General features: G+C 41.9%; 90 protein-coding genes and 3 pseudogenes (2 of these 93 running past the window's edge). 31 read left to right on the top strand and 62 right to left on the bottom strand.

Annotated features, from left to right (window positions below; genetic code table 11):
* On the bottom strand, positions 1–1168 hold the 5' portion of the coding sequence (locus IGJ25_RS07320; RefSeq protein WP_015509472.1) for a glycoside hydrolase family 1 protein. It extends 296 nt beyond the left edge of the window; the window shows 1168 of its 1464 coding nt (coding positions 1–1168); its start codon is at positions 1166–1168; its stop codon lies beyond the left edge, outside the window.
* A 47-nt stretch (positions 1169–1215) separates the two neighbouring features.
* A complete protein-coding gene (locus IGJ25_RS07315; protein ID WP_225000738.1) occupies positions 1216–3048 on the bottom strand; it encodes a beta-glucoside-specific PTS transporter subunit IIABC in 1833 nt (610 codons plus the stop codon).
* A gap of 336 nt (positions 3049–3384) precedes the next feature.
* Between IGJ25_RS07315 and IGJ25_RS07310 the strand changes: the two genes are divergently transcribed.
* The 8 genes from IGJ25_RS07310 (at position 3385) to IGJ25_RS07275 (ending at position 10702) form a co-directional block, all read left to right on the top strand.
* Positions 3385–4308 carry a dihydrodipicolinate synthase family protein gene (locus IGJ25_RS07310; RefSeq protein WP_225000737.1) on the top strand — a complete coding sequence of 308 codons (924 nt, stop codon included), beginning with the start codon at positions 3385–3387 and terminating at the stop codon, positions 4306–4308.
* A complete protein-coding gene (locus tag IGJ25_RS07305; RefSeq protein ID WP_005225715.1) occupies positions 4298–4957 on the top strand; it encodes an HD domain-containing protein in 660 nt (219 codons plus the stop codon). Before IGJ25_RS07310 ends, IGJ25_RS07305 begins: the two co-directional genes overlap by 11 nt.
* Positions 4958–5271: 314 nt before the next feature.
* Positions 5272–6336, top strand: a complete 1065-nt coding sequence (locus IGJ25_RS07300) for an ABC transporter permease (RefSeq protein ID WP_086338379.1) — start codon at positions 5272–5274, stop codon at positions 6334–6336.
* Between the two features lie 11 nt (positions 6337–6347).
* Entirely contained in the window at positions 6348–7064 is a 717-nt protein-coding gene (locus tag IGJ25_RS07295) for an ABC transporter ATP-binding protein (RefSeq protein ID WP_005225713.1), read from the top strand.
* Positions 7061–8548, top strand: a complete 1488-nt coding sequence (locus tag IGJ25_RS07290) for a phytoene desaturase family protein (protein WP_225000736.1) — start codon at positions 7061–7063, stop codon at positions 8546–8548. The genes IGJ25_RS07295 and IGJ25_RS07290 overlap by 4 nt, the downstream gene beginning before the upstream one ends.
* Complete coding sequence (locus tag IGJ25_RS07285) at positions 8538–9461, top strand: phytoene/squalene synthase family protein (protein WP_010747951.1); 924 nt, start codon at positions 8538–8540, stop codon at positions 9459–9461. The genes IGJ25_RS07290 and IGJ25_RS07285 overlap by 11 nt, the downstream gene beginning before the upstream one ends.
* Before the next feature lie 2 nt (positions 9462–9463).
* Positions 9464–10024, top strand: coding sequence for a TetR/AcrR family transcriptional regulator (locus tag IGJ25_RS07280; RefSeq protein ID WP_010747950.1), 561 nt, complete (start codon positions 9464–9466; stop codon positions 10022–10024).
* A gap of 99 nt (positions 10025–10123) precedes the next feature.
* Complete coding sequence (locus IGJ25_RS07275; protein WP_438779224.1) at positions 10124–10702, top strand: TMEM175 family protein; 579 nt, start codon at positions 10124–10126, stop codon at positions 10700–10702.
* A 106-nt stretch (positions 10703–10808) separates the two neighbouring features.
* Here the strand turns inward: IGJ25_RS07275 and IGJ25_RS07270 are convergent, their stop codons facing one another.
* From IGJ25_RS07270 to IGJ25_RS07235, 8 genes are all read right to left on the bottom strand, one after another.
* Positions 10809–11813 (bottom strand): sugar kinase, encoded by a 1005-nt coding sequence (locus IGJ25_RS07270; RefSeq protein WP_086295013.1) that lies wholly within the window; start codon positions 11811–11813, stop codon positions 10809–10811.
* 9 nt (positions 11814–11822) lie between these two features.
* Positions 11823–12572 carry a 2-dehydro-3-deoxy-phosphogluconate aldolase gene (gene dagF, locus IGJ25_RS07265; RefSeq protein WP_142437071.1) on the bottom strand — a complete coding sequence of 250 codons (750 nt, stop codon included), beginning with the start codon at positions 12570–12572 and terminating at the stop codon, positions 11823–11825.
* Positions 12569–13675 carry a DgaE family pyridoxal phosphate-dependent ammonia lyase gene (locus IGJ25_RS07260; protein ID WP_142962710.1) on the bottom strand — a complete coding sequence of 369 codons (1107 nt, stop codon included), beginning with the start codon at positions 13673–13675 and terminating at the stop codon, positions 12569–12571. The genes dagF and IGJ25_RS07260 overlap by 4 nt, the downstream gene beginning before the upstream one ends.
* Positions 13659–14771, bottom strand: coding sequence for an amidohydrolase/deacetylase family metallohydrolase (locus tag IGJ25_RS07255; protein ID WP_142437069.1), 1113 nt, complete (start codon positions 14769–14771; stop codon positions 13659–13661). The genes IGJ25_RS07260 and IGJ25_RS07255 overlap by 17 nt, the downstream gene beginning before the upstream one ends.
* Before the next feature lie 4 nt (positions 14772–14775).
* Positions 14776–15870 carry a DUF871 domain-containing protein gene (locus tag IGJ25_RS07250; RefSeq protein ID WP_142437068.1) on the bottom strand — a complete coding sequence of 365 codons (1095 nt, stop codon included), beginning with the start codon at positions 15868–15870 and terminating at the stop codon, positions 14776–14778.
* A gap of 1 nt (position 15871) precedes the next feature.
* Positions 15872–16123, bottom strand: a complete 252-nt coding sequence (locus IGJ25_RS07245) for a hypothetical protein (RefSeq protein WP_005235223.1) — start codon at positions 16121–16123, stop codon at positions 15872–15874.
* Between the two features lie 28 nt (positions 16124–16151).
* On the bottom strand, positions 16152–17450 hold the full coding sequence (locus IGJ25_RS07240) for a PTS sugar transporter subunit IIC (RefSeq protein ID WP_005225702.1): 1299 nt from the start codon (positions 17448–17450) through the stop codon (positions 16152–16154).
* Between the two features lie 307 nt (positions 17451–17757).
* Positions 17758–18243 (bottom strand): GNAT family N-acetyltransferase, encoded by a 486-nt coding sequence (locus tag IGJ25_RS07235; RefSeq protein ID WP_438779223.1) that lies wholly within the window; start codon positions 18241–18243, stop codon positions 17758–17760.
* Positions 18244–18411: 168 nt separating this feature from the next.
* On the opposite strand from IGJ25_RS07235, the gene IGJ25_RS07230 reads away from it, so the two are divergent.
* Positions 18412–18675, top strand: coding sequence for a hypothetical protein (locus IGJ25_RS07230; protein ID WP_123833853.1), 264 nt, complete (start codon positions 18412–18414; stop codon positions 18673–18675).
* Between the two features lie 116 nt (positions 18676–18791).
* Here IGJ25_RS07230 and IGJ25_RS07225 read toward each other — a convergent pair whose 3' ends face one another.
* From IGJ25_RS07225 to IGJ25_RS07215, 3 genes are all read right to left on the bottom strand, one after another.
* Positions 18792–18962, bottom strand: a complete 171-nt coding sequence (locus IGJ25_RS07225) for a hypothetical protein (protein ID WP_005225698.1) — start codon at positions 18960–18962, stop codon at positions 18792–18794.
* Between the two features lie 131 nt (positions 18963–19093).
* Positions 19094–19969, bottom strand: coding sequence for a cation diffusion facilitator family transporter (locus IGJ25_RS07220; protein ID WP_005225697.1), 876 nt, complete (start codon positions 19967–19969; stop codon positions 19094–19096).
* Between the two features lie 200 nt (positions 19970–20169).
* Positions 20170–21195 (bottom strand): NAD(P)/FAD-dependent oxidoreductase, encoded by a 1026-nt coding sequence (locus IGJ25_RS07215; RefSeq protein WP_081116741.1) that lies wholly within the window; start codon positions 21193–21195, stop codon positions 20170–20172.
* Between the two features lie 266 nt (positions 21196–21461).
* On the opposite strand from IGJ25_RS07215, the gene IGJ25_RS07210 reads away from it, so the two are divergent.
* Entirely contained in the window at positions 21462–22187 is a 726-nt protein-coding gene (locus tag IGJ25_RS07210) for an alpha/beta fold hydrolase (protein ID WP_005225694.1), read from the top strand.
* A 2-nt stretch (positions 22188–22189) separates the two neighbouring features.
* A complete protein-coding gene (gene mprF / locus IGJ25_RS07205; RefSeq protein WP_081116742.1) occupies positions 22190–24736 on the top strand; it encodes a bifunctional lysylphosphatidylglycerol flippase/synthetase MprF in 2547 nt (848 codons plus the stop codon).
* Positions 24737–24802: 66 nt separating this feature from the next.
* Here the strand turns inward: mprF and IGJ25_RS07200 are convergent, their stop codons facing one another.
* Complete coding sequence (locus tag IGJ25_RS07200; protein ID WP_081116743.1) at positions 24803–25762, bottom strand: SPFH domain-containing protein; 960 nt, start codon at positions 25760–25762, stop codon at positions 24803–24805.
* The gene (locus tag IGJ25_RS07195) at positions 25759–25971 is read right to left on the bottom strand and encodes a hypothetical protein (RefSeq protein ID WP_005225691.1); all 213 of its coding nucleotides are present in this window, start codon (positions 25969–25971) and stop codon (positions 25759–25761) included. Before IGJ25_RS07195 ends, IGJ25_RS07200 begins: the two co-directional genes overlap by 4 nt.
* A 248-nt stretch (positions 25972–26219) precedes the next feature.
* Between IGJ25_RS07195 and IGJ25_RS07190 the strand changes: the two genes are divergently transcribed.
* Positions 26220–26630, top strand: coding sequence for an organic hydroperoxide resistance protein (locus IGJ25_RS07190; protein WP_026008061.1), 411 nt, complete (start codon positions 26220–26222; stop codon positions 26628–26630).
* 58 nt (positions 26631–26688) lie between these two features.
* Complete coding sequence (locus IGJ25_RS07185; RefSeq protein WP_081116744.1) at positions 26689–27123, top strand: MarR family winged helix-turn-helix transcriptional regulator; 435 nt, start codon at positions 26689–26691, stop codon at positions 27121–27123.
* Positions 27124–27198: 75 nt separating this feature from the next.
* On the opposite strand, the gene IGJ25_RS07180 is transcribed toward IGJ25_RS07185, so the two are convergent.
* The 5 genes from IGJ25_RS07180 to IGJ25_RS07160 form a co-directional block, all read right to left on the bottom strand.
* Complete coding sequence (locus IGJ25_RS07180; RefSeq protein ID WP_225000735.1) at positions 27199–27561, bottom strand: hypothetical protein; 363 nt, start codon at positions 27559–27561, stop codon at positions 27199–27201.
* 277 nt (positions 27562–27838) lie between these two features.
* Positions 27839–28207: a DUF7006 family protein gene (locus tag IGJ25_RS07175; protein WP_015509452.1), complete on the bottom strand. Its 369-nt coding sequence runs from the start codon at positions 28205–28207 to the stop codon at positions 27839–27841.
* A 685-nt stretch (positions 28208–28892) separates the two neighbouring features.
* Positions 28893–31052 carry an L-type lectin-domain containing protein gene (locus tag IGJ25_RS07170; RefSeq protein WP_225000734.1) on the bottom strand — a complete coding sequence of 720 codons (2160 nt, stop codon included), beginning with the start codon at positions 31050–31052 and terminating at the stop codon, positions 28893–28895.
* Between the two features lie 45 nt (positions 31053–31097).
* Entirely contained in the window at positions 31098–32129 is a 1032-nt protein-coding gene (locus IGJ25_RS07165; RefSeq protein WP_081116749.1) for a DUF916 and DUF3324 domain-containing protein, read from the bottom strand.
* A gap of 16 nt (positions 32130–32145) precedes the next feature.
* Positions 32146–32814: a WxL domain-containing protein gene (locus IGJ25_RS07160; protein WP_118214972.1), complete on the bottom strand. Its 669-nt coding sequence runs from the start codon at positions 32812–32814 to the stop codon at positions 32146–32148.
* 92 nt (positions 32815–32906) lie between these two features.
* Between IGJ25_RS07160 and IGJ25_RS07155 the strand changes: the two genes are divergently transcribed.
* The gene (locus tag IGJ25_RS07155) at positions 32907–34412 is read left to right on the top strand and encodes a helix-turn-helix domain-containing protein (protein ID WP_225000733.1); all 1506 of its coding nucleotides are present in this window, start codon (positions 32907–32909) and stop codon (positions 34410–34412) included.
* Positions 34413–34493: 81 nt separating this feature from the next.
* On the opposite strand, the gene IGJ25_RS07150 is transcribed toward IGJ25_RS07155, so the two are convergent.
* A complete protein-coding gene (locus tag IGJ25_RS07150; RefSeq protein ID WP_005225682.1) occupies positions 34494–35381 on the bottom strand; it encodes an SDR family oxidoreductase in 888 nt (295 codons plus the stop codon).
* 572 nt (positions 35382–35953) lie between these two features.
* Between IGJ25_RS07150 and IGJ25_RS07145 the strand changes: the two genes are divergently transcribed.
* The gene (locus IGJ25_RS07145; protein ID WP_010747924.1) at positions 35954–36211 is read left to right on the top strand and encodes a hypothetical protein; all 258 of its coding nucleotides are present in this window, start codon (positions 35954–35956) and stop codon (positions 36209–36211) included.
* Positions 36212–36576: 365 nt separating this feature from the next.
* Positions 36577–36762: a hypothetical protein gene (locus IGJ25_RS07140; RefSeq protein ID WP_010747923.1), complete on the top strand. Its 186-nt coding sequence runs from the start codon at positions 36577–36579 to the stop codon at positions 36760–36762.
* 51 nt (positions 36763–36813) lie between these two features.
* On the opposite strand, the gene IGJ25_RS07135 is transcribed toward IGJ25_RS07140, so the two are convergent.
* The 3 genes from IGJ25_RS07135 to IGJ25_RS07125 form a co-directional block, all read right to left on the bottom strand.
* Complete coding sequence (locus IGJ25_RS07135) at positions 36814–38283, bottom strand: glycoside hydrolase family 1 protein (RefSeq protein WP_010747922.1); 1470 nt, start codon at positions 38281–38283, stop codon at positions 36814–36816.
* 91 nt (positions 38284–38374) lie between these two features.
* Positions 38375–40276: a beta-glucoside-specific PTS transporter subunit IIABC gene (locus IGJ25_RS07130; protein WP_010747921.1), complete on the bottom strand. Its 1902-nt coding sequence runs from the start codon at positions 40274–40276 to the stop codon at positions 38375–38377.
* Between the two features lie 170 nt (positions 40277–40446).
* Entirely contained in the window at positions 40447–41289 is an 843-nt protein-coding gene (locus IGJ25_RS07125; RefSeq protein ID WP_005225677.1) for a PRD domain-containing protein, read from the bottom strand.
* 1056 nt (positions 41290–42345) lie between these two features.
* On the opposite strand from IGJ25_RS07125, the gene IGJ25_RS07120 reads away from it, so the two are divergent.
* Positions 42346–43209, top strand: a complete 864-nt coding sequence (locus IGJ25_RS07120; RefSeq protein WP_010747920.1) for a helix-turn-helix domain-containing protein — start codon at positions 42346–42348, stop codon at positions 43207–43209.
* Between the two features lie 257 nt (positions 43210–43466).
* On the opposite strand, the gene IGJ25_RS07115 is transcribed toward IGJ25_RS07120, so the two are convergent.
* Entirely contained in the window at positions 43467–45260 is a 1794-nt protein-coding gene (locus IGJ25_RS07115) for an oligopeptide ABC transporter substrate-binding protein (RefSeq protein WP_438779222.1), read from the bottom strand.
* A gap of 377 nt (positions 45261–45637) precedes the next feature.
* On the opposite strand from IGJ25_RS07115, the gene IGJ25_RS07110 reads away from it, so the two are divergent.
* The 5 genes from IGJ25_RS07110 to IGJ25_RS07090 all read left to right on the top strand — a co-directional run bounded on the left by IGJ25_RS07110 (position 45638) and on the right by IGJ25_RS07090 (position 50395).
* On the top strand, positions 45638–46939 hold the full coding sequence (locus tag IGJ25_RS07110) for a DUF1576 domain-containing protein (protein ID WP_081116754.1): 1302 nt from the start codon (positions 45638–45640) through the stop codon (positions 46937–46939).
* Positions 46936–47286, top strand: a complete 351-nt coding sequence (locus IGJ25_RS07105; protein ID WP_081116755.1) for a hypothetical protein — start codon at positions 46936–46938, stop codon at positions 47284–47286. The genes IGJ25_RS07110 and IGJ25_RS07105 overlap by 4 nt, the downstream gene beginning before the upstream one ends.
* A gap of 167 nt (positions 47287–47453) precedes the next feature.
* The gene (locus tag IGJ25_RS07100; protein WP_081116756.1) at positions 47454–47816 is read left to right on the top strand and encodes a YxeA family protein; all 363 of its coding nucleotides are present in this window, start codon (positions 47454–47456) and stop codon (positions 47814–47816) included.
* Between the two features lie 7 nt (positions 47817–47823).
* The gene (locus tag IGJ25_RS07095; RefSeq protein ID WP_016610385.1) at positions 47824–48576 is read left to right on the top strand and encodes an ABC transporter ATP-binding protein; all 753 of its coding nucleotides are present in this window, start codon (positions 47824–47826) and stop codon (positions 48574–48576) included.
* Positions 48577–48589: 13 nt separating this feature from the next.
* Positions 48590–50395: an ABC transporter permease gene (locus IGJ25_RS07090; protein WP_438779221.1), complete on the top strand. Its 1806-nt coding sequence runs from the start codon at positions 48590–48592 to the stop codon at positions 50393–50395.
* Positions 50396–50499: 104 nt separating this feature from the next.
* Here the strand turns inward: IGJ25_RS07090 and IGJ25_RS07085 are convergent, their stop codons facing one another.
* The 4 genes from IGJ25_RS07085 to IGJ25_RS07070 all read right to left on the bottom strand — a co-directional run bounded on the left by IGJ25_RS07085 (position 50500) and on the right by IGJ25_RS07070 (position 54048).
* The gene (locus IGJ25_RS07085) at positions 50500–51207 is read right to left on the bottom strand and encodes a demethylmenaquinone methyltransferase (RefSeq protein ID WP_438779220.1); all 708 of its coding nucleotides are present in this window, start codon (positions 51205–51207) and stop codon (positions 50500–50502) included.
* Positions 51208–51366: 159 nt separating this feature from the next.
* Complete coding sequence (locus tag IGJ25_RS07080) at positions 51367–52095, bottom strand: GntR family transcriptional regulator (protein WP_081116759.1); 729 nt, start codon at positions 52093–52095, stop codon at positions 51367–51369.
* Positions 52096–52196: 101 nt separating this feature from the next.
* Positions 52197–53552, bottom strand: a complete 1356-nt coding sequence (gene celB, locus IGJ25_RS07075) for a PTS cellobiose transporter subunit IIC (protein WP_081116760.1) — start codon at positions 53550–53552, stop codon at positions 52197–52199.
* Positions 53536–54048 carry a hypothetical protein gene (locus IGJ25_RS07070; RefSeq protein ID WP_015509419.1) on the bottom strand — a complete coding sequence of 171 codons (513 nt, stop codon included), beginning with the start codon at positions 54046–54048 and terminating at the stop codon, positions 53536–53538. Before IGJ25_RS07070 ends, celB begins: the two co-directional genes overlap by 17 nt.
* A gap of 418 nt (positions 54049–54466) precedes the next feature.
* On the opposite strand from IGJ25_RS07070, the gene IGJ25_RS07065 reads away from it, so the two are divergent.
* Both IGJ25_RS07065 and IGJ25_RS07060 read left to right on the top strand, forming a co-directional pair.
* Complete coding sequence (locus tag IGJ25_RS07065) at positions 54467–54835, top strand: iron chaperone (RefSeq protein WP_081116761.1); 369 nt, start codon at positions 54467–54469, stop codon at positions 54833–54835.
* Positions 54836–55042: 207 nt separating this feature from the next.
* A complete protein-coding gene (locus tag IGJ25_RS07060) occupies positions 55043–56338 on the top strand; it encodes an ISL3-like element ISEfa11 family transposase (RefSeq protein ID WP_016249833.1) in 1296 nt (431 codons plus the stop codon).
* A 95-nt stretch (positions 56339–56433) separates the two neighbouring features.
* Here the strand turns inward: IGJ25_RS07060 and IGJ25_RS07055 are convergent, their stop codons facing one another.
* Complete coding sequence (locus IGJ25_RS07055) at positions 56434–57774, bottom strand: peptidoglycan DD-metalloendopeptidase family protein (RefSeq protein WP_438779219.1); 1341 nt, start codon at positions 57772–57774, stop codon at positions 56434–56436.
* Positions 57775–58056: 282 nt separating this feature from the next.
* Between IGJ25_RS07055 and IGJ25_RS07050 the strand changes: the two genes are divergently transcribed.
* On the top strand, positions 58057–58488 hold the full coding sequence (locus IGJ25_RS07050; RefSeq protein WP_010747908.1) for a GNAT family N-acetyltransferase: 432 nt from the start codon (positions 58057–58059) through the stop codon (positions 58486–58488).
* A gap of 253 nt (positions 58489–58741) precedes the next feature.
* On the opposite strand, the gene IGJ25_RS07045 is transcribed toward IGJ25_RS07050, so the two are convergent.
* From IGJ25_RS07045 to IGJ25_RS06975, 15 genes and pseudogenes are all read right to left on the bottom strand, one after another.
* Positions 58742–60052, bottom strand: a complete 1311-nt coding sequence (locus IGJ25_RS07045) for an alpha-glucosidase/alpha-galactosidase (protein WP_438779218.1) — start codon at positions 60050–60052, stop codon at positions 58742–58744.
* Between the two features lie 19 nt (positions 60053–60071).
* Positions 60072–60173, bottom strand: a pseudogene (locus tag IGJ25_RS07040) (carbohydrate ABC transporter permease); the annotation flags it as partial.
* 147 nt (positions 60174–60320) lie between these two features.
* Complete coding sequence (locus tag IGJ25_RS07035; protein ID WP_010747906.1) at positions 60321–61343, bottom strand: LacI family DNA-binding transcriptional regulator; 1023 nt, start codon at positions 61341–61343, stop codon at positions 60321–60323.
* A gap of 219 nt (positions 61344–61562) precedes the next feature.
* A complete protein-coding gene (locus IGJ25_RS07030; protein WP_438779217.1) occupies positions 61563–62255 on the bottom strand; it encodes a response regulator transcription factor in 693 nt (230 codons plus the stop codon).
* An 11-nt stretch (positions 62256–62266) separates the two neighbouring features.
* The gene (locus IGJ25_RS07025; protein ID WP_438779216.1) at positions 62267–64867 is read right to left on the bottom strand and encodes a DUF4118 domain-containing protein; all 2601 of its coding nucleotides are present in this window, start codon (positions 64865–64867) and stop codon (positions 62267–62269) included.
* Positions 64868–64879: 12 nt separating this feature from the next.
* Positions 64880–65416: a potassium-transporting ATPase subunit C gene (locus IGJ25_RS07020; protein WP_015509414.1), complete on the bottom strand. Its 537-nt coding sequence runs from the start codon at positions 65414–65416 to the stop codon at positions 64880–64882.
* Positions 65417–65457: 41 nt separating this feature from the next.
* Positions 65458–67488, bottom strand: a complete 2031-nt coding sequence (kdpB, locus tag IGJ25_RS07015; protein ID WP_074931905.1) for a potassium-transporting ATPase subunit KdpB — start codon at positions 67486–67488, stop codon at positions 65458–65460.
* Between the two features lie 12 nt (positions 67489–67500).
* Positions 67501–69177, bottom strand: a complete 1677-nt coding sequence (kdpA, locus tag IGJ25_RS07010) for a potassium-transporting ATPase subunit KdpA (RefSeq protein ID WP_438779215.1) — start codon at positions 69175–69177, stop codon at positions 67501–67503.
* Positions 69178–69442: 265 nt separating this feature from the next.
* On the bottom strand, positions 69443–75370 hold the full coding sequence (locus IGJ25_RS07005) for a bacterial Ig-like domain-containing protein (RefSeq protein WP_438779214.1): 5928 nt from the start codon (positions 75368–75370) through the stop codon (positions 69443–69445).
* A gap of 27 nt (positions 75371–75397) precedes the next feature.
* Positions 75398–76126, bottom strand: coding sequence for a LytTR family transcriptional regulator DNA-binding domain-containing protein (locus IGJ25_RS07000; protein WP_311952170.1), 729 nt, complete (start codon positions 76124–76126; stop codon positions 75398–75400).
* 614 nt (positions 76127–76740) lie between these two features.
* Positions 76741–77775, bottom strand: a complete 1035-nt coding sequence (locus IGJ25_RS06995; protein ID WP_438779213.1) for a DUF916 and DUF3324 domain-containing protein — start codon at positions 77773–77775, stop codon at positions 76741–76743.
* 111 nt (positions 77776–77886) lie between these two features.
* A complete protein-coding gene (locus IGJ25_RS06990) occupies positions 77887–78534 on the bottom strand; it encodes a WxL domain-containing protein (RefSeq protein WP_005225652.1) in 648 nt (215 codons plus the stop codon).
* Entirely contained in the window at positions 78531–78839 is a 309-nt protein-coding gene (locus tag IGJ25_RS06985) for a hypothetical protein (RefSeq protein WP_074931920.1), read from the bottom strand. The genes IGJ25_RS06990 and IGJ25_RS06985 overlap by 4 nt, the downstream gene beginning before the upstream one ends.
* A 14-nt stretch (positions 78840–78853) precedes the next feature.
* Positions 78854–80323 (bottom strand): adhesive domain-containing protein, encoded by a 1470-nt coding sequence (locus IGJ25_RS06980; RefSeq protein ID WP_438779212.1) that lies wholly within the window; start codon positions 80321–80323, stop codon positions 78854–78856.
* A 102-nt stretch (positions 80324–80425) separates the two neighbouring features.
* Positions 80426–88672: an Ig-like domain-containing protein gene (locus tag IGJ25_RS06975; protein ID WP_438779211.1), complete on the bottom strand. Its 8247-nt coding sequence runs from the start codon at positions 88670–88672 to the stop codon at positions 80426–80428.
* 1082 nt (positions 88673–89754) lie between these two features.
* Here IGJ25_RS06975 and IGJ25_RS06970 point away from each other — a divergent pair.
* Together IGJ25_RS06970 and IGJ25_RS06965 are read left to right on the top strand one after the other, a co-directional pair.
* Positions 89755–91350, top strand: coding sequence for a hypothetical protein (locus IGJ25_RS06970; RefSeq protein WP_438779210.1), 1596 nt, complete (start codon positions 89755–89757; stop codon positions 91348–91350).
* A gap of 216 nt (positions 91351–91566) precedes the next feature.
* Entirely contained in the window at positions 91567–92451 is an 885-nt protein-coding gene (locus IGJ25_RS06965) for a helix-turn-helix domain-containing protein (RefSeq protein ID WP_438779209.1), read from the top strand.
* Between the two features lie 72 nt (positions 92452–92523).
* Here the strand turns inward: IGJ25_RS06965 and IGJ25_RS06960 are convergent, their stop codons facing one another.
* A complete protein-coding gene (locus IGJ25_RS06960; RefSeq protein ID WP_375847836.1) occupies positions 92524–94086 on the bottom strand; it encodes a polysaccharide deacetylase family protein in 1563 nt (520 codons plus the stop codon).
* 233 nt (positions 94087–94319) lie between these two features.
* Here IGJ25_RS06960 and IGJ25_RS06955 point away from each other — a divergent pair, with 233 nt between their 5' ends.
* A complete protein-coding gene (locus IGJ25_RS06955; RefSeq protein WP_438779208.1) occupies positions 94320–94994 on the top strand; it encodes a CPBP family intramembrane glutamic endopeptidase in 675 nt (224 codons plus the stop codon).
* A 78-nt stretch (positions 94995–95072) separates the two neighbouring features.
* Here IGJ25_RS06955 and IGJ25_RS06950 read toward each other — a convergent pair whose 3' ends face one another.
* Complete coding sequence (locus IGJ25_RS06950) at positions 95073–98675, bottom strand: MucBP domain-containing protein (RefSeq protein ID WP_438779207.1); 3603 nt, start codon at positions 98673–98675, stop codon at positions 95073–95075.
* Positions 98676–99311: 636 nt separating this feature from the next.
* Between IGJ25_RS06950 and IGJ25_RS06945 the strand changes: the two genes are divergently transcribed.
* On the top strand, positions 99312–99668 hold the full coding sequence (locus IGJ25_RS06945) for a helix-turn-helix transcriptional regulator (RefSeq protein WP_438779206.1): 357 nt from the start codon (positions 99312–99314) through the stop codon (positions 99666–99668).
* 67 nt (positions 99669–99735) lie between these two features.
* Here the strand turns inward: IGJ25_RS06945 and istB are convergent, their stop codons facing one another.
* The gene (gene istB, locus IGJ25_RS06940) at positions 99736–100476 is read right to left on the bottom strand and encodes an IS21-like element helper ATPase IstB (RefSeq protein ID WP_311904618.1); all 741 of its coding nucleotides are present in this window, start codon (positions 100474–100476) and stop codon (positions 99736–99738) included.
* A complete protein-coding gene (gene istA, locus IGJ25_RS06935) occupies positions 100466–101704 on the bottom strand; it encodes an IS21 family transposase (RefSeq protein WP_438779205.1) in 1239 nt (412 codons plus the stop codon). Before istA ends, istB begins: the two co-directional genes overlap by 11 nt.
* A gap of 106 nt (positions 101705–101810) precedes the next feature.
* Between istA and IGJ25_RS06930 the strand changes: the two are divergent.
* Together IGJ25_RS06930 and IGJ25_RS06925 are read left to right on the top strand one after the other, a co-directional pair.
* Positions 101811–102362 (top strand): annotated as a pseudogene (locus tag IGJ25_RS06930) (transposase); the annotation flags it as partial.
* Positions 102363–102481: 119 nt separating this feature from the next.
* Positions 102482–103231 carry a MurR/RpiR family transcriptional regulator gene (locus IGJ25_RS06925; protein WP_375847838.1) on the top strand — a complete coding sequence of 250 codons (750 nt, stop codon included), beginning with the start codon at positions 102482–102484 and terminating at the stop codon, positions 103229–103231.
* Positions 103232–103733: 502 nt separating this feature from the next.
* Here IGJ25_RS06925 and tnpC read toward each other — a convergent pair.
* The 13 genes and pseudogenes from tnpC to IGJ25_RS06860 all read right to left on the bottom strand — a co-directional run.
* Positions 103734–105254 (bottom strand): IS66 family transposase, encoded by a 1521-nt coding sequence (gene tnpC / locus IGJ25_RS06920; protein ID WP_438779204.1) that lies wholly within the window; start codon positions 105252–105254, stop codon positions 103734–103736.
* 95 nt (positions 105255–105349) lie between these two features.
* Positions 105350–105589: pseudogene (gene tnpB / locus IGJ25_RS06915) on the bottom strand (IS66 family insertion sequence element accessory protein TnpB); the annotation flags it as partial.
* A 106-nt stretch (positions 105590–105695) separates the two neighbouring features.
* Complete coding sequence (locus tag IGJ25_RS06910) at positions 105696–105878, bottom strand: hypothetical protein (protein WP_002300846.1); 183 nt, start codon at positions 105876–105878, stop codon at positions 105696–105698.
* 95 nt (positions 105879–105973) lie between these two features.
* Positions 105974–106105 carry a hypothetical protein gene (locus IGJ25_RS06905; protein WP_237558188.1) on the bottom strand — a complete coding sequence of 44 codons (132 nt, stop codon included), beginning with the start codon at positions 106103–106105 and terminating at the stop codon, positions 105974–105976.
* Positions 106102–106722: a stealth conserved region 3 domain-containing protein gene (locus IGJ25_RS06900; RefSeq protein ID WP_438779444.1), complete on the bottom strand. Its 621-nt coding sequence runs from the start codon at positions 106720–106722 to the stop codon at positions 106102–106104. Before IGJ25_RS06900 ends, IGJ25_RS06905 begins: the two co-directional genes overlap by 4 nt.
* Before the next feature lie 637 nt (positions 106723–107359).
* Positions 107360–107872 (bottom strand): acyltransferase, encoded by a 513-nt coding sequence (locus IGJ25_RS06895; protein WP_375847842.1) that lies wholly within the window; start codon positions 107870–107872, stop codon positions 107360–107362.
* 72 nt (positions 107873–107944) lie between these two features.
* Positions 107945–109363, bottom strand: coding sequence for an oligosaccharide flippase family protein (locus IGJ25_RS06890; protein WP_047929513.1), 1419 nt, complete (start codon positions 109361–109363; stop codon positions 107945–107947).
* A 577-nt stretch (positions 109364–109940) separates the two neighbouring features.
* Complete coding sequence (locus IGJ25_RS06885) at positions 109941–110513, bottom strand: EpsG family protein (protein WP_438779203.1); 573 nt, start codon at positions 110511–110513, stop codon at positions 109941–109943.
* 8 nt (positions 110514–110521) lie between these two features.
* Entirely contained in the window at positions 110522–111391 is an 870-nt protein-coding gene (locus IGJ25_RS06880; RefSeq protein ID WP_047929514.1) for a glycosyltransferase family A protein, read from the bottom strand.
* Positions 111388–112527: a glycosyltransferase gene (locus IGJ25_RS06875; RefSeq protein WP_087064001.1), complete on the bottom strand. Its 1140-nt coding sequence runs from the start codon at positions 112525–112527 to the stop codon at positions 111388–111390. Before IGJ25_RS06875 ends, IGJ25_RS06880 begins: the two co-directional genes overlap by 4 nt.
* 134 nt (positions 112528–112661) lie before the next feature.
* Complete coding sequence (locus IGJ25_RS06870) at positions 112662–113843, bottom strand: CDP-glycerol glycerophosphotransferase family protein (protein ID WP_047929515.1); 1182 nt, start codon at positions 113841–113843, stop codon at positions 112662–112664.
* Positions 113844–113887: 44 nt separating this feature from the next.
* Complete coding sequence (locus IGJ25_RS06865) at positions 113888–115048, bottom strand: glycosyltransferase family 4 protein (protein ID WP_047929516.1); 1161 nt, start codon at positions 115046–115048, stop codon at positions 113888–113890.
* On the bottom strand, positions 115045–115343 hold the 3' portion of the coding sequence (locus IGJ25_RS06860) for an NAD-dependent epimerase/dehydratase family protein (protein ID WP_375847844.1). It continues 550 nt past the right edge of the window; the window shows 299 of its 849 coding nt (coding positions 551–849); its start codon lies beyond the right edge, outside the window — the gene reads right to left on this strand; the stop codon is at positions 115045–115047. The genes IGJ25_RS06865 and IGJ25_RS06860 overlap by 4 nt, the downstream gene beginning before the upstream one ends.

Below are 115343 nucleotides of genomic sequence, written 5' to 3'. Positions count from 1 at the left end.
CGCCCATACCATTTTCAACGATCATTAATGGCACTTGATACCGATCATACAATGAAAGCAAGGAGATTTTCAAGCCTTTAGGATCGATCTGCCAGCCCCATTCAGTTGATGGCAGCTTGGGATTTTTTACCCCTAAAACCGTATTGCCCGGTGTCCGTTCGGCATTTGGATCACCTGATTCGGCCATAGACATATAATAACTAAAGGAAAGAAAATCAACGGTGTGATCTTTCAAGATTTGGCGGTCTTCTGGTGCCATTTCAATCTTGATCCCGCGTTTTTCCAGATCTTTTTCAATCATTCGCGGATAAGCCCCTTTGACTTGAACGTCCGCATAAAAATCATTTTCCAAGTTTTTCTTTAAGGTCAATTCAACATCCAATGGGTCACAAGTCAATGGATACGTCATTAGTTTCGTTAACATACAGCCAACTTTATTGTTTGGGTTTTTCTCATGAGCGATTTTGGTCACTAATGAGCTGGCAACAAATTGGTGATGGAGCGCTTGATACACCTCTTGCTCTTCTTTGCCTGCTTCTGATTGTTCTGGAATGATGCCTGCTGTTGTAAAGGGATGACGATGGATACTGTCGATTTCGTTAAAGGTCAGCCAATATTCCACATACTCCCCAAATTCTTCGAAACAGACGGTTGCAAAGCGGACAAAGTCATCGATTACTTTACGTTCCACCCAGCCATTGTACTTCAAGCTAAGGGCTAGCGGCATTTCATAGTGAGACAACGTTACGATCGGTTTGATCCCCAAGCGCTGCATTTCTTGAAAGACATTGCGGTAAAAAGCGATCCCTTCTTGATTGGGTGTCGTTTCTTCTCCGGTTGGGAACAAACGGGTCCACGCAATCGACAATCGCAACACTTTAAAGCCCATCTCCGCAAACAAAGCCAAATCTTCTGGATAGCGGTGATAGAAATCGATTCCTCGCCGTTTTGGATAGATGGTATCTGTTGGATCTGCCATCGCTTCTTTGACGGCTTCTACGGTCACGCTCATGTGCGCCGCATAATCTTTGTTATCGACATGAGGTTTGTAGGTCGCCACATCCGCCACCGACAAGCCTTTGCCGCCAAGATTCCAACCTCCTTCTACTTGATTTGCGGCGATAGCGCCACCCCATAAGAAGTCCTTTGGAAAAGTTGTTTCAGTCATTTTTTCAATCCCCTTTTTACATTGTTTTTATTGCATTGCTCATTTGTTTAGACGAGTGGTGCGATCGATAGGACACCTTGGTCGCTTTGCTCATCGGTTGATTCGATCGTTTTGACTGTAAAGTTTTCTTGATTGGTGACCACACAGATCACGATTGGATCAAAACCAGCTGCTTTGATGGCATCTAGATCAAATTGGATCAGCGGTTGCCCTTGTTTCACTCGATCCCCCGCTTTTACGTAAGGGGTAAAGTGTTTGCTTTCTAGTTGAACGGTATCCAAGCCGATATGAAAGAGCAATTCTGCGCCATTGCGGGTTTTTAACCCGATCGCATGGTTGGTTTCAAACAACATCGTGATCTCGCCATCTTCAGGTGCGATCAATTCGCCAGACGTCGGGATGATGCCGAACCCTTCTCCGATCATACCGCTTGAAAAGACTTCATCGTTGACTTCAGATAAAGCTACCACTTGCCCATCTACTGGTTTGCTCAATACTTCGGCTTTGGGATCGGCAACCGTCGTCTTATTTTCTACCACTTTGTCTTTGAATAAGAAAAGGACAAGGACAAAGGAAACAGCAAAGGATACCCCTAACGTGACCAATGCCCACACAAGATTCATCGGGTTGGCTTCATCCACGAACATAGTGATACTTGCTAGACCAGGGCCAACTAATGCGAATGCCTTGATGGCAAACAAACCAGCCACCGCTCCACCAACTAGGCTGGAAGCCATCACGCCGTAAAGCACTCGTTTATGCAGGATCGTCACCCCATACAAAGCAGGCTCGGTGATGCCAAAAAGGGCGGAGATGCCTGCAGAAACAGCGGTTGAACGAAGTTTTTGGTCTTTGGTCCGAACACTCACCGCAAAACAAGCACCAGCTTCTGCAATGTTATGTGCCAATGAGGCAGGCAAGTATAACAGCTCTGCCCCCATCTCACTCATAGACGAAACAGCATAGGGAATCATGGCTTTGTGCATGCCTGTAACCACCATCAATGGTAAAACAGCGGCTAAGATCCCTGTTGCCACCCAACCTAAATGGGCATACAGCCAAATGATCGCTGCTGAAAAAATCGTTCCGACTTCAAAGCCTAATGGGCCTAAAATCAATAAAGCAACTGGAACCGTAATAACTAAGCTCATCATTGGAACAAAGAAGATACGGATCGGTTTTGGTGAGATTCGGGTAAACAGCTTTTCAATTTGAGCGTAAAATAAAACCGTTAAAATGGCTGGAAATACTTGTGACGCATAGGCGATATTTTGTAAACCGAAGCCCATGAAGGCTGCGCCATCTGTCAATAGTGTCGTTAGTTCAGGCAAAATCAAGGCACCGACAGCGGAAACCGCCACCAATTGGTTGACCTTTAATTTATTTGCCGTGGTGATCGCCACTAAAATCGGTAAGAAATACAATGGTGCGCCACCGATCAGATTCAAAATTTGATACGTCTGGCTCGTATTGTCCATCAATCCAGTGACAGAAGCAAGTAACAGTAAGGATTTCAAGACGCCCCCTCCAGCGACTGCTGGAATCAACGGTTGAAAAATCGAGATAATAAAATCAAGCAGGACCGCACCCCACGATTGTTTTTGTTTGCCTTCACTTCCTCCATCCGCTGTTAGCTCATGACCTAACACGTTCATAACCTCATCATACACTTCGACGACATCATTGCCGATGATGACTTGGCATTGGACATTTTGTCGCACCCCAATCACGCCATCGACTTTTTCCAAGGCATCTTTTTGTACGAGGCTATTGTCTTTTAAGGTAAAGCGCAAGCGTGTGGAGCAATGTTCCAAATGTGCGATATTTTCTTTTCCGCCAATCAACTCAACGATGGCAGTTGCCGTTTCTTTTACATTCATAATTTTCTTCTCCTTTAATTAGTTTTCCTTTGTTGGCCAAACAAAGAAAAAAGCAGGCAGCACCTACAAAAACATTGAACGGAATCCAACGATCCCTTCCATGTTTTTTATAGGTCCTGCCTGCATTACCAGTCACATGCCTGTTTTATTACTTGCATAATACCATGCTTTATTTGAAAACGCAACCACCGTTTTAAAAATATTTTGCTAAGCCTTTTGCTGAAACGAGAAGTTTGCTACACTTAGTGGATAATCAGTTGTTTCGTCTTCCTTGGCTTGCACCAGAAGCAAGAAGAACATCGCTGGCTAAACGTATCACAAGAAAGGATGAATCGGATGACTTCATTGAATCACTCATTGCATATTGCCGTCCCAACAGCATTTGATCATGCAGAAAGACTTGACACAAAAAAGACGATCGCCCATATCTTGCAACTGCAAAAACAAGGGATCAAATCGGTTTTGGTGTGCGGCTCCACCGGTGAACAGCACTCATTGACCTTAACAGAAAAAAAACAGCTTCTACATGCCTTAGCGCAAGAAACCAGCTGGGCAGCCGATTTCGAAGTCCTCTTCGGTTTAGCTGGCATCGTATTTCATGAAACGCTCGCGTTGGCAGAAACAATCAGCAAAAATCCCCGAATCGATGGTGTGGTTTTAGGCTTTCCCCCTTATCTTTGCCTGACCCAAAAGGAAGCCGTGCTCTATGCTCAAGGATTGATCCATACTTGCGAAAAACCAGTTATTTTATACAACAATCCCCGCCGCACGGGCTTTGATTTATCTGCAGAAAGTCTCTTGACCTTGATCGCTGACCCTCGGGTGATCAGCTTAAAAGAAGCTGGCAGGAAGGAGCGAGTGCCTCAACTAAAAACAAAGACGGCTGCCGATTTTCGCTTTTATGCTGGTGGTGAAGCGGACTTGGCGGAAAAGGTCGTACTAGGGTTTAACGGGCTGTCATCAATGGCAGGAAACCTTTGTCCCAAGGAGATCCAGGTGATTTGGCAAAGGTTACTCCAAGGTAATGCAACGATTTCGAAGTCGAATGAATGGCAGAATATGGAACAAGCAGCTGCTGGCGATCCAACCAATACCATCAGTTACCTTCCGTGGCTCAAGCAGCAAATCACCATTGATGGACAGCCCTTTGGCTTTTGTCGTCAGCCGCTAGGTCTAGAAACAATTGATCGGTTTGGCACTGGCTCAATTCCCCCTCATTTAGCACATGAAAGGCAGGAGAACCAGACAAATGAAGATTGATGCACCGATTGATCCACAGCTAAAGCACTATATTGAAAGCTCCATCATCCCGCAATACAACCAATTGGATAGCAGTCACTCCCCAGCGCACGTCCACCAAGTGATCCAAAATAGTTTTGAAATTGCTGAAACATTGCCCGTTGACCTGAATATCGTCTATACGGTAGCTGCCTACCATGATATCGGCTTGCTCTATGGCCGCAAAAACCACGAAAGCAATTCCCGCAAGATCGTTGAACAAGATGCTGTGTTGCCACGCTTTTTCTCTCCTCCAGTCATTTCAATGATCGGCGAAGCTGTAGAAGATCATCGCGCCTCGCTGCCCTATGAGCCTCGCTCGCTTTATGGCAAAATTATTTCCGAAGCCGATCGCGACTTAGATTTTGAGCGAATCCTCAAGCGAACCTTGCTTTTTGCTTATGAGAAAAAGCAGCTGACAGATTTAGAACAATTGCATCATGAAGCGTATCAGTACATTTCAAAGAAATACGGTCCTCAAAGTGAGCTGAAGGTTTGGTTGGATTATCGCAAAAACCAAGACGGTTTGGCGATCATCTATCAAAAATTAGCACAACCTGAAAGCTTCCGTCACTCCTTTGAAAAAATCGTGCCGTTAGTTATCGCTACAAGCAAAGAAACTGACGATTGACACTTTGATCCAGCACCAGACTTCAAATAGGAACCCTCTGATTCAGCGCCGCAGTTGTGTCTGCACTGAATCAGAGGGCTTTTACTGTTATTCTAAACGTTCTTTCTCCACTAAAATCCCCCGCCCCTTCGCTGCTCCTACGCGTCTATTCAAATCAAAGGGCAGCAAGTGGTTTTCTTCAATCAACAGACGCCCCTTCTAAATAACCTTCCTTTTTTCACCGAATTTACTCTTTGTAAGCAAGATAGTTTGCTGAAAATAAAAAAAATGGTATTTTTATTTTATCAAGTGATAAAATATTAGGAGGAATCGTTATGTTTTTGGCAATCAATGAAATACGCCATTCCAAATTGCGTTACGCCCTAGTCACAGGGGTCATGTTTTTAATCGCCTATTTGGTCTTTTTTTTAACTGGGTTAGCTTATGGGTTGGCTCAAGATAATCGGATGGCGGTCGACAAATGGGAGGCAGATCAAATTTTGTTGACCGAAGAAGCAAATGATAATTTAAACATGTCGATGCTTCCTCGCAGTCTTTATGATGAAGTCGATGCACCAGAAAAAGCAGTTTTGGCGCAAACCGCTGGAGTTGTGACCAAAGAAGGCAACGGTGAAAAAGTCGATGTCACCTTTTTCGGCATTGATCCAGATCAATTTTTAGCACCCAATATTACCGATGGCGAGATGTTTGCTTCAGATGATGAAGCGGTCGCCGACAGCAGTATTGAGGAAGAATACGGGATTTCCATTGGTGACACCATCAAATTAGCAGGCAGTGACAAAAAATTAAAAATCGTCGGTTTTACAGATAACGCCCGCTTCAGTGTCGCTCCGGTCCTCTACACCTCGATCGGTGCCTATCAAGAAATTCGTTTTGAAAAAGAAGATGATTCTGAAAATGCCCGTATCAACGCGATCGTGACTCGTGGCAAAATCAAAGAAGTGCCAGATGATCTGGTCGCCACGGATATCAGCAAATTTATTAATGAATTGCCTGGTTACAACGCACAAGTGCTGACCTTTGGCTTTATGATCGGGTTCTTGATCGTGATCGCTGCCATCGTTATCGGTATTTTTATCTATGTGTTAACGATGCAAAAATCAGAAATTTTTGGTGTCATGAAAGCTCAAGGGATCTCTAGCCGCTACATTGCTTTTTCGGTGATCGCCCAAACGTTCTTATTGGCAACCTCGGGTGTTTTGATCGGTGGTTTGGCAACGATCGGTACCGCCCTCGTGTTACCTGCGGCAGTGCCATTCCAAATCAATCTATTATTCTTTGCTAGTATCAGTGTCATGATGATTCTGATCGCGATGCTAGGTGCTTTCTTCTCGGTGCGAACGATTGTAAAAATCGACCCATTGAAAGCAATCGGATAGGAGGAAAAAACATGAGTGCCATTGAATTCAAACAAGTCAAAAAATCATTTAAAGATGGGGATGCGACAATTGAAGCCTTGAAAGAAACCAACTTTTCGGTAGAAAAAGGCGAATTTGTCGCCATCATCGGTCCTTCTGGCTCTGGGAAAAGTACCTTTCTAACGATCGCCGGTGGTCTGCAAGCCCCCTCTGAAGGCGAAGTGTTTATCAATGACGAACCCTTCAGTAAACAAAAAGAAAAGCAACGGGCAAAAACTCGTTTCAAAAAGATCGGCTTTATTTTACAAGCTTCCAACCTTGTCCCTTTTTTGACGGTCAAAAAGCAACTCCAATTAGTGGATAAGGTCAGCAAAGAAACCCAAGAGCAATCAGCAACTGAATTGTTTGAACAACTTGGGATCGAAAAGCTGCAGAACAAATACCCCGATGAACTTTCTGGTGGTGAAAGACAGCGTGTGGCTATTGCCCGAGCGCTCTATCATGATCCCACCATCATATTGGCAGATGAACCAACGGCGAGTCTTGATTCAAAAAAAGCCGTCGAAGTCGTCAAAATCTTAGCAAAAGAAACCAAAGAAAAACAAAAAGCCACCATTATGGTGACCCATGATACCCGTTTAACAGATTATTGTGATCGGGTTCTCGTCATGAAAGATGGCGTTTTAGAAGAAAAAGAACACACGAAAAAAGAAGCCGAATCAGATGATTCGCAGAAGGAGCAAGCATGAAAAAAATTATTGTTGTCGGTGCGGGCGTGTCAGGATTAGCTGCTGCTGTCCGTTTGCAAAAACTTGGCTATGACGTCACCCTCTACGAAAAAGAAGGTCAACCTGGGGGCAAAATGAATCAGATCAAGGAAAACGGCTTTACCTTTGATGTGGGCCCCACCATCGTGATGATGCCTGAAATTTATCGTGAAGTGTTTGAATTTGCTGGCGTTGATCCGAATGACTATATTCCTATGGAGAAAGTCGATCCGATGCTGCAGCTGTATTTTGCCCAAGACGAACCGCTGACCTTCTCAAATGACTTAGTAGAATTGACCAAAACGCTAGAAGCGATCTCAGAAGAAGATGCTCAAGGCTATTTTGCCTTTTTAGCAGATATTTACAAACGCTATGTGATCGCCAAAGAGTCCTTCATCACCAAGTCGTTTCGGACATGGCGAGATTTTTACAATCCCAAATCATTATGGGCAGGGTTAAAGCTGCGAACGTTTAGTGACGCCTACTCTTCCATTTCTAAATTTGTCAAAGATGATCGCCTGCGTAAATCATTGGCGTTTCAAACCTTGTATATCGGTGTCTCCCCTTACCAAGGGCCGTCCCTTTATACGATCATCCCTATGATCGAGTTGATGTATGGGGTCTATTTCATCAAAGGCGGCATGTATACGTTAGCCACTGGTATGGCACGTTTGTTCCAAGAATTAGGCGGTACGATCCATTACAATACGCCGATCGATGAATTATTGATCGAAAACAAGCAAACCAAAGGCGTTCGTGTCAATGGAGAAACGATCACCGCAGATGCCGTGATTTGTGCGGCTGATTTTCCTTATGCTATGGAAAGATTGATTCCTGATGAATCAAAACGCGGCAAATACACCAATCAAAAAATCGCTTCGATGGATTATTCTTGTTCTTGTTTCTTGCTTTATTTAGGTCTGGACAAAAAATATGAAGATAGCGCACTCCACAGCATTTATTTTGCCAATGATTTCAAACGCAATGTAGATGATCTTTTCGAGGCTGGTAAGCTGCCAGAAGATCCTTCCTTCTACTTGTATCGCCCAACCCTGAAAGATGCTTCCTTAGCACCTGATGGTCAAGAAGGTCTTTATGTTTTAGTCCCAGTACCTGAATTATCTAAATTTGATCAATGGACGGATGAAACGATCCAAAGCTACCGCCAGCAGATCATTGGATTATTAAAAGAAAAAACGATCTTTACGGATATCGATGAACACATCGTGTATGAAAAAATGTATACGCCAGATACGTTCAATGATCGGTTCAATGCCTACAACGGTGCGACATTTGGCTTGAAACCGACCTTAGCCCAAAGCAATTACTATCGTCCCCATAATAAATTTGATTATGCAGAAGGCCTATACTTCTGCGGCAGCAGTACGCATCCAGGAGCGGGTGTGCCAATCGTGATGCAAAGTGCCAAGTTAGCTGTGGAGGAGTTGTTAAAAGATGACCGTTAAATCATTAAGCGTCTTTGATGAATACGACAACGATTTTTTATACTGTGAGGCCATCATAAAAAAGCATTCGAAAAATTTTCATACCGCCTTTTCTCAATTGCCAAAAGACAAAGCCCGCGCCGTCTATGCCGTCTACGCCTTTTGCCGACGTGCCGATGATGCCGTCGATGAAAAGCAAGACCCCTTGTTGATCGAAGCCATGAAAAAACGCTTGGAAGAAATGCAAAAACAAGTATCAGACGATACGATCGACTTGCCGCAAGCCGTCAAGGAAGAAGATCCTGATGAAGCCATTTGGCGGGCATTGACCCTTTCTTTCCAACAGTTTGATCTGCAATTCCAACCCTTTTTCGACCTATTGGTGGGGCAAAAACAAGACCTTGACTTCCAGCAACCCACCTCTGAAAAAGAGCTTTCTGACTATAGTTACTACGTAGCTGGCAGTGTAGGTCTGATGCTCTTGCCGATTCTCTCGCAAGCAGCCGCTGCGATTCAAGAGCCTGCCATCAAATTGGGTGAAGCGATGCAGCGCACCAATATTTTACGTGATATTGGCGAGGATCTGCGGATGGGCCGCATCTATTTGCCGCAAACGGTCTTGGCGCAATACAACCTTTCGCGAGAGGCTTTAGCAGCTGGCAATCAAAACCCGCAGTTTATCGAGATGTGGGAACACGAGGCGCAACTGGCAGAGACGCTTTATCAAGAATCTTTTGTCATGATGCCGCAAATCGATGAAGATTGCCGTGAAGCTCTATTAGCAGCTGCTTTGATCTATCGGGAAATCTTGACTGTGATTCGCAAAAACAACTATCAAGTATTTGCTGAAAAAACAGCGGTACCGAAACAACGGAAAATCCAACTTTTGTTTACCGCGAAAAAAATGCTTCGTCAGGAACGTTGGGAGGGCTGACTTTGAACTTGCGAGAAAAAATTTTACGAGTCGCAGAGAACCTGTTTATGCAGCAGGGGTATCAAGCAACTTCTACTAGACAGATCGCAGAAGCCGTCGGCATCACCCAACCCAATCTTTATTATCACTTCAAAGGCAAAGAAGCCATCTATTATGAAGTGATGGTTTCTTTGGCACAAGAGGTTTCTGGAAAGCTAAATCAGACCGTTGAAGATACTTCCTTGACGATCTCTGAAAAAATCTTGAACATGTTTCTTTTTTTAAGAAGTCGGCATCGGATCAATTTTTATATGATGATGCACGACATTCAGCATACCGTTTCTGAGGACACTTCTAAAAAACTGTACTTGCTTTGGCGGAAAAATTATAAAGAACCGTTTCTTGACTTGTTTCGTCGCAGTGATTCCAATCTCCGTTCGGATGTCGACCCAGAATTTGTCACCAGTCAATTGTTAGTACTGATGGCGGCTCATTTGGACTCACCAGAAAAAGAAGACAAGATGCCAGAAGCGATCGATTTGTTTTTATTCGGTGCACTAGGCAATGGGCCAATTGCGAAATAGCTGGAACGTTGGCTTTTGTCCCGAGAATAATCATTCGACGAATTTCTGACAATCGCGTACACTGATCCAGTAAACAGAAACTTAAAAGGATGGATGTACATGTCAAAAAATCGAATCGAAGCCTTTACCGATGCGGTCATTGCGATCGTAATGACCTTATTAGTATTGGAATTGCACCAGCCCGAAGGCGATACCTTTGCTTCTTTTTTAGGAGTGGAACAGCAATTTATTATTTATTTGATCAGCTTTGTGATGTTAGCGATCTACTGGAACAATCACCATCATCTATTTCAAGTAGTGTCTAAAATCGACGGTTGGACCTTGTGGGCGAATCATTTGTTGATTCTGGCACTGACCCTCTTTCCTTTTGTAACGTCATGGGTCAGTCGTTATCCAGTCGCTCTTGCCCCACAGCTACTATACGGGGCTGTCATTTTATTGACGGATTTCAGCTATTTCCTAGTTGGAAAATCCTTGGTTCGTGCCAATCCTGACAATCAAGCCATCGTGGAACTGTTTCGCGGATACAAGAAACTCTACTTTACGTTGTTTATCAACATGCTGGCATTGCTCCTCGGCTGGGTGATCCACCCCCTATTTATCATCACACTGGATAGTCTCGTGCTATTGTTGTGGGTGATCCCTGAGAAAAAAGTAGAAACCTTTTTAAAACAATAAAAACATTTGCGTCCTTCTCCTAAAAGCGGTGAATGATTGCGCACAAGCAGCCGATTGGTCTACTTTTGCACAGTCATCCATCAAGAGAAGGACGCAAGTGTTTTTTCTAGCGAATCAAGTCTTTCCCAGGTGCCCGTAAGACTTGTTCAACTTGTTCTTTGGTGGTTAAGGGGACATCTCCCAGCATCGTATGAGCCAAAACTGCATTGGTGATAGCAAAATCAGCGGTGCGTTGGAGCGACCATTTTTCGGCATAGCCTAATAATACGCCAGCAGCATAGGCATCCCCTGCCCCGATCCGATCCAACACTTGCAGCAGCTGCGGTGCCGTTTCATAGGTATCTTGTGCCGTAATGATCCTTCCGCTGATAAACTGCTTGTCTTCCACGGCTAGACGCCGTGTCCCGCAGAACCATTCTAATTGATACTGGTCAATAAAGGATTGGATCAATGCAAGCTCGGCGCCTTCTGTTTCCTCTAAGGGATAAGCCAATAGCTCCTCCAAGTCACGGACAGACCCGAAAACTAGGTCACAATAGGGTAGGATCGTTTCATACCGTTGTTTCAGTACCTCCCGATTTAATTCTTCATTCAAGCTTGGACGGAAGTTGAAATCAAAGCAGACGCGAATCTGCTTGGCATGGGCCTGTTTCGCCAAAGCCAAAGCTGTTTGCCAGGTTTTCTCAGTCAAACTAAGAGAGATCCCGCAAATATGAATGAGATCGATCGTTTCTAAAAATCCATCGATAGCATATTCTTCTGGACCTGAAACGCCAAAGGAACTATGATGGCGATTTTGATACGTCACATAGGTTGGACGAGCGCCGTAGCCGATCTCGGCGAAATAACTGCCGATATGACTATATTTTTTGCCAACAAATGCCGTTTGAATCCCATAGGAACGCAAGCTGGCTTTTGCCGTATCTCCTAATCGGTTGGCTGGCACCTGCGTCAGCATCGACGTCGTCAAGCCGAAATGCGCCAAATTGCCTAACAGATTGACCCCTGTTCCCGTAAAATCCATTCGCAAAGAGTGGGTCTGTTCCAACGTTCGATATTCTGGTGGCGTCAACCGCATCATTACCTCACCGTAAGCACCGATCCGCATCATTGATCCCCCCTATTTGGCTGCTGCCAACACCTTTTTCGTCATTTCTGCTAATGTCTGTACATCTCCAGGGCGTGTGTCCCCTGTTTCTCCATCGATGATCGAGCTGTAAATATGTGGAATGATTTTTTTCACGCTTGCATCAACAGCGATCTGCAAGATTTCTTCAAAGTTTTCTAAATCGATACCGCCGGTCGGTTCCAAATAAAAATCATTCGCGGCACAAGCCTCGGCTACCGCTTGATATTCTGCTTTATGAGCCAACCCTTTCATTGGAAAATACTTGATAGAACTAGCGCCCATGTCTTTTAATAAAGCGATCGCTGTTTCAACTGGGACTTCTGCAGCTGGAGTTTGTGAACTCAATGGACCAGTCGCAATATTGACATAGCCGACTTTTCCCGTTGGTGAAACAAGGGCATTGACGATCGTTTCAGATTGTCCTAGCAAAGCTCGTGAGGTCCCCGCTCCCGTGAACACTTGGTTAACATGCTGTGGTTGAAGAACAGCGGAAATTCGGGAGACCATTTCACTTTGATTGGGGTCGCCAGCACCAAGCCCTACAGAAAGGGCATTATTTGTTGCCACTTGATAGTTCTTCATGTCAGCGATAGCCGCCTCGTCACTATCATAGTTTTTTGATAAAACACCTAGGACGATGTTGCCCTCTGCTGCTTCGTAACAAGCTTTCGCATTGTCGATGGAGTTTGCTAACACATTTAGACAGACACGGTCAGCGAAATAATTGGGTGAAGTTTTCATTTTTGGGTTGCTCCTAACATAATTTCTTGTAAGCGATCGGTGATCACTGCCATTTCTTGTTCATTGACTGCTCGGATATCAAATTCAATGATGCCGTTATTGGCTTGGTACTCACGGGTATAAATCGCTGGTTCTCCTGCTTTTAGTGCGTCGATCACTGCTTTGGCACTTGGTTCTTTCACTTTGACACTCGCCCGATAAATGTCTCTGCCAGCGCTGTCTTGAACGATTTTTGCTTCGAAACCAGTGATTTCATTGATTGCCGCAATAAATGGTTGCAGACGCTCTTGCATCGAAGCCCCAGATTCTGTTCCCTCCGCTAGATAATCCGTCATGGCTTGGGTAAATCCGAGAATATTGTCTTTACCGATTTTCATTGCTCGACCTATCCCTTTGGATTGCAGGCGTACCCAAGAGACATAGGGCTGCTTGCCGATCACTAAGCCAGCACTCGGTCCTGACAGTGCTTTCGCACCTGAATAGATCACTAAATCAGCACCGGCTTGGGTATAGGCAAACAAATCTTCCTCAGCAGCCGCATCAACGATCAATGGAAGATCGTGTGCCTTGGCAACTTGGGCCGTTTCTGCTACTGTCAACATACTTTTTTGAACGGTGTGATGACTCTTTATGTAGAGGATCGCCGCCGTTTCGGGCGTGATCATCTGTTCAATGTGCTCGGGAGTACACATATTGGCATAACCTGCTTCCACGACCTTCCCACCACCTTGTGTCACCATCACTTCCACTGGTGTGCCATAATCTACGTTGTGGCCTTTGGGCAAAATGATCTCCCGTTTACTGATTTTCTCACTGTAAGGGTGGTACAAATGATAGCTGTCGCCTTGACCGATGAGCGCCGCCACTGATTGGGCGATCCCCGCTGAAGCAGAAGAAACAATCTGTGCATCTTCCGTTTTCAACAATTTTGCCAAATAGGCACCGGTTTTTTCTGCTAGATCTGCCATTTCAAAGAAATGTTCCCCGCCATAGCGCTGGGCTGCAAGTACGCTTTCGCTGACTTTCGAGACACCTAGAATCGTCATTTTGCCAGAAGCATTGATGACTTCTTTCAAGTCTAATTCTTCAATATTCAGTGTCAAAAAGTTCCCCTCCTATCACCGCTTTTTGCGGCACGATCTGTTGTGTCGTGATTCGGCGATTGCCGTTAGAATCCGTCAATTCCTTTTCGCCCGCTTCAAAGCGGAAAATCGTAAAATCAGCATCATATCCCAATGCGATCTCGCCTTTGTTTTGTAAATGAAATTGCTTCGCAGGGGCACTGGTCACCTTCTCGATGATCTCACGCCAATCATACCCTACGACCGCTAATTTTTCCATAGTCGTCGCTAAATCAAAGACTGGTCCATTGGTACGATTGCGAATGTAGATATCTGTACTAATGGAAGAAGCCTTCAGCTGATTGGCAAAGGCTGTCTCCGCCACGTCAAAATTGAAACTGTCTGTCCCATGACCAATATCGAAGACCAAGCCTTTTTCATAGGCGTCAAAGACGAAAGGCTTGATGGTTTGGTTCGTCTGATCCAAAAATCCATTGGCTTTGCCGTTAAAGCAATGGGTCACCACATCGCCTGTTTCCAATTCAGCGAGAATCTCTGCTAAATTCGGTGGTGCTGAACCAATATGGACCATCAAAGGCAGCGGTTGATTTTCAGCTTGGATCGTTTTCGCTAATTTCAACGGCGTGATGCCATTTTCGCCGATCACCGTTTTGCTCATTCGGGCTTTGATCCCGACGATAAAGTCAGGAAACTTCTGCAGTGCTTCTTTGACCAATTCTTTTTTGACTTTTGACAGATCCGCAAGTTCATCCTGCTCTACGATCCCCCATTTGGAAATGTTGACTAAAGCAAAGACATTGGTTTTGGCTTCTTTGGCTAAATCATAAAACCGATGGATATTTTCAGCGCCCGTCGTCCCCGCATCGATAACGGTCGTGACGCCTTGTTTGACACCGATCTCGTCTGGATAATCATAATAGAGCGTCATTTCCTCGAAACAATGGACATGGTCATCGATCCAACCAGCTGACAAGAACTCCCCTTCTGCTAAGGTCAGCTCTTGTTTCGCCTGCTCCTGCAATGTGGGTGCCAGAGCAGTGATTTTGCCGTCTTGAATCCCAATATCAAATACTTCTTCATCGATCGTGCGGGCTTGACGAATAATCAAATCAAACATTTCGTTACACCTTCCTCTCTGTGAAAGTGAATTTCGACCAAGGATGGATAAAGGGCAGCAGAACTAACTCTTGTTCGACGATCGAACCGATTTTATTTTTTCGTGGATCTGAGTGAGGCTCTAGCACGACTTGCAGCTCGTTTTTGTACTTGCCAAAACGATCGTTGCCGATCACAACGTCCCCTCGTTGAAAGACGCCTTCGTGGTCATGGACAGGATTGTCATGGTTCTTATACTTTTTACGAACTTCTGTGGAACGGATCATCCGATCGGTGATGTCGCCTCGACGGTAATGCTGCTCGTTCAGGGCGATTTGGCGTTCAACTTCATTGATTTCAGGCACAAATTCAATAGCAAATGCGGTCTGATAGCGATCAATCGCTCCTAGCGCTGCCAATTCTGCTTCAGAAGCATAAGCATTTCCGATAATGACATCGTCGATCAAGCCTGTGGCAAACAAATGTTTTGCGGCAGTTTCTACAGGCATTTTCCGGTGCATTTCTAAGGTCGGTAAGCCATCATTGATATCCCAAGGTCCGATCGTTCCCGTTTGAGAAGAGATAAATGCGGCAGTTCGAATGCCTTTTTCCTTGAAACGACGACTGCATTTTTCAAAGAAATCATAGGGCAAGGCAGTCCCTTCTTGCGGATAGAAATTGTGGCAGCCATATAAGTAAGGAATGTTGGCTTGATAGGTCAAAATATTGTCTAAATACGCCACATCATTGCTCATATTCAATTCAACAGCTAAGCCAAAGGGATTGTAGGTCAACATCGCTTCTTTATTGCCGTCAAAGCCTAAATCTAAACGAATCCCATCGGCACCTAGTTCATGGAAAAAGGTCAAGTCATCATAGGAGATGCCTAGTTCCGAAAAGATGGCTGGTGCCACGTCTAAAATCGTTTCATAGCCTAATCCTTTGGCAAAATCAATCAACGCTTTAAACTTTTTCTGCACGTTTTCTTTGCCGTCACTCACTTCCAGCATACTCATAAAAATGCGGCTAAAGCCATAATCATGGGCTAATTGCAGATAGGCTTTGTCTGTTTCAAAATCACTGTGATCGGGATACACCGATACTCCTAGTTGTCTTTTCAACTTATCTCATCCTCATTTCTTCATAAAAAGCAGTAAAACGTGTCAGTAAAAGCGAACTGCAAACAATCGTCGCCGTCATCGTCAAAAATGGTCCCCACGGAAACTGACGGCTCAGTAGGATCGCTGCAGCAACGCCAAGAATCCCGAACAAAAGCATCCGCCAAAACGGCACTTCTTGAATTTTTTTCCCTTGTGCTGATTTTGTTAACCAAATTTGACAACCAAAAAATAAACAAATGGCATAAATCCCCATGTATGCACCTCACTCTTTTTTGTCTTGCTTAAGCGGCTGTTTCTTCTTCTTGTTCGCGGGCAATCTGCTGTTTCTCAAAGACTTTAAAGAATGGGTAGTAGATTGCGAGTGTGATAAAGAAGTTGACGATCACTAAAATCGCTGCTGCGATACTCCAGTCCGTACTCATCCAGGCGGCGATTGGTGCTGGAATGGCAAACCCAAGTCTGGCAGCCATCATCGGTACGACACCCGTAATGGTCGCGAAGTAAGAAATCGTTGTCGTAATCAACGGTGCCACCAAGAACGGAATGCCTAAGATTGGGTTCATTACGATCGGTGCACCGAAAATCACTGGTTCATTGATATTGAATAAGCCTGGCAAGATGGACAAACGGCCCAATTGTTTCAAGTATTTTGATTTGGAGAAGAAGAACAAAACGACCAACGCTAAGGTCGTACCGGCTCCACCGATCCAGACGAACCATTGTAAAAATTGTTCCGTAAAAATATTAGGCAATTCATGCGCATTGCCAGATGCTTGGAACGCTTCCATATTTTCAGCAATGGAAATATCCCAGAATGGACGAATGACAGGACCCATGATGGCTGGTCCATGAATCCCCAGTACCCAGAAGAAACAGATCAAGAAGACAGTCAATAAACCACCAAACAAGCTGTTACCAGCTAGCACGTCTTTTAACGGCATCAACAAGTTACTTAAAAAGCCATTGATATCAAAGCCTAACATATGACGGATCACCCAGAACAATATCAGGATCGCTCCTCCAGGAATCAACGCCATGAATGAATTCGTCACTTCTGGTGGCACGCCATCTGGCATTTTGATGGTAATGTTTTTTACGATAAAGAAACGATAGATTTCAACGGATAAGATTGCCGTGACGATCGCGCCAAACAAAGAGCCTGATCCTAAGTTTGCCACATTGATATAGCGTCCCGCATCAATGATGCCTTCCACAGAATCGAAGACTCGCAACGGTGGTGCAGCGGTTACAAGAAAGGACATCGTTGCTAAGATACCCGCAGTCAATGAATCCAGCTTGTAGCTTTTTGCTAGCGATGAAGCAATCCCATACGTTGCATACAATGCCAATAATCCGACTGTATAACGAAAGGGAATATCCAAAACTTCCCGATACGGTTCGATCACCGCAGCGACTGATTCGATGGGAAAATTCAGTAAGATCGTGAAGAAAGACCCAACGATCGTTAACGGTAACGTAGCGATGATCCCCTTACGAATCGCTACCATGTGCCGTTGCATCCCCACTTTATTTGCAATCGGCATCAACTTCTGTTCAATAAATTCTACAAACCCTTTCATAATTGCCTCCTTAGTTTATAACATTATAATGTTTATACAAGGATAATAGCACAGTGCTTCCTAGGAGTAAATATGTTTTTTACGAATAGACGAAACTATTTTTAACAGTTTAAAAGAACATTTATTCATCGTAATTTTACACTGTAGCACAACTTAAAAATTTATGTGTTGATGAGGAATTTTAAAATTAGCTAGATACAAAAAAACCTATTGGCAATGTTTCCCAATAGGCACGATATTAAATTCAAAAATAAGATTCTTGCTTCATTTAATTTTTTTTGGTTTATCAAATGAATTTCCTGCTTAATTATACTTTCTTCTCATAAATAAAATCATCCATCACAAACCCCGAACCAATCGCAACGGTGCGTTTAGAAACACGCTTAAAGCCGCGATGCTCATAAACAGCGATCGCTTGCTGGTTTTGTTTGTTGACGTTTAAATGCAGTGTTTTGCCTGAGGCGATCTCCTCATACCAATCAAAGACTTGGCTGGCATAGCCTTTGCCACTAGTGGATTGATGGAGATACAATTTACTCAAATAAATCTGCTGCTGCGTTTCTTCATACGCTGTATATCCTACTGCTCGGTCTCCTTCTAATAACAAAAGATAGACTGCTCCTTGCTGGACTTCGTTTTGAATCGCTGCTGGTGATTGGTAATGAGCCAGCATATACGCGACTTGATCGGACCCAATGATAGGTGTAAACACTTCTGGCCAGATTTCTTTGATCAAACGATCCAACGTTTGGAAATCTTCAGGTGATTGAACGATTTTTTTTGCGATTGCCATAAGAACCCCTTCTTTCTGCTGCACGAAACAAAAACTCGTTTATAAATATCTGTATTATAAGGGATACGGAAAAAAAAGAAAGGGCACGTGGAACAAAGACCCCAAAATGTCTCAAAAGATGGTAAACTAGAAGTGAAAAAATGGTGACGAAAAGGAGGTAGCAACACCATGCAGCTCTTGCAACTACTTTTACTGGCAATCATTTTTGTTTCGTTCTTCATGGCGTTGATTGGCTGGGTTTTATCGATGACCAATGGCTTGATCTTCTCTCGTTCTCCTCAGCAATTTAAAGCGCATGCCCATGATCCTAACTATGAAAAAGAACGACAAGCAGGCAAGCGCTTGAAAGAGATTATATTTCGACGCATTGTTCCTCTAGGAATAGCCTCTTTGTTCGTCTATGGGTTAATCGCACTATTAAACGTCCTTTAAAAGTTTTTAAAAAGACTCAAACAAATCAAAAAACAACCGGCATCTTTTCCTGTTGATCAATGCGCCTTTCGCTTTCGCTGAGGGGAACATCAATGCATAAGATGCCGGTTTGTTTTTTATTTGCTTACTGCTGCTTTAGAGGCTTGAACTTTTTTCAGTAAAGCGAAGAGGACTTGGCTATCATCAATAGCCGCAATATATTGTTGGCAAAGTGCCATCATTTCTGTTTCATCCATTTTATCTAAAGAAATAACTAACTCATTTTCTACTACCTGCTTATTATTCATAGGGCTCCCTACTTTCTTCCTTTGTTACCTCTAGTTTGCCATGAATGAGCAGGTTCCGTAAGAACTTTTCAGTTTACAAACAGGAAACGGGTGGTTTACATCCTTGTCCTATCAAGGTTTTTCCAGAAAATTTATTCGGTAGCAGGCTCGATGTGGATGTCAGTATCAAACACCTGAAAACGATCAGCTAAGAGATCTTCAATAGCATCTGCTACGTTATGACTCTTTTCAACCGTCAAAGATTTGTCCATCGTCACGACGACATCGAGAAAAACATTGGCGCCATACATTCTTCCTCGAATCGATTTGACAGATTTCACTTCAGAAAAACCAGCGATTGCCGCTTCATACTCCACGACTAGCGATTCATCAAACCCATCAGAAAGTGAAAAGGCACTCTCACGAAAAATATCGACGGCGGTTTTGATAATCAAAAGAGCTACCACGATCGCAGTCAAACTGTCCAGCCAACCGATACCAAATGAGGCGGCAAAAATAGCGATCGCCGTTCCAATACTCGTCCACGCATCGCTGCGGTTGTCTTTAGCAGCTGCTAGCAGAGCGGAGCTTTTTACGCGAGCGGATAATCGCTTATTATAGTAATACATGCCATACATCAAAATAGCTGAAATGATACCGACGACTGCCGCGATCATATCGGGACTTTGCGTTTCTCCGAGTAGAATCGTTTGAATGGAAGACCATAAGACTTGCAGACCGACTGCCAGCATAATCAAGGATGTTACGAGACTCGCCACGTTTTCTGCTTTCCAATGACCATATTTATGGTCTTCATCTGCTGGCTTTTGAGCCAAACGCAAACCAATCAAGACAGCGATCGACGCTACGATATCCGTCGCATTGTTCAACCCATCTGCCCATAGTCCTTCAGAGTTTGCCAAACGACCGATGGCAAGTTTGGCGATGGAAACCAAAATGTAAGCAACGATACTTAAGATGGCGCCTCTTTCTGCTTGTTTTAATTCTGCGTATCTTGTTTGATTCATGTCATCCCCTCCAAATAGTCAACTTGAAAATAATAGCTGAAATTTTCACAGTTTGCATCATTTATTTGAGAGATTTTATTTTTTAGGAGCGGCAAACATTCACTTCTAGTGAAACGAATTTCTGTTCTGAGGACACCAAAAAAGCAGGACCCATAAGGGACTCCTGCTTTTTCTACTTTTTCTTTCACAAAGAAGCGTTGCTACTCATTGACCAACAACTGGCGATTTCTTTCACTGAATTTCTCATTGTGGGATGAAACCATCGCCTGTGGGACACTGGTCGGCTCTAAATAGTGCTTGATTTGGTTGACTGCTTGCGCAGCATCTTGAAAGGCTCCCGCCAAAAGATTCACTTTGCCTTTGAAATAATGAATGTCGCCCGCCGCAAAAACACCAGGATGGCTAGTTTTTGTAGGAATCTCGCAATTGAGGTAAAAGTCTTCATGGCGTGCAAGATCAAAGGAGACTTTATCTAACAAGCCACTGTCACGGTCATACCCGTGTTGGATCAGTAGATGATCGCATAAAAAATCGATCGTTTCATGGTTGGCACTGTTTTTTAGTCGTAGAACCATATTGAATGTTTCTGCTTGATTCACCCCATCGATGGTGTGATTCATCAGCACTTGAATCCCTTCTGCTTTCATCTTCTTTACTTGTGCTTCATGAGCTTTCAATTTTTCTCCTCGGTAACACAGGGTGACTTTGGCACCATAAGACACTGCTTCGATCGCATAATCCACTGCCGCATCACCGCCGCCAGAGATCACTAGATGCTTGCCTTGGATCGCTTGCTGGTCAGGAAACTGATAGTGGATATAGTTGTCGACATTATTATGGATGAAACATGGCAATTTTTGGGGAGAAACGACACCGCCGCCGATACAGACTAAAACGGTGCGTCCAACATGGGTCCTCCCTTGGTCATCCACTGCATAAAAAAGGTCGTCTTCCTTGGTCAATGAAATGATTTTCGTTTTCAGATAGATCGTTGGATCAAACAAATTGGCCTGTTCAATCAAGTGTTCTTTGACTTTCTTTCCCTTGGTGGGCGGCAATGCACCCACATCCCAGACCATTTTTTCAGGATAGAAATTGATCTTCCCGCCTAATTCGGCTTGTGCTTCAAACAATACGACCGATAGATCACGTAATCCAGCATAAAAACTCGCATAGAGTCCAGTGGGTCCTCCGCCGATAATCAGAACATCTGCTATAGTGGTCATTGGCTAGCCTCTCTTTCGTAAATGAAAATCATTCTCAATTAGTTAGTTCGATTATAGACAACGATCGTCCATTTGTAAAGAATTTTCTGAAAACAAATTAATTATGTTTACCAATTATTTTTCTTTACATTGTAAAGAAAAAAGCCTTTTCCTGAACTTCTGGTAAAAAAAAGATGAGCAGATTGTTATTTTTTCTCATTTTATCTAGTGATATATTTGTGATCGTCCCTGACTTCAAGGTATACTCTTAGAAAGTAGGTGAAAAAATGGAAGTTGAAAAATGTTACGCGCCCTTACCGGACGGGTCTGTCCTCTATTACGAGAAAACCGGTTCAGGACGCCCTCTTTTTTTATTGCACGGAAATGGCGGCAGCAGTGCCTATTTCTCAAAGCAGGTCGACGCTTTGCGTCAAAAACATCAACTGTATTTAATCGATAGTCGAGGACATGGCAAATCCACCAATACGCAGAAGAAAATCGATTTTTTTAAAATGGCAACAGATCTCTTAGCAATTATTCAGCAAGAAAAGCTAACGAAAATCGCCTTACTAGGATTTAGCGATGGTGCCAATCTGGCGATGGTCTTTTGCCATCTCTACCCAGAGCATGTCAGCTGCATGATTTTAAACTCTGGCAACACGGAACCGCGAGGTGTGAGGCTCTTTTCTCGAATCGGCAGTGTCTTGCAATATCTGATCGTTTGGCTTTGTTCCCCATTCTCCAAAGGCATGCGGGGCTTTCTGCCTATTTTGGGATTGTTGTTTCGTCCAATCGGTTTATCTACAGCCGATTTGAATCACCTCAGTGTGCCGACATTGATTTTGGTCGGCAAACGTGATTCGATCAAGCTTTCCCATTCTTTTTATATTGCAAACAGTATCCCTCAGTCCAATTTTATCGTTGTCAAAGGACAAGGACATAGTTTTGCACGAAAGAATCCTGAAGTTTTTAACACGAAAGTATTATCTTTTTTAGAAAAGGTCGGTGAATAACTATGAGAATCTTTACTTGGCTCCGTGACCACCGCTCACTGTTTAAAACCCTCTTCTTAATTGCAGTCGCCGTGATCGTGTTCGGCGAGCTGCTTTCGTTAAGCAAGACGATTTCGATTGATCAACTAAAACAATTGTTTGCGCAGCTATCCCTTTGGCGAGTGGCTTTAATGGCTGTCATTGGCTTACTGTGTGTTTTTCCCATGGTCTTATATGATATCGTCTTGAATCGCTTACTAGGGGACAAACCTGAACGCCGCTATTTACTAGAAACCAGCTGGATCATCAATACCATGAACAATTTGATCGGCTTTGGCGGATTCATCAGTATCGGGTTAAGGTCGGAATTCTATGGCAAAGGAAAAAAAGGCAAAGACGTTGCCCAAGCAATATCGAAGATTTTTATCTACTTGATGTCTGGTCTTTCGATTTTATCGCTTGCAGCGCTGGCATTCGTCCTCTTCGGTCCCACGACCGATTATCTCCAACAGTATTGGATCTGGCTTTTAGGCGGCAGTCTTTATTTTCCAATCGTCTATGCGCTTAGTTTTTCCAAAAAAAATGCCTACTTAGGTGGGCTGCAACGACGTGATCGTCTGCAGCTGATCGCCGCTTCCTTATTGGAATGGCTAGGTGTTTTTGCCGCCTTCTTTACGACGGGTCTGTTGATGGGTCTCTCGGTCGATGTGTTTCAACTTTTGCCGCTTTTCATCGCTGCTTCCGTGATTGGGATCGTCTCGATGATTCCTGGCGAACTGGGAACCTTTGATGTCATGATGATTATGGGAATGGGTTCACTACAGATTCCCCGTGAAAGTGTCATTGCCTGGCTCTTGCTGTTCCGTCTGTTTTATTACATCATTCCCTTTTTGATCGGTTTGCTTTTTTTCTCAAAAAATGTCGGTGTCTCCCTCAACCAGCGCTTTTCTGGTATTCCAAAAAGCTTGTTGTTGGAAGTGTTCCACAAGATCGAAGTGTTGCTGCTTTATCTGACTGGAACGATGTTGGTGCTTTCCGCCACGATCCCAGAAGCCTTTGATCAAATCAAATGGTTAGCCCACCTCAATCCGATTCGCTTGAATTTTGTGATGCAGTACCCGAGTATCTTTCTCGGCTATCTCTTTTTGATCGCCGGTCGCGGCATCTCTGCCCGTGTCAGTCGCGCGTATATGCCGACGCTTTTGTTGATTGCAGCAACAATCGCCTATGCTATTTTTGCGGGTTTCCGCTTTTCGACCATGCTGTTTCTTCTATTATTACTGGCGATCATGATTTTTTCAAAAAGCGAGTTATTCCGAAAGCAACTGGTTTTCGCTTGGGAATGGCTAACGATCGATGGTTTGCTGATTGGTTCATTGACGATCCTCTATGTCATTATCGGGGTCTACAATATGCCCCATATCAATCGGCATCCGACGCATCACCATTCGATGGATTTTTTGCTTTTCCCTTCTGAAAAATTATGGCTCCAAGGCTTCGTTGCGATTTTATTCGTCGCCGTTGCGATGCTGCTGTTTGCACGCTACTTGATGGGACCAAAGCACCAACTCGGTGTCAGTGCCGCCACCGATAAAGTGAAGCATATTTTGAACACTTATGGCGGCAATAGCGATAGCCATCTTGTCTATTTAAAAGACAAGCAAGTGTACGTTTATCCAGAAATCGGCGAGCCGACGGTCTTTTTTCAATTTACGACCTTTAATAATAAATGCTTAGTCATGGGGGATCCTTCTGGGAAGCAAGCAGACTTTCCCCAGGCACTGGAAACCTTTTTAACAGAGATGGATCAGTGGAATTACTTGCCAGTCTTTTATGAAAGTAGTGAAGAAATGGTGATGCTACTGCATGAATTCGGGTATGACTTTATCAAATTCGGTGAGAAAGCCTATGTGGATCTGCCTAGCTTCACCCTCTCAGGAAAGAAAATGAAGGGACAGCGGGCATTGAACAACAAGATCACCAAAGAAGGCTTTACCTTTGATGTGCTCACTCCACCCTTTTCAGCCGAAACCTTTGCCACCCTTAAGGAAATTTCTGACAACTGGCTAGATGGACGGAAAGAAAAAGGGTTCTCCCTTGGATTCTTTTCAGAATCCTATCTGAGTACCGCACCAATTGCAGTCGTCCGTAATCAGCAACAAGAGATCGTCGCGTTTGCTTCCTTTATGCCAACCTATCAGACAGGCTTAGCTTCCATTGATCTGATGCGTCACGATCCTGAAAAAGCCCCGAACGGAACGATGGATTTCTTGTTTATTCAGCTGTTTGACTATTTTAAAGAACAAGGCTACCAACAATTCGATTTAGGTATGGCACCATTAGCCAATGTTGGTACTTTCCGCAGTAGTTTCTTACAAGAGCGGATCGCCTATCTCGTTTACACTTTCGGGTCTCGCTTCTATTCTTTTGAAGGATTGCGGGAGTACAAACAGAAATATGCCGCTTCTTGGTCCCCTCGCTACATCTTATATTCTCGGGACAGTTGGATCGGTTATGTCATGATTGCTCTGTTGATCGTCGATAATCAAGCGGCAGACAAAACGAAATAAAAAAGCTCAAATGCGCCGGTTTATTCTCGGAGCATTTGAGCTTTTTTCATTTGTTGCGCTTCAAAGTTATTCTACTGATTTAGATGGTGCGTTTTCCCAAAGTTGTTTGACGACTGGAATATTTCCTAGTTCCGTCATATTGGATGGCAGAATGACCGTGTTGGTATTGCTGTTGACCACGTCTTTAAAGGCTTCGATCCCTAGATAAGATAAGGAGCGCTCGTCTAGCTGGCTTTCTTTGATTGCTTCATTGATAGCTAAAATCCGTTTGCGTTCAGCTTCAGTGATTTTCGCGATTCGTTCCGCTTCTGCCTCAGCATCGATCCGTACACGTTTTGCCCGCGCCTCTGCATCGATTTGGGTTTGTTCTGCCCGAGCTTGCGCGTCGATCGTCATTTGCGAAGCTTTGGCTTCGGCACTTAAGACTGAAGAAGATTTCTCCCCTTGGGCTCTTGTGATCATGGATTCTTTGTCTCTTGAAGCTGTGATCAATTTATTCATTGATTCAATGATTTCTTGGGAAACTTTGATTTCCCCGATATTGATCCGGTCGATCGCTAACCCATAGCCAGCAGTGATGTCTTTGATTGAAGTAAATAGAGCCACGTTGATTTCTTCAGTTCCATTTAGAACCTCGTTCAGATCCATTTTCCCGATGATCCCCCGTAAGTTTGATTGGGCATCTTGAATCATTGAGATAACGGAGTTTTCATTTTCGTAAACAAAAGCACGAACATCAGTGACGTGGTATTTGATTGCTTCATCGATCTGCACGATTACGTTGTCTTTCGTAATTGCACTTTGCGGTTCGATCTCCAAAGGAATCTGTTTCAAGGACACTCTTTCTCTAACTGTATACAAAATCGGAACAAGAAAATGAAGACCTGGCTCCAACGTTCGAACATATTTCCCAAAACTTTCCACAACTTTGACTTCCCCTTGACGAACGATCACAGCAGTGCTTGCGATCAGCCAAATCAGAACCACTAATACGAAGATAACTAAAATAATTTGGATAATGATCATTGTAAAAACCCTCTTCCATTTTCAAATAATGTATTGTTAACACGGGTCAATAAGACACCGTTTTCAACCCCGATAATCTCTAACATGACATTTTCAGCAGGAATCCCTGCAATCACTCGATATTCTGTGTAGGTGCCATAAAGACGGATATAGCCTGAATAATGATCCGTCAGCGATCGAAAATAACGTCCAACCGCTCGTTGTTCCATGTAGTCTACGATGATTTTCCACCCTCTTTGCCTTCGTGCAGGTTATTTTTCGTTTCAATTGATTCGTTCATTCTATGACAAGTGTTACTAACTATAATAGCACGTTTCACCCAAGAGGACAGTATACATTTCATAATTCCCTCCTTTTTAGAAAAAAAAGACGAGCTGAAAACAAATCCCTTGCATTTGCCAAATAAATTTCATACAATCTAATTGTACAAAATATAAAAATCAGGAGTGAAGAAATAATGAAAAAAATGTATTCGACAAAAATGATCAACACTGGCGGCCGCTCAGGAGAAGTTCATAGTCCCGATCATTCATTTGAACTAAATATTACTGCACCTGGCAAACGTGTTGAAAATGCCACCAATCCAGAACAACTTTTTGCGGCTGGGTTTAGTGCTTGTTTCAATAGTGCCCTTGAATTAGTAAAAAGCAACAAAGGAATCGACGGTGCTTCGACTGTCAGTGCACAAGTGACGTTATACGCAGAAAGTGAATCAAGCTTTGTTTTAGGCGTTGAGATCGAAGGTCAAATCGAAGGTTTATCAACAGAGGAAACACAAGAATTGCTTGAAATCGCTCATACCGTATGTCCTTACTCAAAAGCTACAGCTGGCAACATTGAAGTGACTGTCAAAGCCGTTAGCGAGTAGACTTTCGTTGAAAAAACAGCTATGATAAGAGGCGGATGTTAGAAAAAGGAGTGAAAACATGAATGTCTTAGCGTTAGAAAACCAATTGTGTTTTCCTCTATACGCCGCTTCAAAAGAAATTATCAAACAGTACAAAAACTTACTGGACCCGTTGAATTTGACCTATACCCAATATTTAGTGATGTTGGTGTTATGGGAAGATGAAGCGATCAGTGTCAAAGAATTGGGGAAGCAATTATGTCTAGATTCTGGCACACTGACACCGGTTTTAAAAAAGCTTGAAGCAAAAGGATACCTAGTAAGAAATCGAAATCAAGACGATGAACGTTCCTTGCGGGTCACATTGACTGATTCAGGCAAAGGACTCCATGAACAAGCGCTAGAGATCCCCTGCAAAGTAACGGAATTCTTGCCCCTTGAACCGGAAGAACTGTCAGTCCTCCACGAATTGACGACCAAAATGGTCCAAAAATTTCAAGAACAAGAAAAATGATCCGCTGTTTTCACAGTGGATCATTTTTTTATCTTTTAAACCTTCACTAACAAACAGCGAAGAAAACGGGATGACCTACGAAGCTTTGGTTTTCAATTCGCCAATAACATTTCGCAACTGAGTTAATTGTTCTGGGTCTTCAATTTTTTTGATCGCAATTTTTACCAGTTCAAAAATTTGTTCCTCCGTCAAACCACTTTGCAAAATCTCCAATTCGGTGACGGCTGGTTGGAAACGACGAGCCAAAACTGACCCACTCATCTTGATACTTGCGATCTCAAGTATCCCTTTATTGACTAACTTAGGAATCACTGACAATGACGTGTTGCGATTCAAGCCGAAGCGTTCACTAAATTCGGTACAGCATAGCGGCTCATCCACAGCCCAAAAACAAACTAAGACTTCCCACTCTTTTTTTGAAAAACTCAAGTAATTCATAACTGCTCCTTTCCATGCCAATCAGGCTGGTTCTTATTTTCTAATCAAAACAATCGCAGCTATTGACATAAGCTATCTATCCTCTTCATTTTACGATTGTTTTTTCTTTCACTAAAAGGATTATATACCAATAATAATCCATTTTATTCATAATTTCAAAATAATTTTTATTTTAATGATAAATAACACGTTTAATTCTCCTTCTTCTCCATAAAAAAAAAGCGACTAGATGCGCTAGTCGCTTTCTTTTCTATCAAGTGATCCTAAGAAGAACCGCTTATTGGATGTTGAAGATCAGGCTTTCGTGCTCTTTTTCTTTTAAGGAATAGCCACAAAACTCTTTATTCAAATTCGGATAATCGCGTTCGATCATCTGAATAACCTCGATTTCCGTCAAAAATTTGTCTTCTGACAATTGCAACGAGTTCAACAAGACAAAGCGTGAATCATAGCCTAAAATCTCTGGCATCAATTGCCAAAAATTTGAGTGATCAATTTGTTGGATCGTTTCTTCAAAGTTAGCAATCAATTGTTGTACATGATCATAGACTTTGGGATAATCAGATTTTAACAAATCCAACAGTGCTTGATCGACCACCTTATCCAAATAAGCCTTTGTGTCCGTATAGATTATTGAAGAAATCACTTATTTCATCAATCCTTTCATTCAAATGCCATATTCGACATCGTCAAGGATGGCTCCCTGTTCCTATATATAGCATACTATCGGTGATTTTCGTTCTCAGATTAAGGATAGAATCAAGAAAAAAAGGAGAAGTCGTTTTTTGATTCCTCAATCTTACTCCACAATAGCAAAATTTTGCTGAACTGATAAGCAAAGCGAATCAGCAACATCTGAAAATGAGAAATTTGTCAGATTTCCCTCCTTTTTTAGATAGATTGCCTCTCTTCTATACGAAAAATCAGCCGCCAAGGATCGCATCCTTTAGCGTGATCGATTTGAAACAAACAACCAGCAGCCCTTATTGCCCTTCACAAAAAACGGAGACAGCATAATCTCAGACAGAACCTTCAGCAACATGTATAATTAAAGTAGAGAAAGTCATCAAAAATAAACGAGACGAGGAGTGGAGCAAAGATGAAGAACCATTGTAAATGCGGCAAGAAGTTAACTGGCAATGAAAAAAGCTGTCCGGACTGTAAACACAAAAAACAGCAAACTTTAGATTCCTTGGAAAAATTCGTTAAATACGGCAGTTTTGCTTTAGCAGGCCTATCATTAGTTTTAAAAATTGCGAAAAGTCGACAAAGTTAGCAGTGATCGACTGAGAACTTTAATAAAAAAAAACGCCGTAATGGCGTTTTTTTTATTAGTCTACAATCATACTCTCCAACTGCCAATTGACCGTACCAGTATACGTCCCCGGTTGAATCAAATCAAAATCAGGAACAAATCGTAAATAGCAGTTGTATTCATTTAAAGCAAGGGTCAAATCAGCCTCGCCGTCGGGAAGCTGCTGAAAAAGGATCGTTTCTTCTTTCGTAACTGTTGCCACCAAGTGATCGTCGAGCGGATCATAGATCACGAATTGGACTTCTTCTGCCAACTGCTGCTGGTCTTGCAAGAAATCAGTCATTTGCCCACTAAGCTGCCAAGTCCCTTCACTGCTGTTGCTGATAGACAGCAGTGCCGAGGTTTGATCAAACGAAACAGGGAGATAGGCAAAGCCATCACTTCGGATCGATCGTGCGAGCTCATTTACATTGATTGTCGGTCCGTTGATCGACTCCGGCGCACTGAGAAATTGTACACTGCCTCGAAAATCAATGCCATAATAATGGGTTTCTGATTGATTTCCTTCTGCATCGATCACAAAAGCAGCAAGATAATAAGTGGTTCCCGGCTCCAGATTCGCGGTATCTCGTTCCAACGTGTATGTAAAGGGATCTGCCAATGTGGCACGCTCTATCTGAGCTGTTTCTAAGAAATCTGCCTCCGTCACCGTCTCTGCTTCCGTAAAAAAATCCGTAACATACAAGCGTGCTTGCGTTGAATTGCGGTCATCGATGGTAATCGGGGTAAAGCACAAACGGTTTTCCCGCACGATCTGCTGGGTTTCTTTCGCTTCTTCTAAGGTAGGCACACCCGTTGTCAGCGTGAGCGGAAACACACCGGTCATTGTGTAGGAATGCGTCTCAGGGCTGCCAGATACGAGACTCGATACAAAGGCATTCCCTTGGAAGGTCGTTTGCACAGGCACTGTTTGATTCAAGTTCTCATTGAGCGGCGCCCCCGTATAGGTAATCGAATAGTGGATAAGATAGTCATTCCCTTTGGCTAATGCAGGTAGGGTCGCGACCAACTCACCAGCTTCAACGCTAAAATCAATCGGCGTGCCGCCTTCTGGCATACCATTTACCATCAAATCAGGACCACCGAAATACACTGTCTCATCGACTAAAGAAAAGCCTTCTGGAAGAAACGAACGCAGCTTGATGCCTGCTTCCAACTCCGTTAAATCACTGGTGTCCTTATAAGAAAGATACGTGGCATAAGTAATTGTTTTTTGCGCATCAACGACTGGTGGTTGACTCAGAGCTGTCTCAGTATCTAGCAAAAGCTTGTTGGTGTCACGTTCAAATACGCCTGTACGCAATTCCATATCGACCAAGCCTTCGACATCAATGAATGCCACTGCTTTTTCTTGGACATTTCCACCATTAGCACCAGTAAAACCAAAATAAACTGGCGCATTGTTGGTCAAGTTCAAGTTCGTTTTGAACGTATCATCCACGGGTACCGTGACATCGACCCCAAAATCTGGGACAGAATAATGCAAGGTTTGATTGGGCTGATCGAAAGTAACGGTAAACGTATGCCACTGGCTATCGGAAATATCAGTGACCGCAACAGTATCAAGATGGTTGACGACTTTATACGACGGCAGCCAGCCTTCCGTCGTATAGGCGTCGTTTGAACCTGGAAAATTCCATGCGATATGATGACTATTGGGGGCATCACGATCTATGGCACCATGGAGACCCAGACTACCAGAATTGTAGTAAGTATCGAATTCGATGGCAAAGCTTTGCGGAATCGCTCCGGTATTCAGTGGGTCGGTTCCCCCTACATTCGACCAAACACCAATCGTTGGACCGGCTTGTTGAGCAAGTGCATTTAAGCCAATGCTTTGCATAACAAAAGCTAAGCCATCGCTATCAGCAGCTGCATTTTCAATGCAAAAAGCCATTTCTAAACGAAAAGATCGGGTAAAAGAAACCGCTTTGTTGAACCAAACGCCCCCACTAACATTTGATGTCACCCCATCATTTATCTGAACATAGTTATAGCCATCCGATCCTTGCGGAGAACGAGCTTGCCCCACCGTAGTGATCAAGGTCTCATCGATCGGCAACGTCGCAAAATCTGGCTCAACGACGGTCGCCTCAACAGATGCGTTTCCTGTATAGCATAAGGCGATACCTAACAAGAAGAAAAGTAAAAAACGTGTCGTAAGAAATTTTTTCATCGTCATCCTCCGCTTTGTTTGATCAAGTGCTTAAATGAAGTCTTCTCATTCCTGCTCTGTTGTTTCCTTTGATTTTTTTCGTCGCAAATACATCAGGAGCAATAGACTGGAAATAAGCAGGAGAATGACCACTGCAACAATATATACCCAACGGTTGCTGTGAAGAGAGCCTGATCCCACGATCGTTTTTCGATTGATCGATTCAGCTTCTGGGCGAGAAACAGTAACGCTATCCTCAAAAACCCACGTTCCACGTGGGGCACTCAGCTCGATTTGAATGTGATAGGTTCCTGGCTCTACAATTTCTTCATCAAACGCGCTATAAAGATCCAGTGTAGAGTTTGGGCCAAATTGAAAACTTTCCGCAGTAAATCCCCCCACAACCCTGTCACTGTCTTGCTCACGAATCACAGTCTTAACAGCAATCTTCCCAAAAGCAACTGGCTGATCATTTTCAATGCGGCTTTTTAGGGATGCGATGCCGTCTTTTTCTATCGCCTCACTTTCGATCAAGGAAAGTTCAGGATCAGGTAGCGGATCTAACTGCTGACGAAGGCGGACACCTTGGACGATTTTATAGGTTGACGTAAGACTTGTTTCCTCCGCCTCTTGCCCCTCCTTTTGTTCTTCTTCAAAAGAAAAGGCACCTAAGATTTCACCTGTAAAACGCTTGTCATTCATTGAAAGAGGAAATACCACTTGGCGTGTTTCCCCTGGTGCAAGCTGAATCATTTGATTTGGTTTCTTTATCAAGGTCGTGAAAGACACCCCGCCAAAATCCTCTGCTGTTTCGGCTGCCTGATAAGCGATGATCCCAGTAGCAGCTGTGTAACTATTCAGTGCGGATGCTTGTATCGTAAGGGTTTCCGAACTCGTGTTATGAAGGGCAACGGTCAAATTCTGTTCGGTCTCATGATTTACCAGTAAGTCGAAATAAGTGACGTCACTGACTTGATTTTGGGGAAGTTCAGGGGTTACAGTGAACCGTGTGGTCTGTGCATGACCGGTGACTTTCGTAACGCAACACAAACTGATAAAGAAACTAATGAGTACGAAGCACTTGATTTGTTTTTTCATTGTCGCCCTTTCTTTCCTACTCTGCTTGATACGTGTTCGCTAATGTCCAAGTGATCGTGCCGCTATAAGTGCCGCTGTTCACATTTTGCTTTGGTACGGTTAATGAAGCATTGGAAAAGTTAAAGTCATTGGTTGCTAAGCCAGTTGTGCCATTAGCAGAAGCGATCAATGTAGGTTCTGTTGCCCCTACCATCAATTCGGTGCCCGATACTAGCGCTGCATCGCCAGAAGCCGTTGTACCATTTAAAGTGACTTTGGCATTTGCCAGCTCGTTATCGCTAGCATTCGTCATTTTCGATAATTGCGCCGTCAACTGCCAGCCAGCTTGATTCGGCCCACGGTAATCTGTGATCGATGTCACTTCATTCGACGTTGTTTGAATCACTTGTTCATCGGTAGCGATCTCTTGGATACTGCTTGTACCGAAGTTAAAATTAGTCACCTGATCCAGTGACAAGATTCCTTGCTCGATCGTTAGCGTTGCTTGACTCGTCATTGAAGCCGTTGGATTCGCTTCTGCTGCAGCTGCCGCAGTCGGCGCCATTCCTAAACCCATTCCGACCAAACCTAACATTACTGCCTTTTTGTTCATTTTCATCTCTTCCTTCACTTTTTTTAATGAGAAACCGAGGTTAATCGAAAAAAACAGCCTTAAAAAATAATAATTTAATTGGTGTTTTTTCATTCTATTCTCATCTATCATAAGTATAATCCATCATGGTTATCATACGGTTCACAGATTTAGCGTAAAAAAAACGCCAAAAAGGAGAATCCCTTATGTATCGAGAATTCATTTCTCCCGCAGAAGAAAAGAAATTAGAGATTTTCAAAGTTGTCTGTAATTCCAATGGCGTGACATTGGTCCAACTGTCAGAAGTTTTGAACATCCCACAAAAAAGTCTGCAAAAATATATTTATTTTTTAAATGAAGATTTGCAGCTGCTCTCCCCTCACCTGCTTCTATCAAAAAATCATTACAATCAGTATTTTGTTGATCAAGCAGAGGACGATGAACCTTTCTATGCAAAATTGATGTATCATTATTTGCTCAACTCCACACAATATACCTTGATTCACTACTTGATTGGGCGCCCGCAAATGACCTTGACGCAATTATGTTTGGATTTGCATGTCAGCCAATCGCATATGTATCGGTTGATCAAGAAAATCAATCAACTATTGGAAAAGTTTCAAATCCAAATTCGAACAGACCTGAATAATCGCATCGTTCTTGATGGAAAAGAGCTTGATATCCGTATTTTCACCTACAGTTTCTTGACCCAAAGTGCGCCTGCTGATTTGTGGCTATTGCCGAGCGTTTCCCATAAAAATGTCGAAGAGTTTACAGCGTTCTTTGCTGTTTCTCACTTTGATCCGTTAACGAAAAATAAACTCGCTGCATTTTGGCAAGCAGTGGTCAGCCGAACGATCCAGAAAAAATATTTGCCAGCGATTCCTGAAAAATACATGGGATTGATGAATTTTTATTGTTTTTTACCAGAGGAAATCCTCGAATCGCTTTTTTTGAGTGCCGATTATGCCTCAGAAAAGACGCTTCAGTCAGAATATCTTTACTTAAATTTCTTTTTGCATGTCTTTTTGCCAGGGGTGATTCCCCAAGAGAAGAATCAAGCGATCATCCAAGAGATCAAACATTCTGATACCGATCTTGTGCGCTTTTTCACCGCAATGATCAAAGATTGGCACGATACCTTTGCTCCAAGTCAAGAAGTCGCCGAATTTGAAAAATTATTAAGCAGCTGTCTGCTGGTCTTCAATCTATCAATCATTATCGGCATCGATCTTCTGGAAGTGTGGCAACTAGAACACCAACTGTTGACCGAAAACACTCCTTCGAATGACAAAACCTATGAAGCAATCTGCAAGCTTTTACTGACCCATGTTGAAAGGTATCCATTTGCTGACTTGGACAAAAAGTATTTTGAACAGACACAGTTGCCTTATCTTGCGCATCTCTTGTTTTTAGAAACACAGATGAATACGCCCCCGACCGTGTCGATCTATATTCAAACGACGATCCAATACCGCACGAAGCAAATGATCGAGACAAGGATCCGTTCGATTTATTCCAAAGCTTCAGTGACTTTTATTAACCAGATGGAAGCAGCCGATCTATTGATCACCGATAGTTATGAAGAAGTGATTTTTTCCGAAAAATTAGTCTTACTGTCTAACCTACAAGCCGAACAAGAGTGGGCAGCCGTTTTTGCAAAGATCAATCAACTGATGATGACCAAGATGTTTGCCAAACAAGGAAAGTAAGCTGCCGATTCCATTTCCATCCACAAAAAAAGCCCGAGCATCTTTGCTCGAGCTTTTTTCCTACAAGTTTATCCAGGGTTGTTAAGCGAAGAAGCTACCACCCGTTACACTGTACACTTGACCAGTTACATAGCTTGCTTCATCAGAGGCTAGGAAAACGTAGACTGGTGCTAATTCGACTGGTTGTCCAGCACGTTTCATCAATTCTTTTTGACCAAATTCTGGGATCGCAGATTGTGGTTGGCCACCAGAAATTTGAAGTGGCGTCCAGATTGGACCAGGCGCAACGGTATTGACCCGAATGCCTTTTTCACTTAATTGCGCAGCTAGCCCTTTACTAAAGGAAGTAATGGCACCTTTCGTGGCTGCATAGTCTAAAAGATGGGCGCTTGGTTCCGCACTTTGGATCGAAGTGGTCGTGATGATGCTTCCACCAGCTGGTAAGTAATCCAATGCTTCTTGGACTGTCCAATACATCGAGATGATATTCGTTGTAAAGGTGTCTTGAATTTGTTGCGTAGTCAACTCTTTGATGTCCTTCACCGCTTGTTGCATCCCAGCATTTAGAACCAACGTATCTAACCCGCCTAATTCTTTGGCTGCTTCATGAACCAATTGACGAGCGAAGGTTTCATCTTTCAAATCTCCTGGGATCAAGACGGCTTTGCGTCCAGCTTTTTCAATGACTGCTTTGACTTCTTGCGCGTCTTCTTCTTCAAAAGGAAGATAGTTGATTGCAACATCGGCGCCTTCTTTGGCAAAAGCGATCGCTGCTGCTCGACCAATACCAGAATCACCACCGGTCACTAATGCTTTGCGTCCAGCTAATTTGTCTGAACCTGAGTAGCTTTCTTCCCCGCAATCAGGTACTGGCTGCATCTTTCCTTGAATCGCCGGTGCTTCTTGCACCTGTTTTTCAAATTTGCCATCATAATACTTCGTTAACGGATTGTTGATTTTTTCTGACATGCTCGTTTCCTCCTTGATTATTTCTACATCTTATTTGTCATCGTTTGTTATGACCTTACTTAAAAGTGTAAAGGAAGATGGAGCGAATGAGAAACGAAACGCTCACCAGAAAAAAAGCATCTGTAAGAAAACAGATGCTTAGTAAAACGAAAATGATGCATGACTCAGTAGTGAAAACGCCCCCAGGTATCTCATCATTCTGCTGGGAAATCGTAATGAAATTTTTGTGTGCAGTGGTTGATTTTGCTACTTTTCTAGCAGTTCGAGGAGTGCCCGACGAAAGGCCTCCATCTCCTTTGCGGTCTGTAGAAAAACATCGGGATGACTGTGGTGGCTGTCGATCATCCAGTGTTTGGTGTCTGTAATATGTGCTGAAACTTTCTAAAGTAATAAAAAGCATACTCGTTTTCTAAAAAATAAGCTGTTTATTCGCGGTACTAAAAACATTAGCGTGCCTTCACATATCCTTCTGATTATTAACTATTTTTTTCACAACCAATGGATATGATTTTAAAAAATTGAATATTTACGTTATCCTTTTACTCAAATAAGAATGAATGAGGAGAGATAAAATGATCCAACTTGCTCGCTTGATCTTTTGGGTACCAGTCATCTTTTTTTCGTTAGGTTTGGTCTTCCTGACAAAACGACTGCCGCGTTTCACATGGGTTTCTCTAACGATCACTGTTTCTTTGATCCTCTTTGTTTGTAAAATCTTAGAATACTCCTATGTCATGCCAGATATGAAACTAACCGTTTATTTTATGGGTTTCCTGATTTCTGCTAGTCTGCTTGGGTATATTTTTTATTTGCGTAGTAGAAAACGTTGACTGCAGCTGCGCCTCACTCGCACCAAAACATCCTCTTAGTGAACACTCATTTGACTACAACAAAGACGAGCTATACCTACGAAACAGCTCCTTTCATCCCCTTCGTAAGGATTGCGGCTCATGATCCCCTTTCGAAGGGATTTTTTTATTATTCATCCTCACTCATTCTTATTCAGTCTGCTTTGATGAAAAAATCACTTTTCGCAGATCACGGCATACCAAGCCTTTCTCTCTGATTCCTTTCGTTGTGACACTTGCGATCCCCAAGAACACATTGCCTTCCTGAATAATTAAATATATAATAAAATTGTAAATTACCACATCGCAACAAAGAATCTTCAAACCTCTTGAAAGGAGCGTTTCCTATGAGCTGGCTGACCTTTGTCGTCCAACCACTGACCCTGCTATTTTTTCTCACGGTTTTTTCCCTTGTGTATTTAATGCCTGAATCCGTTGTGCCTAAGCCAAAAATGAAGAAGTGGGCGTTGACTGTTTCTTTGATTTATCTGGCATGGCAGCTGCTGATTCCCTTTTTCTTCTTTGTTCTCTAAACCCAGCAAAAAAAGCGGCGCTCACAAAAGAGAGCCGCTTTGTTTTAGTTTTTAATCCTGTAACAAACTACCGCCATTGGTGGCAATGACTTCTTTGTACCAGTAGAAACTATCTTTGCGGGAACGGTCAAAGCTGCCGTTTCCTTCATCATCCGCGTCTACATAGACAAAGCCGTAGCGTTTCGACATTTCTGACGTGGAAGCCGATACTAAGTCGGTACAACCCCAAGGCGTATAGCCCATCAATTCCACACCATCTTCGATCGCTTCATACATTTGTTCGATATGCGCCTTCAAATATTCGATGCGATAGCTGTCATGGATTGAACCATCTTCTTCCACTGTATCCAAGGCACCTAAGCCGTTTTCAACGATAAACAACGGTACTTGGTAGCGGTCGTACAAGTTATTCAAAGTCACACGCAAGCCGATTGGATCGATTTGCCACCCCCAGTCAGAAGCTTCCAAGTAAGGGTTTGATTCGCCTAAAGAAAAGTTGCCAGCAGTTGCTTCGCCGCCTTCTTCAGGATTGTGGCGGGCAATAGAACTCATGTAGTAAGAAAAGGACATGAAGTCGACAGGGTATTGCGCAAGAATGTCTAAATCGCCGTCTTCGAAGGTCACTTCGATGCCGTTTTCTTTAAAGAAGCGCTTCGTATATGCGGGATACTTCCCACGAACTTGAACATCAGAGAAGAAGAGATTCTCGTGGTCACGCTTGATTTCTTCCATCACATCTGCTGGATTTGGTGTAGCTGGGTAAGCTTGCATTCGTGCCAACATCATCCCTACTTTGATGTCAGGATTGATTTCGTGGGCAAATTTTGTTGCTAAACTAGAAGCCACAAATTGATGATGCACGGCTTGATACATGTCAGAAAGGTTTTGTGTGCCGTCTTCGGATAATAAGGCACCGCCAACATAGCCAGAGATCCCCATAATATTGATTTCATTGAAGGTCAACCAGTATTTGACTTTGTCTTTGTAGCGGGTCAACACGGTTTCTGCGTATTTGACGAACAAATCGATCACTTGGCGATTTTTCCAGCCGCCATAGTTCAACGCGATCCCGATAGGTGTTTCGTAGTGAGAGAGGGTCACTAAGGGTTCGATCCCGTATTTCGCACACTCATCAAACACATTGTCATAAAATTGCAAGCCCTCTTCATTTGGCTGAGCATCGTCACCATTTGGAAAAATTCTTGACCAAGCGATGGACAGACGGAAGGTTTTGAAGCCCATCTCTGCATACAAGGCGATATCTTCTTTGTAGCGATGGTAGAAGTCTGACCCCCAACGTTTTGGATACAAGCCTTCTTTGTCATTTAAGGCAAACAAAACTTTTTCCCGTGTCATTGGTGCAGCAAATTCTGCCATGTTTTTGCGGTCTTCTGGTTTGACAGCGATCGCTGTATCGGATGTCGCTGGACCACGTCCGCCTTCGTTCCATGCTCCTTCAAATTGGTTGGCTGCAGTGGCGCCGCCCCATAAAAAACCTTTTGGAAATTGTTTTTCTGTCATGATTAGCCTACTTTCTTTTTCTTTAATGATCGACACAGCAGATCAGCAAGAAAGCATTCTTACTGATCCTGCGACGTGCCGTTAAACGCATTTATTTTACGACTTCGATCAAATCATCCTGCGCTGTTACTTCTTTTGACTGTGTCGTTTGGATGTCACTGTAGTCGTTAGAGTTCGTGACGATGACTGGTGTCAGCAAGGAATAGCCTTCCGCACGAATCGCCTCTGTATCAAAAGAAATCAATTTTTGACCAGCTTTGACTTTGTCTCCTTGGTTGATGTAGGCAGTAAAGTGATTGCCTTCAAGTTCTACCGTATTCATGCCGATGTGGATCAATAGTTCTGTTCCATCTTCTGTCACTAAACCGATGGCATGTTTTGTTGGAAACAAGATTTTGACTTCTGCATCTGCTGGCGCAGTGATTTCACCGATCGCTGGTTCAACTGCGATCCCTTTTCCCATAGCACCTGAAGAAAAGACTTTGTCTTCCACATCTGCTAAAGCAACCACTTGACCAGTTACTGGGCTTTTGACTGTTTCATCTTTGACGCTGGCAGAAACAGTTTTTGCTTCTGGCGCTGGCGCTGCTGGTGTTGCTTGACCGTCGACTGGTGAATCAACAGTTGTATACAATGTTGGTACTTTCAACAACATCATGATGATAAATGACGCTACGATCGCAATCACTGTACCGATCGCCAAGTGGATCACACTATGGAAGCTGCCTGTTGCTGGATCGATATATGCAGGATACAAGAAGATCCCCATACCACCCATTGCATAACCAGTGACGTTAAAGATTGACAAGTAGATACCGACGAAACCTGAAACTAAACAAGAAACGATAAATGGTGTTTTCATTGGCAACGTGTACCCGTAGATCGCAGGTTCAGTCACACCGAAGATTGATGAGATCAAAGCTGGCATTGCGCCTTGTTTGACTTTTGGTTCTTTCGTTTTCAACCAAATCGCTGCTAACACACCCGTTTGCGTGAAACATGGTAGCACTGCTGCGGTCAAAATAATCGAAGAGCCGTTTTGCGCCATATCCATGATCGCCAATGGCACAAGACCCCAGTGAAGACCAAACATAACTAATACTTGCCATAATGCCCCTAAAGCAAAGCCGTAAATAATTGGGCTGAAATCGTACACCGCTTGGAAAGCAACACCGATCCAGCTAGAGGCTGTATTTGCGACTGGACCGACCACAAAGAAGGTCAACGGCACAGTGATCAAAATCGTTACAAACGGAACCACAAACATTTTGACTACGTCAGGTGTGACTTTGCGCATAAACTGTTCAATTTTTGAAGCGACAAAAATCGCTAAAATAATTGGCAATACGCTGTTGAAGTAGCCGCCTGCTGGCAAGGTCAAGGTTAGACCGAAGACTTTGCTCGCTTCAGCCACGCTTTCTGCTAAGCCAGGATAGACCATCGCCCCTGCGATCGCTAATGCTGTATAGGTATTCATCTTGAATTTCTTCGCTGCAGTGACGGCTAAGATCATTGGTAAGTATTGGAACAAACCATCGCCTAGAGTATTCATTACTACATAGATACCATTGGTCGCTTCCATCCCAGTTGCTGCCAGCAACGCCGTGATCCCTTTTAAGATACCAGCTGCCGCTAATGGGCCTAAGAACGGTTGGAACAGGCTTGAGATAACATCGATAAAGCGGTCAAACAAGCTGCCTTTTTGCCCGTCGCCTTCATCGATATCAAGACTGCCGCCATCGGCTAATCCGCCGACTTTCAACACTTCATCATAAACATCTGGCACATGATTGCCGATAACGACTTGGTATTGTCCGCCTGCTTTGACGACGGTCACGACACCGTCACGTTTTTGCAAATAATCAGTGTCCGCTTTGCTTTCGTCTTTTAAGTGGAACCGTAAGCGAGTCACACAGTGTTTTACAGATGAGACATTTTCTTTGCCACCAACGTGGGCCAAAATGTCTTGCGCTAATTCAGTATATTTTGCCATTTTGATTGCTCCTTTTTTATTGGTCATTTAATAAAAATAAAAAGACCAGCCATTTCTACAATAAACAAGCATGAGAGATCCCCTAAAAAAAGAGTGACGGGTTTCCTCATCTAGTATTGTAAGAAAGTGCAGGTCTTGCCAGCCGAACTGTAACGAATCCATTTCCATTCTTAGGTTAATTTTGAGTGAGCGGCTAAGTTACCGATATGCAGAATCAAATACATCAATTCCATATCGTTGACATGCCAGCCCTTTTGTTCAAATAAGTATTCTTTGATCGAATCTGCGGTTTCTTTTTCTTTTGGATAGCTGCTGAAGGCCAAGGCAATCATTGGATTTGCCAATACTGGCTCTTCTTTTTCTTGACTTTGTCGAATTAAATAATAGCGAATGTGGGTCACGAACCGTTGGAAGTAAGAAGAATTCTCATCAAACTCGATGTTCATGCTGTACTTAACGATCCGTAAAATATTGTTCGTCAACTCGGTGTGCTCATAAGCACTTTGATTGGCGCTTTTTTCAATTTGCGCATTGACGAAATGCAAAGTGATAAACGCAGCTTCTTCTTGTGAAAAATCGGGATACAGCTCTTTGCGGATCAACTCGACCGCTTGGACACTGACCGCATATTCCTTGGCATAGATTTTCTTGATTTCCCAATGCATGGGATTGGTCAAAACAATTTCTTGCTTTTGGCGACTGATGGCAAACAAGATATGATCCATCAGTGTGAAATAAACATTTGGATTGAAATCGGTTCCAACACTATCCCGAAAAAGACGCACGATTTCATAAATGACGGCCATTTGTTTTTCGTCAGCCTTCGTCATGACTTTCGACATATGTTCCACTGTCAAATCATCTTCTGGATAGTATTTTTTTTCGATTCGCTCAGCTGGAATCGGGTCACCCGGTTTCGTTTGAAAGCCGATCCCTTTTCCCATTAGGATCACTTCAACTTCATCTTCTTTTGAAAGTACAACATTGTTGTTGATCCTCTTGATAATCTTCACGAACGATCCTCCTTGATCAGCATAGCCCGTAAAAACGTTGCATCCTTTGACGTCTATGCAGAAGGTCTTGTATTTTTTTCTTTCTCTGATGTGCCGTTAAGTGACGAGGTGATTGACTGCTCCAGACAGTGCTGCAGGCTATCGTCAAACCTAGCTGGCAGTTCATTGCGTTTTACTTCTCCCCTCCTTTGCTGATCAATGACTGGACCTTACCTTGGAACCGGTTCTTTTTTTAGCTATTAGAAATAATGGAGCAAAAAAAGAAGACCAAAGCAAAAAAGTGTACAACCCAAGAAACTTTGGGTAATCAACGCACTTTTTTCCTCTGGTCTTGCCTGCCGAACAGTAACGAATCCAGTAATGAGAACACTCTCATGTTCCGTTGAGATAATAGTACTCATTCTGAGAAAAAATGTCAACACTTTTTTTGCAAACGTTTTTCTTTTTTCGTTTTCGGCTTCGTTTCACTCTTATTTGCTCGTAGTTTTCTTACTGATAGTGAGGGGTTTTTCTGTATAAACCCTCTGTGACAACTCTTGCAGATTTTATCCAATAGCACACAACAAAAAAAACCGTAATCTTCGTACATTACGGTCATAGCTAGAAGGATGATGCTTTACAAAAAACGATCAATCACAAAGAATTGGGGAAGGTCTGGTGCATGACAGACATTCAATGTGACTGACCGCTTTTAGCGATTCATGTGCTTCATGACTTCCACAAACGAAAAGGTGTCTTTGAGAGGGGGAAGCAATCAAATAACCTTTCGATTCTTCAAGATGTTGCTCGATCCTGCGATAAAAACCGCAGAGAGCGAGGAATATGCTGTTCCTATCATAAAGGAAACAGTCACAAGACTTATCATTGAAAGGTCAACGATAAGGTTTCGCAGAAAAGGCAGTACTAGTTTTTAAATGGGTTGATTTCCCAAGGGCCGAATGGTTCAAATTCCATGAAAAACTACCTCCTTTATTATTTGCTATACCTTATTATATTTGATAACATGTTATTAAAATCACATTGTTCAGAAATGCGTCACAATTAAGGAGGTCCCCCATGAAACAGCAAGGCTCTTTAATCAAAAAACTGCGCACAGATCGCAAAATCTCGCAAGCCAAGCTTGCCGAAGGTATTTCCTCACGCACCACCCTTTCTTCATTCGAAAATCGTAAAACAAACCTCTCATCACAAACCCTATTTGACTACTTAGACAAAATGAATATCACGGTTCATGAGTTCAGTCTGTTGATCGACAGCGAAGTCACGGATCAGAAACGTCAGCTGGTGCAAGATTTCTATACCCGTTACTATGAGCGAACACTGACTCTCGACTACTTGACTAGCCTGGAAAAACGCTACTTTGAGACACAAAATTTTTTCTATTATTCTTTGTATGTCCAAGGATTGCTGCTGCTCAACCGTGAATCATTTCTGATGAATCAAGGAGCTTACACCCAAGAAGTCGAACTGGTAAAGCAATACTTGTTTGATATCGAAACCTGGGGGCGCTTTGAGTTAAATTTATTCTCAAATTTGTTATTTATTTTTGACCAAGAAACGATCAGTTATTACTTAGATCATGGGATCAAAAAAATTCTTCACTACGCCAATGATCCATTTTATGCAAATCTGTTAAGTGTCGTGATCTTAAACGGCTGTGCCTTTGCCAGCGAAAATAAAGATGCCTATCTACTAAACAAGTTTCTGCTCTTGTCTGAACCGCTCCCCAATACACCCCTCTATTTTTATTTGAAAATCCATCAAGTGCTGTATCAGGAAATTTACTCGTATTTGCAATCCGCTCAGTTGAACAAAGAGATTCTAAAAAACACCTTAGTCGTTATTGAACAAGCCGGTTACCAGAACCATAAAAACGATCTCCAACAGTTGCTTGCTGCTGTTACCAATCGTGCGATTTAGCCGCTTATTAAATGGACATTTATGTAATGTTATCTAACAAAAAAAGCTGATCTTCCAACGGAGCTCAGCTTTTTCGTCAATGTCACTCCAACCCGCCCACGAAACAGCCGCTCAAAATGAAGGGTTCAACATGCGACTTGCTTCTTCCGTCTACATGGACCAAGAAAAAACCAGTTAGGTTTTAATCCTAACTGATTTTGCTTGGCAAAAGCAACGAACACGCTGCTGCCGATTCATTTGTGTAATTTACTAACCGATTAACGAGATTCTGAAGTCACACCGATGGTTGCCCATGGGTTATGATCGGCGTCAAATGCCCAGGTAAAGTTTGCGACACGATCAGAGATCGGTAAGATTTGATTCCGATACAACGTTGGGATCGCAAAAGCTTCTTCAATCGCATATTCTTGCCATGCATCAAAAGCAGCCTTCCGTGTTGCTTCATCAAAGGAATCGATTGAATCGATCGCAGCTAACAATTCAGTATTTTCATCTGACTCAAAACGAGTGTAGTTAAATGCTGAATTTGGTCCCCATAAGCTGGTTGGTGATGGATCTGAACCAGTAGACCAAGCAGCTTGGAAGACATCGATATCTGGATCATCGTTTTTCAGCTTGTCGTAGAAGGCTTGGAAATCGATCAAACGACCTGTTGAATATTGAACATCTAAACCGATTTCTTGCCATTGTTGAACATAGTAATCCGCCAATGGTTGGGCAACTTCCCCACCAGACATTGACGCAAAGTTGATGGTCAATTTGTTGCCATCTGGATCTTCTCGGAAGCCATCGCCATCCACATCGATAAAGCCAGCGTCATTTAGAAGTTGGTTTGCTTTCTCCATATCTAAATGGTATCCTTTTGCATCGCTGTTGTGCAACGTACCATAAACAGGTGGGATCAATGTTGAAGCATTTGAACGCAAGCCGTGATAGAAACGCTCACCGATCGCATCATTGTCGATGGCATAGCCCATTGCTTGACGCAATGCTTTGTTCGCCATTTTTGCATTTGGATCAAAATCAACACTGTTTGTTTCATCATTCCATGAACCTAAATTAAAGCTAAGATACGTATAAGATTGTTCTGGACGACCTAACATTTGGTAGCCATCCATGTTTTGATACGTATCAAAGGTATCTGTTGGCATTTTTAAGACTAAATCGTATTGCTTCGCGTTTAACGCTTCATTGATTGAAGCCGAAGGGACGTTATGCATCACGATTTTTTCTAAGGTTGGTGTATCGCCATAGTAATGTTCATTCGGTACATATTCCACCGTCTCACCTGGTACGATATTACTCATTTTGTATGGACCAAAACCGATTGGATTGGTTCGAACGGGATCACTTGAAGGCATATCTGCCACTTCAATGCCTTCAAAGGCATGTTTCGCTAGTGCAGAGTTCCAGATCGCTCCACCGGATTGCTGCATACCTGGATGCATTTCTTTAAACTCGATTTCAACGACTTTGTCACTGACTGCTGTGATCCCCGAGATCGTATCAGCTTCGCCGCTGTGGTATTCTTCCATACCAACGATATTTGTAAAATCATTGTTGTAACGAACGCCATCATAGTCTTGATGTCCGATGACTTCATAAGAGAAGATCACGTCTTCAGCCGTTACATCGACCCCATCAGACCACTTCAAGTCCTCACGCAAAGTGATCGTTGCCTTGTTATTATCGACATCTAATTCTAAATCAGCTGGTCCACCATTCACAATTCGGAAATCTTCATCTTGTAGGAACAAATATTCATGGCTTGGTAACATGAAGTCACGGTCATAAGCATCTTGATAAAACTCCCATTGAAACAACCCTTGGAATTGCGTATCTGTTACTACCGCAACATCTAAGACGCCCCCATCGATCACTTCATCGTTATTTTCAACTGCAAGCTGCAAATCATTGATATCAAATCCAGCTGCCTCAGTTGATGATTCTTGTGTATCTGTCGAACCTGTTCCACCTTCGTTACTTTGTCCGCAAGCCCCTAAAACAAGCGCTGCCAATAAAGTAATCATGCCAAACTTCGTTTTCTTCATACTCTTCCTCCTTATTTAAATCCCTTCCTCGTGATTCAGTGATCACTCGATCTTCGAATAAAAAAACCAAGCAAACAGTTTTTTTTATCTTAAAATGGCTTTTTTATTAGAAAATCTGAACGAGATTAACTAAATTATAACAATTTTCGTAAAATTCTTTCTGTCAATAATTTCACCGATTGATGAAATTATTGAAAAAAGGGCGATTCTCCTTGATACATCGCCGTTATTTTTATTCGCATTTTCTTAAATTTTTCTTTTTCTCCCTTTTTTGGTTCTCATTTCTCTCGTCGTCCTGCTACTTAAAACTGTCAAAAAATACTTTTTTGTCGCTAAAAAGTGTGATACTATGAAAAAAAGGAGCGTTCAATGAAACTATGGCAGATAAACGAGTTTTCTTACAAACAAAATCGAAACCCTTTGCACCTATCTCACAGCTCTTAACCCAGCGCTTGCTTTTGGCGTATAGCATCGTCTTGATCCTCATTGGCTTGGTTGCTTCCCCTCCTCAAGCTTTGTGGCAAGGCTCGCTGGCAATCTTAAATGCCCCCAGCAATTTGATTTCTGATTATTTTGCGATCGGCAATCTTGGAAGCGCCTTTTTAAACAGTGGCTTATTGACATTGATCAGTATCCTCCTTGCGAAAAAGCAAGGAACGATTATTAGTGGACCAATGATCGCTGCTTTTTTTACCATATCTGGCTTTTCTTTTTTTGGAAAAAACATCTTTAACTCGATTCCCATTCCACTTGGTGTCTATTTATATTCTTACATACAGCAACGCCCCGCTACACAATATTCACTAGTTGCCTTATTTGGCAGTGCCGCCTCGCCGGTCATCAGTTACTTAGCATTCGGTTTAGGGTTGCCTTTACCAGTCGGGATCGCTTTTGGTTATGGGATCGGTCTATTGATCGGTTTGGCGCTCCCTCCTCTAGCAGCTCAATTTTTACAATTCCACCAAGGTTTTTCTTTGTATAATATCGGGTTTGCTGCTGGCATCATCACTATGTTTTTCACGAGTTTTTTACGGCTGTTCGACTTGGAAGTCTATTCAAACAAACAGTTGACGACGGAGTATCACTATTATCTGACTGGGTTCTTGCTCATTCTTTGTCTTGCCATGTTTCTTATCGGTTATCTTCTAAATCAGCGATCCCTCAAAGGCTTGCCTGAGCTTTTTCAAACGTCAGGGAAATTAATGACGGACTATGTCACGATTTTTTCCCTTGGGGTCACGATGATGAACATGGCGATGATGGGGATGTTGATGCTGTTCTTTGTCTTCTTCTTACAAGGCGAACTATCTGGTCCCCTTTTAGGCGCAATACTGACCGTGATTGGTTTCAGTGCTTTCGGGAATCACTGGAGAAATAGTTTGCCTGTCATGATTGGGGTGGTTTTAGCAACCAAGGTCGGTTTGACCTCTGATGTCTCGACCTTCAGTTTATTGCTGACAGCGATCTTCGGCACCAGTCTAGCCCCCATCAGTGGGTATTATGGTCCAGTTGCTGGCGTAATCGCTGGGGTGGTCCATGCAGCCTTGGTCACAAATATCACCTATTTACATGGAGGATTGAACTTATACAATAATGGCTTTTCCAGTGGATTTGTCGCGGCAGCAATGGTACCATTGTTAGATGAATACCAGCAAATCAGAAGGCGGAGAAGAAAATGATTGAAAAAGAACGGGCACGGCGAATCGTCGATGAAGTGGTCACCTACTTTTTGTCCCATGACTGTCAAAAGATAATAAGTGAGATGGCCTTTGAAGCAGAGGGGTTTAAAGCAGTTGTGCAAGGTCAATTTCCAGAGCAGCCCACTGATTTAGAACACTTTATCGACATGCTCAACACACCAAGAGATAGCACGTTAGAAAATTATTATGTGGAGCTGTTAGGCGGTCATCAAACGATCCATGAAGAAAAAGATTACTATCTATTAGGATTAATGATCGACGAAGCCGCCATTATGTATGACGAGGGCCAACTAATCGTTGAACTATTTCGCAAAAAATACAATTGAAAAGCCCTACGCAAAAAACGTTTCTAAGCGGTGACCTTCACCCTTTAGAAACGTTTTTTGTTCGTTTGTCGTGACAAAATTGAAAGTTTATTGATAGATTTTTCACACTACTTTTCAGAAAACCAGCGTTATACTTTCATCATAATAAAAAATGAGGTGACCGATAGATGAAAAAACTTCTGATTGGACTTGCAGCGCTCCTCCTCATAGGGTTCGGCGCATTGCAAGTCGCACAAACCGTCATCATGGGCGGCGACAGCTACTATGTCCAAATCACCACAGATGGTGAAAAGACGAACTCTAAGGATGACAATGGGAATGTCTATACTCAATACCATTACGAATTGCCAGGGTATGATGAGAACGGCAAAAGCAAAACCCTTGATTTCAACGGTTTCCAAGAACGACCATTGCGCAAAGAAGCCTATTTGAAGCTTACTTGGAACGAAAAAAAAGGGGTAACTGGCTATGAAGAGGTCAAAGAAAAAGACATCCCAGCCAAAGCATTAACCCAATTAAAAGGAGCGTAACGCAACGATGGAAAAAATTATTCAAGCAAATGAACTGACCAAAGTATACGGAAAAGCCAACGAAAAACAAACCGAAGCCTTAAAAGGCATCAGCTTTGATATTGAAAAAGGCGAATTCATTGGAATCATGGGGGCTTCTGGTTCAGGGAAATCCACCCTACTCAACATTCTTTCAACGTTGGATCATCCGACAAAAGGTGCCATTCGTATCAACAATAGCGATATCACCAAACTAAAAGGCGATGCCTTGGCAGATTTCCGCAGCCGTGAAATCGGCTTTATTTTCCAAGACTTCAATCTATTAGAAAACTTAACGGCTTCAGAAAACATCGCTGTCCCGTTGTCTTTACAAGGAGTCAAACCAAAGATCATCCAACAACGGATCAAACAAGTCGCAGAACGCTTGTCCATCACACATATTCTCGACAAATATCCAGCAGCGATCTCTGGTGGTCAAAAGCAACGGGTGGCAGCCGCGCGAGCCTTGATCACGGAACCAACGATCCTTTTTGCGGATGAACCGACAGGTGCCTTGGATTCAAAAAGTGCGAAAGACTTATTGAATATGATGGACGACTTGAATACCAATGACCAAGTATCGATTTTATTGGTCACTCATGATCCCCTTTCTGCCAGCTATTGCCAACGTATTTTATTTATCAAGGACGGAAAGATCCATCAAGAAGTCAAACGTGAGGATCAAAGCCGCGAAGCGTTTTACCGCCAGATCCTTGTCATTCTAGGAAACTTGGAACAATAAGGAGGAAGAACACATGCTTTGGAAACTATCACTTACCGGGATCAAAGCTCGGTTGAAGGATTATATCGTCCTCTTTTCTGGTCTAGTCATGGCTTCAGCCATCTTTTATATGTTCGAATCAATGGCGAGCAATGAAGCCTTTTTAAAAAGCAACTCGATCATCAGTATGGTGGTCTTCGTCTTTCGTTTTGGCTCGGTCCTCTTAGGGATCATTACCTTTGCCTACATCTTATACGCCAATTCTTTCTTGATGGCGATGCGCCAAAAGGACTATGCCATGTTTATGATGTTAGGAGCCAAAGGACGAAAGATCGCCCAAATGATTTTTATCGAAACCTTTATGGTAGGTATCGTTGCCACCGCAGTCGGCTCGATCTTAGGGATCGGCTTAGCAAGTGGTGTCAATACTTTGCTAGTCAATCAATTAAACTTGCAGATCTCCCATTATGCAGCATTTAGTCCCGAAGCATTGATCGTAACCGTCGTCTTCTTCTCGGTTCTCTTTTTGATTGCTGCCATCTTCAATGCACGGGCAATTGCCAAAAAATCGATTTTAGCATTATTACGAGAAACAAGCACGCCGGCACAAGTCAAACAACGGCCATTCTTGCTCTTCTTGCAAACCATTTTAGGTCTTTGTTCCTTAGCCATCGGCTATTATATGATGAGCGATTTGATGACCTTCCAATTGATCGGGATCGGCATCGCCCTTGTCACGATCGTTCTTGGCACATACCTCGTCTTTCGTTCGGTGATCATCGCTCTTTTATCCCTATTAAAGAAGAACGATACGATCACGTTGAAAAAGTTAAACAATTTCACCTTGTCGCAATTAAGCTTTCGGATTCGTGAGTATACCCAGATGCTTTCGATGGTGGCGATGCTTTTTGCTCTAGCATTAGGTGCCTTGACGGTTGGTCTTGGCTTTAAAAACGAGATCCCTATCCTAGCAAAAACTGTTGCCCCTTATGACTTGTATTTGAACAATGCCCAAAACGCCTCTGACGAAAAAGTCAATGCGTTAAACCCGACCCTTGATGTGACCTACAGCATGAAAGAAACAGATGACACCATTTATTACGTGAAGGAACAATTCAACGAAAACAACTTGCTCAGCTCCAGTATGGATCAGATGAGTGTCGATGTCACTTACAACAAGCTGACTGGCGATCAATTAGCTTCTGATCTGACCGCCCAAGACCAATTGCGTAGCTACCTCTTACCAGAACAACGAGGTAAGGAGATCCAAGTCGTGGATCAAACCGCTTTTGGTGCAGTCAATGCGCCGGAAACTAGCTTGCGAATGGTACAAGTCAAAGACTTCCAAGCAAGCTACGATGCGTTGCGTGATTTGGCGCAAGCAAATCAAGACGCAAATTCTTCAGAAACCGCCGATATGAATTTCTCACAACGGGTCTTCGCCTACGACAGCTATAACGGGATTTTCTCTGGTTTTGAATTTATGGGCTTCTTCCTGGGTATCGCCTTCTTGACGATGTTAGCAAGCTGCCTGATGTTCAAAATTCTTTCAGGGGCAAACAGCGACATTCAACGTTACACGATGCTGAAAAAAATCGGTACCCGCACGCGTTTACTGAAAAGCTCGATCCGCAAAGAGATCGGCGTGCTCTTCCTAGTTCCTGGTATCTTAGGAATGATCCATGTCTTGTTCGGTCTAAAAATGTTCACCACCTTGATGATCGATCCGTACCATGACCTATGGCTACCTTTTGGCATCTTTATCGCCCTCTACGCCATTTATTACGTGGTGACCATTGGGTTATACACCAACATTGTTTTAAACCCAAAAAAAAAATAACAATCACACTCTGAATTGCTCAACGCAAAGAGACCACCAAGCCATAAAGGGCATGATGGTCTCTTTCATTTTTCTCGTTTTTTTCGGACAAAGGGAAGACAATTTTAGGGTTTGACCCCTAGATGCATCGCCGCCGCACCTCCTGCATAGCTTTTGACTTGCAGCACATCAAAGCCAGCTGCCTGAAATTCTCGTTTCAATGCCTCCCTGTCAGGAAAATCCCGTGCAGACTCCTGCAGCCAGGAATATTCTTGATAGCTTTTGGCGAACAGTTTGCCAAATAACGGCATGACATGGTGAAAATAAAAAGTAAACAGTTGCCGCCAGCCGATCAGTGTGGGCTGTGATGTTTCGAGACAAACGATTTTCCCACCTGGGCGCAACACCCGATGGATCTCTGCCAAGACTTGTTGGCGATCCGCGACATTTCTCAACCCGAACCCGATCGTCACATAATCAAAGTGCTCGTGTGGAAAGCTTAATGCCATCGCATTGCCGGTCTGCCACTGGATCTGCGTTTGTTGCTTTTTCTGTGCCTTTTCTTTGGCAACCGTTAACATTTCTTCGCTAAAATCAACGCCGGTCACTTGCCCCGTCGGACCGACCGCTTCATTCAACGCAAACGCCCAATCCCCGGTACCGCAGCATAAATCTAATATCTCAGCACCCATTGGTACTGCCATTCGTTTCATGGTATCCTTGCGCCACCGTTTGTGCAGCTGAAAGGAGATAATACCGTTCATTCGATCATAACGGGAAGCGATCGATTCAAATACATCATGTACTTTGGTTTTTTTGGCTGTTGTTGCCATTGCGGCACGTCCTTTCTTTTCCTCGTTTTAGACCCTAAATTCTTAACGTTTAGCTGCCAGTTGCTAAAAGCTGCTGATAATTTTAGTCTAGCACGAAAAAACGAGGGGAACAAAGACCATGCTTGCCATCGTTTTTAGTCGATTTGCATTGTTAATAACTTAAAGTATTATCTTTTTGTGCATATACAAGGTTGCCATCCGATAATCATAATGAATCATCGAAAATGCCAATAGTTCGCCATTTTTTAAGTAACTATCATCCCTTACAATCAGTGCGGGCATGCCTTCTTCTAGATGAAAAAACGCTGCTTGTTCCTGTGATAGCGGTTTGCTTTGGATGAACTTGTCGATGAAGGCGACTGTCAGTTGTTTTTCTTCTGCCAAAGCTTGGAACATCGACCCCTCCATCATTGTTTCGGAGATCTCCCCCACGATTTCAGGTATATAATAGGAACGTTCAATCAAATAGGGTTTGTCATCTAATGTGCGAAAACGTTGGACTTCGATAAAGTGTTGATCTTTCGCAAATTGTTTTTGACTTGGAAGAAACAGCGCCTCTGATACTTTGACCAGCCGCTTTGAGGCTTTGACCGTTCGAATGTTTTTCTCGCCCCGTGTCAAGTCTTCATTGAAGCCAAGATCACCTTGTTCAATGGCCGGTTTTTGGTTGTTTTGAAAGCGAATATACGAGCCGCGGCCTTGCATCTGGTAGATCCAGCCCATCTTGCTCAATTTATTGAGGGCTTGACGTAACGTATAACGAGAAACGGGATAAATCGCCAAAAGCTCTCGTTCACTAGGCATCTTCCCCTGCTCATTTCCTATGTCACCCGCTTCGATCTTTCTGATCAATTCCGCTGCTAAGTCTTCAATACTGAGTTTCGTCATTTGCCTACTCCTTTCCTTCGGATTCTCTACTACTATTATCATCTTTGGCGTAAAAAAAGCCAGCTATTTTTCATAGCCGGCTTATCAAAAAAACAGATTGATTATGCCTTCGTTGCGTTTGCTTGTTCGTCCTTGTATAATTTGCCATCATACATTTTGATGAATGGGAACCAAATCAAGAAAGCAACGACTGCACAGATGATTGCTAAGACAAAGGCACGCCAGTCACCACCTGAACCAATAAAGCCAGATAATCCAATTGGGGTCGGCCACGCTACTTGAGCAATCGGTGGGTTAACAAAGCCTAAGTTGATGCCAAAATAAGCAACGGACATTGAAGCCATTGGTGCTAAGAAGAATGGGATCGCTGTGTACGGGTTGTATACCACTGGCATCCCGAATAAAATCGGTTCATTGATATTAAAGAAGGATGGCACGATCGCTGCTTTTCCTAAAGCACTTAACTGCGCTGATTTTGCAAAGAAGGCGATGAAAATCACCATTCCTAACGTCGCTCCTGAACCACCGATCGTAACAAAACTGTTGTTAAATTCACCCGCAAAGGCAATGTTGGCACCATTTTGGTTTTCCACCATATTTGACAACACGATTGGCGTCAAGAATGAGGTCACGATCGTTGCCCCATGAATACCGACGATCCATAGTGCATGCATGAAGAAGTAGATAACAAGCAGTCCGATCCAGGTACTGGTCAATTGCGTCACGAAACTAAACGGAATCGCAATGACTTTGAAAATATCTGTGCCCATTGCGACTAATGCACCATTGATAACGATCACAGCTAATGAAGTCAGTGCCGTTGGAATCAATGCCGTAAAAGAGGAAGATACTCCTGTTGGCACTGTGTCAGGCATTTTAATGACAATATTGCGTTTCACACAGAACGCATAAATTTTTACGGCAATGATCGCCATGATAATCGCTGTAAAGATCCCAGTTGTTCCTAAACGAGTAACGCCGCCAGCCATTTCCCAGCCATCGATGATTTTTTGGTCATCAGAAATCACATTGACTAGTGTTGCCATACCGCCTTCAAAAACTAATTGTGGCAAGCACATAAAGAACGCCATCATAGAAAGTAATGCTCCATTGACTGGGCTAAGAACGATTTTCTCTTCTTGCGCTTGGATTTTCGTGTACTCGTAACCAAACACGACACAGAAGTAAAGTGCTAAAATCCCCATTGTTGCGGTATTACCTAACATGTAAAGATTTTGGATTTTATCGAATGACGCACTCCAAATACCCTCTAATACAGGAAAACTTTGTGGCAAAACGCTGATGATCAAGAACATTGATCCTACGATAGTGAAAGGAATCGACGCCATCCCGGCTGCCATGACCCCACGAACGATCCGTAATTGTGAGATTTTCCCCATTGGACCCATTAAGTAGCGGTCCAAGAAGGCAAACATTTTGTTATTTTCTGAATCCATTGACTGTTCCTCCTTGAGTTTCAAATGTAGTCAAATACGTGAAATATTTGTCGCGGTCATGCTCGATCAACCACGCTTTACGCTGAATGAACAAACACGCCATCATGCCGACAGAAAACAAGGCAAGTAAGATCCCTCTACCCGATTGATTCATAAAAGGAATCAACGTTGCTTGCTGCCCGATCAAAATACCAAAAATTGCAATGAGATTGACGCCGAATTGGAGCCAATAACCGATCTTTGTCACCAGTAAACGATTCGATTGCTGCCAATATTTTTGAGTTTGTTCAATAAGTATAAGTCCATCAACGATCAATAAGGCAATGGGAATCAAACCAGCCCATGTCCATTGAGACAGACTCAATAGGGTCCAATAAAGATTGACAAAGAAAAAGATCGCAGTCATATAACGAAAAAGTAAAAAACGATTAAACCGCATACTTTTGTTTGCATATTCTTTCTTGGCTGCTTGGGTTACCGGTTTCCTTTTGGTCACAAGTCCTCCTCCTTTCGTTTTGCTTTCGCTCAACAACTTGTTCGAACAAGTTATATTCTAGCAGAATTCTTGTTGAATGCAACCGATTTCTTTTTGAAAGTGTTCTCTGAAAATAATCTGCTTTTTCATTCGTTATTTCTGAAAAGTTAAGCGAATCTCAAGGAACCTTGCAGGATAGCGAGGGAATGTTCCTGACTCTTGGCTTTTGTTCGAGTAGAAAAAAGTTATTTTTAGCATTCGTTTTTGCAAACAGTGTTTGTTCCTGAAGGCTTTATCCCCCAAACAAGGCAACAGGTTTGTAAACTTGCTAACTTTACAGTACACTCTAAGTAACAAAATGTTTGATTTCGAACACGCGTTATTTTTAGTGATCGACATTCCCTGTACTCGTTCCTTAAAACGAAAGGAGATCCTCCCAATGGATGTATTAGAAACTTACTTAACCAGCATTGAAGATCCAGTAAAGCAAGAAAAACTGCGTGCCTTATTTGCCGCTATTACCAAGAAATTTCCTGACCTCGTTCCAGTCATCAAGTGGAATCAGCCGATGTTTACCGCCCATGAGACCTTTATTATCGGTTTCAGCGTTTCAAAACCGCATTTTTCTGTCTCCCCTGAAACCAAGTGTCTTGAACAGTTTGCCGATGCTATCGAAAAAGCTGGCTACAGCCATACGGATAACATTTTTCGCATCAGGTGGACTGAGCCGATCGATCAAGCATTGATTGAGGACATGATCGCTTTCAACCTGAAAGACAAAGCGGAGATGACCCGCTTTTGGCGCTGAGCCAATCGAGACTTCGTAAAAAATGAGCAACTTAAAAACCGCAGAAGCTGGTTCGCTTCTGCGGTTTTTCTGGCTCTATAATTTATGGGACTGATGAATCAGAATTGATTCTTCAGCCCCATTTTCATTTTAGGTATTAAAAAACATATCGTTCTCTAGTATGATTAAATCACCACAAAATAAACAACTGAGAGGACGATATGCTATATGAATGATTCTATCAAAAAAATGCTGAGAATAATAGAGAAAGATTTGATGATTACAGAGGTCTCTTACGAGACCCTTCAGAAGAAAAAGACGTTGGTCGTCGATGCTGTTCTCTCGCCTACTCCTCGTGCTTGTAGAAGTTGTGGTTCTACTGTGGTAGATGGAAACGGGAAAGCAATTATAGTGAAAAATGGGAAGAAGGAAACGATTGTCCGTTTTGAACAATACAATCATATGCCTTTGGTTATGCGCCTAAAAAAGCAGCGCTATACCTGTAAAAACTGTCGCACCCATTGGACTGCTCAAAGTTATTTTGTCCAACCCAGACATTCAATCGCAAATCATGTTAGATATAAAATTGCTTCTTTACTGACTGAAAAAGTATCTTTATCTTTTATTGCGAAAAGCTGTCAGGTATCTTTGACCACCGTTATTCGTACATTGAAAGAGTTTAAAAGCTATTTACCAAAGCAATCTAAGAAGATTCTCCCCAGAGTATTGATGGTTGATGAATTTCGTTCGCATGCTTCTATAGAAGATAAAATGAGCTTTATTTGTGCAGATGGCGAAACAGGAAAATTAATAGATGTTTTGCCTACGCGTAAATTACCTCGATTAACAAGCTATTTCTTAGGTTGTACCAATCCAGAAGAAGTAGAATTCTTGGTGACAGACATGAACGCCGCCTACTTCCAGCTCACCAAACGTGTTCTGCCAAATGCGAAAGTCGTGATTGATCGGTTTCATATTGTCAAACACATGAATCAAGCGTTCAATGAGTTGCGTATCCGTGAAATGAATGAACTTCGTAAAGCCGGACAGAAAAGCCAGGCAGAAAAACTGAAAAAGAACTGGCGCTTTTTGCTAAAAAATCGTGCAAACATCAACCATTATGAATACAAAACATGGAAAAGTTTCCGAGCACCAAAATACCCATTTCTTACTGAAGCAATGATGATTGATCGATTGCTTGAGTTTTCTCCGCCCCTAAAGGAGGCGTATCGCTTTTTTCATGAATTAGTTGAAGCCTTTCGAGACAAAGACCCTGACTTATTTTTCTCCTTATTGGCAGAACTTCCCGAAACGTTAGATGACGGCTTTCGGGAAAAGCTTCAAAACCTTCTGACCTATGAAGAAGGCATCACCAACGCAATGATCTATCCTTATTCCAATGGAAAAATAGAAGCGAAGAATACCCACATAAAGACAATGAAACGAGTATCCTACGGATTTAAATCATTCGAGAACATGAGAATTAGAATCTTTTTGATCAATCAATTAATCAATGTAAGATAACAAAAAATCTGAGCCAGAATGTGGTTCATTCTGACCCAGATTTGATTTTGCACAACTCATCAGTCCTTATTGACAAAGAGCCGTTTTTCTGACTATTATAAGCCTATTTCTGGCGCCGGATCAAAGAATCCTGACCATAAGCTTGTTGACATCCCTAAATGTAGATGGACGCCAGTTGAATTTCCAGTCGTTCCCATACCGCCAACATATTGTCTAGCTGAGACGCTTTGTCCGACCGAAACAGCTGGCAGCGTACTAAAGTGCATGTAGTAGCTGTAAACGCCATTGGCATGTTTGATGATCACATAGTTACCAGTTGACGGACCATAGCCCGCTTCAACGACTTCGCCTGCTTGGATCGCATAGATCGGCGTTCCTGTCCCCCCAGTAAAGTCGATGCCATTATGTTGATTTCCTGATGCACCTGTTGGATCTGTTCGATACCCAAAACGACTCGAAATATGAACCGAATCGACTGGCATTTGCCATCCACCTGTGCTTGCTTGTTCCTTTGGCTCAGCTGCTTGCTGCACAGGTGCAGGCGTAGCTGCAGTTTTTTCTGACGACACCGATGTTTCTGGCGCCACTGCGGCTTCCGTCTTCGGCTGGGCTGCTGCCACTGCTGCTTGTTGAACGGCAGGACTTTCGGCGGTTTCAGCTGACTTGGCTTCTGCTGCTTGCTGACGTTTTGCTGCTTCTTCTGCTTCTTTGCGCGCTTTTGCTTCTTGTGCTTCTTGCTCAGCCAGTTGCTTCAACGCTGCTTCTTTTTGCCGTTGTGCTTCTGCTTTGTCTGCTTCCAATTGGTCTTTTTTCTCTTCCTCGGTGTTCAACGCCAAGGCAAGGTCGGCTAGTGCAACTTCTTGATTCAATTTGACATCAGCTAATTCCGCTTGTTTTCCTTGCAATGCGTTTGACTGCTCTTCGATCGCAACCAATTGTTCCTGCAACTCTTTTTCCAATTTCTGGCTCGTTGCGATATCTTCTTGCTGTTGTTCGACGATACTGTTGCTGGCATTCATGATCGTTACAGAAGCGATCGCCCGTTGAATGGCTTCTCCGATGGATTCCGCATCAACGATTTTTTGGAACAAACGATTGGAAGGTTCCGACGTTTGAATGTCACGCGCTTGATTCGCCAGTACTTCTGTGCGCTTGATGATTTTCTCTTCAAGGACTTGGATCTCTTGTGCCAAGGCATTGACTTCTTCTTCCGTCGCCGTTTTCTTTTGTAGGATTGCTTGGATTTCTCCTTCAATCGATTGAATCTCTGCCTCTGTAGATCGTTTCAGTGATTCTAATGAGGTGGATTCATTTTTTATGTCATTGATTTTTTCATTTTGCTGCTGGATCTTCTGATCAAAGCTGTCTGCGGATACCGTCACGACAGGCAGCGTCAGCAAAACAAGTGAACTTGCAACCAAAAGTGTCTTTTTCATTTTTTCTCCTTAACTAGATGTGTCTTATCGCTTTCTCTAGCATACCGAAAGATGTCACTCTTGGGGCTGTTTTCACACAAATAACATCTGGCTGCAAGAAATTGACATCTAGCTGAAACAAAGTTGTTAGAATATTTCAACGAAAAAGATTGCTTTTCTTCGCCATTTAACCTTCGTTACTTATCAATCGGTTCATCTCCTATCCGATTGCCTACGAAAATGCCGCGATTTGCAGTAATCAGCAGTGGACTATGCTATACTGAATAAAAAAAGGAGGTTCTCATGATACAACAAGTGACCAAATTTACCGATTCTGAATTAGAAACTATCGCCCAGATTTGGCTGCAAAGCAATTTGGAAGCCCATGACTTTATTTCAGCTGCCCATTGGCAAGATAACTATGACTTTGTGAAAAAAGCCTTTGCCGATGCCCTTATCTACACCTATTCGGTGGATGATCAGCCTGTCGGCTTCATCGGGATGTTGGATGAGTATATCGCTGGTATTTTCGTTTTGAAAGACTATCGTGCCCACGGCATTGGAAAGCAGCTTTTACAAAAAGTACAAGCAGAACACGAGAAGCTGACTCTGAACGTCTACCAAAAAAATACAGCTGCTATTGCGTTTTATCTCAAACATGACTTTACCATCGTTTCTGAACAACTGGACTCTGATACCAATGAAATCGAAAACACCATGGAGTGGCATCGTTGATGCTGCTTTTTTTCACCTTCTTTTTCCCCTTTTGATCAATCGTACGACCATAACCGCTGATCGGCTGACCCGTCGAATCAATGGATACATTAAACGTCAAAAAGCATTGCCTTCCATTTGCTGGATCGGCAATGCTTTCTTTATTTACTAGCGGTATTTCAACCAATGGTTCCCCCATTGGTGACAATCACTTCGCGATACCAATCAAAGGATTTTTTTCGATACCGTTTGAGTGAACCAGTTTCCTTTTTTATCAGTGATAATCTGGTAAATAATCCCCATGGGCTTCGATCAAATCGTCGACTAATTGGGTAATGTCTGCCAATGATAGTTCTGATGATAAATGAGGATCGAGGTATGCTGCTTGATAAATCTTGTCTTTCTCAAGGGTCAACGCTGCTTCGACAGTCAATTCTTGCACATTGATGTTGGTTCGGTTCAATGCAGCAAGCTGCGTTGGTAAAGCGCCGACGTAGGTTGGTTGGATGCCGTTCTTATCCACCAAACATGGAACTTCCACACAGACATCTTCTGGTAAATTGGTGATCAAGCCTTTATTCAAAACATTTCCAGCAATAACGGTTGGATTGCCGGTCTTGATGGCATCCATGATATAAGAGGCGTATTCCCGACTTCTCTTATGGGTCAAATCGCCATTATCGACGATATCCTCCCGCATTGTTTCCCAATCGCGAATCTGATTTTCGCAACGGGTTAAATATTCATCCAACGGAATCCCCAAATCGTCGATCAATTCTGGGTATTTTGATTTAATGAAATAAGGGTGATACTCGGCATTGTGCTCACTAGATTCTGTAATATAATAGCCAAAACGTTTCATCAATTCAAAGCGGACTGAATCACGGTGGGGATTTTCTTTCTCTTCAGCCAACTGACGGATCGTTGGATAGAAATCTTCCCCATCTTTGGTAATTTCCAATAAAAATGCCATATGATTGATCCCAGCAATTTTCCACTGGAAGTCAGCCAGATCATATTGTTCTTTGATCCCTAAATACTCGAATAATTCTGGAACACATACTTGCACACTATGACAAAGCCCAACCGTTTTGATGGATGTTGCTTTCAATACCCCCATCGTCAGCATCGCCATCGGGTTCGTATAATTCAGCAACCATGCATTTGGACAAACTTCCTCCATTTCTCGAGCAAATTCCAACATGACTGGTAACGTACGCAACGTCCGAAATATTCCGCCAATGCCCATCGTGTCACCTATTGTTTGACGTAAGCCATATTTCTTCGGTATCTCAAAGTCAATGACGGTGGAAGGTTTGTAGCCACCAACTTGAATGGCGTTTACTACAAAGTCGGCATCTCTTAGTGCTTCTTTGCGGTCATGATAGACCTGTATTTCTGCTCGGTTTTGATTGGCATTTTTATTGGTCGTCTTTAACATTGCCTCGGATTCACGAAGTCGTTTCTCATCGATGTCGTAAAGGACGATGTGGGAATCTGCTAAGCTCGGGGTCAACATTGCATCTCCTAGAACATTTTTAGCAAAAATAGTGCTTCCTGCTCCAATAAAGGTGATTTTTGTCATTCTCTATTGCTCCATTCTTTTATAATTTACCGCCAGTAGTGGCAATTCCTTCAATAAATTTACGTTGAAAAATGATAAAGACAGCAACCATGGGCCAAATCGCTAGTAGCGAGCCTGCCATTTAGAGCCACTTTCTTGAAATGATTCATGCTCTTTTTATGTATCCGTTTTCTTTTTACAAAACAAATATACTGTTTACTAATCAGATTGTCAATGCCTTTTAACTAAAATAAAAATAGTAAACACTTTACAGTGTTTACTCTTAGCATTAATCTCTTTCTTTTTCACTTTCTCTGACGATCATCTTACTGGCCACCATGATTTTAACAGGTACTTGACGAATGCCTTTGATCCGCTCTTCTACCATCCGTAAAGCAATTTTTCCCAGTTCTTCCATATCGATGGCAACGGTACTTAAAGATGGGGTCAAAAATTCTGCAACTTCGATATTGTTGAAACTGACTACTGAAATATCTTCTGGTATCCGATACCCACGTTTTTGCAAGGAGCGATATGTACCAACTGCAATCGAATCATTGGCGACCATAATAGCTGAAGGAAGGCTCTCTTTGCATTGTTCAAGCAATTGCTCAGTGGCTTTGATACCGTCTAATGTGTTCCATCCTTCTAGGTAGACATTGATGTATTCTTCCAATCCTTTTTCTTTCATCCAATACACATAAGTGATCATCCGCATATCATCTGGCGATTGATGTATCTCACTGGATGCATCCAGACGTACCCGATATCCCCCAATAAAAGCGATATTTCGATGCCCTTTTTTATACAAACGCTCTAAGTGCTCGGTTGCTGCTATAGAGAAATCCGTATATACCGCATCCCATTCTGAAGACAAAGAAGGATCATCGATCACGACTATATGAGGATTGACTGCTGCGATCTTTGCTAAAAAAGTTGGCAAGACTTGACCAATGACAAGGATTCCCTGATACTCCCTTAGCTCCTCAATGGCAACGGGGTGTTCAGACATATAATACGTTTTTTTTATGCGAAACTTATTTTGTTCTGCTTGTGCTTGAATGCCACGACGAATCGCCCGAAAATAGGGATCTTCTAATTCAGCTTCTTCCGAAACAGTGGATACCACTGCAATATTCATTGCCTTTTTCACAGGTACTTTCTTCTTACTATAGTGAAAATATTCCACGGCTTCGTTGATCTTATTTTTTGTTTCTTGCGTGACAGATAACGTAGGATCTTCATTGAGCACCCTCGATACAGTTGCGATCGATACACCCGCTCGTTTTGCGACGTCTCTAATTCCTGCCATAATACTCTCCTTTTTTACTTTATACTATGATATAAACACAAAATGATCAGAATGAAAAGAAATTTTAGTTAACAACCAACCTACTTGTTTACCCACAGTTTCAAATCATCTATGGAGAAGCAATCAGTTCAACGTCTCTTCGCAATTAACAAAAAATAGAAACGAGCAGCGACCAAAGAACCGCTGCTCGTTTTTCCTCCTTATTTCCTATGACGACCGCTACTCTGCTGGATACTCCCGCAAGCGATACCCGACGCCGATTTCAGTGATCAAATATTCTGGCTGCAGCGTATTGGTTTCGATTTTTTTGCGAATGTTTGAGATATTGACTCGCAAAGTTTGTGCATCCGCTGCAAAAGGTCCCCAGACTTCGCTAGTCAGGGTATCGTAAGTGACAACTTTGCCTAAATTCTTGAACATAACTGCCATGATGCGGTATTCGTTTTTGGTCAAATGGATCTCATTTTGATTCTTGTACAGGATTTTTTTTTCAAAATCGATCGTTAACTCCTTGTTTACAAGAATTGGGCTGCTGCTAAAGGCAGTTGTCTCCTTGTGCCGTAGTGCCGTGCGAATGCGGGCAAATAACTCATTGGTACTGAAGGGCTTCGTTACATAATCATCGGCACCGAGGTCTAATGCTTGCACTTTGTCTTGTTCATCTTTGCGAGCAGAGATCACGATGATCGGTGTGTTCATGCGCTTACGGATGATTTTCATCAGCTCCATACCATCAATGTCCGGTAAGCCCAGATCCAGCAAGATGAAGTCGATGGTTTCTTCCTGCAAGAGCATCAATGCCTCCATGCCAGTGCCGACTGATGTAAAGTTGTAATGCTCTCTTTGCAAGACGACTTCCATAAAATCAACGATATTCGAATCATCTTCAATCAATAAAAAATGTCGCTGCATGTTCTCCCTCCTTACTGCTTTAAATAAATACGAAAGATCGTACTCCCTGCTTTCGTTTCGATCGCCAATTTGCCTTCATGGGCATGGATGATGGTTTTAACGATACTCAGTCCGATACCTAATCCATTTTTTGAATCCACCGGCACTTCGGTGTCATTGGTCAAATTCGCTTGGATTTTTTGGTATTGCCCTAAGGGGATCTCCCCTTGGTTTTCGATTTCAATGACCACTTCTTGCTCTTGAGAAACTCGCAAGAAAATCGGTGTATCGGCGGTTCCATGGCGAACCCCATTTTCAATCAAATTAAACAAGGCTTGTTCGATCAAGATGGGATCGACTTGGACAAAAATCAGCTGATCAGGCATCTTCACGATGATTTTTTGTTGCGGATAGACTTTCTTTAGGTGTGTCAAAACCGCTTCGATAATTTCTTCGATTGGTTCTTCACTGCGCTTGACCGCCATATTGGTCAAGTTGATACGGGTCACCGACAATAAGTTTTCAACCATGCGGATCAACCACTGGGATTCACTTTGGATGTCTCCTAGCAGCTTTTGTTTCGTTTCCTTTTTGATCACGCCTTCGGTTTCACTCAATGTTTCGGCAATGCCAGAAATTGTCGTCAAGGGGGTCCGCAAGTCATGGGAGACCGCACGCAGCAGATTGCTGCGGACTTTTTCCCGTTCGTTTTCTAATTGGATCTGTTCTTTCTCACTCGCTAATGAGACTTGTTCCAACACGGTCGCGATTTGGGTGATCACAAGGCGCAAGTAATTCAATTGACTATTGGCCAACTGATGCTCCTCGTTGCGTTCTACCCCAAGGGCGCCTAGTGGTTTGCCGTTTAAAACGATCGGCAAGTAAAACCCATTGGCACCAATCAGAGTATCTGTGCCGCGACCAGCTTCTTTTTGATTTTTCACGACCCAAAAAGCGACGGCTTTCTCATCCTTGCCAGTCAGTTGAGACAGTGTTTCTCTTGAAGAATGCAGACTTCTTAAATGGCCTTCTCTGTCATATAACGCCACTTCTCGCTGGAGTAAGCGTGCCAAATAGGTGGTCGTACTTTCATAGATTTCTTGCTCATTCCGCGTTTCCATGTATTGTTTGTTCAGTTCATACAATATCTCCATTTGATGCTCTTTTTCCTTGGCATTTTCTGCTTGGGTCTTCAATCGAACCATCAAGTTACTGATCATCAAGGCAACGATCAGCATGATCACTAATGTGATTGGATAACCTGCTTTATAGACCGTCAAGGAATACAAGGGTTCGACAAAGAACCAGTTGTAAGAAAGGACACTAATGATCGATGCCATGGCACTCCATAGATAGCCACTCGTGTAACGGGCCACTAAGAGAACAAAAAAGATGTAGACCAGCATCAAGTTCTGCTCGCCGAAATGCAGATACTGCATGCCTTCTGTCACTAAGGTGGCGAGCATGATCAGCCCAAAGGTCAAGGTGAAATCTCGACCGCCGCCTTCAAATAATTGCGAAAACGTCAGCCGTGGTCGCTGCATTTTTTCTTTAAAAGGAATCAAATGGATCTCAATGTCATCAAGGCGGCGAATCAAGCGGTCTTCTAAATCCTCGACAAACAATTTTTGAAACCACTTTTGAGAAACCTGTTTCCCCATGATAATGTCACTGGCACCCGTCATTTTGGCATACTCTACGATGGTTTCAAAACTGTCATCCGCTTCAATGTTGATGACTTCTGCACCCAAACGCTCTGCCAACGGCACTTCGGTAGGTGTATCATCTAACGATCGAACTTGGATGACCGTCCATTCGGCACCGACTCCTTGGGCTAAGCGAGCGGTCCAACGAATGTATTTTTCTGCCATTTTCGGCAAGCGATCATCAATGATGGTCAAAAGCTTGCTTTGAACTCGTTTTCGACCGCCGTTCATTTGATTGATATGATTGGAAGCTTTTTGGATCGCTAATCCCCGCAGATGATCAAGTTTTTCTGGCGTAAAAAAATTTTTTAGCGCTCGTTTGGCATTTTCATCAGCATAGATTTTTCCTTGTTCCAATCGATCGATCAGTTCGTCTGGTTCAACATCCACTACCCGCAAACTGGCGTGTTGGAAAAAGGTGTCAGGCACCGTTTCTCTGACTTCCACTTCTGTGACCTTTTCCACGATATCATTCAGACTTTCGATATGCTGGACATTGATGGTCGTATAGACGGTGATTCCTGCATTCAATAGTTCATCGACATCTTGGTAACGTTTTTTGTTTCGCGCACCAATGGGATTGGTATGTGCCAACTCATCGATCAAGACGATATCTGGTTTTAGTTGGATCAGTCGATCGATATCTGGCTCATAAAGCGTCAATTGCTTGTGCTGGTATTGCTTTAATGGTACTTGTGGTAACCCTTCAAGCAATCGATTGGTATCGGGACGTTTGTGGGGTTCGATATAGCCGATCACCACATTTTTGCCCATGAGCAAACACTCATGGGCTTCGGTTAACATCGTATAGGTTTTTCCGACACCTGCAGCAAAACCGAAAAACACCCGTAGTTTGCCACGTTTAGGTCCAAAGCCTGCTTGCAGCAGCATCTCTTCTGGGATCGTCTGCTGGTTGTTTTCACTCATAGATGCTTCCCCCTATTCCTCGGGTAATTGATCGAGCTGCTGATTCAAGGTCATGATATTGACGTATTCTCTCGTGGAGAACAGATCAGCTACTTTATTCCTGTTTATTATATCATGAATTATTTGTTCATCGATGCCTCTTGTGTCAGCGATCCGTGGCAGTTGAAAAAGTGCCGCTTCGACACTGATATCAGGATCAACGCCACTACCCGAAGCGGTCACGAGATCGATCGGCACACTGGTTTGGGTTGGGTTTTCTGCCAGCAACGTCGCTGTCCGCTCAGCTACAGTCTTTTTTTGGGTCGTATCATAGGGCGACAATTGTGAAACGGTTTGATCACGCCCTTGGAAGTAACCTGCTTGGTCAAAGGGTTGCGCAAGCAGCTCAGATCCTTTGACCGCTCCGTCTTCCACGATTTGACTGCCGTTGGCTTGATGGGCAAAAAAGACTTGTCCGACACCAGTGACCAACAATGTATAGAGACCGCCAAATAGCACGGTACTAACTAGTAAAAATTTGATACTGGCAAAGAGGGTGTTCTTCATCATGTTTTCCTCCTAAATGACTCCTTGACTCTGATGGATTTTTCTTATAGCAGAACAGCTGACAAAAGCAAATCTACTAGCTTGATGCAAATGAATGGTGCGATGATGCCGCCTAGGCCGTAGACGACCAGATTGTGCCGCAGCATTTGGCTGGCTGGTTTTTCTTGGTATTTGACCCCTTTTAACGCCAAAGGGATCAAGGCGATGATCACGACTGCATTGTAGATGACTGCGGACAAAATCGCAGTTAAGGGACTACCAAGATTCATGATATTCAGCGCTGCGAGTTCTGGATAAATCGCATAAAACAGAACAGGGATCACTGCGAAATATTTGGCGATATCATTCGCGATACTAAAGGTCGTCAATGCCCCACGGGTCATCAGCAGCTGTTTACCAATTTGGACTACTTGCAGTAATTTGGTAGGGCTGGAATCAAGGTCGATCATATTGCCCGCTTCTTTGGCTGCTTGCGTACCAGTGTTCATCGCCATTGCCACATCGGCTTGGGCGAGTGCGGGTGCATCGTTGGTTCCATCCCCTGTCATCGCCACCAAATGCCCTTTTTCCTGATATTCGCGAATCAGGTTCATTTTGTTTTCTGGTGTTGCTTCGGCTAAGAAATCATCGACGCCCGCTTCGGCGGCAATAGCAGCTGCCGTCAAAGGGTTGTCCCCAGTGATCATGATCGTCTTGATACCCATCTTGCGCATGTCGGCAAATTTTTCTTTAACCCCGTTTTTCACGATGTCTTTTAAATAAACGACTCCGAGTACTTGGCCATTTTTCACTACGACCAATGGAGTTCCACCAGCCTTAGCGACCTTTTCTACGATCTCGTCACATGCCGTGGGATAGGTCTGCCCTTTTGCCGTCACATATTGCTTGATCGTATCCGCAGCTCCTTTACGGATCTCATCACCACGATAGTCGATCCCAGACATCCGTGTTTTGGCACTAAAATCGATCCAATGAACATCGGCTTGCTGAAATTCCCGTTCACGAATATTGAAGGCTTCTTTGGCTAAAATCACGATACTGCGGCCTTCCGCCGTTTCATCGGCAAAAGATGCCAACTGCGCTGCATCTGCCAACTCTTTGGCGGTGACCCCCGGTACCGGCAAGAACTCACTGGCACGGCGGTTCCCCAGAGTAATGGTTCCTGTTTTATCCAGCAGCAAAACATCCACATCTCCTGCTGCTTCAATCGCGCGGCCACTCATGGCGATGACGTTTTCTTTGGTCAAACGACTCATTCCAGCGATCCCAATCGAGGAAATCAAGGCGCCGATCGTGGTCGGTGCGAGACAAATCAATAAAGCGATCACGATCACACTGGAAATCGCCGTTCCCCGACCAGATAACTGACTGCTAAAATCGGTAAAAGGAATCAATGTGATGGAAACAGCCAAGAAGATGATGGTCAGTGTCACTAAGAACAGCTGCAAGCCAATCTCATTGGGTGTTTTTTTCCGTTGCGTCCCTTCCACCATCGCAATCATCTTATCCAAAAAGGAGTGGCCATTTTCAGCGGTCACTTTGATGACCAAGTAATCGGAAACGACTAACGTTCCTCCCGTGACTGCACTGCGGTCGCCGCCAGACTCACGAATGACAGGGGCTGATTCTCCTGTGATGGCACTTTCGTCCACCGAAGCAGCACCTTCCACGACATCCCCATCGGCAGGAATTTGTTCGCCAGATGGAACATACACCAAGTCGCCTTTTTTCAAATCGGAGGATCGGACTTCGATAAAAGCCTCCTTGGCGACATCTTCCAAGGACATGACTTTGTAGGTCATGATTTCTTTTTTGGCTTGCTTCAAACTATCCGCTTGTGCTTTGCCGCGCCCTTCTGCCACTGCTTCGGCAAAATTGGCAAACAACAAGGTCAACCATAAGAAGATGGTCACACTGATGCTAAACCACAACGGGACCGTTTGTTCTTGAAAACATAAAATCGTTGTCAAGATCGCCCCTAAGTAAACCACAAACATTACGGGGTTTTTGATTTGTTGGCGAGGATCCAATTTCTTAAAGGATTCGCCGATCGCCCATTGATAGATTTTTTTCATTTTTTCTCTCTCCTATTTCGTTGTAAAGAAGTCTGCGATTGGACCTAAAGCCATCGCTGGTAAAAAGCTTAGTGCACCGATCACGATGATCACAATGATCAGCATCGTGACAAATACTGGACTCGTGGTTGACAAGGTTCCTTCATTACGAACGGTTTTCTTTTTGGCACCCATGTTTTCTGCCAGATATAAAATGGCTGCGATGGGAACGAAACGTGAAACGAACATCAAGATACTACCCAAACTATTCAGGAAAACAGTATCTGCGGTCAAGCCGCCAAAGGCACTCCCGTTGTTGTTGCTAAACGAAGTTGCTGCATACAACAGTTCGCTAAAGCCATGGGCGCCTTGGTTGGTTAGCCAGCTCATGATGTCAGGATGCAAGGTCATCAACATAGCCCCGAAAAGCGTCAGTAGCAATGGCGTCAAAATAACGATACTCGTCATTTTAATGTCAAAGGCTTCGATTTTTTTGCCGATATATTCGGGTGTTCGTCCGACTAATAAACCAGCGATAAAGACCGTCAATAATAGAAAAGCGATCATGCCATAAAGCCCGCTGCCGACACCGCCAAAGATGATTTCCCCCAGCTGCATCAAGAACATCGGGATCGCACCCCCGAGTGGTGTAAAACTATCCAGCATGGCATTGACTGATCCACTGGAAGCAGCGGTGGTACTCACTGCCCAGAGACTCGACCAACCGACACCGAAACGTACTTCTTTGCCTTCTAGATTGGCATTCCCAAGCACTTGACTGAATTGCGGTCCATAAGCTTCACTGATCACTACGCCAATAAAAGCTAGGATCAAAAAGACGGTTGCGGTGATCAAGATCGTACGTCCTTGTTTCCATTCTTTGATCCAAAAGCCAAAGGCAAAAATCAAAGTAGCTGGCAGCAGCAAGATCGCTAAGTTTTCTAAAAAATTACTGAACATCGTTGGGTTTTCAAATGGGTGGGCAGCGTTGGCGCCAAAGAACCCGCCGCCGTTGGTCCCTAATTGCTTGATGGCGATTTGACTCGCTACTGGTCCGAGCACCATCCAAAAGGATTCCCCCTCAAATCCATTGACTTCCACGCCGCTGCTCAACGTTTGGACAACGCCTTGAGACAGGAGCAAGATCGCTAACATCAATGAAAGTGGCAAAAGGATATAGAGCAAGGAACGGGTGATGTCTTGCCAAAAATTCCCTACCGTACGTTTTTGCTTTTGCTGCAGCCCACGAATCAAGGCACACAGTACGGCTAGTCCTACTGCTGCTGATAAGAAATTTTGCACCGTTAATCCTAATGCTTGGGAAAGATTGGTCAGTGCTTCTTCCCCAGCGTAAGCTTGCCAGTTCGTGTTCGTCACAAAACTGACGGCTGTGTTCAAGGCTAAGTCAAAGGACATGTTCTCAACGACTGCCCCTTGCGGTAACCAGTGCTGAACCATCAATAATCCGGTCAAGCCGATGATGGAAAAGACACTAACGGCCAAGACGGAAAATAGATAGGTTTTGGCGGTCATTTCTTTTTTGCTGACCGAACCAATCACTCGATAGGTCAACCGTTCAATGGGTTGAATAAACCGGACAAACCGCGGTGTTTTTCCTTGCATGATTTCTTTGATATACCAGCCCAAAGGAACCGCTGCTGCTAGTAAGATCAGTAAAAATAAAAAGCCTTGCACAAAATAGCTACTCATCGTTCTCCCCCCTCAAACAAGTACCAAAAGAGATAGATCATTACGATCACTCCGATTATTCCTAAAACAAGATTCATATTCTTCACTCCTTCATGACGTAAGCATACGCAAAAAGAAATAAAAATAGTGTAAATCTTCTGCTAGCATCTTTATATCTTCTTTATACGGCTGCTTATCGGACAAGAAAACCGCAATACAGCAGGTATTTTAAAAAACAAAAACAGCGGATATCGTGAAGGATATCCGCTGCTAGAGTCATTGAGACTTATTTTGTTTTTCTGCTTTTGTTCGTGTGTTTCTTGCGAAAGAAGACGATCCCCGCTAGTGCAACAAGGCTCACTCCTGCAATTGAATAGCCTTGAGTGATGGCTGTACCAGTCTTTGGTAGCAACCGTTTGTCCTTTGCGGTCGCTTTGGTTTGTTTATCAGTCTGCCCTGCATCCGTTGGTTTTTCTTGCCCTTTGTTAGAATCATCTTTCGTAGGCTGCTGATCGTCCTCCTCTGGTTCTTCTGTTTTTTCAACGACTTTGATCGTCGCTGTGGCGGTGACTGCTTCTTGTGAGCGAGTACCAAATAAACGTGCGAAAAAGTTAGGAGTTGCTGCTTCATCAGTGACGATTGAATAAGTGACTTGATAGGTGCCCGTTTTCTTCGTATCCACCGAACCGTCCACCAGCAGTTGCTCCAATGCGAGTGACTTACCGTCACGATCTGTAGCGGAGACAAAATTGTCGGCTGCTGTCCAGTTGTCACCGACATAAATCACGCTATCTTTCACAGTCACAGACGTTTGATCTGCCAACACGGTGATCGTGGCAGTTGCTTCAGCTTTGCCATTGCGATAGATGACTTGGTATTTTCCAGGCACATCAGTATTGACTGTACCGCTAATCAATACTTGATCATAATCAACTGCTTGTCCGCTTTTATCTGTTGCTGAGACAAAATTATCGACGGCTTGCCATTTCTCTCCTTCATAGATTGTACTATCTTTTGCTACGACCGTTTCTTCGTGAGCAACCACAGTGATTGTCGCTATGTCGCTGACTGTTCCATTCGTATAAGTGACTTCGTATGTGCCTTCTTGATTGGTATCGACGGTACCAGTAACGATCACTCCTGATAATTCAACCGTTGCTCCCGTTTTGTCTGTGGCTGAGACAAAGTTGTCGGCAGCTTCCCAATCGTCGCCGACATACAGAGTACTGTCTTTGGCTTTGACACTCGTTTGATCTGCCAATACGGTGATCGTGGCTTTTGCTTCAGCTTTGCCATTGCGATAAATCACTTCATATTTCCCTGGTGTGGCGCTGTCGACTGTACCTACTGTTGTGATATCAGCCAGTTTTACTGCGTTGCCGTCTTTATCTGTTGCCGACACAAAATTGTCGGCGGCTTGCCAGTCATCGCCTTCATAAATCGTACTATCTTTAGCAACTACCGTTTCTTGGTTGGCAACGACCGTAATCGTCGCCGTTGCTTCGACATGACCATTTTGATAAACCACTGGGTACTCGCCTGCTTTGGAGGTATCGACTGAGCCACTAACGGTTACTCCTGAAAATGGTAGGTTTGCTCCTGTTTTGTCCGTTGCCGAAACAAAGTTATCAACCGCATGCCAATCGTCACCAACATACAAGGTGCTATCTTTGGCTTTAACTGATGTTTGATCAGCTAACAGGGTGATCGTCGCTTTCGCCTCAGCCTTGCCATTGCGATAAATCACTTCATATCTGCCTGCTTTAGAGGTGTCAACTGTGCCATCAACGGTTACTTCTGTCAGCGGCAATGCCTTGCCGTCTTTGTCTGTTGCGGAAAGAAAATTATCCGCGGCTTCCCATGAGTCACCTACATACAACGTACTATCTTTAGCTGCCACCGTTTCTTGGTTCGCAACAACCGTGATCGTAGCAATAGCTTCTGTTTTACCATTGCTATAAGTAACTTTGTACTGACCTTCTTTGCTCGTATCAACTGATCCACTAACGGTCACTCCTGAAAATGGTAGGTTTGCTCCTGTTTTATCCGTTGCCGAAACAAAGTTGTCGATTGCTTGCCAGTCGTCACCAACATACAAGGTGCTATCTTTGGCTTTAATTGATGTTTGATCAGCCAACACGGTGATCGTGGCTGTTGCTTCAGCTTTGCCACTGCGATAAATGACTTGGTATTCTCCTGGTACTTTCGTATCCACTTCACCACTGGTGGTGACTTCTGCCAAGCTTAACGGTTGCCCCTTCTTATTCGTTGCTGAAACAAAATTATCCGCAAGTTCCCACGCATCTCCAACATAAAGTGTACTATCCTTGGCAACGACTGTTTCTTGATTGGCAACCACGGTGATCGTCGCTGTTGCTTTTTGATTGCCGTTTTGATAAACCACTGGATATTGACCTTCTTTGGAAGTATCCACGGCTCCACTAACAACTACACTTGAAAATGGCACATTCGCTCCTGTTTTGTCCGTTGCCGAAACAAAGTTATCAACCGCATGCCAGTCGTCCCCGACGTATAAGGTGCTATCTTTTACCTTGATTGATGTTTGATCAGCTAACACGGTAATCGTTGCTGTCGCTTCGGCTTTGCCATTGCGATAAATGACTTGGTATTCTCCTGGTGTATCCGTATCAACTTCGCCGTTGATGGCCACTTCTGTGATTGTCACTGCGTTGCCGTCTTTATCCGTTGCCGATAGAAAATTATCAGCTGCTGTCCATGCATCGCCCACATATAACGTGCTGTCTTTGGCTGCTACCGTTTCTTGGTTGGCAACCACGGTGATCGTCGCTGTTTGACTAACACTGCCGTTGATGTATTTGACTTCATAGGTGCCAACGTTTGTCGTGTCGACCTCGCCATTGACGGTGATTTCCGAGAAAGTCAGCGCATTGCCGTGTTTGTCTGTCGCTGAAACAAAGTTGTCTTCAGCATGCCATTCATCTCCCACGTAGATCGTGCTATCTTTGGCGTCGATCGTCGACAAGTCTTCTTCTGGTGTGATGCCGACAGAAAGATGATTGCCCGTCCGGTTCACTTGCACCTCTTTACCAAGCTGAAGTTCCTGTGGTATGACGTAACCTTCTGGGACGTAGGAAACATAAAGCGTATAGTTCCCCGTATAAATATCAGTTAATTGGTATTCCCCATCTTCATCCGTTACGACAGAAACGATATCTCCAGTCAATTGATTCCAAAGCGTCAAAGTAACCCCCGCAATCTTCTCAGTTGGTTCTTCGGTATTATAAACATCAAGCGTCGCATTGGTTTTGTAGATGATCCCGCTGGAATCGCCTGCCGAAAATTGCAGATTGGCCACCGTCGAGGTAGCCGTCCGTTTGGCTTCCGACAAGGTATCGATCGTATCAGAAACGATCGTTGCTGAGGCTGAGATTTGGCCGGCGTTTTGTGAAAGGACGTTGTAACTGATTTCGATATTTTTCGTTAGAACATAGTTTGAAAAGACAAGCTGTACGTTTCCATCAACTTCTTTGACTTCATAGCTGTCATCTGGCACATTCGAAACAGTGATCGATCCTAAATCGATTTCGCCATTGGTATTTCCTAACGATTTTAGAAGGATCGTTGGATTTGCTACCTTTTTCGAACCATCATCGATATTTTTTGTCGTGACCTTGACCTGCGTCATGTTTTTCGTATTATTGACGGTATTTTGCGTAATGCCAATAATATCTGTCGCCGTATTGGATACTGAAACTGTGGCTGTGCCTTGTTGATTATTAGATAACGGTTCTTTTGCATAACCAGGCACATAAATCGTACTCATTTCCTGCCATCCATTGGCGTATTGATAAGCAATAATGTAGCGCCGATTGGTCGTCCCAAAATCAAAGGTATAATAGTTGGTTTCTTCATCATGGGTGATCGTTGGATAATTCGGATCGCTTTCCTTCATGGCTTGGTTATTATAAGCGCCGCGATCCCAATATTGCGGATAAATGCCGTTTACTTGATCATTGGAAACATCGATGATCGAAAAAACAACCTCCGTGTTTTTCGGAACATGGGTCTCCACAGTCAAATCACTGATGGTATCTTGACGAGCGTTGACTAAAAACTGATTCTTACTGCTTTGGAGCGTGCGTTCAGAATACAGCTTTCTTCCTGTATAGACGGAGGTATGAACCGTGTCAAGTCCCGTTGCGGAAATCGTGATTGGAATTGTATCATTAGGAATCGATTTTGTCGGTGCTAAACTGTCTGGCACGTAATTGAAGCCAATATCAAATTGAACGGAATAGGTAATGGGCGACGTAAAGGTGACCATCGTTCCGCCTGCTACTTCTTCAATCGTATAATCTTTTCCTAATGTGTAGTAAAAACTGACTTTTGGTACCTTTCTCAAAGAAAGATACTCTGGATGTTCAATAAACATTTGTAAATTTTCGATTGGTTGTGAGTTACTGCCTTCGATGTTGATGGAGGTATCACTCATGTAAGCACCATTTTGATCATAATTCCCCCAAGCCGTTTCAGCATTGTTGGGATTAAGGACACTGATTGGTTCGACATAGTTATCTTCAACGATTTTGAATTCTCTATTGGCGATCAACGGTGTCGAGACATTGAGAATGATATCTTTCTGATCAAAGGATACGGTTACGTTCGTGGAACCAAGAGTGAGATTGCTGTCTTTTGTAGCGGTCACAATCAGTTTGTCCCCGTTATTTTCGACAGAAAAATAATCCGAAAAAGTCACATTTTGATAGAAGGCATCTCTTGCTGTTAACTGTTTCGCCGTGATCGGCTGTCCGTTTTGACTCGAAAGGATGATTTGTTGACCAGCTTTCATCTCCGTCGGCATTTGATGAATTGATACATAGTAGTTTCCTTTAGAAAGACCATTCATAAAACTGGCAGAAGCAACCCCCATATAATACCTAGAATCGACTTCTTTTTCATCTTTGCTGGTTTTTGCGATAAAGGAAAACCCTCTGTTTTGGGCAGTTGTTTGTTTTAGCTGTACCGAACCAAATCCGGTCGTTGGATACCCTTTTGAAAAAGAAGCAGTATATTCCGTCAGCTCGGTCAAGCTCATGGTGAATTGATAAGAGACCCCATAAGCCTTTTGTTTGTCCATCTGTTTGATTTCAACGGCAGTATTGTAAAGACTATTTGAGGTGATCGTATAGTCTGTCCCTTCGACTAATGCTGTCTGTGTTTCTGGCTTGATCTTTCCTTTGATATCCACCTCATAGCTGAAAACTTTTAACGGTTGAGTCTCAATCTTTTTGAAGGAAGCCCCCGGCGTATCAACCAAATTCAGTGAAAGAGTTTCCGTTCCAGATAATGTCCGATCGGTATTGTAGTAGACCATTCCTTCCATCCCAAAGACATTTTTTTCTGACACATATTGAATCGGATCGACCTCTTCATACAAATCAATCGCATAGCTTGTCTGGTTTCGATCGCCGATCTCAATCGTTAGCTGAGGCTTATCTTCTGAATATAGATAACTAGTCAACTCGATCGAAAAAGAGGCATCATGAACCGATTGATTAAACGTGATCATCAGTTGATGAGCTGCACTATCTACAGCCCACGATGCATTGATCGCTTCATTGGTTCCTTGCACATCACTAAAGCCAAGGCCTTGCGGCAAGTCAAAAACAGCAGTGGTGCCAGCGAAATAATCTTTGTCATTGATTTCAAAATCCAATTTCAGTTTCACTGGACTATTGTTTAAGATTCGTGTTTCTGCCGTTCGGCTGAATTCTTCGCCAGCAATGGTCAGCAGGGTACCTTTTTCCAAAAGTTCTTGGTCATTGATGCGCGTGCTGACACGAGGTGTGTGTTGCTCTTCTTTGGTTTCTTTTGAATCGGATGTTGAAGAACTTTCTTGTCTCGCATGGCTAGAATCTTCCGTTATATTTGAGGAAGCCGATGTGGTCGTTTGACTTGGTTCCGTGTTTTCTGAACCAGCTGATGATTCCTCTTTGTTCGCTTCGGAAGAATAATCTGTTTGAGCATCCTCAGCTGCTTGTGCTTCGTTTCCGTTAGCATCATTTGTCGATTCAGTCATCGTTTCTAGTAGTTGATCGGATTTGTCTAGCGTGTTGACGGTCTGTTCTTGTTCGGTTGTTTCCGCTATCGCAATGATTGGAGTGATCACTTGAGTGATTCCTAGTGCGGTAACAACGATCCCATGACGAATTCTTTTGCTTCTCTTATTCATTTTTTCCTCCAATAAATGTATGTAGTTTTAACTGATTGCCTTACGGATTTTTTTCCCGACTTCTAACTCTTCTCCATTAAAAAAGCACAAAACATTGTTTGTTCGATCGATCATTTTGATTTGTCGCGCATTGATAATGTAGGATTTGAAGACGTTATAATACTCTGGCAGCTCTAATTGTTTGATCACCTTCAAGGAAGTTTCGAGGAATTCGATCGACTTTTTTTGGTGAAAAGCAATTCGGTTTCGCTCTCCTTTGATCGTTGTAATATAGTTGATTGCTTCTGCATCAACCACCATCAACTCTCTTTTACTGACGATTTTTAATAAGTGCTTTTTTCCGAGTAAGGATCGTTTGACTTCGATCGCTTCCGTTAATAAATTTTTTAGCTGCATTGCCACCTCCTTTTCTTTTGTATCGATGATCCCTAAAGGACAGATAAGATTCAGCTTCTTGATTTCGATTTTGGAGGCATAGGCACCATAAAAAGCGATTTGACACTTTTTGCATTGTTCCCTCAAGCTTCCTGCTAATTGAAAACTTCGATCAAATCCTTTCATTTCAATGGAAAATAAGAAGAGGTCGTTCACATCTGTTAGGTATCCGTCAAGAAAAGGGGCTAGTGCTTCAGGCGAAAGAATCTCAACTAAAGAATGCGGAACACGACTTTCCGTAATCATTTTCTTCATCAAATTCCCATTAAAAAAGTTGTCATCTACTATATAAACAGCGAAATTGCTCAAATTTGCAGACATCTTAATTCTCCTTTTTGCATCATTTCTAATTGTATTCTTAATCAAAAATGCCTGCTTGCACTTTCAAACGAATTAACGAAACATTCATGCAAAAAAGGTAGTTTAAATTAAAAACAAAGTAAGAAAAGACGCTGTAATTGGTCTAAACCTATTATAGATAAAAAGACACGCTAAAGAGTTTTCTTAAAGCTTTTATAAGGGAGTAAGCGTAGCCAGCAGAAAAATATTATGTTTTTTTAACAATATCTACGACAGACTTTCAGGGAAGCGGAAACACTTTTATGTAAAGTTTTATGATAATTTCATGTGAAAAAAACGATCAGAACCCAACATCACAAACGTTATTTATTTTCCACTGGATGCTTCTCTCCTTTCAACGATTGAAGAACAATTATTCATCAGTGATGACATGACCTCCTATTGGTGAATGTCAAAATTTCTTCTTCACTGTTCTCAACAAAATGTGCGGCACACGAAAAAACCATTTATTCTCAATGATAAATGGTTTTCTTTCCTGATTCTTTTTATGAGTGGTACTGCTTTTAGCTATTTGAAAACATTTCTTACTATAATAGTAGACTTTTCATGCAACCACCTTTGATTTCCACTACCTGCTAGTCATCACTTTTTTTCAAAGCTCGTTTCAGCTTGCGATTATGCCAAATCAAATAGGCGATGATCAGACATAAAACACCACCGATCAATAAATAGAGAAGGATCGGCGAAGAGGTTTCTTCAATACTGACATCTTGCTCGTTTCTTTCTTGCGCTTCTTGCCTTGCAACTTGGAAGGTAGGCTCTCCTTGCCATTGTTGATCAGCTGCTCTGAGGGTCGTTTTTATTTCATACTCTCCTGATTGCAATTCGTTTCCATCTAATGGCAGTGCGTAATTCATTAACGCATTGGGCGCTAATTGAATCTCTTTTTCCCCTTTGATCGCTGTTGCTTGCCCATCATGAAATACTTCATAAGCAAGCGTGGCCTTACTAAGATAATTTGCCGCTGTATTTTCCACCGCTACGATGATGACATTGCGGCGATTGATTTCTTCCAGATGGGCTTCCTCAATCCGAACCGCTGGTGGGATGTCGGTCTCTTTGTTACGGAGCAACACCGCCACTTCTCTGGCTAGTAGATTTTGGACATTTCCTTGAAATTCTTCACTGCCGGTTTGCTGGACGTATAGTCCCCCTGCCAAAATCCCATCAAAGGATTCAGATGGCATCTGGACTGTCAAGGTGATTTCTTTTTGCTCATTAGGGGCTAACGAAAGGGTTTCATCACTTAAAGTGACGAGTTCTTCGATCGCGTATGGAGCAGAAGGCGTTGCTTCTTCATTTGCCCCAGAGTACTCAACGACACCCGTCATGTTCGTGACCGCTCGATTAAAGGATAGCTGTAGATTGATTGGTTGCTCGCTTTTATTGGAAACCATGACCGCTAGTTTTTCTTCTGCCTTGGGCTCCAGCAACAAATCATAGTACATCAGCTCTTTGTCTTGCTGTGACTCTGGCAATTTGATTTGAACATCGAAGGTATCAAGCGAATCTGCTGCCCCCGTACTGCTCGTACCAATGAAAAATAAGACCGTTAGAATACTTACTACCCAATACTGAAATCCTTTGCCTCGAACTTTCTTCTGATGCATCCTGTCAGATCCTTTCTACACAAAATAGGAAAGAAAAATCAGCTAGCATAAAAAGCAGCCGCTCAGGCAAGCTGCTTTTTTTCTGCTAACTGTTACGCAATGACTACTGCCCTATGGGGTCGTCGGCGCACTGCTGATCGTCCAAACGAGGGTCGTTTGGTAGGTTGCTGATTGTTTTTCCGTATTGGCTGGGATCGAAAGGGTAAATTGTTCTAAAGGCATCGACGTTTCACCGATCCCTTCGCCAGCATTGGCGGTCAAGAACGCATACTCATTGTTGATCGCCGCAAAATCAAGCTCGCCATTGGCAATATCACTGGTTCCGGTTGGCGGCGAACTTAAGTTGTTGGTCAATGTCCCCGTATCTACCGTTAATACCGCACCGTCCAACGTGCTGTCTCCTGCCGTAAATTGGGTTGCTTGCCGTACTTTGATCGCCCAAGAAGAGTTCGCCTGTCCTCGGTTATCGCTGACCGCAACTGCCCCTCTTTGCAGCGTTGATCCATCCCCAGGTAGTCCAGTCCCATCCGTAGTAGCCACCCACGTTTCGGCATTTTCTGTTTGGATTTCATGGGCACCAAAATCTAAATTCGTTGGTAGCTGCGTATTGGGATCACTCCCGCCTTTGTCAGGGTCAAACACGATGCCCCCAGAGGTATATTCTACGACACCAGTCGTGTCATCTGCTTGCACTGTCGCACCGATGCTAAGTGCAGTCAATACCCCCAATGCGCCTATTATCGATTTCTTTGAAATCATTTTGCCATCCTCCTTTTTTTGATGCAAATGATCAATGTCAGACTAATGAAGAATCCGCCTATTACGGGCAGCCAAAAGTGATTGGTTTCTGCAAGCTGTGGCAACGGTTCTTCTGCGTTAGTGACCGTTTCTTGACTGGTCGGTGGTTCAATTTCTTCATCAATGGAATCACTGCTAGATGTTTCTGTTGGTCCTTCATAAAACTCAATGTTGCCGGTCGTCGTATTGGCTACTGCTGATGGAACGATACTGTAGAAACTGCCGATCATCAAAATCAGAAGTAGCACAAGGGAATTTTTTTTCATTCTGCTCTTCCTTTTCAAGGTGTATCGGAAACGGTCCAAACGACTGTGGCGCGATACTGACCTTGAAATTTAGGTGTTTTCTCAGGTACAAATAAATTGAACTGGGAAAAATTAACAGTCAGTCCACCAGTCGATGTCGCATTTTCCAACGTCACCACATTTTTTTCGACATTTTGCTGCAGGGCAATCGTTGCATTATCAGGTAAAACCACTCGACCGTCTGTAAATGTCGAATTAACAGTTCCAAGCTGAACCCTTAATTCGGCAGCTGGCAATGTTCGCGTGCCATTGACCCAATTGGTGGATTGTCTGACCTTCACTTGCCATTTTTTCTGACGATTGCGGGTATCATTGATCCGTAAAATCCCAGTTGTAGCTGCTGCGCTTTGGTCGCCGTTGGCGGTTGCCCGCCATGTCTCACTCTTTTTCGTTTGAATGGCATGCCGGCCAAAATTCAGCTGAGTCGGCAGATTCGTCCGATCCATCGTCAGTGCTTCGACCATGAAATAAATCATGGTTTGGCGACTGCTGATATTTAGCGCACTAAAGTTCAAGAGATTGATGTCCGTCGGCTTTGCCTTCAACACAGAAGCCGAAAAATTAGCGGTCCAATTTGCGGACAACTGTCCTGGACCCGAAAGTAGCGTAGGAATTTGAACATCCGTTGCTCCTAAAACGGCTGCATCCGCCATTTGTTCTTGGACGGTTGCCAAATTGTTTAACGCTGACGTCACGGTGCTAAGCAGGGTATTCAGCAACCCTTGCAGCAATGCACGAACGACGCCGCCAATATCGATACCGATCACTCGGATCTGGGTATTTTGAATCGCCGTGCTTAAATTCCGTAAAATTTGCGGGACATTGGTTCCTAAAACGACACCGAGGTTCGAACTCATATTGGCATACAACGCTTCTCTTTGGGTGGTGAACTGCAACGGACTGCTTATTTCTACATTGCCTAAATTACCAACGGTTTTTAGCAAGGAAATTTGCTGATTGACAGCCGTTAAATCGATTTGCACAATTCCGAGATTGAGATTTAATGAGCTGGTCAAGGAATCAAGCGCTGTTAAGATCGCATTCAAAAGCGGGACATTGGCAATATTGACTGTGGTCGACGTTTTGATAGCTTCTGATCCATTGGCACTGATGCGATTTCTCAACTCTGTTGGGATCGCCAACAAAGCAAATTTATCCTCACCGTTGACATTGACAGAAGCATTCAAGCCCCCGTTCCCTTTGAGTGAAAAAGTCACTGGTCGATTTGTCACACTGCCTGGCCAAGGTGCACTTGCTGAAGTACCACTTGTATTGGCACTAGTTAAATTGCTTAAAATCTCCACATCTAAAACATTCACTGCTGCTTCGGCTTTTATTGTCGTTGTTAAAAGATACAAATTGATGAAACTGATGCTGGTCAAAAAGAGAATCAACTGAGCGATCGTCCATTTGTAAAAACGTTTTTCCCTCCTCCTGTTTTCCATACCATTTCTAACCCTTTCTTTACGAAACGATGATCAATGCTTCAACATTTTGATTCACTAGAGATACCAGCGGAGGCTGTCCACTCCGCTGGTAAAATCATGCTATTTTTGCTGGTCTTTTTTCTTTCTTGCTTTGAAGAACAAGCCAATTCCTCCGACAACAAAGACTGCTGCTCCGATTACTGAAGCATACCAAGTTCCTTCTGATCCCGTTTTCGGTAAGAATTTACTTCCCCACCAGCTTTGGTTTTGATTGTTGCTGTTCCAGTTATTGTTTCCCCAATTGCCCCAGTTGCCCCAAGCGCCGTTGCTTCCGTCGGTACCATTCGTACCATCTGAACCATTGGTGCCATCCGTTCCATCGCTGCCGTCCGTGCCGTCAGTACCATCTGAACCATCCGTGCCATTGTCACCCGTTGGTACCACGATTGGTGTTGCGGCACTGCGGTATTCTCTGCCACCTGCTGTAACGATCGCAACAACGTTAAGGGTTTCTTCAGGTGAAACATCCTCTGGATCTAATGTGATGCTAAACGCACCATCTCCATTGGTCGTTCCAGTTCCGACAACGTCACCCGCTTCATTCAAGATTTCGATCGTCGCATTGGCTGGTCCATTCCCGAAGACTGGATAGCCATCGGTAGGATTGCCAGTGATCGTAGCAACCGGTGCATCAACCGTCAAAGCATCGACTACGGTCGTCGTCGGATCACTTAGGGTTTCGCCATCTGCTAAAGCAAGAACCGTAACGGTTTCACCTTCCGTTGCTTCCGCGGATAGCTCAACACGCCAGTCACCATTTTGATCGGCGATCGTTGTGATTGGTCCTTCAGCCGCGAAGATGGTCAGGAATCTGCTTGTTAACGGATCGCTGATGGTAACGGTGATCGTAGCACCTGGCTCACTCGTTCCGCTGATCGTTGTATCACCAGCCGTGACTGGGTCAATGGTTGGTGTATCTGTCTTGATGATTTCATCATCGACAGGTACGACGATTGGCGTCGCATTACTGCGATAGTCATCCCCACCAGCAGTGACGATCGCCACAACCGATAGGTTTTCTTCTGGTGCGACATCCTCGCTAGTCAATGTGATCGTATAGTCACCATTTTCATCGGTAGTGCCTGTTCCTACGACATCCCCCGCTTCATTCAAAATTTCAATCGCTGCATTGGCAGGACCGTTCCCGGTTACTGGATAGCCTTCTTGGGAATTCCCAGTAATGGATGCTGAAGGTGCGTTGACCGTGATGCCATTAACAACGGTCGTTGCTGGTTCACTGGCGGTTTCTCCTTCGCTTTGCGCCACTGCTGTTACGATTTCATCTCGAGAAACTTCGGCAACGTCCACTGACCAATTTCCTGCTTCATCTGCTTCGGTTTCAACCGCTTCTTCGCCCGTTACCGTCACGGTGACCATCGCTCCCGGTACAGCAGTACCAGTGATAGTCGTGTCACCAGCTGTGACTGGTTCGATGATTGGTGTAGCGGTTTGATCGATCGTATTCTCAACGGGCACGACGATTGGTGTCGCATTACTCCGATAGTCTTTGCCACCGGCTGTGATGATCGCAACGACGTTCAGTGATTCTTCAGGAGACACTGCTTCACCAGAGAGCGTGATCGTGTAGTTACCATTTTCATCGGTATTGCCTGATCCAACGACGTCTCCTGCTTCATTCAAGATTTCAATCGCCGCATTTGGTGCTGCCATCCCCGTCACTGGGTAACCATCCTCTGGATTGCCAGTGATGGACGCGGTCGGTGCTGAAACCGTGATGCCATCCACACTCACTGTAATTGGTGCACTAGGATCTTTTTCAGGTGATTGTGCCACAACAGTGACGGTATCACCCTCCGCAACTTCAGGTACTTCGACTGTCCAATTGCCCTCTTCGTCCGTTTCGGTCGTGATCGGTTCATTTTCACCAATTGTTACCGTCACCGTTGAACCTGGTTCGGCAGTCCCGCTGATCGTCGTATCGCCAGCTTTGACTGGATCGATCGTTGGTGTTGCAGTTTGTTGCTCTTCTTGATCCAAAGGTACCACGATCGGTGTCGCATTACTGCGGTATCCTTTGCCGCCAGCTGTCAGAACTGCAACGACGGTTAAGCTTTCCGCTGGTGCAACAGTTGTTGGTTCAAGAGTGATACTGTAGTTCCCTTCCGCGTCAGCGGTTCCTGAACCGACGATTTGTCCATCGCTATTCAAGATTTGTACGGTGGCATTGGCTGGTGCCGTTCCAGTTACTGGATAGCCGTCCGTGCTATTGCCTGTGATAGTTGCACTAGGAGCAGTTACCGTCAACGCACCCACACCAACTGTGACTGGAGCGCTTGGCTCTTTGTCAGGTGATTGTGCCACAACAGTGACTGCATCGCCTTCAGAAACTTCTGGTACTTCTGCCGTCCAATTGCCTTCGTCATCCGTTTCAGCCATGATTGGTTCCGCATCTGGTATGGTGATCGTCACGGTTGAACCTGGTTCAGCCGTTCCGCTGATGCTGGTATCCCCCGCCGTGATTGGATCAATCGTTGGTGCTGCTGTCTGATCCACTACCGTATCTGCTGGTACGATGACCGCTGTTGGATTACTGCGATACTCTTTCCCACCAGCTGTAACGATGGCAACGACGTTCAAGGTTTCTTCTGGATCGACAGCTTCAGCAGTTAAGGCCACTGTATAGTTGCCATCTCCATCAGCAGTGCCTGTTCCTACGACTTCATTGGCTGCGTTCAAAATCTCGATCGCTGCATTGGCTGGTGCTGTACCAGTTACAGGATAACCATCTTCACTATTGCCAGAAATCGTTGCCGTTGGTGCTGCCACGATCAACCCTTGCACCGTCACCGTTACTGGTAAACTTTCTGTTTTGCCGTCTGCCAAGGCAGTAACTGTCAAAACATCATTTAGAGAAACCGTCGGCACAGTTGCCGTCCACTCACCTTCGTCATTCGCTGTTGCAGTAACAGTATCACCGCTTGGCAGTTCAACGGTTACCTCTGCTCCTGGTTCAGCCGTTCCGCTAACAGTTGTCGCCCCAGCAACCACGGGTGCGACAGTTGGTGCTGCTGTTTGGTCTTCTGCGTTATCTTCTGGCACCACGATAGTAGTTGCTGGACTGCGGTATTCTTGTCCGCCAGCTGTTACCACTGCCACCACTCGCAAGGTTTCTGCTGGAGACACACCATCTGTCAAGGTGATCGTATACTCACCGTCTACATTGGCAGTGCCACTGCCCACCACTTCACCCGCATCATTTAAGATCTCAATCGCTGCGTTGGCTGGTGCTGTCCCTGTAACTGGATAGCCGTCAGTACTGTTGCCAGTGATCGTTGCCGTTGGTGCTGCCACGTTCAAGGCACCGACACCGACACTGATTGGTTCACTTGGGTCTTTGCCTTCAGCTTCCGCAACCACTGTGACCATGTCGCCTTCTGAAAGCTCTGGTACGGTGACTGTCCAATTGCCTTCCTCATCCGTTTCGGCAATCACTGGATCTTCTCCAGGGATCTCCACCGTCACCGTTGAACCAGGTTCGGCCGTTCCTCCGACGGATGTATCACCGGCTTGCACTGGATTGATCGTTGGTGCAGTCGTTTGGTCTGCTGGTACCACGATGGAAAGCGGCGCACTGCGGTATTCATCGCCGCCAGCGGTTACCACTGCCACCACCTGAAGTGGTTCTGAAGGATCAACATCGTCGCTACTCAAGGTGATGCTGTAGGTCCCTTCCTCATTTGCTTCGCCACTGCCGACAACCTCATCGGCTGCATTTAAGATCTCAATCGCTGCATTCGGCGTTGCCGTTCCTGTAACTGGATACCCATCGGTACTATTGCCGCTGATCGCTGCTGTCGGTGTCGCGACACTAAGTGGATTTACGACGACCGTTGCTGCGTCACTTGGCGTTTCCCCATCGAGGGTCGCTACCACGGAAACTATTTCTCCTTGAGAAACCTCGGGCACCGTTGCCGTCCAATTGCCTTCATCATTTGCTTCGGCAGTGACTGGCTCTGCGTCATCAATCGTTACCGAGACTGTCGCACCAGGTTCAGCCGTTCCGCTGATCGTGGTGTCGCCGGCTGTCACTGTTTCAATGGTTGGGACTGCGGTTTGATCCAATGGTACTGTGATTGGGGCAGCCGCACTGCGGTAATCTTGACCACCGGCTGTGACTACCGCCACCACCCGTAAGGTTTCAGCTGGAGACGCATCATCACTCGTTAACGTGATCGTGTATTGGCCTTCGTCATTGGCGGTGCCAGTACCTACGACCTCGTCATCGGCATTCAAGATTTCGATGGCTGCATTGGCTGGTGCCGTTCCCGTTACTGGGTACCCATCGGTACTATTGCCACTGATCGTCGCGGTTGGTGTAGCAATCGTCAACCCATTGACCCCAACACTGATTGGTGCACTTGGGTCTTTGTCTGGTGCTTGTGCGACCACTGTGACGGTTTCTCCTTCAGAAACTTCAGGAACTTCAACCGTCCAGTTGCCCTCGTCATCGGCTTCACCAGTCACCGGTTCTTCATCTGGGATCGTTACCGTCACCGTAGCGCCTGGTTCGGCAGTCCCACTGATCGTCGTGTCCCCTGCATTGATTGGGTCGATGGTTGGTAATTCTGTTTGTTCAAGCTCATCTGCTGGGACCGTCACTGGTGTGGCAGGACTGCGGTACTCATCCCCGCCAGCTGTTACGATCGCAACGACAGACAAGGTTTCTTCTGGTGCTGCATCGGCTGGTGCGATGGTTACCGTATAGTTTCCATCCCCATCGGCTGTGCCAGTACCAATCACATCGCCTGCTTCATTCAGCACTTCGATCGCTGCATTCGCTGGAGCAGTCCCCGTGATTGGATAGCCATCGGTACTATTGCCGCTGATGATCGCTGTTGGTGCTGCTACGGTCACTCCTGCGACTCCAACGCTGATTGGCGCGCTTGGCTCTTTGCCTTCGGCTTCGGCAACGACCGTAACTGTATCGCCACCAGAGACTGCCGGCACTTCTGCAAGCCAGTTTCCTTCGTCATCCGTTTCAGCCGTTACTGGTTCTTGATCGGTGATCGTCACAGTAACCGTCGAACCAGGTTCCGCCGTTCCGCTAATCGTGGTATCACCTGCTGTGACCGGATCGATCGTTGGTGTCCCTGTTTGTTCAATATCTGCTGGTACGGTGATTGGTGTGGCATTACTGCGGTAGTCTTGACCGCCTGCTGTCACAACTGCCACCACCTGCAAGGCTTCTTCTGGCGCCACATCGGCTGGATCTAAGGTCACGGTATAAGCACCCGTGTCATCCGCCGTCGTGCTACCAACAACATCGCCTGCTTCATTCAAAATCTCAATTGCCGCATTCGGTGTCGTTGTTCCGCTGACTGGATAGCCATCCGTGCTATTGCCTGTGATGGAAGCGCTCGGTGCACTGACAGCCACACCATCAACGGTCACGGTAATCGGTGCACTTGGATCTTTGCCTTCGGCTTCGGCAACGACTGTTACCGTATCGCCTTCTGATAATTCAGGAACCGTCGCTTCCCAGTTGCCTTCGTCATCGGCTTCTGCCGTGATCGGATCGCCTTCAGGCAGCGTGATCGTCACTGTTGCCCCTGGTTCAGCCGTTCCGCTAACGGTCGTATCCCTAGCTGTTACTGGGTTGATCGTTGGTGTTTCAGTCAAGTTTTCTACATCATCTGCAGGAACTACAAGCGGTGTGCCTGTACTGCGATAGTCTTCACCACCAGCCGTCACGATCGCTTCCACCCGCAAGTTGTCGCCAGCTGCCACCTCTTGAGGATCAAGGGTGATCGTGAAGTTGCCATCGTCATCGGCTGTTCCACTACCAACGACATCGCCTGCTTCATTCAAAATTTCAATCGCTGCATTGGCAGTCGCTGTTCCCGTTACTGGATACCCATCTGTGCTATTTCCAGTGATCGTAGCTGTTGGCGCCGCCACAGTCAAACCGCTTACACTCACGGTGATTGGGGCACTTGGAACTTTGCCTTCAGACTCAGCTACGACCGTCACGGAATCGCCTTCTGACAATTCAGGAACCGTTGCTTCCCAGTTGCCTTCATCATCGGCTTCAGCCGTGATTGGGTCGCCTTCAGGAAGCGTGATCGTTACCGTTGCCCCCGGTTCGACTGTCCCACTAACAGTTGTATCTCCAGCACTGACTGGATCGATCGTTGGTGTTTCCGTCTGCAGGATATCTGCAGGCACCACAACAGGTGTCGGGTTGCTTCGATAGGTTTCGCCGCCAGCGGTCACAACCGCCGTCACATTCAAGGTTTCTTCCGCGGCAACATCTGCTGGATCTAACGTCACCGTATAAACGCCATTCTCATTGGCAGTACCTGTTCCGACAATTTCGCCATCCGCATTGGTGATCTCAATGGCCGCATTTGGTGCAGCTGTTCCAGTCACTGGATAGCCCTCTTGACTATTTCCTGTGATCGAAGCCGTTGGGGCATTGACCGTCAAGGCGGACACGGTGGTACTTGCTGGCTGACTTGGTGTTTGTCCTTCTAGTTCGGCGACAGCTGAAACCGTATCGCCCTCTGACACTTCGTCCACATCAACACGCCAATTGCCTTCTTCATCGGCTTCCGTCACGATCGGATCTGCACCGTTGACGGTCACAGTAATCGAGGCACCAGGCTCAGCCGTTCCGCTGACGCTTGTATCCCCGGCAGTCACTGGTTGGATCGTTGGTGTTCCCGTTTGTTGCTCGGCATCGTCTGCTGGAACGACGATTGGCGTATTGCCACTGCGATAAGTTTGACCGCCAGCAGTAACGATTGCAGCAACATTCAAGTTTTCATTTTCTGCTACATCTGCTGGGTTCAACGTGATAATGTAGTTGCCGTTCTCATTTGCCGTCCCAGTGCCAACGACTTCACCCTCGGCATTGGTGATTTCAACGGCTGCATTTGCTGCGGCTGTCCCCGTCACAGGATACCCATCGGTGCTGTTTCCTGTAATCGAAGCCGTTGGGGCATTGACCACTGGTGCTGCTACCGTTGCCGTTGCAGGTTCACTCGCTGATTCCCCATCCGCTTCCGCTACTGCTGTGACTGTATCACCTTCTACCAATTCAGGGACATCGGTCGTCCAATTGCCGTCACCATCTGCGGTTGTGGTAATAGGTGCACCGCCGTTGATCGCCAATGTGATGGCTGCACCTGGCTCAGCTGTTCCGCTGATCGTCGTTTCCCCTGCTGTCAATGGATTGATCGTTGGTGTATCGGTTTGATCTTCTGGTGTATCTGGTGCAAACCAAATCGAGTTATTGCCGTCAGCATCCGTAAATAAATCAATGGTGATGAGGTCAAGCTGAGACATCGTTGCTTCGAAGCGAGCTTCGTAAGGAGTGGAAGGATTCGCCACACCATTTTCAACCAATTGCGCATAGGTCGGACTGGTAACATTCGTTGGAATCACCACGTTTGTTTGACCTAAAACAGAAGCAGAAGCGACCTGATCTGCTAGATCGGTCGTAGCATTTAAGACATTTTGAGCAGTTTCAACCGTGCCATTTAAAGTCGCTTTGGCGGTATTGACCGTCGTTTGAACCAGTGTATTGATCCCGCTGATCAAGGTACCAATTCCTGGGATGCCGCTGGCACCATCTAGAATACTGACTTGAATCTGTGCTGCTTGTAAATTATCAAGAATTTGATTGATGCGCTGATTGACAACGATAAATAAACCCTCATCCACATTGGCGATCAGGGCACGTTCGTTTTCGGTTAGTCCAGCTGGAACTTCAAAATTCGCTTGGCCAAATTGTCCAAGTTGATTTAATAAGTCTAACTGGGTCGTAATTTCAGCTAAGTTGACGGAGATTATTTCACTAACTCCAACTCCTGAGGCTATAGTGTAAATTGGGTTAGGTAACCCTCCTACTCCAGTCGGAGGAATATCCAATGCGTCAGCTAAATTTTGATTGACGATTCCGTCCACCGTGCTGATCAAGGTATTGACTGCTGGTGTGACTGTCCCGATCAATGTTTGCAAGGCTGGGAAATTCCCCAGTTGTAGTGTCACATTGGTCGAAATTGATGCATTTCCTGCCGGTTGAACCAAACCAGTAAGCCCTTGAGGAACCCCAACAACTGCGACTTTATCCCCATTCAAGACATCAACCGTTACTGCATTTGATCCAGAAATCGAGAAATTGACTTGGTTCGTTGCCCCAGGCGTTGTATAAGGTGCAGACGCACTCGTGCCTGAGTTATTAGACGCTGTGATATCTGAGAAAAGTTCAGCTGAAACCAAAGCAGCTTCAACCGTCGTTGGTGCCCATAACAAACTTGCTGGCACGACCACCGTACTCGTCAACAACATCCCACTGACAGTTAAATTCGTAATAATGTTTTTCTTTGTTCGAAGCGTGTGTTTTTCTTTGAATCCATGAGCTTTTTGTAATTAATGCCTTTCATTCATTCTCCTCCTGTTCGAAAAAATTTAACCGACAAAAGATAAAACTGATGATCTCTGGAATGATTCCTGCCCCCTTTTAAACCAGATGAAAATCTATTTCAACCCAACACCCAAAGGCATAGAGAGAAAACAAAAGTTACCGATCGCAAAGCGAAGATTTTTTCGCATGCTTTCTGAAAAACCCAGTGATTTTTGTTCAAATCGTTTCACAGCATTTTAGAACGTACTTGTGAAACTTAGAAATTAAATAACTAAACAAACGCACTGTGTACCAAAATTCTAGCAAATTTATTTCTTTCCAACAAATTATATACACGATAAATAATTAAAAAAACACTGAAATTAACGTTACAAAACATAAAACATTTATTTTATAAACAAGCGCAGATTATTTATATTTATCTTATAAACAGATGCATAACGATAAAATGCTAACATTTTTTATCAAAAAAGCACCTTACAATTCATAATTAATCAACATAATGAATACGATTACATTTGTCTCTTTATACGCAACAGGAGAGAAAAACGATGATGTTTTTTTCTTGTTTTCAACCCCGTTTTTTACCTACGAAAATAAAAAAAACAAAAATAATTCAGACGTTTTTCACGATATTATCTAAAATAACTCTTACCGACGAAAAAAAGGGCTCGAAAAGCTCCCAGAACGTTCTGTGAAAAAAGGAATGAAAATCCCCTATTAAAATCGAGCGTGCGCAATCATGAAATGAAATTTCTTCAATCGCCATTTACTTTTTTCTTTCAACGAAATTCTTCAGCAGCTATTTGGTCTTATATTTTGGACGTAAACATTCATTCGCTTCTTTTTGTTTATACTTGCTGGTAAGAAGGAAACGCTGCTGCCCAATCGTCTTCTTCTAATACCACATAAGGAGCATGAGAAGATGGATTGGTTAGTAATGATTCTTGTATTGATTTGTCTTAGTTTTGTCTGAGAAAGAAATGTAAAGGAGAAGATTATGAAAAAAGAAATCGTAACAAGTTTAATGACCACCGCAATTTTAGGAACCTTCACTGTTGAAACCTGCTTCGCACAGGAAAAAAGCGCATCATTTTTGACCGATCCAATCACTCATCACGTCTTATTAAAAGATGGTGATTATTGGTATGACGAAGGCAAAGTCGTTCCCAAGGAATATGCGGAGCAACTGATTGCAAACGAGCAATTAAGTAAACCTACACAGGAGCCCGATCCTCATCCGACTATGCAAGTTCCTTCACAAAAACAACCAGTATGTCAACCACAGCAGATACCAGCGCTGAAAAAACAAAATGAGCAAACAGTTCCCCTTTCAAAAGAACCATTCGCCGTTCCAGAAATGAAACCTGACAAACCAGAGCAACAAGGATCGACTGAAGAACCCAGAAGAACACCACAAGCCGTACCTCCTGCTGTTCCAAAACCCTCAGGAAAAGTAGAGCAAGAGGTAGTACCTACGAGCGCTCCCTATGCTGTACCTGATGAACCAGCGGTATCTTCAATAAAAAAGAAAGACGATTCTGTCCCGACAAAAGCTCCGATAGCCGTACCTGAGAAAATTCCTGCTCCTTTAGTAACCTTTGATTCCTTAGTGCCGAATAAAATACCTTATGCTGTACCTGGCGCTACGCCAAATTTGATTAACCAGAAGCAGGAATTTCTGGTTCCGACGAAAACTCCAATTGCTGTACCTGAGAAAATTCCCGTTCCTTTAGTAATCACTGATTCTTTGGTGCCGAATAAAGTGCCTTATGCTGTACCTGGTGCTACGCCAACTTTGATTAACCAGAAGCAGGAATTTCTTGTACCGACAAAAACTCCGATAGCCGTACCTGAGAAAAGTCCGACTCCTTTAGTAACCTTTGATTCCTTGGTGCCGAATCAAATACCTTATGCAGTACCTGGCGCTACACCAACTGCGATCAACCAGAATCAGGAATTTCTGGTTCCGACGAAAACTCCGATAGCTGTACCTGAGAAAAGTCCGACTCCTTTAGTAACCTTTGATTCCTTGGTGCCGAATCAAATACCTTATGCAGTACCTGGCGCTACACCAACTGCGATCAACCAGAATCAGGAATTTCTGGTTCCGACGAAAACTCCGATGGCTGTACCTAGAAAGATACCGACATCTTTAAACCAAACGGAATTCCCGCAACCTGGAATTCCTGTCAATGCTGAACCTAAAGCATTGACGATTGTTCACCCTAACGGAAAAGAACAGATTGCAGCCCTTCCGTCATCTAAAGCAATGAAAACGAAAAATTTGGATAACGGCATTCATAGACAACAGAAAAGCAACACTCTTTCTAGAGTCAAATCGATTAGAAAAAAACTTGTTCAACAAAAACCTAAAGAACCATCTAAGAAAAACTTTGACAATACTGAAGAGCGCGAAAATAACCGACTAAATCATAAGCAACAGATCAATTCATACACTGCAGCTGACAATAGCTATTTACCAAAAACAGGCGAAAATAGACTTTTATCCTTTTTGATGCAAGCTGTTGGGATAATGGTCATTGGAATTGCTGGACTACTTTTCTTTCGAAAGAAAGGTCGCCATGAGAAATAAAAAAAACGTGAGAACCCAGCGTTCTCACGTTTTTAAATTGGCTTAGTTTATTTTTGTATCTGTCTAACCAACAATCATCACAAAAATTGCCAACTGTTTTCTCATGAAATCAGAAGAGGTCTGAAATATAAGACCTTTTTAATTCCTACACCGGGCTTGTTTTACTATAATGGGGATACATGATTTCATTAATTCAATGAGAGCGGAGGCTTTCTTATGTATGGCGAAACGATCAGACAAATCCGATTGAAAAAAGGCTTCACCCAAAAAGAAGTCTATGGCACGATTATTTCAAAATCCTATGCCATCGAATTTGAAAAAGGCAAGCATCAGATTGCTGCCAACCTACTGTTGCAAATCTTAGAAAATCTATCAATGGATATCGATGAATTTCTCTATATCGCAAATGGCTATCGGCTGGATGAGCAAAACAGCTACAACCATCGGTACACACAATATTCAAACAAGCACGATATCAACCAGTTACAAATTCTATTACAGGAGCTGCAGCAAACCTCTAGCCGATTGAACAAGGCCCGCATCGCAGAGGTTCGCTCACGGATTCGCATGCTGCAATGCTTGGCAGAGCATGGCGTCTATCGGAAACGTGCGGTTTTGGAATGTGATCGTCAAACGATTATCTCCTATCTCATTGATGTTGAGAGCTGGACGTTACAAGAAATCCAACTCTTTGGCAACACCATCGATCTTTTGGACAACGACCATAATTTCCTCTTTTTCAAAAAAGTATCCAAGATGCTCGAATACTACATCGATATGGAAAAAGGTCGGGAAATCTATTGCGCACTACTGATCAATTTGATCGAATATACGCTAAAACACCAGCAATACGATGCGACGGAAGTTCTCGTCGTCCAATTAAAACTTTTGGCGACAGACTACAAAGAATTTTTCCACCAAGCCGTCTGCAAGTTTTTCCAAGGCGTGTTGCTCTTAAGAACCGGTGACAAAAAAGCAGGCAAAAGGATTACCACAAAGATGCTAGCTATCATGCGAGAATTGGATCAAGGTGCCCTTGCCGATGATTTTGCTTTACTGCTGGATGATGACTACCTCCGAGCATTTGCCTCCTCCGAGTGATAAAGCGGCAACTGCAGCGTTCGTTTAATAAAAAAAGGAAGTGATAATTGCTATCACTTCCTTTTTCAGCTATTAGCTAACACTGCGTTCATCTGTTGCACCAAAGTATTGATACATTGGTTTTTGGCTGCCATTGAGCAATTGATCGACCGTCACAAATTCATAGCCTTGCGCTTTGAGTGCTTTGATGATGCCCGGCACGGCTTGAACAGATTTCGGATGAATATCATGTAGCAAAATAATCGATCCATCGTAAACATTGTTTTGGACGACCTTCAAAATCTTGTTTGGATCTTTCAGCTTCCAATCCTCGGTATCAACACTCCATTGAATGATCGATTTTCCTGCCGCTTGGGCGCTTTGTTGATCGATCGCTCCATATGGCGGGCGCAAATTTTTAGGCAAGACCCCTGTCGCCTGATAGATGGCTTCGTCCGTTTTGGTTATTTCCGCTTTGACCTCCTCTGGCGACAACGTATTTAATTGGGGATGTGAATAGGAGTGACTGGCAATTTCATGCCCTTCCTCATGGACTTTTTTCGCGACTTCAGGATATCGATCCACCATTTGGCCTAATTCAAAGAACGTTGCCTTCACATCATTGTCTTTGAAGATTTTTAAGAGATCCAATGTCGAAGTATCATTTGGTCCATCATCAAAAGTCAACGCAACATATTTTTTGTTTTCGTCTAACATCGCTTGTTGCTCTTTCAATTGATCCGCATTGACCAGCTCTGGATCAATAAAGGGCGCAATCTCTTTGTAAGCCAAAGTGATCTCGGATACGCCTGTTTGATTTTGCGGCAACTGGAGCGTTATTTTTTCAGGATCATAAGTAAACTTTGAATCATAGGTGATTCGGTCCATCCCCAAGACGGCATCAATGATTTTAGTCGGTTCTTTGGCTTGATCCAAAAGCTTTTGTTGAATCACTTGCTGGACCCCTAACAAGCTGCCTTCATCTGGAACCAAGTCTTTCAAGGATAATTCATTGCCGGTTTTCTCGGAAATAAAAATTGGATCGGCAACCACGCTATCCGCATCTTCAAACCGCCCAGTCTCCCGATTCCAAACATAGCTGTCCGCTTTTAAGGAATAGGTTGAAACTTTTGATGCAACTGCTTGTGCTTGAATCCGGGCGATCGTAACGGTCTCTTTGTCGGCGTGTTTTTTGCATAGCTTGTTCGCCATGGTCGATAATTTCTTACTTGCATCCTTTACCGGGATGGCACTTTCTTCTTTTGGTCGGAAAATCAATTCTTTTTTGTCCCCATCAGACAATGTTTCAAGTTTTGCGGGAATTCCCTCTTTGGCCTGCTCTTCTTGGATCAATGCTAATAGCTTTTGTGCGGCAGCTTCATATTTTTCTCGTGCCAATGCTTCTTGCTGCTTCAAAGTAAAAGCGATATAGCCCCCAGTGGCGATAATGATGATTGTCAGCAGCGTCATCAATGAAAAGAGAGATTTGCGATGGGTTGGCTTCTTTTTAGAAACTTGACGATTGGCGGTTGGCGTGCGTCTTGTCGTTCCCGTTGTTTGCTTTTGATGTGATTCGACCCTTGAAGTAGGTGCTTGTTTTTCAGAAGTCGCTTCTCTATGTTGTGAATTATTTGAATCATTGCTTGATTTCTTCATAAACATTCTCCCTCAAACATAATAATGTAAACAAAATGTAACATAAGCGTAATAATATTTCAACACTGTTACAGAGATTCTTATAAACTTTTCTTTTTTTCACAAATTTTGAGAATTGTTCTTAGAAATTCTTTATTCTGCTTTTAAGAAAACCAATTCTGCCAAGTATGATATCGTGTTCACTGCTTTTTCTTTTTGTTTAAAAATAATGAGAGATATCTTTTTGTACTTAAATGTTTTTTCTGTTTATAATTCAGCATGTGCCAATTATTATGAAGGATGTGTTCAAAATGAAACACAAATCAGCAGTTTATTTATTCGTTCTTACCTTAATCATAGGGTTAACCTATCAATTATTTCCTTATCCCCCACTAAACGATTCCGTGTTATCGATCGTCGGTACCATCTGGAATCTGGTCTTCGCATTTAGTGCAGGGTATTTTCTCTTACGAACGACCTTTTTGGAGCAGTTCAAACATTTTCGTTTCACCGTTTTATTGTGGGGTGTCCCTTTCGTCATTTTGACTGGCGTGTTCTTTTCCTTTATTTATGCCGCTATTTTTGGACAACCAACAACCAACTCGATCAGCGAAACCATCACTGTCCAAATGGTCTTTTTGCAAGTCCCCTTTATGCTGATGGGAGAAGAATTGCTTAGCACCAACCTCTTGTTGGCGTTGCAGAAAAGAGGCCTTTCATTTGCCTGGTCATCCATCATTTGCAGTGTGCTATTCGCTTTATGGCACATCCCAGCGTACGGCTTTCATCCAGCCCAATTATTGATCACCTTGATGCCTGCCAGATTGGCACTCAACTACGTTTGGAAAAAATCCAATAGCGTATGGATCAGCTGGATCTGCCATTTTCTTTATGATTCCCTGGGATTCATTTCATTTTTAGGTAAATAAGCAACAAAAAGGACAGCTGAAGCCTAGCTGTCCTTTTTGATAGTTAGTAACGCCTTTCCCCAAGGGCTTACTTAATCACTATTTTCGCTTTCTGAAATAAAGCCAGCTTGCCGTGGCGATAAAGAACAAACCAACTACAAACGGGAACAACGTCCCCTGCTCATCGGTTTGCGGCAATCTTTGTGCAGAAGCGTTTTTTTTCGAAGTAACAGTCGCCGTTGGTTCTTTTTTATCAGAAATAATGACGGTTGCTGCGTTTTCTTTTGTATAAACATACGTCACAGTTGCCTCTTCCTTACCGAATGTACCTTTGGCATTTTGCGGCAGCCGACTTTCGTCTACTATGTAGCCTTCGATTGTTAGCTGATATTTTTTTGTGCTGGCATCGTAAGACTCGCCCACGTTTCCACTGATCGTTTGTGAAGGGTGAATTTCTTTGCCTTCTGTATCTACGTATTCGACCGTTATTTCCACTGCTGTTATCGGATTTTCTTTGTAGATGTAGGTGATTGTTTGTGCTGTTTCGCTAAATACACCTTTACTATTTTCTGGTAATTGGCTTTTATCTATGGTGTAACCGTCGATTTTTAGTTGGTATTGTTCTGTGCTAGCATCGTAAGATTCGCCTACTTTTCCACTGATCGTTTGAGAGGAGTGTATTTCTTTTCCTTCTGTATCAACGTATTTTACTGTTATATCAGCTACTGGTATCGGATTTTTTGTATAGATGTAAGTGATGGTTTGTGCTGTTTCACTAAATACACCTTTACTATTTTCTGGTAATTGGCTTTTATCTATGGTGTAACCGTCGATTTTTAGTTGGTATTGTTCTGTGCTAGCATCGTAAGATTCGCCTACATTCCCGCTAATCGTTTGAGAAGCGTGAATTTCGTTACCTTCTGTATCTACGTACTCCACTTTTACATCAGCTGCTGGTATCGGATTTTTCGTGTAGATGTAGGTGACTGTTTGTGCTATTTCGCTAAATACACCTTTACTATTTTCTGGTAATTGGCTTTCGTCTAGTGTATAGCCATGGATTTTTAGTTGGTATTGATCTGTGCTTGCATCATAAGACTCGCCTACGTTTCCACTGATCGTTTGTGAAGCGTGAATTTCGTTGCCTTCTGTATCCACGTACTCCACTGTGACATCCGCTGCTGGTATCGGATTCTTTGTATACACATAGGTGACGGTTTGTGCTGTTTCACTAAACACACCTTTACTGTTTTTTGGCAATTGACTTTCGTCTAGTGTATAGCTATCGATCGATAGTTTATATTGATCTGTGCTTGCATCGAAAGAGTCACCCACATTCCCGCTAATCGTTTGGCTAGCGTGGATTTCGTTGTCTTCTAAATCTACATACTCAATCGTGACATCCGCTGCTGGTACGGGATTTTTCGTATAAATGTAGGTGACTATTTGCGCTGTTTTGCTAAACACACCTTTACTATTTTCTGGTAATTGGCTTTTATCTAAAGTATAGTCATCGATTGTTAGTTGATATTTTTCTGTACTAGCATCGTAAGACTCGCCTAGGTTTCCACTGATCGTTTGTGAAGGGTGAATTTCGTTGCTTTCTGTATCCACGTACTCCACTGTGACATCCGCTGCTGCTATCTGATTTTTTGTGTAGATATAGGTGACGGTTTGTGCCATTTCGCCAAATACACCTTTACTATTTTCTGGCAATTGGCTTTCGTCTAAAGTGTAGCCTTCGATTTTTAGTTGGTATTGTTCTGTGCTAGCATCGTAAGAGTCGCCCACATTACCGCTTATCGTTTGGCTAGCGTGGATTTCGTTGCCTTCTAAATCTACATACTCAATCGTGACATCAGCTGCTGGTACAGGATTTTTTGTGTAGATATAAGTGACGGTTTGCGCTGATTCGCTAAACACACCTTTAAGATTTTCTGGTAATTGGCTTTCGTCTAAAGTGTAGCCTTCGATTTTTAGTTGGTATTGTTCTGTGCTAGCATCGTAAGAGTCGCCCACATTACCGCTTATCGTTTGTGAAGCGTGAATTTCGTTGCCTTCTGTATCTACGTAATCAACCGTTATATCCGCTGCGGTTATCGGATTTTTTGTATAGCTGTAAGTGATGGTTTGCGCGGTTTCTCCAAACACACCCTTGCTGTTTTCTGGTAATTGGCTTTCGTCTAGTGTATAGCCATCGATCGATAGTTTATATTGATCTGTGCTTACATCGAAAGAGTCGCCTACATTACCGCTAATCGTTTGAGAGGAGTGTATTTCTTTTCCTTCTAAATCTACATACTCAATCGTGACATCCGCTGCTGGTATCGGATTTTCTGTGTAGATATAGGTGACGGTTTGCGCCGTTTCGCCAAATACACCTTTACTATTTTCTGGCAATTGGCTTTCGTCTAGTGTATAGCCATCGATCGATAGTTTATATTGATCTGTGCTAACGTCGAAAGAGTCATCCACATTCCCGCTAATCGTTTGAGAGGAGTGTATTTCTTTTCCTTCTAAATCTACATACTCAATCGTGACATCCGCTGCTGGTACAGGATTTTTTGTGTAAATGTAGGTGATGGTTTGTGCTGTTTCACTAAATACGCCTTTACTGTTTTCTGGTAATTGGCTTTCGTCTAGGGTGTAACCGTCAATTGATAACTTATACTCATCCGTACTAGCATCATATGAAGCACCAATGGTACCAGATAAAGTCTTCGTTTCATGGATTTCTTGCCCTTGAGTATCAAGATATCTGACAGTTACCTCTCCCACATGCTCCGGATCAACAATGACATTGACTATATGTGTCGTATATACACTATAAGAGGCTTGTCTAGCCATAAAAATTGCTACGTAAGTCCCCGGTTTGCTCGGATCAACATTTGTGTAGTACGGAAAGAACTGTGAGTCAGAAATACTTTTTTCTATGTTGCCGCTAAAATTTAACTTAAACGCCTCGATCCCTAATGCCTGTGTTGAGAAATCGAAGTTACTGTTTACAGGAATATGAATCGTATCGGGGCTATCTCCAAAAGCATACTCGCCTACAATTTGACGCTCATAAAGTGCCAATGTTTTGGTTTCTCCTGCTTGCAAATTGATAGAATTTCCAATCGATGTAAATGCGTAGTTTAATCTTTGATTCGTTGTACCCACTTGCTTAATAAAATAGCCTCCTGAAGGAACCTGAATCGTTACCTTTCCTGAACTGTCCGTGACTAACAACGTCACTTCACCAGATGTCGAGGAGGTCAATGTGAAATAGGCGCCTTGGATTGGCTGGTTTGAATTACTATCTAAAACTTGAACCGTCAGTTGCGCATTGGCAGCTCTTGCAGAAGACGGATCAACAGAAGAAGGGACATTATTTACAGGGCTTGCAGCAGGTTCTTCTTTATTTTCTGATCCGCTGGTGGCTTCTTTACTGTCACTACTTGCTTGTGTTTGCTCGTTCTTAACATCCACACTCGATGAGGTCGTTGTTGTCATCGTAGTATTTTCTACTTGAGAGGTAGCTTGTCCAGCATCCGCAAAAGCATTCGTATCATCAGATTGCACAGTATTCACTTCTTCCTGATCCCCCTGCTGAGATTCTGAAAACACTTGGCTTTCCGCCACTACCTGAAATGCTGGCGTTACCACCGCAGCACTTAATAAGATTACTAAAGATAGAATAGATTTAAACTTCTTTTTCACAAACTTTCACCTTAACCTTCTTTTTCAAAATTAAAACTTTTTTACCCAACCTATTTTTACGCCTGAAAATCATTATAATTTATTAATTTTTAATTTAAAAACACTTTTTATTTAGCGTATCATATACTCCTATCAATTTTTTTTATGCGGACACATGAAATACCATTGAGCGTATGTATACTTAATTCACTTGTCATCGCATTGCATCACCTCTTCAGAATTTTATAATTCAAGCACCCTTACCTTCAAGAAAATCCAGTGCAAATCAGCGCAAATCTTCTTTTCATCCTTGTTTTATCAATGATTTCATTTTCAAAAAAAGCAAATTATTTTTTACTTAATCGTGGCATTCTTTTTTTGAATGATTCGAGCAAGTCTATCTTCTACTCTCAATATGTGCTATCTTTGAACATTTATCAGTTCATATATGACAATTGTTACCTATTACAGGTGAAGGATTCACTGAAAAAAATCGAGCATTTTCAGGAAATTTTTTAGGAATACCCAACATAATCTCATTTAAATTTAATCTTTTAAGAATAAAGAAAAGAACTTGTGCATTTTTTCGTTAAATCGAGCTTTACAATTGTTTCTTTGAACCGCTTTATGATAGGATATGTCAGAAGGAGCATTGAAATGACTATAGCTGAAAAAATAAAAGAGAGTCGCTTGAAATTAGGACTCACCCAACAAGAAGTTTCCGAAAAATTATTTGTTACTAGACAAACGATCTCAAATTGGGAAAACAATCGAAGTACCCCAGACATCGACACATTGATCAAATTAAGTGATCTCTATCAAATCGATTTAGAGTCACTGCTAAAACCAGAACAATTAGCAGAAGAACCAGAAATAGAGATCGAGGAGAAGAAAAAAACCTTCCGCCTTCCTCTATACTTGCTAAATTTGACTGCAGTCGTCGCTTGCGTTTTCACCGACTTCTTCACACCTACAGGAACAATGACCCTATGGACAGTGTCAAGGGCAACTTAGAAATGTAGGTTTTGGGCAGAATAAAAATGTAGGTTTTCGGCAATAGGAATTGTCGGCAATCGCCAGTTTAGATTTTATTTCTCATACGATAAGACTTGCCGGTAATCTTGAACACTTTGACATGATGAACCAGTCGGTCAAGGATCGCTGCCGCGATTTCTGGGCTTTGAAACAATTCACCCCATCGAGATAAGACGATATTTGTCGTAATAATCGTAGAGCGGTGTTCATAACGCATGGCTAGAAGCTGGAAGAACAAATCGGCTTCTTGTTTTTGTATCGGTAGATAGCCAATCTCATCAATAATCAACACATCATATCGTGCATATCGGTTTAGTACTCGCTCAAGCGTGCCTTTCTCATAGGCAGCTCGTAAGCGTAAAAGAAGCTCATGACAAGGGATGAATAAAGTCCGGTACCCTTGATGACAGGCTTCAATTCCTAAGGCAATCGTTAGATGCGTTTTCCCAACTCCTGGGCTCCCAATAAAGACCAGGTTCTCATGCTTTTCTACGAAACCCATGTGCTTTAAATCCAGCAGTTCACGTTTATTAATACTTGGCTGGAAGGTAAAATCAAATTCCTCTAGACTGGTCCGTTTAGGAAAGCGCGCTCGCTCTATCACGCGATTCATTTTCTGGTTATGTTGATGATTGACTTCCTTTCGCGTTAATTCCAGAAGAGCTTCCGTCAAGGAAAGCTCCTCTCGATTGGCAACCTCGATATAATTGGGAACATACTCCCGCATGTGATTTAAACCGAGCGTTTCTAGGTTGGTCATCAGTTCTTGATAATGGCTATTCTTCATCAGCAATCTCCACCAAATCATATTGTTTTAGACTTTCGCGAGTATAAGCTCTGATGTCATCGTCCTCTTTATGGCTCATGACATCTGACTTTAGGATTTGGAAATAGTCCTCCTCATGATAGTTCAATTGTTTTTTCGTTAAGGGATGCGACCGGATCAGTTCTCCGTTATAATGAATTTGTACTTGGTCTTCCTTGTCGGAGAGCTCGATTTCAACCTCTTTACCGATATAGCGAGGATCTACAGAGTACCTGCATTTACGGAAAACGACCATGGCTTCCTTCGTGACTTTACGGCTAATAAAGTCCTCAAAATAAGGATTCAAAAGGTTTTTCGGTAATTCATGTAGGTGCTCTTTTTCGTTTGTCCACCAACGCTCATCTGGCGTCTGGTCCGTTGCCTGGGAGACTTCACTATTTAACTCAGAACATAGGTCATTCACTAGATGACATAGCTCTACGGTATCATAAAATTCATGGTTATAGACCTTCAGTCGATCAACAGTTCTGGCTAACGCTTCTACACATCCTTTTGTTTGTGGTCGAAAGGGACGACAGGCAATTGGCGTGAAGCTGGCGTCTTTACTGAAGGCATAAAAGCGTTCGTTGAAATGCGCTTTTGAAAACTGACTGCGAGAATGATCAACCACCGTCTTCATATTGTCGAACCAGATTTCTTTTGGCACACCACCGGTGTGATAGAAGGCATCATCCAGACATTCAAACAGGGTATCTTGCTTACGGTCAAAGGTTAAAGTAATGAATTTTTTCTTCGAGTAAGGAAGGACGTATAAGAAGATATTAAATTCAAAAACTTCTCCTTGATTACTGATTAAGCGCATATCTTCCTTCCAATCAACCTGGGCGGAAAGTCCCGGGTTATGCTCAACACGAATGGTGGCCTTTTGCACTTTTTCTTGTTTGAACTCGCGACAGTAAGCTTTTACTAGGCTGTAGCTCCCGTCAAATCCTTTGCGTTCGATAAATTTGAAGATACTGTAGGTACTACAATGCCCCTTGACTTTGTCTTGGATAATTTCTTTATATGGATCCAACTTGCTTGGACGTTTCTTGCGCGGGGTAGGTGTGGACGTTTCACCCTTAGCTTCTTCGTATGCATTTTTGACTGTTCGATAATCACAGTCATATTGTTTGGCTAATGCGGCATAGTTCGGTTTGATTTCGTTGATCACGTAGATCATCACTCCTTCACGTATATCTTTTCTCATCCCTGAACCTCCGTTTCATTTGGGATAAGAAGAGCATACAAAAATGTAGGAAAACCAACAATTTTAAATTGCCATTTTCCTACATTTTATCGTTGCCGTTAACATCCATATTGTCCAGCATATAGGAAGAACTTTTTTAAACCACCGAGTGAAGGAAACCAATGCACGACTTAAAAGTACTTCTCAATACCAACGTGGGCTTGGTAAAAAAATGAAACGTTATTGGAAACTCCTACAAAAAGAAGAAGCAAAGTTGAACGATGAAAAACGGGTTTGGCGTGCCAGTTTCAAAGATTACTTAACTGAAAGTGAGATTGTCGACCGATTGTTAGCTACTTGTCCCAATCTACGACAAGGCTATCAGTTATATCAAGATGTTCTTTATGCAGTAAAGAAAAGAGATCATTCACTATTTGAGGACTGTTTATCCAGAGAAGTCAGCCAGTTACCTGAAACTTATGCGACAACTTTGCGAACATTTAAAAAGTTTCTGCCACAGATCCAAAATGCCCTCCGCTACAGTTATTCAAACGGACCACTAGAATGTTTAAACAACCATATTAAAGTATTAAAACGCAATGCTTATGGGTTTCGAAATTTTTATAATTTCAAACGACGGATCATGATTCGACACGGTAAAACTATTTTAACCAAATAAAAAGAACAGAAAGAAGTTTTTCTTCTTTCTGCCCAAATTATTCTAAGATTTCTCTTTACCAACATCATTTGACAAAGAGCCTATTTTTTAACTAACTTTTGGTGAAAGAAGGAAAGAATATGGATCACAAATTAAGTGAAACAGAACAGTACCTCTGGAACTTTATCGAACACCATATCCTAGAGATCCCTAACTACTCCATTGTGAAACTAAGTGAACAAGCAAATGTCTCAACAGCCACCATTGTGCGGACAATGAAAAAGAAAGGCTATGAAGGGTTTACTTCGTTTAAGTATCATCTAAAAGAAGGAGAAAACAAGAACATCAATTTTTCTTTCTTAGATAAAGTAGACAAAGGCATCCGCCGAGCCATTCTAAAAAATGAACAAGAAGTGGTACGTACGATCAATATGTTGGAAATCGGAAATATTGAGGATGCGATACAAATAATCAAATTTGCTGACCGGGTTTTTGTCTTTGCCCGAGGATTTTCAGAAATGATTGGTCAAGAAATGCTGGTAAAACTTCAATTAACAGGAAAAAATTGTCAAATGCATACTGATCCAGAGCTTATCAAAAGCATCAGTCGGAAACTAACTAAGAAAGACAGCGTTATTTTTGTTTCTTTGAACGGCGAGACAAAAGAACTCGTCACTGCTGCAAAGAATTGCTATGATGCAGAGATTGGTTCAATTCTAGTTACAGCCAATCATTCCTCTACACTGAAAGACTATTGCGAGATCAATCTCGTAGGTTTCAAATCAGAAGGTTCTTATTTCCCTGATTATGAAGTACAGTCACGTTTGCCTCTCCAGATCATCGCGAGAATTCTGCTTGATGCCTATGTATTGCGTATGGGGGAGAATTGAGGGGATTTGATTTGCGGTTGATAACAATTGCTAGAAAAATTCCAATAGAATAGAGATGACGAAAAGATTAATCTAAAAGGAAACTTTTGTATAATCATTTCTCGTTCAATCAAATAGTTCTTTTTTTATAAAGATAACAAGGAACTTCAGTTTTCCATCATATCAATAAGTTTTTTTTTAATACGAGAAAGTTATCCGTTTAGTATTTTTGAAAAAGTATTTTAATACAAAACTAGAGAAACCTTACATGTACATCTAATTATGAAACAAATTGCTTATAAATTTTACGTTTCATTGGCGTATTTTCTAATCAACATCTTAATCTTCTACGGTTAAAAGCACAACAACGTTAGCAATACTTACTAACATTGTTGTGCTTTATAGCTACCTTATCGCTCTAATTTTAACAAAGAGTTTAAAATTAGTAAGCGTGTCATAGAATGGTACCTAAACACAAATAGCCCGATTTGATACACTCAAATCAGGTTATTTGTGGCTTATATTATTTACAGATTTCTTGTATCTGCTGATTCCATGGCAAATAAGCGCGTAGCGCTTCAGGTGTCATCGAAGACAGATTGGGAATCTCTGTAAAAAGATGATTTAAATATTTGCGGATGTTTAACCCATTCGCAACAGCTGTCTGGATAATACTCAATATAATTCCATTTGATCTAGCGCCTTTTAAGCTTTTAGAAAATAGCCAGTTTTTTCGACCGATCACTAACTCTTTGATGGCACGCTCTGCTCGGTTATTTGAAAGTTCCAACCGTCCATCAAGCAACACAATCTGAAGTCCGTCTTTATGATTGACTGCGTATTGAACCGCCTTTCCAAGCTGCGATTTTGGCAAATAAGCAAAACTCTCACACCAATGAAAAAATTCAGTCATCACAGGCTGCAACGTTTCCTTCCTCGCTACAAACCTTTCTTCTGCGCTAAGCTTATTAAAGGTCCGTTCGATTCGAAACATCTTGTCACAGAAGTCTAACCCTATTTTGGCATGACTTTTTGGGGACGGTTGTTTACCCAATGCTTCAAAAAACTTTCTGCGAACATGCGCCCAACAATAAACATTGTTTACCGGCAGCTTTCCATAGGCCGCGTAACCATCAGTATGCAAGAAACCGCTAAATGATTCTAAAAAACTTTTGGGCTCATCAACGGAACGCGAATTTGCGTGCTCGTAGAGCACAACTTGTTTTTCTTCGCTTTTACCTGAAGCATATAACCAGTAAAAGGTCTTTTCTTTATGAGTATTCAATACCCGATAGCTTGTCTCATCCGCGTGTAAGACCTCCTGATTGCTTAATTCTTGATGAAAGCAATTGTAGATTGTCTCTAAAACCATTTCACTTACCTTGATATGCCAATTAGTGATTTTTTTACGATCAAGAGGGAAACCAAGTGCATGCCATTCTTTTTCTTGTCGATATGCCGGCACCTTTTTAACAAATTTTTCCCAAATACTCTGTGTCACAATTGAAGAGGAACCTAGACTATTATTGATCAACGGTTTAGGAACAGACGCTTTTTTGATTTTTGTTTCTCCTAATGCTTCACATTCTCTGCAATGATAGGCATGTTGGTAGATGACTTGTTTTTCTATATGGGCAGGAACATACAATGGCTCTTCTCTAAGCCTTGTCGCACCGATATCATGTAAAGTATGACCACAGTCTTCACACAAACAATCGGCACCTTTTAATTCATAATGAATAGGAACTTCAGGCAGACCTTCTAATGAAAGTGCTTTGAGTCCCTTGCGTTTTCTGCGTTTAAAAGAAGATACCGTAATGGTTTCCTGGCTTTCTTGTCCAGTGTGCTCTGGTTCATTAAAAGTTGAGTCGTCTAATAAATCGATTTGCCCATCTACGGGTGGTGTTTCTTTTTTTCGTCCAAACAAGCGTCGATTCATTTCAGCAATTTGTTCTCTAAGAAGAGTATTTTCCTGTTGCTGGATTTCAAGCAACTGTGTTAATTGCTTGATTTGTACAAGAAGTTCAGATTCCAATTTTGTCATTTTTACACCACCATTCTAGCGATTTTCTTACATCTATTATACCATTTTATGACAACGAAAAACAGACAAAATCCTTGATTTAACAAGGTTTTCGTCTAATATATCGCACCTTTTTTCGTTTCTTTTAGCGTACATTTTTCTTCGATTGAAAGGCCAGTCAACAATCGCTCCAAAAGGAGCGGATTTAATTGTAAGACTTCTTTTCTGGAACGCGGCCATTGAAGGTACCCACTTTCAAATCTTTTGTACATTAATACAAATCCATTTTGATCCCAGTAAAGAGCCTTGAAGCGATCTTTCTTCGTACCGCAAAATAAGAAAAGCGCTTGATCGTAAACATCAAGGTCATATTATTCTATAACGAAAGCTGCTAGTCCATCAATTCCTTTTCGAAGATCTGTTTTTCCACAAACGATAAAAATATGTTTCAATGCAGTTGCATCAATGAGCATTGGCATTCAACTCTTTTAACAAGGTATACAAAAGATATTTATCCATTCCATTATAAATAAATATTTCCTTATCTTCCGATTTGATTCTGCAAGCTAGTTTTGGCTTGGTGTCAATTTGCGATTTTTGAGCCGCACTTGAAAATTGAACTGGTACAATATCTTTTTTATTCATTCGTTTTTCTCCTTCTATATTTGATAGTTTAATTATAGAAGAAAGATAACCGGCGTACGAGATACTATCCTATGACACGCTTACTAAAATTATTCTTATTTTTCAAATTGAGATTTTTCTGGATATCTCTCCATAAATGTTTGCAAAAGTTCATTTTTTATTTTCTCGAAGTCAGAAACTTTATTTGTATCATTTAAACAAATTATTTTATGTTGGGGAGATTTCATTTCACTAAAAAGTAAATCATTATTGTCATTAAGGTAGTACATTTTAGAAAAATTTTTTCTTGTGGGTAAAAATTTCCAGTACAAAGTTGCCAGTATCTAATTAACCAAAAATTGAGATCTTCTTTACTTCTAAACTTAGAATGAACAGTTTTATTCATTTCTACTTGCTCTTTTTCCCATACTTTGTCAAAAATTGATTTATTAAGTGATACTGCTGTATGAGGTTCATAAAAACCTGTAAAGTCTTTCCATAAAACAAGTAAAATATTTCTAATATTATTTACTCCATATCTTCTATTAAAAAATTTAAAGAAATAATTTTTTAAAACTTTTCTTTTGTTAAAATATTCGTTAATGATTTCTAAGTTATTAACAATAGCGTGTTCAATTCCACCTCGTTTTGGAGTAATAACATTTAATAACCCTATATCTCGAGGTAAATCATTAAGGAAAAAATCATCTACTTTAACTCTATCATTAAAAAACACGTCATCATTAAAATAAACAAAATTGGTACTCAATCCCTCAATCCTGTTTAAACATAATTCTATTGCTTGCGAATTAAATGTTGGCAAGGATGTACTCGGCATTATCTCTTCATGTTTAACTAAATTTATCTTCTTATTATTTGTTTCTAACCATGAAGGGATGTGTCCTTAAGTTACTACATGTATTTTATTTACACATGGAGCATGAATATCTACCGCCCTAAACCAAAATTTAAAAAAATCCCAATCTCTATATTTTGATTCATCATTAAGTAGCTGACTATTAAAGTGTTTCAAAAAACTTAATTTACTCTCTCCCACATCCTATATATGATTTTTGTATTATACTGTCCTACGTAGGGAGAAATATCAGAGGATGAGGATATTTCGGCTATACCATGACTTTAATTGGACAAATAAGACTTATTATACAACTTTTTGGTAATGTTAGACGCTATTGTAGAAACCATTTAATATCTAATAATACTATTATGAGACCGTAGATTGAGATGAGTACTTTATCAATGCTGGTATAATACCTTTAAAAAATTAACCACTTGTTTCCAACTTCCTAATACTAAGTTTATATATCAATAATTCTAATTTTCGTTCTCTTATTGCTAACTTCTATCTATAGGTTCATGAATAAACTGAAAAAATAAATACAAAAACCTGAAACCTCTCAAAAAACAAAAACATTAACAATCAATTTTGAATAAAATGAACATTGCCACTATTATTTTTTTGTTTATTTAATATAAAGATTCTAAAAGTCCCTTGTTAAATTCTTAATTTTTTTTGCTGGAACTCCTGCATATAGACTGTTCGCGCAGGTATCTTTGGTCACAACGGCTCCTGCCGCTATTATACAGCCTTTTCTTATCCTTATCCCAGGTAAAATTGTTACTCGAGCACCTATCCAACAACCATCTTCAATTATAATTGATTTATACTCGTTTTTACCAGCTCTTTTATGTGAAATTTCATTATTTATTTCATGAGTTATACAAGTAATTAAACAATCCATTCCAATAAATACATTCTTCCCAATAATAATTTTTCCAGAATCAATATGAGCAGAAAATAATTTACAGTATCGGTTTATAAATGAACCACTTCCAATTTTAATTTTTGGACTATTAAAAAAAACATTTGGTCTTATTTCTACGTTTATATCAATTTCAGCACCTATTCTATTAAGAAGCTTTCTTCTGAGAAGACTTGGACACCACAGTTTAGGTATAATATACGTAGTTATAATTTTATTTAGTATTTTCATTTTCTTCCTTTCATCTATTTAATTTATTAACTAATGAATTAAATAATTTTTATGATACTCATGAGTCACTTTTTACTTAAAGAGTTTTATAATTCTTTTTAATTCATTTCTAGAAAACAATAAAATTAAAGTTAGATAAACTACTAACCCTATAACAATTTGAAATGTACTTAAAATAAAACCTTTAAAATATGTTAGACTTGTAACTAATTGAATAGCTCCATACATTATTGTCGAATATAAAATGAAATGAATATATTCCTTCCTCAAAAGTTTCAACTTGAACCTTTGAACATAAATAATAACAAAAAAAAGACATAAAAAATCACCCATAACGATTCCCCAACAAAATCCCTTGACTCCCCAAAAAACAGATAAAAGTCCTCCACCTAAAATCGAAAAAATAGATTCAAAACTAATAAGGAATGTAAATTCCTTAGTAAGTCCTTTAGGGATGAGAACTAAGTTTCCAAAAAATTCTATGAGAGCTGATGGAAGAATTCTAAGAGAAAGTATGATTATAACTGAAGTTACTTTCAAGAAGTCATTGCCAAAAAACCATGGAACCAAATTAGGTGCAAGTGATATCAACCCTACAGTAAGTGGAAAAATCAATAAAAGTATAAAACTAATTGAATAGGATAGTGTATTTGAAACATTACTATTAGGTTTCTTTCCTTCAAAAACAACTCTTGGATATAGCACAGTTATAAGTGATGTAATAATATACATTGGAATAAGAATAATTTTTAATCCATTACTGTAAAAACTAACATCAGCTTGGCTGAGATATATCCCAATTAATATTGGAATTATCTGTATTGATATTTGATTAATAGCAGATGGAATAAAAAACATAAATGATTCATAAAATCTTTTTCGCATCCATATAAATTTTAATCTAAAACTTTTAAATTCTGTTTTAAACAAATAGAAAGTCATTATTAAATTTGAAAGAAAAATTGAGCTACACAAAATTGCTGCATATATAATGTAATCTTCCGCTTTTTTTACAAAGACAAAAATCAGCAAAACTCCTAATACCTTTGAAAAAACACTCCGTTTCACTATAGTACCAAACATTTCTTTTCCCTGATAATACCAAGAAGTATCAAGTGCAGCTGCAAATATATAAAATCCTTGAACTAAATATAGAACTTTATCTTGTCCGTTAGTTAATAAATAAATAACCCCAATATAAAATAGATATGATATGACAGAAAAAAAGAATTGAGTCGTATACAACTCATAAAAATCTTTTCTATTTTTGTTGGAATCATCTCTATCTCTTGAAATTATTAAACTACCATACTTTTGAATACCTAGCATAGAAAAGATGACAAATAGCTGAGATAAAGAAAATGAAGCATTAAACTTTCCTAGACCTGTAGGTCCAAGAATCCTTGAAACATAGGGCATCGTTATTAAAGGCAATATAATTGAGAAAATTTGATAACCAATCGTAAAAAAATAATTTTTCAATGTTTTCATAATACTTACTCTTTCATAAAAATAGATTGTCCATATTCCAAAAAGGAATGATAATTAGACAACACCCCTCCGTCAAATTGAACAGCAAACTTATACATGCCCAAAAAGCTAATCACACATGCTATTATAATTACCAATACTCGTATTTTTTCCGAAAAACTTTTAATAGAATACAGAATGATTACTGGGTATACCAATATGAAATAATACTTCAATCTTATTAATATTTCTTGATTTGCAAAAATTGAAAAAATAGGCAACAATAATAAGAACATTTTTATTATTGTATCTTCTTTACTTTCAAGATCATCTAAATTATTTTTATTAACTATTAAAAGAATGTCTATTACAAGAAATTCAGCAAGATGCAAAAAACTAGTACTAGTATTAGCATAGAGATTATTCAATCCCATGACAGAATCAACTTTGGAACTTGCTACTCCTTGAAAAATAGAATGTAAGAATGTCAAATAACTAAATACATTAATATCTAGCAAAACAAAAATATAAGTGAAAGACAAACAAATACTATAAATAATTATAAATTTTCGTGTTAATTTAAATAATTTAATCGGTATCAAAGCAAGTAAAAAAATGCTGAAAAGTGAACCGTTGCAGCGATTAAACATATTATTCCATACCGAATTAATTTTTTTTCGTTTAAAAATTTTAAACTTAAAAAGAATATAGCTACAGCAATAGACTGGCGCATATATACGAAAGTCAAATCTAGAAGTCCTTTATAAAAAAACATACATAAAAAGAAATAAAAATTAGAAGAATACTGTTTAAATGCAGAATACATTGCACTGTAGAAAAATATGGCAACTAATAGCGTAAAACCATAAAACGATAATCCAATTGTCTTAGAAAAAGCATTTATTAATGTGTAACCAATATCTCCACCGATTAAACCTTGATTTTGTATAAGTTGAAATATATTTAAGTTATAAATTTTGGGAGTATCTCTATAAAAACTTTCATAATTTATGATATCTGTGCCACCCATATGATATCTAGTTCCTGTTATAAGTATGCAAATAACTAAAAGCGTTATTACGAGTACAGTATTTACCGTATTATTTTTGAATCGTTCTCTTAAAATAGAAAAGAAAAACAAGCATCCAAAAATTAATATATATATAGTCATAGTTTAATTTAGCTTTTCCTCCATTTATTATAAAAAAATATTGCTGGGATAAATGTAATAACACGAATAAATAAATATTTTGTTAAAAAATAACTTTTGAAATTCATTTTAGAGCTGAGAAAATAAACATTAAACAATATAGCATGCTTAACTCTATGTCTTATATTAATTTCTTTTCCCATTTGCACTAAACTGTTTACCATACCACCATTAGGCGACATTAGTCTTAGCTTTTTTCCCTGGTTAGTTAATCCATTCTCCAAATATTCAGCAATATAAATTATTTTATTAACGTATACAGTGTTATAATTGTATGCAATAGTTACCCAAAGCCATCCTTCTGACATAAAATTTTCATTAGGGAATTCAGGGAATTTTTGCTTTAAAAACACTTCTCTTTTTACAGTCTCACACATATCTCCTTTTAATTTATTGTTAATTCTATATTGTATATGATTTGATTCTACTTCCTCAGAACTAACAGATCCTATTATTGGGGTCTTGTCATTGTATCCCTTTAAAAAGGAAATAACTCCTATATTTGGATTACTCTGATACTTTTTCCAGTATGTGATGATTAATGATATAGCGTCCCTTGTTAAATAATCATCACTATCTAGAAAACAAATAATTTCTCCCTCTACATATTGTTGTGCTAAATTTAAGGCAGTGTGTTTTCCACCATTATTTTTTTTAATATATTTTATATTAAATTGACATTTTTTTTGAAATTCTTTTACAGTCTCTGCCGTATCATCCATACTGCCATCATCTACAATGATCCACTCAAAATTTTGTATAGTTTGACGTACTAGTGACTCAAAGCATCGTTCTAATATCTTTGATCTATTATAGGTTGCCGTTATTACACTAATCACTGCCTGTTATCATCCTCTCTTTGAAGCCTTTGAGAATAAATTTTTTTATAAATTATTTCTAATTTTTTCGTTGTTTGTGAGATATCATAGCCGAAGTCATTAAAAGATGTGGCACGTTGATTTTGACTAATATTTTTAAATCCATTTTCTATATTTTTAGCCCAGCAAATTTTATTTGTTTCCAAACTCTGAACACTAACTAATTGTCGATTAATTATTGCGGAAGTAGGGATCTTATCTGAAATAACGCAGGTAATACCCGTTAATTGGGCTTCAATTAAAGCAATACCTAAACCTTCGTTTAAAGAAGGAAAGAAAAAAATATCTGATGCCATTAATAACTCTGGAATATCCTGTCTATTTTTTAGAATAATCACGTTTTTCGTAAGATTAAGATCTTCTATTCTTTGATATATATCTTGTTCTAATTTCCCTTCCCCTACTAAAATTAATTTTGTATCATCGTGATTCTTCCTGTAATTATCAAAAACATCTAATATAAATTTGTGATTTTTCTGCTTTACAAATCTGCCTATGTTTATTATCACCTTAGTATGATCACTTAAACTCAATTCTTTCCGTTTTAAAAATCGTGAATTTGAAGAAAATCTATATTTATTAGTCAATACACCATTTCTTACTAGATAGAATTTTTTGGAATTAACAATTTTTTTACCATATCTATCCTTTCCAGCTTCAAGCGAGGGCGCAAAAAAATAATTTGCAATATATCTGTTAGAAAAAGTATATGCTCTATGAATTACATCTTTAACAGAATTTGAATATATATTATGTGAGTGCGCTATTGTTGTAATACCGTATTTATTTGCATAATGTAAATAAATACTGGCACTGCTACTAATATGTCCATGAACTATATCAAATCTATTTTTTTTAAAAAAACTGTCACAAGCTTTTGAATAACTTATTACGTTTGCACCATTAAATTTTGGCAAAACATAGATCTTTCCACCCAATGATTCTACTTCTTTAGTATAGAATCCTAACTCGTTTGTATGTAGGAGAAACGAAAATTCAAATTTTGTTTTATCAACGTTGCGAAATACGTTCATTAACATTGTTTCAGTTCCTCCCATAGACAAACCATGCAGAACATGTAGTACTCTAATTTTCAATTGTACCTTCTCCTTAAATAAGTCTCAATATCGAAACTGATAATCAAACATCACATTAATTTATTTATAAATTATATATTACTACATTTTTTACTTATTTCTCTATACTTTTTTGAATACATAATATGTATTCTTTATTTATTAATCGTTGAATACAATAAATCCACAAGCTTCTGAGTTGCTTGACCAGTCTCTGTAATATAATTATATCTAAAGTTAATTGTTTTAATTTTTGCATCTTGCCAATTATTTTCAATATGAAAAAGTAAGCTACTTGAAGAGTCAGCATAAACTAATTCTTTTCTGGGATCAAAGTATAAACCTCGTTTTCTTTCATAAGTATCATAGTCATAACAATAAAGAATGATTGGCTTTTCTGTAATAGAATAGTCAAACATAATACTTGAGTAATCCGTTATTAACAAATCTGAAACTTTTATTAAATCATTAATATAATCATAAGTACTTACGTCAATTATATTTGTGTTTTTATTATTTTCAAATATATCCATAGTTTCATAATGGGCTCTCATCAGTACCACATAACCATCATCTAACTGCGTTATCCAATTCAAATGATTACTTGTCTTTGCTCCAAATTTAATATTAAACTCTCTAAAAGTTGGAGCATATAAAATCACTTTTTTAGTAGGTTTTATTTTAAAATATTCCTTAATATCGATAGAATCTTTGCTCGCGTTATTAATAAGTTCATCATTTCGTGGAAGACCAATTTGATGGATTTTAGATTTATCGATCCGATAAACACGTGAGAATATCTCAGTTTCATATTTCCCTTGTGATAAAAAAATATCACAATTGAATTTTTTTACAGGATTAAACGATTCATTACTCTTGATTATATCTGTTCCCATTTTTTTTATAGGGGTTCCATGCCAAGTATTAACATAAATATTTTTCTTCTTCTTTATAAATGTAAAAGAACGTTCTATTGCTGAATTAGTGATCCATATCCTCGAACTCATGACCATATAAAAATAAATAAACGTGTCAATTTTTACTATTCTAATATTTTTTAAGTTATTATATATTAAAGTATTTTTTTCAATTGAGTCATATTCTTTTATTGCTATTACAAATTCATAATTCTTAAATCTAGAATCATTAATTAAATTATCAAGTATTGCCTTGGGACTATCATCAAATCTTCTACCTCCATAAGAAACAAGTAATACTCTTTTATTATTGATAGGAACTAAATATTTAATTACTCCAAAAAATAGATTGCCAAAAAAATTAAGTAATTTAAACAATATTTTTGAATATTTAATTTTTTTTATAAACTTTTCTTTCAAAAAAAATCCTCCAATACTAATTTACATGTTAGTTACTATAATAATTAATTAGAAAACATCTTGTCTTTATAAATTGTATACATTTTCTGATTAATTTTCTGTGTATCATAGTTATTAATTCTTTTCATATTATTTTTTTTAATATTCTCTCGTAAATTATTATTTTCAAACAATTTTTTTATTGCATCCACATATAGTTCTACTTTGTTTTTATTAACTAAAAATCCATTTTCCTCATTTATAATTAAATCTTTATTCCCACGGATATTACTACATATAATAGGCAATGGGATTGCCATAGCTTCCATCAGAGCTACTGGTAACCCTTCTTGTAAAGAAGGAAAAGCAAAGCAGTCTGATATGGATAATATTTTGCTAACATCTTGTCTATAGCCGGTAAATACTACTTGTTCACTTACTCCTAGATTTTCAGCTAGTTTTTTTAACTCCGTTTCTAATTCTCCAAGTCCGCAGATGATATATTTGATTTTTTTATTCTCTAGAAGAGGTAAACTTTTGATAATAATTTGATGGTTTTTTCTAACGGAAAGTTGACCAACACTTGTAATTATAAAATCATTTTCATTTAATCCCAATTCATGAAGCATGTCACTCTTATCAAAATTTTGTTTACTTATACTATTAACGTCAATCCCAATACCAGGCACATATTTATTATACTTAGAATGAAGCTTCTTGTTGGCTAGCTTATAATCCTCTTTGTTAATTGTAATCAATAAATCAGTATATTTAGAATAATACTTTTCAATAGGGAAAAACAATATCCAATTTTTAATAGGAGACCCTTTAAAAAAATGAAAGCCATGAGCTGTATATATAACTCTTAATCCACCTTTTCTAAATTTTTTTGCAGCGCTTCTAGCAACTACTCCCCCAATAGGCGAATGACAGTGAATTAAATTGTAGTTATTTTGTGTTATCAATTTTTTTAATAAAAATCTAGAAGTGAGTATTTTGGGGAATTTAAAAATATTTCTTGGAATAGGTATATGAAAATATTTTATTTTTTTTGTTTTAAGTTCTTTTTTAAACTCTATAACTCTCTCTTTCGAAGTAATACTGCCTTCTTCAAAATTACACGCCACATGCACTTCATAACCTAGCTTTTGTAATATTTCAATATTATTCATATTAAATAAATCTATCATGGAAGCTACTGAAGCTACCATTAAAGCTTTTTTCATCGATTTTCTCCTCTACCTATCTTTTTCTCATAAACTAGGCTTCCAAACGCCTTATTCGTCAATCGTCCGATTTTTCCTGGTACATATCCCAGTAAGCGTATTGCCCAATTCATATAAGAGAAAAGGTAAATCTTTTTCCCATTTGCTTGAGCAATGTCTCTCACCATATGACTTGTACGAACATATTGATCATTTTGTGGAAAAAATACGCCACTATCTTGAGCATCAATACGTTCTTTGACAAACTCAGATAACTTATCAATATGCAGCATTGATCTTTCATTTTTTACATCAG

This window comes from Enterococcus sp. DIV0240d (assembly GCF_051711245.1).
GTDB classification, from domain to species: domain Bacteria; phylum Bacillota; class Bacilli; order Lactobacillales; family Enterococcaceae; genus Enterococcus_D; species Enterococcus_D casseliflavus.
This window is presented reverse-complemented; position numbering and strand designations above follow the sequence as displayed.

Bases quoted from the DNA above. Each gene is read 5' to 3' on its own strand.
- IGJ25_RS06945 (WP_438779206.1), top strand. From the start codon at position 99,312: ATGACTATAGCTGAAAAAATAAAAGAGAGTCGCTTGAAATTAGGACTC.
- IGJ25_RS07195 (WP_005225691.1), bottom strand. From the start codon at position 25,971: ATGGAACAACGAGCGGTTGGACGTTATTTTCGATCGCTGACGGATCAT.
- IGJ25_RS07315 (WP_225000738.1), bottom strand. From the start codon at position 3,048: ATGAATGTAAAAGAAACGGCAACTGCCATCGTTGAGTTGATTGGCGGA.
- IGJ25_RS07045 (WP_438779218.1), bottom strand. From the start codon at position 60,052: ATGACAAAAATCACCTTTATTGGAGCAGGAAGCACTATTTTTGCTAAA.
- IGJ25_RS06885 (WP_438779203.1), bottom strand. From the start codon at position 110,513: ATGACTATATATATATTAATTTTTGGATGCTTGTTTTTCTTTTCTATT.
- IGJ25_RS07270 (WP_086295013.1), bottom strand. From the start codon at position 11,813: ATGATGCGGATCGGTGCTTACGGTGAGGTAATGATGCGGTTGACGCCA.
- IGJ25_RS07230 (WP_123833853.1), top strand. From the start codon at position 18,412: ATGCAGCTCTTGCAACTACTTTTACTGGCAATCATTTTTGTTTCGTTC.
- dagF (WP_142437071.1), bottom strand. From the start codon at position 12,572: ATGAAAACTTCACCCAATTATTTCGCTGACCGTGTCTGTCTAAATGTG.
- IGJ25_RS07115 (WP_438779222.1), bottom strand. From the start codon at position 45,260: ATGAAGAAAACGAAGTTTGGCATGATTACTTTATTGGCAGCGCTTGTT.
- IGJ25_RS07050 (WP_010747908.1), top strand. From the start codon at position 58,057: ATGATACAACAAGTGACCAAATTTACCGATTCTGAATTAGAAACTATC.
- IGJ25_RS07055 (WP_438779219.1), bottom strand. From the start codon at position 57,774: ATGAAAAAGACACTTTTGGTTGCAAGTTCACTTGTTTTGCTGACGCTG.
- IGJ25_RS07020 (WP_015509414.1), bottom strand. From the start codon at position 65,416: ATGATGAAGAACACCCTCTTTGCCAGTATCAAATTTTTACTAGTTAGT.
- IGJ25_RS07030 (WP_438779217.1), bottom strand. From the start codon at position 62,255: ATGCAGCGACATTTTTTATTGATTGAAGATGATTCGAATATCGTTGAT.
- IGJ25_RS07105 (WP_081116755.1), top strand. From the start codon at position 46,936: ATGATTGAAAAAGAACGGGCACGGCGAATCGTCGATGAAGTGGTCACC.
- IGJ25_RS07130 (WP_010747921.1), bottom strand. From the start codon at position 40,276: ATGGCAAAATATACTGAATTAGCGCAAGACATTTTGGCCCACGTTGGT.
- IGJ25_RS07275 (WP_438779224.1), top strand. From the start codon at position 10,124: ATGTCAAAAAATCGAATCGAAGCCTTTACCGATGCGGTCATTGCGATC.
- IGJ25_RS07135 (WP_010747922.1), bottom strand. From the start codon at position 38,283: ATGACAGAAAAACAATTTCCAAAAGGTTTTTTATGGGGCGGCGCCACT.
- IGJ25_RS07150 (WP_005225682.1), bottom strand. From the start codon at position 35,381: ATGTCAGAAAAAATCAACAATCCGTTAACGAAGTATTATGATGGCAAA.
- tnpC (WP_438779204.1), bottom strand. From the start codon at position 105,254: ATGACAAAATTGGAATCTGAACTTCTTGTACAAATCAAGCAATTAACA.
- istB (WP_311904618.1), bottom strand. From the start codon at position 100,476: ATGAAGAATAGCCATTATCAAGAACTGATGACCAACCTAGAAACGCTC.
- IGJ25_RS07290 (WP_225000736.1), top strand. From the start codon at position 7,061: ATGAAAAAAATTATTGTTGTCGGTGCGGGCGTGTCAGGATTAGCTGCT.
- IGJ25_RS07005 (WP_438779214.1), bottom strand. From the start codon at position 75,370: ATGAATAAGAGAAGCAAAAGAATTCGTCATGGGATCGTTGTTACCGCA.
- IGJ25_RS06995 (WP_438779213.1), bottom strand. From the start codon at position 77,775: ATGCATCAGAAGAAAGTTCGAGGCAAAGGATTTCAGTATTGGGTAGTA.
- IGJ25_RS06965 (WP_438779209.1), top strand. From the start codon at position 91,567: ATGTATGGCGAAACGATCAGACAAATCCGATTGAAAAAAGGCTTCACC.
- IGJ25_RS07170 (WP_225000734.1), bottom strand. From the start codon at position 31,052: ATGAAAAAATTTCTTACGACACGTTTTTTACTTTTCTTCTTGTTAGGT.
- IGJ25_RS06895 (WP_375847842.1), bottom strand. From the start codon at position 107,872: ATGAAAATACTAAATAAAATTATAACTACGTATATTATACCTAAACTG.
- IGJ25_RS07160 (WP_118214972.1), bottom strand. From the start codon at position 32,814: ATGAAAAAACACCAATTAAATTATTATTTTTTAAGGCTGTTTTTTTCG.
- kdpA (WP_438779215.1), bottom strand. From the start codon at position 69,177: ATGAGTAGCTATTTTGTGCAAGGCTTTTTATTTTTACTGATCTTACTA.
- IGJ25_RS07025 (WP_438779216.1), bottom strand. From the start codon at position 64,867: ATGAGTGAAAACAACCAGCAGACGATCCCAGAAGAGATGCTGCTGCAA.
- IGJ25_RS07215 (WP_081116741.1), bottom strand. From the start codon at position 21,195: ATGACCACTATAGCAGATGTTCTGATTATCGGCGGAGGACCCACTGGA.
- IGJ25_RS06905 (WP_237558188.1), bottom strand. From the start codon at position 106,105: ATGAAATCTCCCCAACATAAAATAATTTGTTTAAATGATACAAATAAA.
- IGJ25_RS07000 (WP_311952170.1), bottom strand. From the start codon at position 76,126: ATGTCTGCAAATTTGAGCAATTTCGCTGTTTATATAGTAGATGACAAC.
- IGJ25_RS07080 (WP_081116759.1), bottom strand. From the start codon at position 52,095: ATGACGAAACTCAGTATTGAAGACTTAGCAGCGGAATTGATCAGAAAG.
- IGJ25_RS07300 (WP_086338379.1), top strand. From the start codon at position 5,272: ATGTTTTTGGCAATCAATGAAATACGCCATTCCAAATTGCGTTACGCC.
- IGJ25_RS07060 (WP_016249833.1), top strand. From the start codon at position 55,043: ATGAATGATTCTATCAAAAAAATGCTGAGAATAATAGAGAAAGATTTG.
- IGJ25_RS07305 (WP_005225715.1), top strand. From the start codon at position 4,298: ATGAAGATTGATGCACCGATTGATCCACAGCTAAAGCACTATATTGAA.
- IGJ25_RS06955 (WP_438779208.1), top strand. From the start codon at position 94,320: ATGTTTTTTCTGTTTATAATTCAGCATGTGCCAATTATTATGAAGGAT.
- IGJ25_RS07255 (WP_142437069.1), bottom strand. From the start codon at position 14,771: ATGTTTGATTTGATTATTCGTCAAGCCCGCACGATCGATGAAGAAGTA.
- IGJ25_RS06960 (WP_375847836.1), bottom strand. From the start codon at position 94,086: ATGAAGAAATCAAGCAATGATTCAAATAATTCACAACATAGAGAAGCG.
- IGJ25_RS06925 (WP_375847838.1), top strand. From the start codon at position 102,482: ATGGATCACAAATTAAGTGAAACAGAACAGTACCTCTGGAACTTTATC.
- IGJ25_RS07065 (WP_081116761.1), top strand. From the start codon at position 54,467: ATGGATGTATTAGAAACTTACTTAACCAGCATTGAAGATCCAGTAAAG.
- IGJ25_RS07190 (WP_026008061.1), top strand. From the start codon at position 26,220: ATGAAAAAAATGTATTCGACAAAAATGATCAACACTGGCGGCCGCTCA.
- celB (WP_081116760.1), bottom strand. From the start codon at position 53,552: ATGGATTCAGAAAATAACAAAATGTTTGCCTTCTTGGACCGCTACTTA.
- IGJ25_RS07240 (WP_005225702.1), bottom strand. From the start codon at position 17,450: ATGAAAGGGTTTGTAGAATTTATTGAACAGAAGTTGATGCCGATTGCA.
- IGJ25_RS07295 (WP_005225713.1), top strand. From the start codon at position 6,348: ATGAGTGCCATTGAATTCAAACAAGTCAAAAAATCATTTAAAGATGGG.
- IGJ25_RS07185 (WP_081116744.1), top strand. From the start codon at position 26,689: ATGAATGTCTTAGCGTTAGAAAACCAATTGTGTTTTCCTCTATACGCC.
- IGJ25_RS06970 (WP_438779210.1), top strand. From the start codon at position 89,755: ATGAAAAAAGAAATCGTAACAAGTTTAATGACCACCGCAATTTTAGGA.
- IGJ25_RS07120 (WP_010747920.1), top strand. From the start codon at position 42,346: ATGAAACAGCAAGGCTCTTTAATCAAAAAACTGCGCACAGATCGCAAA.
- mprF (WP_081116742.1), top strand. From the start codon at position 22,190: ATGAGAATCTTTACTTGGCTCCGTGACCACCGCTCACTGTTTAAAACC.
- IGJ25_RS07225 (WP_005225698.1), bottom strand. From the start codon at position 18,962: ATGAATAATAAGCAGGTAGTAGAAAATGAGTTAGTTATTTCTTTAGAT.
- IGJ25_RS06910 (WP_002300846.1), bottom strand. From the start codon at position 105,878: ATGAATAAAAAAGATATTGTACCAGTTCAATTTTCAAGTGCGGCTCAA.
- IGJ25_RS06865 (WP_047929516.1), bottom strand. From the start codon at position 115,048: ATGAAAAAAGCTTTAATGGTAGCTTCAGTAGCTTCCATGATAGATTTA.
- IGJ25_RS07180 (WP_225000735.1), bottom strand. From the start codon at position 27,561: ATGAATTACTTGAGTTTTTCAAAAAAAGAGTGGGAAGTCTTAGTTTGT.
- IGJ25_RS07085 (WP_438779220.1), bottom strand. From the start codon at position 51,207: ATGGCAACAACAGCCAAAAAAACCAAAGTACATGATGTATTTGAATCG.
- IGJ25_RS07210 (WP_005225694.1), top strand. From the start codon at position 21,462: ATGGAAGTTGAAAAATGTTACGCGCCCTTACCGGACGGGTCTGTCCTC.
- IGJ25_RS07090 (WP_438779221.1), top strand. From the start codon at position 48,590: ATGCTTTGGAAACTATCACTTACCGGGATCAAAGCTCGGTTGAAGGAT.
- istA (WP_438779205.1), bottom strand. From the start codon at position 101,704: ATGAGAAAAGATATACGTGAAGGAGTGATGATCTACGTGATCAACGAA.
- IGJ25_RS07035 (WP_010747906.1), bottom strand. From the start codon at position 61,343: ATGGCAGGAATTAGAGACGTCGCAAAACGAGCGGGTGTATCGATCGCA.
- IGJ25_RS07220 (WP_005225697.1), bottom strand. From the start codon at position 19,969: ATGAATCAAACAAGATACGCAGAATTAAAACAAGCAGAAAGAGGCGCC.
- IGJ25_RS07235 (WP_438779223.1), bottom strand. From the start codon at position 18,243: ATGGCAATCGCAAAAAAAATCGTTCAATCACCTGAAGATTTCCAAACG.
- IGJ25_RS07140 (WP_010747923.1), top strand. From the start codon at position 36,577: ATGAGCTGGCTGACCTTTGTCGTCCAACCACTGACCCTGCTATTTTTT.
- IGJ25_RS07145 (WP_010747924.1), top strand. From the start codon at position 35,954: ATGATCCAACTTGCTCGCTTGATCTTTTGGGTACCAGTCATCTTTTTT.
- IGJ25_RS06890 (WP_047929513.1), bottom strand. From the start codon at position 109,363: ATGAAAACATTGAAAAATTATTTTTTTACGATTGGTTATCAAATTTTC.
- IGJ25_RS06990 (WP_005225652.1), bottom strand. From the start codon at position 78,534: ATGATTTCAAAGAAATCGATAATAGGCGCATTGGGGGTATTGACTGCA.
- IGJ25_RS07110 (WP_081116754.1), top strand. From the start codon at position 45,638: ATGGCAGATAAACGAGTTTTCTTACAAACAAAATCGAAACCCTTTGCA.
- IGJ25_RS07310 (WP_225000737.1), top strand. From the start codon at position 3,385: ATGACTTCATTGAATCACTCATTGCATATTGCCGTCCCAACAGCATTT.
- IGJ25_RS07245 (WP_005235223.1), bottom strand. From the start codon at position 16,123: ATGGGGATTTATGCCATTTGTTTATTTTTTGGTTGTCAAATTTGGTTA.
- IGJ25_RS07200 (WP_081116743.1), bottom strand. From the start codon at position 25,762: ATGATCATTATCCAAATTATTTTAGTTATCTTCGTATTAGTGGTTCTG.
- IGJ25_RS07100 (WP_081116756.1), top strand. From the start codon at position 47,454: ATGAAAAAACTTCTGATTGGACTTGCAGCGCTCCTCCTCATAGGGTTC.
- IGJ25_RS06985 (WP_074931920.1), bottom strand. From the start codon at position 78,839: ATGAAAAAAAATTCCCTTGTGCTACTTCTGATTTTGATGATCGGCAGT.
- IGJ25_RS07165 (WP_081116749.1), bottom strand. From the start codon at position 32,129: ATGAAAAAACAAATCAAGTGCTTCGTACTCATTAGTTTCTTTATCAGT.
- IGJ25_RS07095 (WP_016610385.1), top strand. From the start codon at position 47,824: ATGGAAAAAATTATTCAAGCAAATGAACTGACCAAAGTATACGGAAAA.
- IGJ25_RS07155 (WP_225000733.1), top strand. From the start codon at position 32,907: ATGTATCGAGAATTCATTTCTCCCGCAGAAGAAAAGAAATTAGAGATT.
- IGJ25_RS07285 (WP_010747951.1), top strand. From the start codon at position 8,538: ATGACCGTTAAATCATTAAGCGTCTTTGATGAATACGACAACGATTTT.
- IGJ25_RS06980 (WP_438779212.1), bottom strand. From the start codon at position 80,323: ATGGAAAACAGGAGGAGGGAAAAACGTTTTTACAAATGGACGATCGCT.
- kdpB (WP_074931905.1), bottom strand. From the start codon at position 67,488: ATGAAAAAAATCTATCAATGGGCGATCGGCGAATCCTTTAAGAAATTG.